General features: G+C 65.5%; 82 protein-coding genes, 2 tRNA genes and 1 other RNA gene (1 of these 85 running past the window's edge). 58 read left to right on the plus strand and 27 right to left on the minus strand.

The window, feature by feature from the left end; translation table 11 throughout:
- Window positions 1-40: 40 nt before the first annotated feature.
- The gene (locus VN634_08475; protein HXC50904.1) at window positions 41-1177 is read right to left on the minus strand and encodes a glucose 1-dehydrogenase; all 1137 of its coding nucleotides are present in this window, start codon (window positions 1175-1177) and stop codon (window positions 41-43) included.
- A gap of 123 nt (window positions 1178-1300) precedes the next feature.
- Between VN634_08475 and VN634_08480 the strand changes: the two genes are divergently transcribed.
- Together VN634_08480 and VN634_08485 are read left to right on the plus strand one after the other, a co-directional pair.
- Window positions 1301-2782, plus strand: a complete 1482-nt coding sequence (locus VN634_08480; protein HXC50905.1) for a glycosyltransferase — start codon at window positions 1301-1303, stop codon at window positions 2780-2782.
- Window positions 2779-4071 carry a glycoside hydrolase family 57 protein gene (locus tag VN634_08485; GenBank protein ID HXC50906.1) on the plus strand — a complete coding sequence of 431 codons (1293 nt, stop codon included), beginning with the start codon at window positions 2779-2781 and terminating at the stop codon, window positions 4069-4071. Before VN634_08480 ends, VN634_08485 begins: the two co-directional genes overlap by 4 nt.
- Window positions 4072-4108: 37 nt before the next feature.
- On the opposite strand, the gene VN634_08490 is transcribed toward VN634_08485, so the two are convergent.
- Complete coding sequence (locus tag VN634_08490; protein ID HXC50907.1) at window positions 4109-4291, minus strand: zf-HC2 domain-containing protein; 183 nt, start codon at window positions 4289-4291, stop codon at window positions 4109-4111.
- A 184-nt stretch (window positions 4292-4475) separates the two neighbouring features.
- On the opposite strand from VN634_08490, the gene VN634_08495 reads away from it, so the two are divergent.
- Together VN634_08495 and VN634_08500 are read left to right on the plus strand one after the other, a co-directional pair.
- On the plus strand, window positions 4476-5852 hold the full coding sequence (locus tag VN634_08495; GenBank protein ID HXC50908.1) for an adenylate/guanylate cyclase domain-containing protein: 1377 nt from the start codon (window positions 4476-4478) through the stop codon (window positions 5850-5852).
- Window positions 5853-5867: 15 nt separating this feature from the next.
- Window positions 5868-7478 (plus strand): FAD-dependent oxidoreductase, encoded by a 1611-nt coding sequence (locus tag VN634_08500; GenBank protein ID HXC50909.1) that lies wholly within the window; start codon window positions 5868-5870, stop codon window positions 7476-7478.
- Between the two features lie 259 nt (window positions 7479-7737).
- Here the strand turns inward: VN634_08500 and VN634_08505 are convergent, their stop codons facing one another.
- On the minus strand, window positions 7738-9054 hold the full coding sequence (locus VN634_08505) for a hypothetical protein (protein HXC50910.1): 1317 nt from the start codon (window positions 9052-9054) through the stop codon (window positions 7738-7740).
- 724 nt (window positions 9055-9778) lie between these two features.
- Between VN634_08505 and VN634_08510 the strand changes: the two genes are divergently transcribed.
- Window positions 9779-10675, plus strand: a complete 897-nt coding sequence (locus tag VN634_08510) for a hypothetical protein (GenBank protein ID HXC50911.1) — start codon at window positions 9779-9781, stop codon at window positions 10673-10675.
- A gap of 23 nt (window positions 10676-10698) precedes the next feature.
- Here the strand turns inward: VN634_08510 and VN634_08515 are convergent, their stop codons facing one another.
- The 3 genes from VN634_08515 to VN634_08525 form a co-directional block, all read right to left on the minus strand.
- Entirely contained in the window at window positions 10699-11349 is a 651-nt protein-coding gene (locus tag VN634_08515; protein ID HXC50912.1) for a sigma-70 family RNA polymerase sigma factor, read from the minus strand.
- On the minus strand, window positions 11346-11612 hold the full coding sequence (locus VN634_08520; GenBank protein HXC50913.1) for an STAS domain-containing protein: 267 nt from the start codon (window positions 11610-11612) through the stop codon (window positions 11346-11348). Before VN634_08520 ends, VN634_08515 begins: the two co-directional genes overlap by 4 nt.
- Before the next feature lie 338 nt (window positions 11613-11950).
- A complete protein-coding gene (locus tag VN634_08525; protein HXC50914.1) occupies window positions 11951-13960 on the minus strand; it encodes a sigma 54-interacting transcriptional regulator in 2010 nt (669 codons plus the stop codon).
- A 73-nt stretch (window positions 13961-14033) separates the two neighbouring features.
- On the opposite strand from VN634_08525, the gene VN634_08530 reads away from it, so the two are divergent.
- Together VN634_08530 and VN634_08535 are read left to right on the plus strand one after the other, a co-directional pair.
- The gene (locus VN634_08530; protein ID HXC50915.1) at window positions 14034-14939 is read left to right on the plus strand and encodes a heme-binding protein; all 906 of its coding nucleotides are present in this window, start codon (window positions 14034-14036) and stop codon (window positions 14937-14939) included.
- On the plus strand, window positions 14936-16588 hold the full coding sequence (locus VN634_08535) for an SMP-30/gluconolactonase/LRE family protein (GenBank protein HXC50916.1): 1653 nt from the start codon (window positions 14936-14938) through the stop codon (window positions 16586-16588). Before VN634_08530 ends, VN634_08535 begins: the two co-directional genes overlap by 4 nt.
- A 31-nt stretch (window positions 16589-16619) precedes the next feature.
- Here the strand turns inward: VN634_08535 and VN634_08540 are convergent, their stop codons facing one another.
- Window positions 16620-17606, minus strand: coding sequence for a TIGR03557 family F420-dependent LLM class oxidoreductase (locus VN634_08540; protein HXC50917.1), 987 nt, complete (start codon window positions 17604-17606; stop codon window positions 16620-16622).
- A gap of 250 nt (window positions 17607-17856) precedes the next feature.
- Here VN634_08540 and VN634_08545 point away from each other — a divergent pair, with 250 nt between their 5' ends.
- The 6 genes from VN634_08545 (at window position 17857) to VN634_08570 (ending at window position 28091) form a co-directional block, all read left to right on the plus strand.
- Window positions 17857-18144, plus strand: coding sequence for a hypothetical protein (locus tag VN634_08545; protein ID HXC50918.1), 288 nt, complete (start codon window positions 17857-17859; stop codon window positions 18142-18144).
- A gap of 123 nt (window positions 18145-18267) precedes the next feature.
- Window positions 18268-20490, plus strand: a complete 2223-nt coding sequence (locus tag VN634_08550) for an Ig-like domain-containing protein (GenBank protein HXC50919.1) — start codon at window positions 18268-18270, stop codon at window positions 20488-20490.
- 133 nt (window positions 20491-20623) lie between these two features.
- The gene (locus VN634_08555; protein ID HXC50920.1) at window positions 20624-20836 is read left to right on the plus strand and encodes a hypothetical protein; all 213 of its coding nucleotides are present in this window, start codon (window positions 20624-20626) and stop codon (window positions 20834-20836) included.
- Window positions 20837-21035: 199 nt separating this feature from the next.
- Window positions 21036-24425, plus strand: coding sequence for a transglutaminase family protein (locus tag VN634_08560; protein ID HXC50921.1), 3390 nt, complete (start codon window positions 21036-21038; stop codon window positions 24423-24425).
- 49 nt (window positions 24426-24474) lie between these two features.
- Window positions 24475-27222 carry a circularly permuted type 2 ATP-grasp protein gene (locus VN634_08565; protein HXC50922.1) on the plus strand — a complete coding sequence of 916 codons (2748 nt, stop codon included), beginning with the start codon at window positions 24475-24477 and terminating at the stop codon, window positions 27220-27222.
- Window positions 27219-28091 (plus strand): transglutaminase family protein, encoded by an 873-nt coding sequence (locus VN634_08570; protein HXC50923.1) that lies wholly within the window; start codon window positions 27219-27221, stop codon window positions 28089-28091. The genes VN634_08565 and VN634_08570 overlap by 4 nt, the downstream gene beginning before the upstream one ends.
- Before the next feature lie 86 nt (window positions 28092-28177).
- Here the strand turns inward: VN634_08570 and VN634_08575 are convergent, their stop codons facing one another.
- On the minus strand, window positions 28178-30010 hold the full coding sequence (locus tag VN634_08575) for a DUF2868 domain-containing protein (protein HXC50924.1): 1833 nt from the start codon (window positions 30008-30010) through the stop codon (window positions 28178-28180).
- A gap of 27 nt (window positions 30011-30037) precedes the next feature.
- Between VN634_08575 and VN634_08580 the strand changes: the two genes are divergently transcribed.
- A complete protein-coding gene (locus tag VN634_08580) occupies window positions 30038-30940 on the plus strand; it encodes an MBL fold metallo-hydrolase (GenBank protein HXC50925.1) in 903 nt (300 codons plus the stop codon).
- Between the two features lie 112 nt (window positions 30941-31052).
- Here the strand turns inward: VN634_08580 and VN634_08585 are convergent, their stop codons facing one another.
- The 5 genes from VN634_08585 to VN634_08605 all read right to left on the minus strand — a co-directional run bounded on the left by VN634_08585 (window position 31053) and on the right by VN634_08605 (window position 34231).
- On the minus strand, window positions 31053-32774 hold the full coding sequence (locus VN634_08585) for a DUF6600 domain-containing protein (GenBank protein HXC50926.1): 1722 nt from the start codon (window positions 32772-32774) through the stop codon (window positions 31053-31055).
- A 103-nt stretch (window positions 32775-32877) separates the two neighbouring features.
- Complete coding sequence (locus VN634_08590) at window positions 32878-33099, minus strand: hypothetical protein (GenBank protein HXC50927.1); 222 nt, start codon at window positions 33097-33099, stop codon at window positions 32878-32880.
- Window positions 33100-33326: 227 nt separating this feature from the next.
- Window positions 33327-33608, minus strand: a complete 282-nt coding sequence (locus VN634_08595) for a hypothetical protein (protein HXC50928.1) — start codon at window positions 33606-33608, stop codon at window positions 33327-33329.
- A gap of 147 nt (window positions 33609-33755) precedes the next feature.
- Complete coding sequence (locus tag VN634_08600; protein ID HXC50929.1) at window positions 33756-34058, minus strand: encapsulin-associated ferritin-like protein; 303 nt, start codon at window positions 34056-34058, stop codon at window positions 33756-33758.
- 23 nt (window positions 34059-34081) lie between these two features.
- Entirely contained in the window at window positions 34082-34231 is a 150-nt protein-coding gene (locus VN634_08605) for a DUF3309 family protein (protein HXC50930.1), read from the minus strand.
- Between the two features lie 133 nt (window positions 34232-34364).
- Here VN634_08605 and VN634_08610 point away from each other — a divergent pair, with 133 nt between their 5' ends.
- The 7 genes from VN634_08610 to VN634_08640 all read left to right on the plus strand — a co-directional run bounded on the left by VN634_08610 (window position 34365) and on the right by VN634_08640 (window position 51304).
- Window positions 34365-43235: a glucoamylase family protein gene (locus VN634_08610; protein ID HXC50931.1), complete on the plus strand. Its 8871-nt coding sequence runs from the start codon at window positions 34365-34367 to the stop codon at window positions 43233-43235.
- Window positions 43236-43254: 19 nt separating this feature from the next.
- Complete coding sequence (locus tag VN634_08615; GenBank protein ID HXC50932.1) at window positions 43255-46962, plus strand: chemotaxis protein CheB; 3708 nt, start codon at window positions 43255-43257, stop codon at window positions 46960-46962.
- A 142-nt stretch (window positions 46963-47104) separates the two neighbouring features.
- Window positions 47105-47719 carry a response regulator gene (locus VN634_08620; protein HXC50933.1) on the plus strand — a complete coding sequence of 205 codons (615 nt, stop codon included), beginning with the start codon at window positions 47105-47107 and terminating at the stop codon, window positions 47717-47719.
- Between the two features lie 351 nt (window positions 47720-48070).
- Entirely contained in the window at window positions 48071-48481 is a 411-nt protein-coding gene (locus VN634_08625; protein HXC50934.1) for a hypothetical protein, read from the plus strand.
- Between the two features lie 105 nt (window positions 48482-48586).
- Window positions 48587-48763 (plus strand): hypothetical protein, encoded by a 177-nt coding sequence (locus VN634_08630; protein HXC50935.1) that lies wholly within the window; start codon window positions 48587-48589, stop codon window positions 48761-48763.
- A 151-nt stretch (window positions 48764-48914) separates the two neighbouring features.
- Window positions 48915-49541 (plus strand): response regulator, encoded by a 627-nt coding sequence (locus VN634_08635; protein HXC50936.1) that lies wholly within the window; start codon window positions 48915-48917, stop codon window positions 49539-49541.
- A 563-nt stretch (window positions 49542-50104) separates the two neighbouring features.
- On the plus strand, window positions 50105-51304 hold the full coding sequence (locus VN634_08640; GenBank protein HXC50937.1) for a hypothetical protein: 1200 nt from the start codon (window positions 50105-50107) through the stop codon (window positions 51302-51304).
- A 460-nt stretch (window positions 51305-51764) separates the two neighbouring features.
- Here the strand turns inward: VN634_08640 and VN634_08645 are convergent, their stop codons facing one another.
- Window positions 51765-52211 carry a helix-turn-helix transcriptional regulator gene (locus VN634_08645; protein ID HXC50938.1) on the minus strand — a complete coding sequence of 149 codons (447 nt, stop codon included), beginning with the start codon at window positions 52209-52211 and terminating at the stop codon, window positions 51765-51767.
- Between the two features lie 190 nt (window positions 52212-52401).
- On the opposite strand from VN634_08645, the gene VN634_08650 reads away from it, so the two are divergent.
- From VN634_08650 to VN634_08690, 9 genes are all read left to right on the plus strand, one after another.
- Complete coding sequence (locus VN634_08650) at window positions 52402-52749, plus strand: hypothetical protein (GenBank protein HXC50939.1); 348 nt, start codon at window positions 52402-52404, stop codon at window positions 52747-52749.
- Window positions 52743-52919: a DUF1328 domain-containing protein gene (locus tag VN634_08655; GenBank protein ID HXC50940.1), complete on the plus strand. Its 177-nt coding sequence runs from the start codon at window positions 52743-52745 to the stop codon at window positions 52917-52919. Before VN634_08650 ends, VN634_08655 begins: the two co-directional genes overlap by 7 nt.
- A gap of 8 nt (window positions 52920-52927) precedes the next feature.
- Window positions 52928-53119, plus strand: a complete 192-nt coding sequence (locus tag VN634_08660; GenBank protein ID HXC50941.1) for a hypothetical protein — start codon at window positions 52928-52930, stop codon at window positions 53117-53119.
- 10 nt (window positions 53120-53129) lie between these two features.
- Complete coding sequence (locus tag VN634_08665) at window positions 53130-54947, plus strand: ABC transporter ATP-binding protein/permease (GenBank protein HXC50942.1); 1818 nt, start codon at window positions 53130-53132, stop codon at window positions 54945-54947.
- Between the two features lie 166 nt (window positions 54948-55113).
- Window positions 55114-55500 (plus strand): phage holin family protein, encoded by a 387-nt coding sequence (locus tag VN634_08670; GenBank protein HXC50943.1) that lies wholly within the window; start codon window positions 55114-55116, stop codon window positions 55498-55500.
- A 3-nt stretch (window positions 55501-55503) separates the two neighbouring features.
- On the plus strand, window positions 55504-55746 hold the full coding sequence (locus tag VN634_08675) for a hypothetical protein (protein HXC50944.1): 243 nt from the start codon (window positions 55504-55506) through the stop codon (window positions 55744-55746).
- A 17-nt stretch (window positions 55747-55763) separates the two neighbouring features.
- Entirely contained in the window at window positions 55764-55970 is a 207-nt protein-coding gene (locus VN634_08680; protein ID HXC50945.1) for a hypothetical protein, read from the plus strand.
- A 5-nt stretch (window positions 55971-55975) separates the two neighbouring features.
- On the plus strand, window positions 55976-56368 hold the full coding sequence (locus tag VN634_08685; GenBank protein HXC50946.1) for a hypothetical protein: 393 nt from the start codon (window positions 55976-55978) through the stop codon (window positions 56366-56368).
- A gap of 31 nt (window positions 56369-56399) precedes the next feature.
- Complete coding sequence (locus VN634_08690) at window positions 56400-57761, plus strand: AI-2E family transporter (protein ID HXC50947.1); 1362 nt, start codon at window positions 56400-56402, stop codon at window positions 57759-57761.
- A 23-nt stretch (window positions 57762-57784) separates the two neighbouring features.
- Here VN634_08690 and VN634_08695 read toward each other — a convergent pair whose 3' ends face one another.
- Window positions 57785-58399 carry a superoxide dismutase gene (locus VN634_08695; GenBank protein ID HXC50948.1) on the minus strand — a complete coding sequence of 205 codons (615 nt, stop codon included), beginning with the start codon at window positions 58397-58399 and terminating at the stop codon, window positions 57785-57787.
- 275 nt (window positions 58400-58674) lie between these two features.
- On the opposite strand from VN634_08695, the gene VN634_08700 reads away from it, so the two are divergent.
- Window positions 58675-58887: a CsbD family protein gene (locus VN634_08700; GenBank protein HXC50949.1), complete on the plus strand. Its 213-nt coding sequence runs from the start codon at window positions 58675-58677 to the stop codon at window positions 58885-58887.
- A gap of 147 nt (window positions 58888-59034) precedes the next feature.
- The gene (locus VN634_08705) at window positions 59035-60093 is read left to right on the plus strand and encodes a BON domain-containing protein (protein HXC50950.1); all 1059 of its coding nucleotides are present in this window, start codon (window positions 59035-59037) and stop codon (window positions 60091-60093) included.
- Between the two features lie 90 nt (window positions 60094-60183).
- On the opposite strand, the gene VN634_08710 is transcribed toward VN634_08705, so the two are convergent.
- Window positions 60184-61833: a hypothetical protein gene (locus VN634_08710; GenBank protein HXC50951.1), complete on the minus strand. Its 1650-nt coding sequence runs from the start codon at window positions 61831-61833 to the stop codon at window positions 60184-60186.
- A 200-nt stretch (window positions 61834-62033) separates the two neighbouring features.
- On the opposite strand from VN634_08710, the gene VN634_08715 reads away from it, so the two are divergent.
- Window positions 62034-63956, plus strand: a complete 1923-nt coding sequence (locus VN634_08715; protein ID HXC50952.1) for a M6 family metalloprotease domain-containing protein — start codon at window positions 62034-62036, stop codon at window positions 63954-63956.
- A 147-nt stretch (window positions 63957-64103) separates the two neighbouring features.
- Window positions 64104-66197: a hypothetical protein gene (locus VN634_08720; protein HXC50953.1), complete on the plus strand. Its 2094-nt coding sequence runs from the start codon at window positions 64104-64106 to the stop codon at window positions 66195-66197.
- Window positions 66198-66310: 113 nt separating this feature from the next.
- Here the strand turns inward: VN634_08720 and VN634_08725 are convergent, their stop codons facing one another.
- From VN634_08725 to VN634_08740, 4 genes are all read right to left on the minus strand, one after another.
- Entirely contained in the window at window positions 66311-67897 is a 1587-nt protein-coding gene (locus tag VN634_08725; GenBank protein HXC50954.1) for a hypothetical protein, read from the minus strand.
- 504 nt (window positions 67898-68401) lie between these two features.
- A complete protein-coding gene (locus VN634_08730) occupies window positions 68402-69085 on the minus strand; it encodes a hypothetical protein (GenBank protein HXC50955.1) in 684 nt (227 codons plus the stop codon).
- 685 nt (window positions 69086-69770) lie between these two features.
- On the minus strand, window positions 69771-70577 hold the full coding sequence (locus tag VN634_08735; protein HXC50956.1) for a hypothetical protein: 807 nt from the start codon (window positions 70575-70577) through the stop codon (window positions 69771-69773).
- A 781-nt stretch (window positions 70578-71358) separates the two neighbouring features.
- Window positions 71359-72459 (minus strand): hypothetical protein, encoded by a 1101-nt coding sequence (locus VN634_08740; protein ID HXC50957.1) that lies wholly within the window; start codon window positions 72457-72459, stop codon window positions 71359-71361.
- A 984-nt stretch (window positions 72460-73443) separates the two neighbouring features.
- On the opposite strand from VN634_08740, the gene VN634_08745 reads away from it, so the two are divergent.
- Entirely contained in the window at window positions 73444-74826 is a 1383-nt protein-coding gene (locus VN634_08745) for a P-loop NTPase fold protein (protein ID HXC50958.1), read from the plus strand.
- 876 nt (window positions 74827-75702) lie between these two features.
- Here the strand turns inward: VN634_08745 and VN634_08750 are convergent.
- A tRNA-Phe gene (locus tag VN634_08750) sits at window positions 75703-75778 on the minus strand.
- A gap of 229 nt (window positions 75779-76007) precedes the next feature.
- Between VN634_08750 and VN634_08755 the strand changes: the two genes are divergently transcribed.
- On the plus strand, window positions 76008-76223 hold the full coding sequence (locus tag VN634_08755) for a DUF2283 domain-containing protein (protein HXC50959.1): 216 nt from the start codon (window positions 76008-76010) through the stop codon (window positions 76221-76223).
- A gap of 162 nt (window positions 76224-76385) precedes the next feature.
- Here VN634_08755 and VN634_08760 read toward each other — a convergent pair whose 3' ends face one another.
- From VN634_08760 to VN634_08775, 4 genes are all read right to left on the minus strand, one after another.
- A complete protein-coding gene (locus VN634_08760) occupies window positions 76386-78416 on the minus strand; it encodes a hypothetical protein (protein HXC50960.1) in 2031 nt (676 codons plus the stop codon).
- Between the two features lie 75 nt (window positions 78417-78491).
- Window positions 78492-79445: a glutathione synthase gene (gene gshB / locus VN634_08765; GenBank protein ID HXC50961.1), complete on the minus strand. Its 954-nt coding sequence runs from the start codon at window positions 79443-79445 to the stop codon at window positions 78492-78494.
- A gap of 14 nt (window positions 79446-79459) precedes the next feature.
- Window positions 79460-80260 carry a 16S rRNA (uracil(1498)-N(3))-methyltransferase gene (locus VN634_08770; protein HXC50962.1) on the minus strand — a complete coding sequence of 267 codons (801 nt, stop codon included), beginning with the start codon at window positions 80258-80260 and terminating at the stop codon, window positions 79460-79462.
- Between the two features lie 6 nt (window positions 80261-80266).
- The gene (locus VN634_08775) at window positions 80267-81454 is read right to left on the minus strand and encodes a 50S ribosomal protein L11 methyltransferase (GenBank protein HXC50963.1); all 1188 of its coding nucleotides are present in this window, start codon (window positions 81452-81454) and stop codon (window positions 80267-80269) included.
- 130 nt (window positions 81455-81584) lie between these two features.
- Between VN634_08775 and VN634_08780 the strand changes: the two genes are divergently transcribed.
- Window positions 81585-82307 carry a glycerophosphodiester phosphodiesterase family protein gene (locus VN634_08780; protein HXC50964.1) on the plus strand — a complete coding sequence of 241 codons (723 nt, stop codon included), beginning with the start codon at window positions 81585-81587 and terminating at the stop codon, window positions 82305-82307.
- Window positions 82308-82346: 39 nt separating this feature from the next.
- Here VN634_08780 and VN634_08785 read toward each other — a convergent pair whose 3' ends face one another.
- Complete coding sequence (locus tag VN634_08785; protein ID HXC50965.1) at window positions 82347-85004, minus strand: pitrilysin family protein; 2658 nt, start codon at window positions 85002-85004, stop codon at window positions 82347-82349.
- A 290-nt stretch (window positions 85005-85294) separates the two neighbouring features.
- Between VN634_08785 and VN634_08790 the strand changes: the two genes are divergently transcribed.
- The 5 genes from VN634_08790 to VN634_08810 all read left to right on the plus strand — a co-directional run bounded on the left by VN634_08790 (window position 85295) and on the right by VN634_08810 (window position 90790).
- On the plus strand, window positions 85295-86089 hold the full coding sequence (locus tag VN634_08790; GenBank protein ID HXC50966.1) for a CvpA family protein: 795 nt from the start codon (window positions 85295-85297) through the stop codon (window positions 86087-86089).
- Window positions 86086-87900, plus strand: a complete 1815-nt coding sequence (dnaG, locus tag VN634_08795; protein HXC50967.1) for a DNA primase — start codon at window positions 86086-86088, stop codon at window positions 87898-87900. The genes VN634_08790 and dnaG overlap by 4 nt, the downstream gene beginning before the upstream one ends.
- 5 nt (window positions 87901-87905) lie before the next feature.
- A complete protein-coding gene (gene rpoD, locus VN634_08800; protein HXC50968.1) occupies window positions 87906-89753 on the plus strand; it encodes an RNA polymerase sigma factor RpoD in 1848 nt (615 codons plus the stop codon).
- Between the two features lie 213 nt (window positions 89754-89966).
- Window positions 89967-90040 (plus strand) — tRNA-Ile (locus tag VN634_08805).
- Window positions 90041-90067: 27 nt separating this feature from the next.
- Complete coding sequence (locus tag VN634_08810) at window positions 90068-90790, plus strand: C4-type zinc ribbon domain-containing protein (GenBank protein ID HXC50969.1); 723 nt, start codon at window positions 90068-90070, stop codon at window positions 90788-90790.
- A 33-nt stretch (window positions 90791-90823) separates the two neighbouring features.
- Here VN634_08810 and VN634_08815 read toward each other — a convergent pair whose 3' ends face one another.
- Window positions 90824-93184: a fatty acid cis/trans isomerase gene (locus VN634_08815; GenBank protein ID HXC50970.1), complete on the minus strand. Its 2361-nt coding sequence runs from the start codon at window positions 93182-93184 to the stop codon at window positions 90824-90826.
- 132 nt (window positions 93185-93316) lie between these two features.
- On the opposite strand from VN634_08815, the gene rnpB reads away from it, so the two are divergent.
- From rnpB to murB, 16 genes are all read left to right on the plus strand, one after another.
- Window positions 93317-93684: RNase P RNA component class A (gene rnpB / locus VN634_08820), an RNA gene on the plus strand.
- Between the two features lie 319 nt (window positions 93685-94003).
- A complete protein-coding gene (locus VN634_08825; GenBank protein ID HXC50971.1) occupies window positions 94004-96793 on the plus strand; it encodes a hypothetical protein in 2790 nt (929 codons plus the stop codon).
- Window positions 96794-96973: 180 nt separating this feature from the next.
- Window positions 96974-100156: a penicillin acylase family protein gene (locus tag VN634_08830; GenBank protein HXC50972.1), complete on the plus strand. Its 3183-nt coding sequence runs from the start codon at window positions 96974-96976 to the stop codon at window positions 100154-100156.
- Between the two features lie 191 nt (window positions 100157-100347).
- A complete protein-coding gene (locus VN634_08835; protein ID HXC50973.1) occupies window positions 100348-100905 on the plus strand; it encodes a DUF1003 domain-containing protein in 558 nt (185 codons plus the stop codon).
- A 412-nt stretch (window positions 100906-101317) separates the two neighbouring features.
- The gene (gene mraZ, locus VN634_08840; protein HXC50974.1) at window positions 101318-101767 is read left to right on the plus strand and encodes a division/cell wall cluster transcriptional repressor MraZ; all 450 of its coding nucleotides are present in this window, start codon (window positions 101318-101320) and stop codon (window positions 101765-101767) included.
- A 10-nt stretch (window positions 101768-101777) separates the two neighbouring features.
- Window positions 101778-102791 (plus strand): 16S rRNA (cytosine(1402)-N(4))-methyltransferase RsmH, encoded by a 1014-nt coding sequence (gene rsmH / locus VN634_08845; GenBank protein HXC50975.1) that lies wholly within the window; start codon window positions 101778-101780, stop codon window positions 102789-102791.
- A complete protein-coding gene (locus VN634_08850) occupies window positions 102788-103180 on the plus strand; it encodes a hypothetical protein (GenBank protein HXC50976.1) in 393 nt (130 codons plus the stop codon). The genes rsmH and VN634_08850 overlap by 4 nt, the downstream gene beginning before the upstream one ends.
- Window positions 103167-105134: a penicillin-binding protein gene (locus VN634_08855; GenBank protein HXC50977.1), complete on the plus strand. Its 1968-nt coding sequence runs from the start codon at window positions 103167-103169 to the stop codon at window positions 105132-105134. The genes VN634_08850 and VN634_08855 overlap by 14 nt, the downstream gene beginning before the upstream one ends.
- A gap of 78 nt (window positions 105135-105212) precedes the next feature.
- On the plus strand, window positions 105213-106871 hold the full coding sequence (locus tag VN634_08860) for a UDP-N-acetylmuramoyl-L-alanyl-D-glutamate--2,6-diaminopimelate ligase (protein HXC50978.1): 1659 nt from the start codon (window positions 105213-105215) through the stop codon (window positions 106869-106871).
- Entirely contained in the window at window positions 106868-108334 is a 1467-nt protein-coding gene (gene murF, locus VN634_08865; protein ID HXC50979.1) for a UDP-N-acetylmuramoyl-tripeptide--D-alanyl-D-alanine ligase, read from the plus strand. Before VN634_08860 ends, murF begins: the two co-directional genes overlap by 4 nt.
- Entirely contained in the window at window positions 108331-109401 is a 1071-nt protein-coding gene (gene mraY, locus VN634_08870; GenBank protein HXC50980.1) for a phospho-N-acetylmuramoyl-pentapeptide-transferase, read from the plus strand. Before murF ends, mraY begins: the two co-directional genes overlap by 4 nt.
- A 3-nt stretch (window positions 109402-109404) precedes the next feature.
- The gene (gene murD, locus VN634_08875) at window positions 109405-110709 is read left to right on the plus strand and encodes a UDP-N-acetylmuramoyl-L-alanine--D-glutamate ligase (protein HXC50981.1); all 1305 of its coding nucleotides are present in this window, start codon (window positions 109405-109407) and stop codon (window positions 110707-110709) included.
- Between the two features lie 12 nt (window positions 110710-110721).
- Window positions 110722-111885: a putative lipid II flippase FtsW gene (ftsW, locus tag VN634_08880; protein HXC50982.1), complete on the plus strand. Its 1164-nt coding sequence runs from the start codon at window positions 110722-110724 to the stop codon at window positions 111883-111885.
- A 79-nt stretch (window positions 111886-111964) separates the two neighbouring features.
- Window positions 111965-113071 carry an undecaprenyldiphospho-muramoylpentapeptide beta-N-acetylglucosaminyltransferase gene (gene murG / locus VN634_08885; protein ID HXC50983.1) on the plus strand — a complete coding sequence of 369 codons (1107 nt, stop codon included), beginning with the start codon at window positions 111965-111967 and terminating at the stop codon, window positions 113069-113071.
- Between the two features lie 44 nt (window positions 113072-113115).
- On the plus strand, window positions 113116-114663 hold the full coding sequence (murC, locus tag VN634_08890) for a UDP-N-acetylmuramate--L-alanine ligase (GenBank protein HXC50984.1): 1548 nt from the start codon (window positions 113116-113118) through the stop codon (window positions 114661-114663).
- Between the two features lie 2 nt (window positions 114664-114665).
- A protein-coding gene (gene murB, locus VN634_08895; protein ID HXC50985.1) for a UDP-N-acetylmuramate dehydrogenase crosses the window boundary here: on the plus strand, window positions 114666-115343 show its 5' portion. The gene runs 312 nt beyond the window's last position; 678 of the gene's 990 nt are visible here — the first part of the coding sequence; the start codon lies at window positions 114666-114668; its stop codon lies beyond the right edge, outside the window.

Here is a 115343-nt window from a genome sequence, read left to right on the forward strand (position 1 = left end):
GATCAACCGAGCCTACGCGGCCTTTCAGAAACTCTCTGCCTTATCGTTCAAAGTTGATGACGTTCTTAATGCCCGTTGCTTGGCCCAGCAGAAGATCGTGGTGCGCTTCCATCGGGTAGCGACCGGTGATGAGCGATCGGACGGCATCTGGCCAGCGTTGCACGAAGATCCCCAAGTCTCGGATCGCATCCTCGAACGTCCCGCGGCTGGCGTTCACGGTTCCGAAGACCACCTGATTCTTCAGCACGAGGTTTCGCATCAGGATGTCCGTGTCCACCGGAATCGGCCCCTTGCGCCCCGGGACCCCCGTAAACACGAAGATTCCATTGGTGCCGAGCACGCTCATCGCGTCGAACGCGACGCCGGACGCACCGGCCGCTTCATAGACGACGTCGATGCTGCCGACTGCGCGCGGAAGGTCTTTGACCGCCGTATCGGACGCGGAGATGTAGTGGCCGCCGAAGCATTCGACGAGCCTCGCTTTGGCCGAGCCGTGGTGCTCGCGCGAGTAGACGAACGTATCGAAGCCGGCGGTCGCGAGAGCCATCGCACCGAGGAGTCCCACCGGTCCGGCGCCGAGCACGACCGCGCGGTGGCAGCTTCCGTTGTTCCTGCCGGACCTGTCGGACCTGTCGGAAAGGACCGGGCACGCCCACGGAAGACGCTGCTGGACCTGCCAGATCTGCTCGAGCGCTTTCTCGGCGATGGTCAGCGGCTCGACCAGCACGCCGACGTCGCGAAGCTTTTTCGGCACCACGTTCATGTAGCGCTCGTGGTCGACGATGATCTCGGTCATGTAGCCGTGCGCCTGCTTGATGCCGCGCTCGACGAAGTCGCCCGTGTAGCAGAAGTCCTGGCGCGAGCTCCCGCACGCGGTGCATTCGTCGTGCGGACAAGGCCGGCGCACGGTCGGTACGACCAGATCGCCGACCTTCACGCGCGTCACGTCGGGCGCGATCTCGAGGATTTCGCCGAGCGACTCGTGGCCGATCACGAGATGCTCCGAGCCCGTTGGCGGCTGCCCGTAGTCGAAGCAGCAGATCTCGCGGTCGGTGCCGCAGACTCCGACGTCGAGAATCCGCACGCGGACGTGCCCCGGCTCGAGGCGCAGCGCCGGTTCGGCAACGTTCTGGAGGGAAATGGATCGGGTTGCGGGCGAGACGGTAATGGCTTTCATGGGACGATCCGATGCCGGACGTACGGCCGGGTTTCATCGGCCGTCGTCAAACCGGCCAGGCGCTGTCGCGCGCGTGCTTCGTCGGCGTCCGCGCCGGTGCGTCCGCAGTATCGGCAGCGGTTCATGAAGAAGATGCGTAACCTCCACGCCGCCGCGTCATCACAGCGCGTGTCCTCTGCGACCTCCCTCCACCAAAGGCCGGCGCCGCGACTGTCTGGTCGCGGCGCCGGCTCCCTCCAGGGCCTCAAGGTGCTGAGCTTCGGCTGGGAGCTGGCTCCGATTCTTTCCGGCGGGCTCGGTGTGGCGTGCGCAGGCCTCGGCCGTGCACTGGTCGAAGAAGGCGTCGAGCTGACGTTCGTTCTTCCGAAACTTCCGCGTCCGATTTCTCCGAAAGGAATCCGCGTAAGGAATGCGCGCGACGTGCCGGTCGACGTTGCTCCGGAACGGCGGATCGCGCCCGAGAGCACGTCCGCCGGCGCAGCGGCTCCCGACTGCGCGATCCGGTTCGAGACGGTGCTTGCGCCGTACCAGACGCACGCGTCGTACCGCAACGCGCTCGGCGGCTCGCGGCTTGCGGGCGGCGGCAGCGCCGGCAGCGCCGGCAGCGCCGACGCCGCGCGCGGCAACGAAGCCGCGGACGCGTCACTTTACGGCGGCGATCTTCTCGCCGAAGTCGATCGCATGGCCGAAGCCGCCCGCAGCATCGCGGCCGATACGGCTCACGATCTCATCCACTGCCACGACTGGATGACGTTCGCAGCCGGCGTTGCGGCGCGCGAAGTCTCCGGAAAGCCGCTCGTCGTGCACGTGCATTCGACCGAAAGCGACCGCAGCGGCGGCTCCGGCGGCAATGCGGCAATTCGCGCGTACGAGCAGGCGGGCCTCGTCGCGGCCGATCGCATCGTCGCGGTCAGTGATTTCACGCGCCGAAAAATCCTCGAGCAGTATCCCGGCGTCGACAGCGCGAAGCTTCGCGTCGTGCACAACGGCATCGAGCAGGCGGGCCAGGCTGATGTCGAATGCCCGCCGCTCGGTGAGCGCCATCCGGTCGTGCTGTTTCTCGGACGGCTTACTGCGCAGAAGGGCCCGGAGTGGTTCCTGCGCGCCGCCGAGCTGGTCCACCGGCTGCGGCCCGATACGCAGTTCGTCGTCGCCGGAGGCGGCGAGATGCTTCCGTGGATGATCGAGCGCGCGGCCGACCTCGGCCTGGCCGCGAGCTTCTTCTTTACCGGCTTTCTCAGCGGCGACGACATCGTGCGCGCGTACGAGATGGCCGACGTGTTCGTGATGCCGAGCGTCAGCGAGCCGTTCGGCCTGGTTCCCGTCGAAGCGATGCTGCGCGGAACCCCGGCGATCGTCAGCCGCCAGTCCGGCGTCAGCGAAGTGATCCGTCACTGCCTGAAGGTCGACTTCTGGGACACGGCCGATCTGGCCGACAAGATCATTGGCGTCATCGACCACCGGCCGCTGGCCGAATCTCTTTCCAGCGGCGGGCGGCGCGAGGCTTCGCGCATGGACTGGCAAGGGCCCGCCCGCCGCCTTCTCGCAATTTTTTCCGAAGTGCTCGCCGAGCCGCGCGTGCTTCCCACTGGAGCAATCCGATGAACAAGCTCTGCGCATATTTCCAGATTCACCAGCCGCACCGCCTGCGCCGCATGCGCGTGTTCGATATCGGCGCGCGGCTGTCGTGCGATGGCCGAGCGGAGCGGGTTGCGGACATGCCCGGCGATGCGGTGTCGACAGACCACTGGTTCGACGACGATCTCGACCATCGCGTGCTCGCGCGCGTCGTCGAACGATGCTACCGCCCCGCGACGCGAACGCTGCTGTTGCACGCGCGCCGCTACGGCCCGCAGTTCCGCGTGGCGTTCGGCGTGACGTCGACGGTGCTTGCGCAGCTCGAGCGCCACGCGCCCGACGTGCTCGACAACCTCGGCGAGCTCGTCGCATCGGGCTCCGCGGAAGTTCTCGGCGAAACGTCGCATCACTCGCTCGCATGGCTCGTCGACGTGGACGAGTTCGCGGCGCAGGTCGAAGAGCACCGCGATGCCGTCCGTCGCCGCTTCGGCGTCACGCCGGCGGTGTTCCGCAACACCGAGATGCTGTTCGACGACGGGCTCGCGGCTTGGCTCGCCGGCCGCGGCTATCGCGCGGTGCTCGCCGAAGGCGCCGATCGCCTGCTCGGCGGCCGCTCCGCCACCAGCATCTACAAGGCGGCCCCGGCGGCGCGGCTTCGCGTGCTGCTTCGCCATTACCGGCTGAGCGACGACGTCGGTTTCCGCATCGATCACGCCGACGGCGGCCGTCCGCTTGCCGCTGCGACGTGGGTGCAGTGGGTCGCCGCCGCCGGCGGCCAGAGCGTCAACGTGTTTCTCGATTTCGAAACGTTCGGCGAGCACCAGGGCACGGCTTCGATGAAGCTGCTCGAGGAGCTGCCCGATGCGCTCGCCGCTGCCGGCGTCGCGATGCATCTGCCGAGCGAGGCCGCGGCGCTTGCGGCCGACGACAGCATCTCGGCGCGCGGGATTGTTTCGTGGGCGGACGAATCACGCGACGAGAGCGCGTGGCTCGGCAACTCGATGCAGCGTTCGGCGACGGCGCGGCTGTACGCGCTGCTGCCGGCCGTGCGCGAGACCGGCGACCGGCGTGTGCTCGAAGCATGGCGGCGCCTCGCGACCAGCGATCACGCCTACTACATGTCGACCAAGGGCTTCGGCGACGGCGAAGTGCACGCGCACTTCCGCCCGTACGAAAGCCCCTACGAAGCCCACCTCAACTTCATGAACGTCCTCGCCGACCTGAAGCTGCGCCTGACCGGAAAAAGGGGACAGGTACATTTAAAAAAGCTCAACGAATTCGTGCCGCAGAAATTCGCGGCGAGCAGCCCGCCGTGAATTTGCTGCGAAAAAATAATTGTACCTGTCCCCTTTTTCAGTCGCGCAGGGCGTCGCGGATGAGGCGGATCGTGGCCTGGTAGTCTTCGAGATAGCGGGCGCAGTCGGCGCATGCGTCGAGGTGCAGGCGGCACCGGCTTTCATCGGCGGCGCCGAGCTCGCCGGCGAGATAATCCGCGAGCACGCCAATCAGCCACTGGCAGGTGATGTCTTGTTCCACGCGCACGTCCCTGTGGGCATTCACGGAGGAAAGGCAATCGGCCGGAGAAGCTAGCATCGGACCCTCGTGACCGCAGCAGGCTCCGGGCTTGTCGAGTGGAAGTCCCGCACGGAGCTCCGATGCCACGCCAGTTCGCCGGTTACACCGCGCGTAACTCTTTGCCGCACGCGGCGTCCAACCGCCCATGGCGCAATCGCTCTCCCGTTTCCTCCGTCGGCTCCTGCCCGCATCCGACGGCCTCTCGCCCCGCGTCCGCGAAGCGATCGCCCGCACCGAAGACGCCAACGAAATCCTGCTCGGATGGGTCCAGCTGGCCGTCGTCACGCTGCTCGGCGCGCTCTACCTCGCGGCGCCGAAAGGCTTCGAAGCCAAGGACGTCGCGTTCGAGCCGGTGCCGTGGCTGCTCGCGTCGTACGCGCCGCTCGTCGTTGCGCGCCTCGTGCTCGCGCATCGCCGCCGGCTCGGCCCGGTGATCCTGACAGCATCGGTCATCATCGACATCAGCGTGCTGTTCCTGTTGATCTGGAGCTTTCACATCCAGTACTGCCAGCCCCCCGCGTTCTACCTGAAGGCGCCGACCTTCGCGTACGCATTCCTGTTCATCGCGCTGCGCAGCCTGCGCTACGACTTCCGCTACCTCGTGCTGACCGGCGTGACCGCCGCGATCGGCTGGATGGCACTGGTCGGCTACGCGCTCGGCCCCGGCGACGCCGAGATCACGCGAAGCTTCGTCGACTATGCGATGGGCTATCACGTGCTGATCGGCGCCGAGCTCGACAAGGTCGTCTCGATGGCGATGGTCACCGGCGTGCTCGCGGTCGGCACCGTGCGCTCGCGGCGACTGCTCGCCGTGGCCGCGAGCGAAGGCCAGGCACGCCGCGAGCTGACGCGCTTCTTCAGCCCCGCCGTCGCGACTCGCATCGTCACGTCGGCCGACGCGATCCGGCCGGGCGAAGGCGAGATCCGCGAAGCCACGGCGCTGATGATCGACCTGCGCGGCTTCACGCGCCTTGCATCCACGCTGCCGCCGGATCGCGTGATGTCGCTGCTCGGGGACTTCCAGCGCCGCATGGTCGCCGTGCTGTTCCGCCACAACGGCTGCGTCGACAAGTTCCTCGGCGACGGCATCCTCGCGCACTTCGGCGCCGCCACGGAAAACGCGGCGCACGCGGCCGATGCGCTGCGTGCGGTCGACGACATCGTCGTTGCCGCCGACGAGTGGAGCCTTGCTGCGGCGGCCGACGGCGTCCCAGACCTCGACATCGGCGCCGCGTGCGCGAGCGGCGAGATTCTCTTCGGCGCGGTCGGCGACTCGGACCGGCTCGAATACACGGTGATCGGAAATCCGGTGAACCTTGCCGCCAAGCTCGAAAAACATACCAAGGCCGAACGCGTGCGAGCGCTGGCCAGCAGCGTGACGTGGGAGCTGGCCGTACGGTCCGGCTACGTGCCACCCGCGGATCGACAGATGCTCCGCGCGCGCGAGGTCGCCGGCGTCTCCGAGCCGGTCGACCTCGTCGTGCTCGCCGAACGCCGGTCGCTGGCCGCTGCCGCGGCCTGATCTGCGGGGAATGCCATGACGGAAACATCGCGCAAGCGCATCGTGATCCTCGGCGGCGGATTCGCCGGCGTCTACACGGCCCGCCGCCTCGAAAAGAAACTGAAGCGCCTCGGCGCCCGCGCCGGCGAGTACGAGGTCGTGCTCGTCAACCGCGACAATTACTTCGTATTCCAGCCGATGCTGCCGGAAGTAATCTCGGGAAGCATCGGGATTCTCGACACGGTCAGCCCGCTGCGGCGGCTGCTGCCGCGAACGACGATCGTCGTGCGCGAAGTCGAGGACATCGACCTCGCGACAAGGACGATCCGCACGAGCCCCGGCGTGCATCCGCATCCGAGCGAGATCCGGTTCGATCACCTCGTGCTCGCGCTCGGCACGGTCACCGATTTCCGCGGCCTGCGCGGCCTGCCCGAGCACGCCATGCCGTTCAAGAACCTCGCTGACGCCCTTGCGCTGCGCAATCACGTGATCGGCGCGCTCGAAGAAGCCGCCGTCGAGCATGAGGAAGAGCTGCGCCGCCAACTCCTCACGTTCGTGGTCGCCGGCGGAGGATTTTCCGGCGTCGAGGTTGCGGCCGAGCTCAACGACTTCGTGCGCGAGGTGGCGCGCAGCTACTCGTCGATCGATCCGGGCGACATCCGCGTGGTGCTGCTGCATTCGCAGGACCGCATCCTGCCCGAGGTGTCGCCGAAGCTCGCGCTGTTCGCGCAGAAAATCCTTGCTGCCCGCGGCGTCGAGATCCGCCTGAACACGCGGCTCGAGGCAGCCAGCGCCGAAGCTGCGCTGCTTGCCGGCGGTGAGCGCATAGCAACGCGTACGCTCGTCTCGTCGGTACCGAGCTCGCCGCATCCGCTGATCCAGGCGCTGTCGCTTGCGAAAGCGCCGAACGGGCGCGTGATCGTCACGCCGCGCCTTGCGGTCGACGGAGCCGACAGGATCTGGGCGCTCGGTGACTGCGCGCTCGTGCCGAACCCGGACGGCGCCACGTTCGCACCGCCGACCGCGCAGCACGCGATCCGTCAGGCGACCGTCGTGGCCGACAACATCGCGGCATCGATCGCCGGCACAAAGCAGCGCAGCTTTTCGTTCGCCGGACTCGGCAAGATGGGATCGCTCGGGCACCGCACGGCCGTTGCCGACGTGTTCGGCTTTCAGGTCTCCGGATTTCTCGCGTGGTGGCTATGGCGGACGATTTATCTCGCCAAGCTTCCGGGCTGGGCTCGCCGCATCAAGGTCGCCACGTCATGGACGCTCGACCTTTTCCTCCAACCCGACCTCGTGCAGCTGCGCGCCGGAGCGACAAGCGGTCTTCGCCACGAACATTACGAACCCGGTCAGGCGGTCTTTCACCAGGGAGACGTCGGCGACAGCATCTTCGTGATCGTCGACGGAGCGGCCGAAGTGTTGCGCGAAGAGTCGGCGACCAGCACGCGCGTCGCGTGCCTCGGGGCAGGCGAGGTCTTCGGCGAGATGGCCCTTCTCGGGCGAAGCGTGCGCAACGCGACCGTGCGATGCCTCGAACCGATGACAATCCTGCGCCTGCCGAAACGCGACTTCCGCCTGCTCGACGCATCACTGCCGGCGCTCAGGCGAAGCTTCGAGGACGTGGCTGCGGCGAGGGGCTGAGGTCTTGCTCGGCAGAGCTGCGGCACATCCTGTTGCTTAGGCGGCTTCGGTCCCGAGCCTAAGGTCGTCGGTATGTTCGGCGACCCGAACGCGCGCGCGCCTTCGGTACCAGGACCAGCTACATCGACAAGATCCGAGCTCCGACGACGTCTTCACGGAGCGGCCGCCATCGCCCGACATTCCGCGGGGAATGTTCGCGCATCGGCGAGATTGCCGCGCCTCGCATCCATGAAGGCGCGGCCGAAGTCGAGGTCCGTCTTCACGGAGCGGCCGCCATCGCCCCGCGGTCGCCGACCCGACATTCCGCGGGGAATGTTCGCGCATCGGCGAGATTGCCGCGCCTCGCATCCATGAAGGCGCGGCCGAAGTCGAGGTCGGCCTGATACTGGTTGTGCGACGCGCAGCGCAGCTCGATGTTCTCCGGCGTGGTAGGTCCGCCCATCGCGAAGGGAGCTCTGTGGTGGAACTCGATGTTGCCGGTCTCGCGGCAGCGACGTCCTCGGCCGTCTACGTAGCGGCAGCGTCCCGAGTCGCGCCGCCATACTTCGCGCCGCACGGCCGCGGGGATGGTCCGGGATCGCTGGCCTCGCTGCGAAGCCGCCGTATCGGCCGCGGGCGTTGTGCCGGGCCGATCGGTGCATTTTTCTTTCGTCGGCATCGTCGACCCCGGTCGATCGGTGCAGCCTGCCTTGCGCGTGAGCGTCTGGACGAGCAGCACGTCGATCGCACGACTGATGATCGCGGCCGCGTCGCGGCCGGTCGACGAGCGGCCGAGCAGGTCCTGTAGCGACCGAAGCTTGTCGTGCGTGGCTTCGTCTACGGTGATCTCGATCTTGTAACGACGCGGGCTGAGCGGAACGATCGGCTTCGGCACTGTTGCCGGCTGGGCTGACGGTGGAGCGATTGCAGCGCCGACGACCTCGGAGTCCGGCCGATTACTCGAGCAACCGACGAACTTGCGGTCTGCCCAAGTTCGCGGATCGCTCGCACCGCAGCCGACGGACTCGCGATCTGTCGAAGCCCACCGATCGCTCGCACCGTCGGCCCGTTCGCGATCCATCGAACTTCCGTCGTCCAACGCTGGCGCCGCCACCGCCGGCCCATTGCTCGCCGCGTCCGCACCGCGACGCCGCGGCATCGCCCGAACACGCGACGCCACATCCGCTCGCGGCGCGAGCTCGGCAACCAGCCGCTCGACCTCGCGTGAGCTCTTGTGCCTGGCGCGCTCGAGCACTCGCACGTGGTTCTCGGTCGTCAGATGCCTCGCCAGCAGATGGATCGCGCTCAGATGCAGCTCGCCGCGTGCGACGAGGTCCAGCACGACCGGAAAGCGACGCGCCGTGCGCGCAGCCCAAAGCCGCTTGGCCGTTACCTGCTCTGACATGTGGAAGCGCTCCATGCAGAAGCTGAACATGGAGGAGCAGGCATGCCTGGCCCAGAGCTTGCGCTCGTCGATCTCGGTGATCGCGACGAGTAGCGCCGCAGTCGTACGACGGTCGCGTGCGACGAGACACTCGAAGTGATCGAGCAGTTCCTTTTCGGAGAGCTTTGCAATGCTGTCGAAGGATGTCGTCATGACGACCCTTGTAACACGGGTTTTTCTGGCGTCGTTCTCGGTAAGGACGCGACTGCCATCAAGCATGGATCTGTGGCAGCGAGCCGCAAGATCCGAGCGGCGCAACGCGCGAAGTCGGCGAAAAAAAACGTGCGCTCTGTTTTGCTTCGCTAGAGGCGATCTCAAGCGGCGAAATATCGCGTCAAGCGAAATCGACATCGCGACGACGCTTCAATAACAAAAGTAGCATAGCGCGGCCGTGATTCGCGCCCGGCAGGACGCGACCAGATCAGTGCGCGAGGTAGGGCAGGACACTCTCGACCCTGCCGTCCCGCTGACGGCGCCCGATCCGACGAAATCTTTCGGACCCGTCGCCATCGCTCACCTCGGGCACGTGCTCAATACACCGATCACTCTGATCGCTGACGCATCGAACGAAACCTGGATCACATTCCCCGCGGAATGTTCGCAGCGACATAGCGCGCTGACCGTACTGCGCATCGCAACCCCAAGCTCATCGCCGGTAACAGCATCGACACGAGCCGGCGTCCATCCGCATGAATCAGATCGTCCGGCGCTGTGATCTCCGGTCTACGAGACGAAGAGGCTGAAGTTGGCGTCCGTGTCGAGTTGTGACGTCGCACACGCAGGCAACTTCCAGTCTCCGCGCCGCGCCGCTATACGGTCCCCCATGGGCACGATCACTGGGGCAGCGTCTCAAAAGGCAGCACTTGAAAGGACATCAATGTCATCTGCACGATTCGGCAGTTCTCTCGCGCGTCGGGGGCTTCTGTCTCTCGCGCTCCTCGTCCTCGCCGCCGGCTGCGGCGACGGTAACAGGTCGTACGACAGCTCGCCTGCCGACGACACGAACGCGCCGGTCTATACGGTAACGGTCGCGGTCACGTCCGACGCGAACCTCGGTGCGCTCCAGCTCGAGGTCCGGCACCGCGGCGACAGCGGCGGCTTCGTGGCCGACGGCGACCGGGCTCGCTGCCAGGCGGAAGTGACAGCTATCATGGCCGCCAACGTCCTTGGCCACGGGTCGCTCAAGGTCGGGCTCGTCAGCCTGGCCGGCTTCCGCACGCCGGCCACGATCGTCCACTGCTCGTTTCGAACCTACGAGGTGATCAGCACGCAATCGTTCGATGTCGACGTCACCGACGCGTCGGATCCGAACGGCGACGCCGTGCGTCCCGTACCGACGGCCGTCGTGAGCAGCGTCGTCTCCGGCGACGATCACGATCCGGATTACGACGACAGCTGCGATCCGTCATGGCGGGCTTACACGCTGGAGATCAGCGTCAACCAGTCTTCGGCCCCGCGAATCGGTGCGCTTCAGCTCGAGGTCACGCATCTCGGCGACAGCGGTTGTTTCATCGGACGGGGAGACCAGATCGACTGCGTAGCGCTCGTCGACGCGCTGGTCGCTGCAAATTATCCGGGCGAGCGAACTGCGAAGATCGGCATGATCAGTCTCGACGGGATTCCCACGCCGGCCGCTGTCATACGCTGCGGGTTCCGAACCAGTGAGTCACTCAGTCCGGCGTCATTCCTGGTGGAGGTCATGGATGCATCGACGACAGGCGGCGATCCCATCGATCCGCCTCCGAGCGTCGGCATCACGGTTACTGGTCGCTGACACACGAACCCGATGACCGGAGCTCAGCACGCGCCTGCTCCGTCCATCATCTCCTTCTGCACGAGGGTCTTCAGCGCCTGCCGTGCACGATGAAGCCGAACCTTGACGGCAACGGTCTTGATTCCGAGCATCGCGGCGGTCTCTTCCGTGGTCAGATCCTCGATGTCGCGAAGCATCAGGACCACGCGGTAGGATTCGGGAAGCCGGTCCATGCAGCGCCGCATCAGCACGCGCAGCCGTTCGCGTTCGAGCGCATCGGCAGGTGACAGATCGACGTAATCGTGAGCCTCGACGATGCGGCTTCCGTCGGCATGGAAGCGCGGCGTCTGGTCTTCGATCGAAACTTCGGGCTTGCGCTTGCGGCTGCGCAGCTTCATCAGCGACACGTTGATCACGATGCGGTGCAGCCACGTCGAAAGCCGCGATCTTCCCTCGAACGTCGCGACGGAACGGAACGCGTGAAGGAAGGCTTCCTGCACGACGTCGTGCGCGTCTTCCTCGCGCCGTACCATGCGGCGCGCGGTCGAGAGCATACGGCCGCCGTTCGCGCGCACGAGCTCTTCATAGGCGCTTTCGTCACCGGCCTGCATGCGCGCGACGAGCAGGCTGTCGTCGTCGTCGATGCGAACGGGAGGAGCGAGCTCCTCGACCAGTAAAAGTGCGGATGCGTTCATGACGCGACCTCCTGGAGAAGCTCCCGGACGAACGGCGACGCGCCGATCAGCTCGACGTCGTCGCGCTCGGCGGCGACCAGCGCGGCGGCGCCCGGCTTGTCGAGAAATCCGATTCCCGCAAGGTCGATGACGACGCGGCGGTTCGCGGCGAGACAGGCCGCAAGGATCGCCCGCAGCTCGATCAGATCGCCGTGCGTCAGCCGTCCCTCGAGTCGGAGAACCGTGGCCTTCTTATGTCCGTCCAGTCGTGTGATTCTGAGCATGGGCGCTATTGAGCAAGGCCCGTGCCGCAATCGCGCATCGCCGGCCGGCGGCCTGCAATCCGCGCAAGATCGGGTAGTTGCGACGAACGGTTCACTGCGGGCGTGGGACGGTCGAAGGCGGCCCCACGAAACTTCGATGGAGGCGCTACGAACCGTCGTGGCAGGGTCGTGGGTTCGTGGGGCCGTGGGGCCGTGGGGCCGTGGGGTCGTCGGCTCGCTGGTTTCGTGAGCTGCGAGGTCGTGGGATCGCCGGATCGTCGGCCGTGCGGTGTGATCGTGGTCCGTGCGGTGGGATCGGCGGCGTGCGGTAGTCGGCGACCGCGTCGCGGCTGCGGCACTCAGCGCTGGCGGACGATGCCGAGACGTTTGAGGCGGCTTCGCAGCGTATTCGGATGAAGGCCGAGCATCGTCGCCGCGCCGGCCGGGCCCTCGATGACCCAGCCGCACCGCTCGAGGCTTTCCTGGATACGCTTGCGCTCGAGCTCGCCGAGCGTGAGCCCTTCCGGTTCGTCGCGTGACGGCCGAGCGGCGGAAGGCGGAACATGTGCCGCGCCGCCCTCTCGCGGCGGCGACTTGAACGACAGCAGGCTTTCCTCGATCTCGAGCACCGGCCCGTCGGAGACGATCATCCCGCGCTCCACGACGTTCTCGAGCTCGCGGATGTTTCCCGGCCATGGATAGTCGCGGAGCCTTGCGAGCGTGGCCGGATCGACGTGCGTGAACTTGCGCCCGAGACGCGCGCTGTAGCGCGACATGAAGTAGTGCACGAGCAGCGAGATGTCCTCGCGCCGTTCGCGAAGCGGCGGCACGCGCAGCACGAACACGTTGACACGGAAATAGAGATCGGAGCGAAACTTCCCTTCGGCCACTGCGGCTTCGAGGTCGCGGTTGGTGGCGGCGACGAAGCGCACGTCGACGCGCTGCGTGCGCGTCGAGCCGACGGCTTCGAACTCGCGCTCCTGCAGCACGCGCAGGAGCTTGACCTGCACGTCCAGCGGCGTCTCGCCGAGCTCGTCGAGGAACAATGTCCCCTTGTCGGCGAGCGCAAAGCGTCCGATGCGCCGTTCGGAGGCTCCGGTGAATGCTCCCTTCTCGTGGCCGAAAAGCTCGCTCTCGACGAGCCCCGCCGGCAGCGCACCGGCGTTGACCTTGATGAGCGGGCGATCCTTGCGCGCCGACAGATCGTGCACCGCGCGCGCGATCAGCTCCTTGCCCGTACCGGTCTCACCGAGAATGAGCACCGTCGAATCGGTCGGCGCCACGCGCTCGACCTGCTGCAGCACGCGCCGGATCGCGTCCGAAGAGCCGACGATGGTTTCGAAGTCGTGCTCGGCGCGAATCTCCTCGCGCAGATACGCGTTCTGCGCGAGCAGTCGCGCCTTCTCGCGCTCGGCCAGCACGCGTGCGGTGATGTCGACGATCATCGTGCGGGTGTGCTTTCCGTCGGGCTCGGGCTTCGACCAGCGCTGCACGTAGACCGGGCGGCCGTTGTCCTTGCGGCGAAGCTCGATTTCGATCGCGGCGCGCTCGCGGCCCTTCTGCTCGGACGCAAGCGACTCCTGGACGCGGTCCTGGTTGTCCTGCTCGGGCGCGACGAGTGACATGCCGTACGTGCCGGGCACGTCGCCCGGAGCCAGCCCGAGCAGCTCCATGAACGCGCGGTTGGCGCTGAGAAAGCGCGTGTCGGTGTCTTCGTACACGTAGGCGATCGGAGCTTCCTCGAACAGGTCGCGGAACTGTTTCTCCGAGTTGCGGAGCTTCCTTTCGATGCCGATGCGCTCGAGCTCGGCGGCGGCGCGGGACGCGAAGATGCGGAACATCTGGAGCTGGATCGCTTCGAGCGGCATCGTGCGGCGATCGAAGACCGCGAGGTGCCCGATCGTCTTTCCGCCGGCGTCACTGAGCGGAACTCCGAGATAACTTTCGATATGGCGCTCGACGAGCGGCAGGTCGCGCGGAAACAGCCGGTAGACGTTGCTCGCGTGATGGCAGAGATTTCCGCGCACGACGTCCTCGCACGGAGTTCCCGGAAGCTCCCACGACGAGTTCTCGAGGAAGCGGCCGTCGCCGTAGAACGCCAGCGTCCGTACGCGCGACGGCGATTCGGCGAACTCGGCAACGAACGCGAACTGCACGTCGATGGCTGCCGCAAGCGAGCGCACCAGCGACTGCAGGAACTCCTCGCCGGTGCTGCGCGACGTGCCCTCGAGGATGAGGCGGAGAACTTCGGCCTCGCCAAGGCCTGCGAACGAACCGGCCGTGCCGGCCTTCGTAACCGCTGCGCTGTTGTCACCCGTTGCGCTGTTGTCGCCAGGCGCGCTCTTTTCGGCAGGGCCTCGGTCTTTCATCAGCGGTTCTCCCCGGACGCATCCTCTGAAACCTCACTTCCGCGGCGGCGTCAAAGGCGCGGAGGGTTTTTCGATGAAACGAGGATTTCTCACACACCGGAATCGGTGGGTCGCGCCGGTTGTCGCGCCCGTCACCGTGGTCCTGCTGGCCGCTCTTTCGCCAGCCGCAGCCGGCGCACAGACGGCGACCCGGCCCGGGCTGACGCTGGACGGCGCCCGTCAGGTCATTGCGGCCGGCGTCGCGTACGCAGCGAAGAACGGCGCTCCCGGCGGTGTCATCGCGGTTGTCGACGAAGGCGGCAACCTCATGGCCGTCGAGCGTCTCGACGGAACGTTCGCGGCCGGTGCCATGATCTCGATCGGAAAGGCGCGCACCGCGGCGCTGTTCAAAAAGCCGACGAAGTTCTTCGAAGACGTGGTGAACAAGGGCCGCACCGCGATGACGGCGCTTGCCGATTTCACACCGCTGCAGGGCGGCGTGCCGATCGTTTCGGGAACATCGATCGTCGGTGCGGTCGGTGTCAGCGGCGCAGCCAGTGCGCAACAGGACGAAGAGATCGCGATGGCCGGCGCCGCAGTGCTCGCATCGCCCGCGACCAGCGCGCAGCCGGTGCTTTATTTCGACCACGCTTCGGTCGATGCGGCGTTCGCCAAAGGCGCGGCGCTGTTCGATGGATCCGGTGGTCGAAATTTCATGGTGCATGCGAGCCGCCGCGACCAGGCCGGGATGGCCGAGGTCCATACGCTCGATACCGACGTCATCCATGTACTGGACGGATCCGCCACGCTCGTGACAGGCGGGACGGTTGCGGACCAGCACGAGGTCGAGCCGAACGAGCTTCGAGGGTCCTCGATCACCGGCGGACAGACGCGGCGCATTTCCAGAGGTGACGTCATCATCGTTCCGAACGGCGTGCCGCACTGGTTCGAGGAAGTCCCGTCGCCGCTCATCTACTACGTCGTCAAGGTGCGGCGATGAGACTGCGGGCATGGGCTGCCGCACGCGGCAGATTCGTTCTGCGCGTGGTCCTGACGATCCTCGTCGATGTGCTCGCGCTGCTGGTCGCGTACGCGGACGCCGCCGTGCTGCCGGAGACGCCCGCGCTTGCGACGGTCGATCTCGCAACGGCAGACGGCCTTCGCACTGTCGCGGGCACGTGGCGATACAGCGATGCGAAAGTTTCGGCGGCCGCTTTTCGAAGCGCGGGGACGGCGGGTCAGCCCACGGGCGATCCCGTCGAGACCTACGACATCGTCCCGCATGCCGGCGCTGCGGGGTTCGACGATTCCGAGTGGCAGATGATCGCTCCCGAGTCACTGTCGCAGCGACGCGGCAACGGGCGGCTCAGCTTCAACTGGTATCGTCTGTCGCTGACCGTTCCGGCGCGAGTCGGCAGCATCGACGTCGCCGGCACCACGGCCGTGTTCGAAACCTCGGTCGATGACTACGCGGAAATCTGGGTGGATGGAGAGATCACACGCGCGCCGCAGCAGTCCGGCGGATCGGTCATCGCCGGCTGGAATGCGACGAACCGCGTAATCGCTGCGCGGCACGTGCATCCCGGACAGAACATCGTCATCGCCGTGTTCGGCGCGAACGGTCCGCTTTCGAACCCGCCGACGAACTTCATCTACATGCGGTCGGCGCGGCTGTCGTTTCACGCGTCGGCTCCGGGCGCGGTCGCAATGGCGCCCGCTGAAGCGAACGTGGAAGTGATCCGCAACGATCCGGCGCTCGACGAGATCGTCAGCGCCAATCCGAAGCTGTTCAAGCTCGCCGAAGGCTTCGAGTTCACCGAAGGTCCGGTGTGGGTCGCCGGCGACGGCTATCTGCTGTTCAGCGATCCCAACAGCAACATCATCTACAAGTACCGCCCGGATGGTGATCTGTCGGTCTTTCGCCGGTCGAGCGGTTACGAAGGCGCCGACATCGCGGAGTACCACCAGCCGGGCTCGAACGGGCTTGCGATCGATCGCGAGGGTCGACTCGTCGTCGACGAGCATGGCCGCCGGCGCGTGTCGCGCGTCGAGAAAGACGGCACCGTCACGGTGCTCGCCGCCAGTTATGGAGGGAAGCGGCTGAACAGCCCGAACGACCTGGTGCTTCATTCGGACGGCTCGATCTATTTCACCGACCCGCCGTTCGGACTTCCGAAGGCGTTCGACGATCCGCGCAAAGAGCTCGCGTTCAGCGGCGTCTATCGCATTTCGGACGGCAGGCTCGATCTTCTCGTCGACGACCTGACCGGTCCCAACGGCATCGCATTCTCACCGGACGAGAAGTTCCTTTACGTCGGCGACTGGGACGAGAAAAAGAAAGTGGTGATGCGCTATCCGGTCCTTGCGGACGGCAAGACCGGCGCCGGGGAAGTCTTCTTCGACATGACGTCCGCGCCCGGCGAGGACGCGATCGACGGCATCGAAGTGGACGTCAACGGAAATCTCTACGTATCGGGGCCGGGCGCGCTGTGGATCCTGTCGCCGTCGGGCAGGCATCTCGGAAGCGTCGTGACGCCGCAGCATGTGCACAACATGGCGTGGGGCGGCGACGACGCAAAGACGCTCTACCTGTGCGCCCGCGGTGGCCTGTACCGGATGCCAATGGGCATTGCCGGAGTTCGCCGCTGACGGGCGACCGATGAACAGTTCGCCGGCGTGCCTACCCGTTCAGTTTCGGCAGCACGTCGCGCCCGAACGCTTCGATCCACTCCTTCTGGTTGCGGCCGACGTTGTGCAGGTAGATCTGATCGAATCCGAGGTCGATGAACTTCTGGATCTCCTTGCGGTGCACTTCGCAATCGGCCGTCATCAGCATGCGGCCCTGGAAATCGTCGGTGCGGACCATCTTCGCCATCTGCTCGAAATCGAGCGGTGAGCGGATGTCCTGCTTCGGGAATTTCATGCCGCCGTTCGGCCACTCGATCAGCGCGTTCTGCATGGCCTGCTCGTCGGTTTCTGCCCATGACAGGTGCAGCTGGAGAATCTTGCGGCAACCGTTCGGGTTGCGCCCGCCCTTCTTGCAGCCTTCGGCGACGGCCTTGAGCACCTTGTCGATCTTCTCGACGGGAGCTCCGACCGTGATGATGCCGTCGGCGTGCATGCCGACGCGTCTTGCCGTGATCGGTCCGGCGGTCGCGATGTAAATCGGCGGCGGCTTCTCGGGCATCGTCCACAGGCGAACCGTTTCGATCTTGAAGTATGGACCTTCCTGGCGCGTGTCTTTTCCGGTGAACAGGCGGTGCATGAAGTCGACGGCTTCGAACATCCGGTTCGCACGTTCCGGCGCCTCCGGCCAGTAGCCGGCCACGACGTGCTCGTTGATGGCTTCGCCCGACCCGAGCCCGAGCCAGAACCGTCCCGGGTACATCGCTTCCATGGTCGCGGCGGCCTGCGCGATGATGACCGGATGCGTGCGGAACGACGGGCACGTCACGCCCGGTCCGATGTCGCCTTTGGTGCGCTCGGCAACAGCGGCCATGAACGACCAGACGAACGCCGATTGTCCCTGCTGCGGGACCCACGGCTGGAGATGGTCCGACGCCATGATGCCGTCGAAGCCGTTCTGCTCGGCCAGCACGCACAGATTGAGCGCTTCGGTCGGATGGAACTGCTCGAGCATCGCGGCGTATCCGATTTTTACAGTCATGGGCGATTCCTTTGCGGACCCGGCAAGCGGCACCGCTTCGCTGCGGAGCCCTCGCGGGTGAAGCGGCGCACCGATGCAGCCGCCGACCACGCCGGATGTCAATCGCTTGCCCCGCGTGCAGCAGCCGCAGGACCGGGTCAGCCGGCGCACCCGCCCCCGGTTTTGCCTTTCCTCTGAGACCAGCAGGTTTCCAGGAACTTTCCACGTTCTTTCCAGACTCGCTGGACCCGCATGTGCGAGCCTCGCAACCATGGATGCACCCGACAAACGCGCAGGCGGTCAGCCCGATGGCGAGCCGCGCGACACCCGTGCCGGCTCGCAGGCTGCCGCAGGCACGCCGGCTACCGAGCTCACCAAAGAGGCCTCGCCGCGCCAGGCCTTTCTGCTTCAAGTCGCGGAACTGGCCGAAGGCGGCGAGCTGCGCGGCCGCGTGCAGAGCCTCGCGACGGCCGACGGCGGCAATTTCTCGTCAGTGACCGCGCTGATCGCGATTCTGCGCCGCGTCCTGACGGAGCCCGCGGAGCGAACCGACGAGTAACGGGTTGCTGATGCCTGCCACGATCGGCGTGGGCAGGCGCAGCACCGCGGCCGCGAAGCGAAATCCAGGTCGCCACGCCGCAAGTACGATCGATTTACGAAACACTGAGGGAGGATCATCGACATGACATTCAATGAAGCGAAGAACACACCGCGGCGGACCGGCCATCGTACGTTGCGGATGGCAGCAGCGGTGTTCGCGCTGCTGCAGGCGACCGTGCTGTGCACCGCTCCGATCGCCGGAGCGAGAGCCAATGCGAATCCCGGCACAGAGGAAGGCGGAGGTAGCGCCAACCCGGTCACGCCGCCTCCGTACGTATATCCGGTCGAAGGCTTTACGTGGTCGGCGCCGCAGCGCTATAGCTACTGGACGACGGCGTGGCACGAGTGGGGCGGCGCGCCGAAGCCGTGGCAGACCGAAACCTACAACGACGACTACGTGAATCCCAAGACCTGGTATCTGTATTTCAACGGTTGCCAGAGCGAGGCCGACTACTACCACGACTTCTACGGCGACGTGAAAGACGAGGACGGGCACATCCTCTATCCGAAGGGTACGTCGCGGTATCAGTGGAAGTGGAACGGCAAGACCATTGCGCCTTCGACCGATTGCTACACCGTCCTCGATTTCCCGGCGCAGGGAAATTACTGGGTCGAGCTCACGGAGACGGATGCCGACAACGCGGTGACGACCTGGACGATTCCGGTGCAGGTCAAGGACTACCTCGTCGTGGTTCTCGGCGATTCGTTCGCATCGGGCGAGGGCGCGGTCGACTGGCCGATCTACCCGGAAATTCCGAACGACCCGCCGCAGAACGCCGACTGGGCAGACGACCGCTGTCATCGCTCCATGTATTCCGGCGGCGCCCAGGCGGCCGCGCTGCTCGAGGCTGCCGATCCGAAGACGAGCGTCACGTTCCTGTCATTCGCATGTTCGGGAGCTACGCTCGACACCATGCGGTACAACACGGGAACCCTCGACACGCTCGACCCGTACAACCCGACGCTCGGTTTCGAGCGCGGCACCGGCATCACCGGCCCGTACGCCGGCATGGAGCCTCCGCCGAACGGCGTGGGACCTTACGAGGTGGCCAGCCAGACCGTGCAGCTCAACTACGCGCTCACCGGGCACCTGACACACCCTCCGCGCAAAGTAGACACGCTGATCGCCGCCGGCGGCATCAACGACGTGCGTTTCTCCGACCTGGTTGGCGTCTGCATCCTCGAGGATCTCTGCCATCTGCAGCCCGTCGGCACGGGTGGCGTCCAGCTCGACCAGCAGTTTGCCAACGATCTCGAGAATGTCGCGCCCGGTTGGGAGAAACTCGGCGACCAGCTCGACGGCTACGGTATCCAGGTTGCGCCGCACATGAAGCTGGCGCTCGAGTACCCTGGGTTTTTCCAGACGGACAGCGGCCTTCAGTGCCCGGAGCTGTTCACCGACATCACTGCCCTTGGCAAATGGGATTTCGACGAGATCGGTGTCGCCGAGGCCGTGTGGGCGCCGTCGCTGAATACAGCCGTGCAATTGGGGTCAGGCGGTGCCGGCTTCGATTTCGTCGGTGGCATCGACGCAGCATTCAAGAAGCACGGCATGTGCGCGAACGATCGCTTCATCAACACCGCCACCGATGCCCTGAACACGCAGGGTGACGAGAACGGCAACGTAGCGAATCCGTTTCATACGCAGAGCAGCACGACCGGAACAGCCCATCCCAACAGGAAAGGCTACGCGGCAGTTGCCGCAAAGATCCTCGATCACCTGCAGCCGTACATCGTCAACGAGCCTCCGGTCGCCAACCCGGACGAGGTCCAGGCGGCTGCGATTTATGGCAGCCAGTTCAACGTGCTCACCAACGACACGGACCCGGATGGCGATCCTCTGTCTGCACGCCTGGTGTCGGAGCCCCGGTACGGACACGTCACGATCGCGCCGAACGGAGAAGCCTCCTATCGCGCGAACTTCAACTACGCAGGCCCCGACAACTTCACCTACGAGGTCACCGACGGCGAGTACAGCGTGATCACAGGCGTCACCATCACGGTCGCTCCGCTGCAGGTAGCGACGACCGAGGTTTCGTACGGCACGATCACGCCGATCGGAGGACTGCTCGGCGGCTTCGTGCTCGAGCCGCCGTACCTCATCGTGTTCGACAAGCCGCTGAAGCCGAAGCGCGGCCTGATCTCGCAGGTGCCGGGCGTGGATGCGGTCATGTACAGTGCACCCGACCTCGCGCATCGCCGGCGGCTGAAGCTTCCCTACACGATCTACTCGCAGGCAGCGCCTCCCAGCACCGCCGCGGGCAGCAGCGTGCGCGGGATGCTGCAGATCAAGGTCATGAAGTAACGTCGGCCGTGTGTCGCCGGCGTCTCGCGGATGCGGGGCGCCGGCGATATCGACACCGGCTCGTTTCGATGCCGCTACCGGCGATGGACCTGTTGTTGCGATGCGCGGCACAACCAGCGCGGCTATCTCGTCGATGCGCGAACATTCCCCGGGGAATGTGACCTGGGTTTCGTCTGATGCATCACGGCCTCCTACGCCGGCTAACATCGAGCTGCGCTGCGCGGCACACAACCAGTATCAGGCGGACCTCGACTTCGGCCGCGGCTTCATGGACGCGAGGCGCGGCAATCCCGCCGATGCGCGAACATTCCCCGGGGAATGTCGCGGGATGGCGGCTGCGCCGTGAAGACGTCGTTGAGGTGAGCTCGGTTGTCGGCCCGGGGCGTAGCCGCTCAGGCGGCGCGCGGCGATCGCTACGCCTATCTTTGAGTCACCTGCCTACGCATGCGGCAGATCGGGCGGCAAAAGCATGCGGATTGCTGCGTTTGTGACGAATCGCGGGCGGCCTCGACTTTGCTTACCCGTGGGGTTCAGGCCCGCGGACCATGCCCATACACGTCGCCCTCCATCATCGCAGCAGCTACAGGTACGACCGCCGCGTCGAGCTCGGGCCGCAGACCATCCGCCTGCGCCCGGCGCCGCACTGCCGCACGCGCATCCTCAGCTACTCGCTCAAGGTCGAGCCCGCCGGACATTTCCTGAACTGGCAGCAGGACCCGCAGGCCAATTTCCTTGCGCGCATGGTGCTGCCCGAGAAGACCGACACGTTCGTCGTCGACGTCGACCTGGTCGCCGAGATGTCGGTGCTCAACCCGTTCGACTTCTTCCTCGAGCCGCACGCCGAGCAGTTCCCGTTCGCGTACGACGCCGGCCTCGACCACGAGCTCGAGCCGTTCCGGCGCCGGCTTGAAAAGACTCCGCTGTTCGACGGCTATCTCGCACGCGCCAGAGCCGCGCTTCTCCCGGATGGCCAAGTGAGCGCGGGAGCGCGAACGCCAGAACCGAGCGCGGGAGCGCGAACATCAGAAGGCCCGCGCACCATCGACTTCCTCGTCGCCCTCAACCGCCTCGTCTTCAGCGACGTGCGCTACCTCATCCGTCTCGAGCCCGGCGTGCAGACGCCGGAGCAGACCCTCGAAAAACGCTCCGGCTCGTGCCGCGATTCCGCGTGGCTGCTGTGCCAGATGCTGCGCTCGTTCGGGCTGCCGTCGCGTTTCGTCAGCGGTTACCTCATCCAGCTCGTCGCCGACGTGAAGGCGCTCGACGGGCCCGCCGGCGCCGCGCAGGATTTCACCGATCTGCACGCGTGGTGCGAAGTCTACCTTCCGGGCGCGGGCTGGATCGGCCTCGATCCGACGTCGGGGCTTCTCGCCGGCGAGGGCCACATCCCGGTGGCTGCGACGGCCGATCCGCAGAGCGCTGCGCCGATCAGCGGCGCGGTCGAACCGTGCCGCTCCGAGTTCCATCACGAGATGACGGTCACGCGCATCTTCGAATCGCCGCGCGTGACCAAGCCGTACAGCGACAGGCAATGGGCCGAAATCGATGCGCTCGGCCGCGCGGTCGACCACGACCTCGCACGCGGCGACGTGCGGCTGACGATGGGTGGCGAGCCCACGTTCGTGTCGATCGACGACGTCGACGCCGACGAATGGAATACGGCTGCGCTCGGACCCAACAAGACTCGCCTCGCGTGCCAGCTCATCAAGCGCCTGAAGAAACGCTTCGCGCCGGGCGGGTTCCTGCAGTACGGCCAGGGCAAATGGTATCCGGGCGAGCCGCTGCCGCGCTGGGCGTACGCGTGCTACTGGCGCACCGACGGAGCGCCGGTCTGGACGCACCCGGATCTTTTCGCCGATGCGGAGCACGATTACGGCTTCAGCAAGGTCGAAGCGGAGCGCTTTGCTGTCGCGTTCGCGCGGCGGCTCGGCTGCGGCGACCAGTGGCTGATGCCGGCGTACGAAGATACGTGGCATTACCTCTGGAAGGAGCGCCGTCTTCCGGCCAACGTCGATCCGTTCCGATCCGAGCTGAAAAACGAACAGGACCGCGTGCGCCTCGCGCGCCTGTTCGAAACCGGGCTCGACGAGGTCGTCGGCTACGTGCTGCCGCTGCGCCGCATCGAGCGCGGCAAGGAGCGCGTCTGGAATTCGACGTCGTGGTTCCTGCGCCCGGGCCGCTGCTACCTGCTCCCCGGCGATTCGCCGCTCGGACTGCGCCTGCCGCTTGAATCGCAGCCGTGGGTAAAGCCCGGCGACTATCCGCACCTGGTCGAGCGCGATCCGCTCGAGCTGCGTCCGCCGCTCGCCGCGCTCGTCGCAGATGCGCGCGCGGCGTCGGCGCAGAAAATCGAAGACGACGCCGCGGCCGCAGCCAAGCCTCCCGCGCCAGGCGAATCCGCCGAATGGATCGCGCGCACCGCGCTGTGCGTCGAGGCGCGCGGCGGCCGCCTGTATGTGTTCCTTCCGCCGGTCGAAACGCTCGAGGATTATCTCGACTGCCTGCGCGCGGTGGAAGACACCGCGGTCGGGCTCGCGCTTCCGATCATCCTCGAAGGCTACGCGCCGCCGGCTGACCCTCGCCTGAATGTGCTCAAGCTGACGCCCGATCCCGGCGTCATCGAAGTCAACGTGCAGCCGTCGCATTCGTGGAGCGAAATGGTCGACCTGACCGAGTTCGTCTACGAGGAAGCGCGCCAGACGCGGCTCGGGACCGAGAAGTTCCTGCTCGACGGACGCCACAGCGGCACCGGCGGCGGCAACCACATCGTGCTCGGCGGCGCGACGGCCGCGGATTCCCCGATCCTGCGGCGGCCGGATCTGCTCCGCAGCCTCGTCTCGTACTGGCAGAACCATCCTTCGCTTTCGTTCCTGTTCAGCGGCCTGTTCATCGGGCCGACCAGCCAGCATCCGCGCATCGACGAAGCCCGCAACGATTCGCTCTACGAGCTCGAGATCGCGTTCGCGCAGATTCCCGACGACGGGCCGTGCCCGCCGTGGCTCGTCGACCGGCTGTTTCGAAACCTTCTCGTCGACGCCACCGGCAACACGCATCGCAGCGAATTCTGCATCGACAAGCTCTACGCGCCGGAGACGGCGACCGGGCGGCTCGGCCTGCTCGAGATGCGCGCGTTCGAGATGCCGCCGCACGCGCGCATGAGCCTCGCGCAGCAGCTCCTGCTTCGCACGCTGGTGGCCGCATTCTGGAAGAAGCCGTATCGACGCAAGCTCGTGCGCTGGGGCAGCTCGATCCACGATCGCTGGATGCTGCCGCACTTCGTCTGGAACGACTTGTGCGACGTCGTGGGCGAGCTTGCGGCCGATGGCTATGCGGTGCGGCCCGAATGGTTCGCGCCGCATTTCGAATTTCGCTTCCCGCAGATCGGAGACCTCGATGCGGCGGGCGTGCATCTTGAGATCCGCACTGCGCTCGAGCCGTGGCACGTGCTCGGAGAAGAACCGGGCGGCGCCAGCACGGCGCGCTACGTCGACTCGTCTCTGGAGCGCGTGCAGGTCAAGGTCCGCGGCCTGACCGATTCGCGTCACGTCGTTGCGGTCAACGGCTGGTCATTGCCGCTTCATCCGACGGGGACGCACGGTGAGGGAGTCGCGGGCGTGCGCTATCGCGCATGGCAGCCGCCGAACTGCCTGCATCCGACGATCAAGGTCCACGCGCCGCTGGTGTTCGACCTCGTCGACACATGGACCGGCAGAAGCATCGCCGGCTGCACGTACCACGTGAGCCATCCGGGAGGGCGCAGCTACGAGACGTTTCCCGTCAACGCATACGAGGCCGAAAGCCGCCGCCTGTCGCGCTTCTTCCGCAACTCGCACACGCCCGGCCCGCTGACGGCGCGAAGCGGACAGGCCAGCCGCGAATACCCGTTCACGCTCGACCTTCGTGCGCCGGGAGGCACCGCGGGACGCACCGGATGAGCACCGCGCCGGTTGGTGACAGGCGCGCGTTGAGAAAAGGATGCGAGCGGTGAGCACGGTCGGTCTCAGCGAGAATCCTGCAGGCGCCGATCCGGAGGCGGGCCGGTCACCGCTTCTTGCTGCCTACGGGCGCCCAGAGCGCGCGCCAGCGCGCGATCAGACAGACCGCGCGCCAGCGCGCGATCAGACAAACCGCGCGTCAGAGAGCGATCAGCAGGAAGCCGTTTTCGACGAAGTGCTCGACAGCACGGGACAGGTGCGCCCGCACTACGCGGGCCTCGTCGCCGAGCTCGACGATCTCGGCGAAGCCGAGCTCGGCCGCCGCTCCGAAGCGGGCCGGCGCATCAGCCACGAGCAGGGCGTCGCCTACAATGTCTACGGCGAGCCGCGCGGCAGCGAGCGCGCGTGGGAGCTCGATCCGGTCCCGTTCCTGATTTCTTCCGCCGAATGGACGGCGCTCGAGAAAGCGCTCGTGCAGCGCGCAACGCTGCTCAATCGCATTCTCGCCGACTGCTACGGCTCGCAGCAGCTGCTGCGCTCGAGCTGGCTGCCGCCGGCGCTCGTCTTTGCGCAGCCCGACTTCCTGCGGCCGCTCCACGACGTGCGCGTGCCGCGCGACACGTTCCTGCACTTCTATGCCGCCGATCTCGCCCGTTCGCCCGACGGCCAGTGGTGGGTCACGTCCGACCGCACGCAGGTTCCGACGGGAGCCGGCTACGCGCTTGCCAACCGCATGGTCACGTCGCGCATCCTGCCGGAAGCATTTCGCAACTGCGCGGTGCAGCGTCTCGCCGGTTTCTTCCGCGAGGTTCAGCGCACGCTTGCCGAGCTCGCACCGCGCGGCAACGAGAATCCGCGCGTCGTGCTTCTGACTCCCGGCCCGTACAACGACACGTACTTCGAGCAGACGTGGCTCGCGCGCTATCTCGGCTACTCGCTGGTCGAAGGCCAGGACCTTACGGTGCGCGACGACCGCGTCTACCTGAAGACGCTCGGAGGCCTCGAGCCGGTCGACGTGATCCTCCGCCGCGTCGACGACGACTTCTGCGATCCGCTCGAGCTGCGCAACGAATCGGTGCTCGGCGTGCCGGGCCTGGTCGAAGCGCTGCGCGCCGGCAACGTGACGGTCGCCAACGCGCTCGGCAGCGGGCTCGTGCAGAGCCCTGCATTCATGGGATTCCTGCCCGGCCTCTGCCGTCATCTGCTCGGCGAAGAGCTGGCGCTTCCGTCGGTCGCGACGTGGTGGTGCGGACAGAAAGACGCCGGCGAATACGTGCTCGAGCATCTCGACGAAGTCGTCGTGAAGTCGACGTTCCGCTCCTCGCTTCCCGGCAGCAGGATCGGCGGAGAGATGACGCCCGACGAACGCGAGGCGCTGCGCCAGCGGATCCTGTTCCAGCCGCACCTGTTCGTCGGTCAGGAGCGCGTGCCGCTTGCGACGGCGCCGTCGTGGAACGGCACCAGCGTGCAGCCGAGGCCGGTCGCGCTTCGCGTGTATCTCGTGGCGACGCAGGACGGCTACGCGGTCATGCCCGGCGGCCTGGCCAGGGTGACGCCCGAAGTTGCCGGCCGGCTGATTTCGACGCAGATCGGAAGCTCGAGCAAGGATACGTGGGTCATCAGCGATGCTCCGGTGCAGGCCAGGAGCCTGCTGCAGGTTGCACGCGACGAAGACATCGAGCTCCGGCGCGTCGGAAACAATCTTCCGAGCAGGCTCGCGGACAACTACTACTGGCTCGGCCGCTACGGCGAGCGCAGCGACGCCACCGCGCGCCTGCTGCGCGCCGCATTGCTGCGATTCTCGCTCGAGAGCGCGCGCGACGTCGGGCCCTTGCTGTCGCTCATTCAGCCGGTGCTCGAAACGCTGACGGCGCAGGACCAGCTTCCCGGCCTCCGCGAAAACCCGCTGCTGCGCGACGATCCGGAAGGGCTCGAAGCCGAGCTTCTCGCCACGATCTTCGACGCCGAGCGCAAAGGCAGCCTGATGTCGCTCGCGGATCAGCTGCAGAAGCTCGTGATCCTCGTGCGCGACCGCTCGTCCAACGACCTGTGGCGCGTGCTGCGTACACTGGACGACGGATTGGCTCCGGCTGCTGCCGCAGCCGGTCCGATGCTGGCCGGCGATGCGGTGCGCGTGCTCAACCACGTGATCCTCGGGATCGCTGCGTTTCACGGGCTGGCGCGCGAGAACATGACGCGTGCGCAGGGCTGGCGTTTCCTCGACATCGGCGTGCGCATCGAACGGGCGATGTACCTGTCCACGTTTCTCGCGAGCGCGCTGCAGAGCCCGGAAGCCGAGAACCCGAGCGTGCTCGAGACAGTCCTCGAAGTTGCCGACTGCACCATCACATACCGCTCGCGCTACAACCTGCTGCCGAACATCGCCGCGGTCTACGATCTCGTCATGCTCGACGACACCAATCCGCGCTCGCTGTTCTTCCAGCTGAACTCGATCCTCCGGCATCTCGAGAAGCTTCCGCGTGCGCGCGAGTCGGCGCTGCCGAGCGCGGCCGACCGCATCCTGATTGCGAGCCTGTCGCGGCTGCAGCTGCTCGATCCGCGGCCGCTCGCGCGAATGGCCGGCGCGTGGCACGAGAGCGAAACCGGACAGCTCCTTCGCGACATCCTGATCGAGCTGCCGCGTTTCTCGGACCTGATCGCCGTCAGCTATTTTGCTCATTCGGAGATTTCGCACGCCGGATGGGCGTCGCGTCGCAGCGGCGCCGGAGAATCGATCGTCAGCCAGATCGCGTCGATGGCGAGAAACGAAGGCCGCACGCCGGGAACGGTGCTGTGAACTACCGCATCAGCCATCGCACGGTCTACGACTACTCCGAGCCGGTGACGGTCTCGCATCACGCCGCGCGACTGACGCCGCGGATCACGCGCGGACAGACGTTCGAGGACTTCACGATCCACATCGAGCCGGAGCCGACGATCCGCAAGCTGCGCCTCGACTACTTCGGCAACGGCGTGTGCTTCTTCAGCATCCAGTCGATTCACCAGCGCCTCGAAGTCACCGCCAGCAGTATCGTCGTCACGTCGTCGGAGACACCGGTCGCAACCGGCCTGTCTCCGGGATGGGAGAGCGTTGCGCGACTGTTTCGCGATCCGGTTTCGCCGGACGTCGTCGAGCCGTTTCAGTTCGTGTTCGACTCGCCGCTGCTTTGCGCATCGCCGGAGCTCGCGGCTTACGCGGCGCCGTCGTTCACGCCCGGGCGGCCGCTGCTCGCCGCCGTCTCCGATCTCACGCAGCGGATCTACAGGGAGTTCGAGTACGATCCGGTCGCGACGACGGTCTCCACGCCGCCCGCCGAAGTCTTCGCCGCGCGCCACGGCGTCTGTCAGGACTTCGCGCACGTGGCGATCGCGTGCCTGCGTTCGATGGGGCTGCCGGCTCGGTACGTGAGTGGCTACCTTCGTACGATTCCCGCACCGGGCCAGCCGAAGCTCGTCGGTGCCGACGCGTCGCATGCGTGGTTTTCGGTGTTCAGTCCCGGTCTCGGCTGGGTCGATTTCGATCCGACCAACGGCGTGATGCCATCAGAAGACCACATCAGCGTGGCGTTCGGCCGCGATTTCAGCGACGTGAGCCCGCTCAGCGGCATCATCACCGGCGGCGGCGAGCACACCGTCGACGTTGCGGTCGACGTCGACGCGAGCTGAAAAAAGGGGACAGGTACATTTAAATTTCGCGTGAAAAAACGCGCCCGTTGATTTTACGACGTTTTTTTAATTGTACCTGTCCCCTTTTAAATTCCGTCGATACGCTGCCAGATCTCTTCGGCGACTTTGTCGACGTGGGGGCTCATTGCGCCCGTGACCTGCGTTCGAACGGTGTCGCGGGTTTTTTCGCGTCCGTCGTCGATGATCGCCTGCATGCGGCTTTCGGAAAGGATCGTCGCGGCCAGCCAGCCGGGAAGCTCGTACTCCTTGACGGCGGCCGTGATCGCTTCGCGTCCGAACCACAGGCCTGCGCCCGCGGCGACGAGACCGCCGACGGCACCGATGACGAACGCGAGCGGCCCGCTGTGGACGACTCCGACGAGCACCGCAACGCCGACGGCCTTTCCGAAGCCGCCGCTGATGGTTCCGGTCGCGATCGCGACGGCGCCCGAGACGGCAAGGCCGACCGCATCGGTCAGGCTGTCGCCGATCGGAGCGACGAGCCGGCCGGCTGCCGCGCCGCCGTCGTCGTCGAGAATCGCGCGGCGCGCTTCCGGATCGATCGTGATCGAGTTTCCGAGCCGCCTGGAAATGATCTTCTCGACCGCGAGCGTAAGAACCGATTCGAACCGCTGCTGCGCGCTGCGGACTTTTTCCGCGAGTTCGCCGCTGAAACTTTCGACGGCGGACTGGATGCGAAGCTCGAGATCCGTCAGCCGTCCGCCGTTCTCGCGGAACCGGGCCAGCTCGGAGCGGATCGACGCATCGAAAAGATTGGCGCACACGTATTCGCCGACGTCTTCGGCCATCGCATCCACTTCGACGAGATACGCCGTGCGGATTTCGGCGAGCACGCCCTGGCGGCGCGATTCGCGCCACTGGTGGAGCCGGCTCTGGAAATAGCGGTCGGCGAAAGAAACCTGCACGGCCGACGCGAGCCGCCTGATGCGGCCCGACTCCCACATCCACAGCAGCAGGCGCGGGATCGCGACGACGACGAGTGCGGTCAGCGCGTACAGGTGAATCCACTGCGCGGCCGGCACGCCGCTCTCGCTCGTCAACTGGCGGAAATCGAGCCGCGATGCGAGATCGATGCGGAGCACCGCGGCCGCCGGGCCGAGGAGCGTGCTCAGCAGGAACGAGACGGCCGACTCGCTGCGAATGAACGTGCTGCGCCAGACGACGTTGTAGTCGAAGAACAGCCCGCGGATGTACATGCCGGCAACGGCGCCGCTGACGAGGCCGAGCGCTCCGAGATGCAGCAGGCGCTCGATACGAAGACTCGTCAGCTCGCGCGCCGAGCGCACCCAGTGCACGAGAAACGACGCGATGCCTGCGGCCCAGCGCTTTTCGTCTTCGACCGCCGCTCGCGCGCCGGATCGCCACCGCAGCCAGCGCTGCCAGACGCTCTCGGCAATCAGCATCCGGAAAAGCCACGGAAGCTCCGCAGCCTGCTCGCTCGCCGATTCGCGCACGGGCGGAGCGGAGCCGGCCACGTCGCGGATCGCGATCGCATCGGAGCCGGCGCTTCGCATTCGACGTCGGATCGAACGCACGAGCAGCAGCACGTACAGAACGAGGTTCCACGCGACCAGCGCGAGGATCGGATTGAAAAGGATGTGGATCTTCCCGGACGGCCCGAGCTCGTTCGACAGCACGCCGACCGCAAACCCGAGACCGAGCACGAGCGATGCGGCCGAATCCGGCAAGCGAGGCAGCTGGAGGATCGCGCGGCACAGCTCGCGGCGCGGGAAATTCTCGAGCAGGGACGCCGCGCGCCGCGCGAACCACGAGCCGACGTCGTCGCAGTCGCCGGCCTCGGCGAACGCCGCCGCCTGCGCGGCGTCATCGATTGCCACGGCGCCGTGTTCCTCGATTGCGCGGACGAGGAGAACCCTGGCGGCGTCGGCTTCCAGCATCAGGGCGGTTCTACTACTTCTTGCGGGATGGGAGATCATGTTCAGGGGCCGGACCGGACCTTCGGGCACGCGACCGTCGTGCTCGGCGACAAGAACGGGAAATATCCGCACGGGAACTCGCTGGTGATTCGCGGCACCCGCCGCACGGCGGTCCTCGATCCGTCGCTCGCGCTCGTCGAGCGGGAGGGCGGCTTTCGCGGACCGGCCGACCTGGTCGTGCTGAGCCACGTGCACGAAGATCACGTCGCCGGCCTTCATCTTTTCCCCGATGCCGAGGTCCATGCGCACCGCGAGGATGTCGACGGCATCCGCTCGATGGCCGGGCTTCAGAGGATGTACGGCTACGCGCTTCCGGACGAGACGCTTTCGGACTGGCTGGTCGGCTCGTTTCACTACGCGCCGCGGCCGGATGCCCGCGCGTACGAAGACGGCGCGGTCTTCGAGCTTGGCGACTGCCGCATCCGCGCATTCCATCTTCCCGGGCACACGCGCGGCCACTGCGCGCTGCTCGTCGAGCCGGAGGGAGTTCTTTTCCTCGGCGACATCGACCTGACCGGCTTCGGTCCGTACTACGGCGACGCGTGGTCGGATCTGGAGGACTTCGAGCGTTCGCTCGAGCGCATCCGTTCGATCCCGGCGCGGGTCTGGGTGTCATTCCACCACGTCGGCGTCATCGAGGATCAGGCGGTGTTCGACGAGAAGCTCCGGCGCTTCGCGGGAAAGATCAATGAGCGCGACGACGCGATCGCCGAGTTCCTGCGCGAGCCGCGCACGGTCGACGAGATGGTCGCGCATCGCTTCGTGTATCCGCCGCACGCGGCGCTGCCGTTCGTCGACGCCGTCGAAAAACGGACGATCGAGCAGCATCTGCGGCGCGGGGTGGAGCGGGGACGGATCGTATGTGAGGGGGAACGGTATCGAGCGGTATAGAGCGTTGCGCTCGCGCCGGGCCGCGCCATGCGATGCATGACGCGGCCCGTGCTGAAATCGGGGACAGACACCGATTTCCGGAAATCGGTGTCTGTCCCCGATTTACTCGCGATCAGTGTCGGCCGTGCGGCGGCGGCGGCGGCGGCTGACCCGAATCGTCCGCCGGCGGCTGCCCGCCCTGACCGCGATGCGGGTTCGCTCCGCCTTGCGGGCCGTGCGGCGGCGGCGCCGGATTGCCGCGATGCTCAACCGCACCTTGCGGCGCGACTTCCTGCTGGTGCCGCTGCGGGGGCTCGCGATACTCGGGCCGCTCCGCCTGCGGCTGCCGCTGATGCTGCATCTGCTCCTGCCGCATTTGTTGCTGCTGCGTGCGTTCCTGCTGCATCTGTTGTTGCTGCATGCGTTCCTGCCGCATCTGCTGCTGCTCCATGCGCTCCTGCTGCATCTGCTGAGGCTGCGCCTCACGCTGCTGGTGCTGCGGCTGCATCTGCTCAGGCTGCGCCTCTCGCTGCTGGTGCTGCGGCTGCACATGCTCCGGCCGCACGCGCTCGGGCTGCACGCGCTCGGGCTGCTCCTCGGGCTGCACGCGCTCATGCTTCATGCGTTCGGGCTGTGCCTGCTCGGCACGATCCGGTCGCATGTGCTGAGGCTTCGCCTCGCGAGGCTCGGGCTGCGCCGGCTGCTCGGCGCGATTGCCAGGCTGGCCTTGTTCCATTCCATGAACAGGCTGCTCATCTTCCATGCCCGGACGCTGGCGACCATGTGCATTCGGTCCACCGTTGTCCGGCCGCCCGCCGTGGCGGTCTGCGCCGCTGCCCGCTCCGGGCGCTTGTTCTTCGGCTGCCGGTTGAGGCCCGCCTTTGCCTGCCGTGCTTTCGTCAGGAACGGTGCGGCTCGGCTTCTTCTGGCTCTCCGGCACGCGGTCGAGGCGCGCCTTCTCTTCGCGGATCGTGTCGCGCTTGCGCGCCTCCGGCGTCGGCTCCTTCGCGAGGCCGAGACGATCCGGAGTCTTGTCCGTCGTCTCGCGGACCTGCGGGCGGAACATCTGCACGCGATCGCCGCGCGTGTCGACGCGCGTGTGCGGCTTGTCGGCAGCTTCGATCGTCACAGGGCGCACCGGCCGTCCGGTTGCCTGCTCGATCGTGCGCCGGTCGATGCTGTGTCCGATCCGCTCGGGATGGCTCTCGTCGTACTGCGTGACGTCACGCGACTGGCTGTAGATCCGGTCGCGCTCGCGGTGGTCGCTGATCTGATGGCGGCCGACGCGGTCCGACGTGAAGTCGCGGTCGCGCGTAAACACCCAGCGATCCCAGTCGCGGCCACGGTGGCGATCGTCCCAGTCGTGATCGTGATGCCAGTTGTCCCAGCGGTACTCGGGATGGATGTCGAAATAGACGGGCCACAGCGGAGCCCATCCGATGTAACCGGATTCGACCCGCCAGCTTACCCACGCCGGAGCCCACGTGTGTCCGGGCACCCAGCTCCATCCGTAGTACGGATCGAAGTACCAGCGGCCGTAGTGATACGTGGCCCAGCCCCACGGTTCGTCGGACACCCACGTCCATCCGAATTCGTCGGACCATAGCCACTGACCTTCGGTGTACGGGCGCCAGCCAGGACCAACCCGGGCCGGATGCCAGACCCAGCCGAAGTCCGCCTGGAAGAACCATTGTCCGTGCGGCGCGAGGTTCGAGTAGAAGATGCCCACGTCGACGTCCTGCGCGTTGGCCGCCTGTGGCGCCACGCTGTCGACGAGGAGCGCACCGCCGGTGCTGCAGACGAGGAAGGCGGCAAGCGCAAGGCTGCCGGGAATCTGGAGCTTGTGAAATTTCATACGAACCTCTTCCTTCCGATCGATATATTCGCGTTCACTGTTCGGTATCCGCGATCGCTGTCCGGTTTTCGCGTCCAGGTTGCCTGCTCGCTGCGTGCGCAGCTCAGGTCTGCTTGCGATCGAACATCAGCATCAGCACGCCGCCGCCGACCGCGACCGCGGCCAGCCATTGCGGGATGCGGACCGTCTTGTTGTCCTTGATCGAAAGCTCGATCGGGCCGATCTTCGCGTCGTGGCTTTCTTCTGTGTACGTGAACTGGCCGTAGGCGAGGCCGCCTGCACCGGCAAGTATGAGCAGGATTGCCAGAATCTTGATGGGACTCACGATATGATCTCCTGCACTTCTGGCCTTCGCTTCATCTCGACGCGTTCGCATCAACGCGTTCGTGCGCGGCCCCGAACGGACCTCCGCACGTCCGTTCTATGTACGAAAGTTAGCGGCGAAAAGAGCGGACTGCTACGCGCGTAGTTCCACGCAGGTCGTGTTTTGCGATCAAAGAGGATCGACGGCGGATGGTTTTGCCCAGTTGCGCCAATCGGCGGCCTTGCACATCACTCGCTGTAACCATCGGCGGAAGGGCCGGCACCGCTTGCGGCGACGGGGACCATCTTCATGCGAATGTTCGGCCCGAAGCTGTTCGCCTCCATCGCATGGTCGGCGACCCGGCCGTGGAACGGCATCTCCTTGTCCAGGCGGGCAGCTGCGACCAGGAACGTCAGCGCCAGAAGGCCGAACAGCCATCCGATCTCGGCCGACATCCCGGCGTATCCGAGCGCGCCGTAGGCGAATGCGATCAACGTCAGCACGAACATGACCATGGCGACAAAAGCCATTGAAGTTCCCCTTCGCGAACGAGTACGGGCGCGGCGCCGGCCGTCATGCGGGCTGCGGCGATTCTGTACCCGTCGGAAGGGAGTTTAGGGATCGAAGGGCTGCGCGGATAGACGGGAGTTGCACGCGCGCAGATCTACGCGTGTGCGTCAGTCGGTGTTTTTCTCGATCGCGACGATCGGTGCGTCGGTGAAGAGATAACGGCGCAGCATGCCGTCGAAGTGGGCGTCGTGGCGCCGGATCCATTCGAGCAGCATCGTCGCGTGCTCGATCTCTTCGTGTTTGTTGTGGAGAAGCACTTCCTTGAGCTGCGGGTCCGAGCACGCGTCGGCACGCTGCTGGTACCAGTCGATCGCTTCCCATTCCTCCATGAGGCTGACGATCGCGCGGTGCATGTTGCGCGTGTCTTCGGAAAGAACCTCTACGGCTTCGTGGAAGCCCGTATTCGCCATGGGGAGAGTGCTCGCGATGCCGGCTACAGACGGCCAGTCAGCAGGAGCACGACCACGACGATGAGCGCGACACCGCCAAAGCCGGACGGGCCGTAGCCGAGGTTATGATAGCCCCAGTTCGGCAGTCCACCGATCACGAGAAGAAGAAGAATGATGAGCAGGAGATTGGACATGTTGTGTTCTCTCTTTGCGTGCAGACTCTGCCGCGCGCGCTTCATCTTCTTTTTACCGATCTTCGATGCGATCCGGTAGATCGTAGTACTACTCACGTAGTTCTACGTACGTCATTCACGCACGAAAAAAGGCGTGAGAGATTGCATCGACAACGCCCGCCGCAGCCATTACAACAGCGGACGGCATGAGTGCATCACGGCATTCAGGGAAACGTCGGATCTGAAGAATCTTCGTCTACTACTGGAACGCACACTCCGACGTACCGCCGCGGACGCCGCGGATCCCGAAGACCTGATTCGAAGCGAGCTCTTCAGCATCGAGCGGCTCGAGCAGCACGCCGAAACTCTTGCCGCCGCCCAGCACGTGACGACGCGCCCCACCGGCGAACGCCGGCTCGCACCGCGGCTGCGCGACAACGGACGTGTGCTGCTGGCAGCCTACCGCACGATCGGCGAGACCATTCGCGAGGAACGTGCGATCACGCCGGCCGCAGAATGGCTGGTCGACAACTTCCACGTCGTCGAAGAACAGATCCGCGAAATTCGCGACGACATGCCGGCAGGTTTCTACAGGGAGCTGCCGAAACTCTCGGACGGGCCGCTCGCGGGGTATCCGCGCGTATTCGGCCTCGCGTGGGGATTCGTCGCGCACACCGACAGTCTTTTCGATCCGGAGACGCTGCGCCGCTTCGTCGGTGCGTACCAGCGCGTCCAGCCGCTGACGATCGGCGAGCTGTGGGCAGTGGCCATCACCCTGCGCGTCGTGCTCGTGGAAAATCTTCGCCGCGCGGCCGACCGCATCGTCACGAGTCGAATTTCCCGCCAGGACGCCGACGCCGCTGCCAATCGTCTTCTCGGAGTGGGCTGCACCGCAGAATCCGCAACCAACGTTCTGCGTCGCTTCGAGCATGTCCGCCTGCGCGCCGCGTTTGCCGTGCAGCTCGTCCAGCGGCTGCGCGATCAGGATCCGGATGTCACGCCGGCGCTGCGCTGGCTCGACGAAAAGCTTGCGGCCCAGGGGACGACCGCCGACGAAATCGTTCGCGAGGAGCACCAGCTTCAGGGTGCGATGAACGTGACGGTGCGCAACATCATCACCAGCATGCACCTGATGTCGGATGTCGACTGGGCCGATCTGTTCGAGGCCATCAGCCTGGTCGATGCCGAGTTGCGCGCGGGAAGCGACTTTGCCGCCATGGATTTCGCGACGCGTGATCGATACCGCCACGAGATCGAATCGCTCGCGCGCGGATCCCGCCACTCGGAGCTCGATGTCGCGCGCCGCGCGATGAGCGCGGCTAATGCGGTGTCGCATCTCGACGTCGCCGACGCTGTCGAACGCGGCCGTCATCAGGATTCCGGTTATCATCTGATTGGCGGCGGCCGCACGGTCTTCGAACGCACGCTCGCATTCCGGGTGCCGCCGCACGAGTGGCTGCCTCGCGCGTACCGCGCCGCCGGCATCGCCGGCTATCTCGGCACGGCGGCGATTCTGACCGCCACTCTTCTTCTGCCCGCAGTGCTCGGCGTCGCGTCCTACGGCGTCGACCGATGGATGCTCGCGCTGCTTGCGGTGCTTGGCCTCGTGCCGGCGACCGATGCTGCATTCGCGCTGCTCAACCGCCACGTCGCGGCGCGTTTCGGCGCGTCGAGGCTGCCCGCTCTCGAGCTCGAGGACGGCATACCGCCGGAGCTGCGCACCATGGTGGTCGTTCCGACGCTGCTGACGACACCGGCGGAGATCGGCGAGCAGATCGAACGGCTCGAGGTCCGCCATCTTGCCAGCGGTGAGGAAGATCTGCGTTTCGCGTTGCTGTCCGACTGGACGGACGCCGCGCACGAGAGCGAGCCGGGCGACGAAATACTCGTCGCCTCCGCCGCTGCGGCCATCGATGTTCTCAACCAGCGCTATCCGCCTGCAGCGGACGGCAAGCGGTTCCTGCTCCTGCACCGCCGCAGGGTCTGGAATGCGGGCGAAGGCGTGTGGATGGGCTGGGAGCGCAAGCGCGGCAAGCTGCACGAGCTCAACCGGCTGCTTCGCGGCGCGCTCGACACCACGTTCGTCGCGATCGGCGGCATCGCGCCGTCTGTGCCCGGCGGCGTGCGCTACGTGATCACGCTCGACGCCGACACGCGCCTTCCACGCGAAGCGGCGCGGCGACTGGTCGGCAAGATGGCCCATCCGCTCAACCGTCCGCGCCTCGATCTGCGCAGCGGACGCGTGGTGGACGGCTATGCGGTGCTGCAGCCGCGCGTGATCCCGTCGTTTCCGATCGGCGGCGAAGGATCGATCTTCCAGCGCGTGTTCTCCGGTCCGGGCGGGATCGATCCGTACGCGTCGGCTGTCTCCGACGTGTATCAGGACCTTTTCGGCGAAGGCTCGTTTACCGGCAAGGGAATCTACGACGTCGACGTCTTCGAGGCCGCACTCGAAGGCCGCATCCCCGAAAACGCCGTGCTCAGCCACGATCTTCTCGAGGGCGTGTTCGCCAGGGCGGGCCTGGTTTCCGACATCGAAGTCGTCGAAGAGTTTCCGTCGCGCTACGACGTAGCCGCTGCCAGGCAGCATCGCTGGGCACGCGGGGACTGGCAGCTTCTGCCGTGGATCATTGGGAAGGGGCGCGCGGCGACGCGCGACGGGAAGGCGCGCGCGGCGACGCGCGACGGGCACGGTAGCGCGGCAACGCGCGACGGCGATTCCGCGCGTGCGGCGATTCCGGTGATCGGACGCTGGAAGATGCTCGACAACCTGCGCCGTACGCTGTCCGCGCCGGCCGCGTTCCTCGCGCTCGCCGCCGGCTGGATGATGCCGCGTCACGCGGCAACGCTGTGGACGGGATGCGTGCTTGCGCTACTCGCGGTTCCCGCGGTCCTGCCGTTACTCGCCGGCATCGTTCCGAGGCGGGCCGGCATCTCCAAGCGAAGTCATCTGCGCTCGATCGCTGCCGATCTCGAGCTCGCGCTGCTGCAGACGGCATTCCTGGTCACGCTGCTCGCGCACCAGACGTGGCTGATGGCCGACGCGATCGTGCGTACGCTGCTCCGACTCGTCGTCAGTCACCGGCGCATGCTCGAATGGCTGACGGCTGCGCAGGCGAAGTTCAGCCTGCCGCTCGATGTTCCCGGGTTTTATCTGCGCATGGCCGGCGGCGTCGGGCTCGCTGCTGCTGTCGCATTGCTGGTGCTCTCGGGCGGGCACGGCGCGGCGCCGGTCGCGTTGCCGTTCGTCGCGCTGTGGGCCTTGTCGCCGGTCGTCGCGCAGTGGGCGAGCCGTCCGCCGGACGTCTTCGGCGCCGGCCAGCTCGACGGGGCCGATCGCATTGCACTGAGGATGGTTGCGCGGCGTACGTGGCGCTTTTTCGAGACGTTCGTCACCGGCGCCGATCACATGCTTCCGCCGGACAATTTCCAGGAGATTCCGAATCCGGCCACCGCGCACCGGACGTCTCCGACCAACCTCGGCCTGTATCTGCTGTCGGTCGCGGCCGCGCGCGACTTCGGGTGGTCGGGACTCGTCGAGACGGTCGAGCGGCTCGAAGCGACGCTTGGGGCCATGGACCGCCTCGAGCGGTTTCGCGGCCACTTCTTCAACTGGTACGCGACCGAAGACCTGCGCACGCTCAGCCCGAAGTACGTCTCGTCGGTCGACAGCGGCAACCTCGCCGGGCATCTGCTCGCGATCGCGAGCACGTGCCGCGAGATGCTCGTCCGGCCGGTCGTCGATGGGCAATGTTTCGCCGGAATTGCCGATGCGCTGAGGCTTGCGACCGAAGCGCTCGGCCAGCTGACCGGGAATCGCCACACGCAGATCGTCACCCGCAAGCATCTCGACGATGCGCTGGCGAACCTCGCGTCGCTGCTCGACAGCCCGCAGCCGCAGGCGCCGTCGGACGTGCTCGCTCATCTGACCCGGCTCGGCGTGCAGGCGGACATCGTCGCCGACATCGCGCGAACCTGGACCGCGGAGCGAAACGACGGAGCAGGTACGGATTTCCTGTTCTGGGTGGACGCGGTCCGTGCGTCGATTACGAGTCACACCCGCGACCTGGATCTTCTGATGCCGCGACGGACGCTGAGCGCTTCAGCCGGTGCAGCCCGCACAAGCTTGCCGCTCGTTGCCGATTCGCACGGCGACGCTTTCGACCGCGAGTCGATTCCGACGCTCGCTGATGTTGCCGATCTTGCCGACGGCTGCGGCGGCTGTGGCGGCTGCGAGGCGGCGCGCTCGCTCGAGCGGCGCGTGACGGCGCTTTCCGACCTCGCCAGGCAGCTGTTCGACCGCATGGAATTCGGATTCCTCCTCGATCCTGCGCGCAACCTTCTTTCGATCGGCTACCAGGTGGCCGAGGGCAAGCTCGATACCAACTGCTACGACCTGCTCGCTTCCGAAGCGCGGCTCGCGAGCTTCATCGCCATTGCCAAGGGCGACCTTCCGGTGCGGCACTGGTTCCGTCTCGGCCGCTCGCTGACGCCCGTGGATCGCGGATCCGCTCTCGTCTCGTGGTCGGGTTCGATGTTCGAGTATCTGATGCCGTCGCTCGTGATGCGCGCGGCAACCGGAAGCCTGCTCGAGCAGACCAGCCGCCTCATCGTGCGCAGGCAGGTCCGCTACGGCAGCGATCGCGGCGTGCCGTGGGGAGTTTCCGAGTCGGCGTACAACGCGCGCGACCTCGAGTTCACTTACCAGTACTCGAACTTCGGCGTGCCGGGGCTCGGTCTCAAGCGCGGGCTGAGCGAGGACGTCGTCGTCGCTCCGTATGCAACCGCGCTGGCCACCATGGTCGATCCCGCCGGCGCCGTGAAGAACTTTGCCCGTCTTGCGGATGCGGGAGCATGCGGCCGCTACGGCTACTACGAAGCCCTCGATTACACGCCGACTCGCCTGCCCGAGGGCAAACCGGTGGCGATCGTCCAGGCGTACATGGCCCATCACCAGGGCATGACGATTCTCGCCATCGCCAATGCGCTCCACGACGGCGAGATGCGTACGCGTTTCCACGCGGACGCGATGGTGCAGGCGACCGAGCTTCTGCTTCAGGAGCGCACGCCGCGCGACGTCGCCGTCTCACGGCCGCGCGCGGAGGAGGTCCACGTTGCTTCCGACGTGCGCGAGTTGGTTCCTCCGATGGTGCGCCGGTTCCGTTCGGCGCACGACCGCATTCCGCGCACGCACCTGCTTTCGAACGGCCGCTATGCCGTGATGCTGACAGCCGCCGGCTCCGGCTCGAGCCGTTGCGGCGATCTTGCGGTGACGCGCTGGCGCGAGGACGTGACGTGCGACGCGTGGGGTTCCTACGTCTTCCTGCGCGACCGCATCGATGGCACAGTGTGGTCCGCCGGCTACCAGCCGACCGCGGTCGACGCCGACAGCTACAACGTGTCGTTCTCCGAAGATCGCGCCGAGATCACGAGGCGCGACGGAACCATCCGCACCACGCTCGAGATTTCGGTCTCGTCCGAGGCCGACGGCGAAGTCCGGCGGGTCTCGCTCGCCAACCTCGGCAACCGCACGCGCGAAATCGAGGTGACTTCCTATGCCGAGATCGTGCTGTCGACCGCAGCCGCCGATCTTGCGCATCCGGCGTTCTCCAAGCTGTTCGTCGAGACGGAATACGTCGAGGCGGTCGGCGCGCTGCTGGCCACGCGGCGTCCGCGCTCGCCCGGCGATCCCCAGGTCTGGGCGGCGCACCTGGCCGTCGTCGAAGGCGAAAGCATCGGGGCACACGAATTCGAAACCGATCGTGCGCGCTTTCTCGGTCGCGGGCGCACGATCCGCACGCCGGTGGCGATCGAAAACGGCGCGTCGCTCGGCGGCACGGTCGGCACCGTGCTCGATCCGGTCTTCAGCCTGCGGCGGTCGGTGCGCATCCCGCCGGGTACCACGGCGCGAATCGCATTCTGGACATTGATTGCGCCCACCCGCAGCGAGGCGATCGATCTCGCCGACAAGCACCACGATGCGACCGGCTACGAACGCGCGGTCACGCTCGCGTGGACGCAGGCGCAGGTGCAGCTCCATCATCTCGGCATCGGCCCGGATGAAGCGCAGTACTTCCAGCGCCTCGCCAACCACGTGCTGTACTCGAATTCGACGCTGCGGCCTTCGTCCGAGGCGCTCGCGCGCAACGGCCTCGGTCAGAACGCATTGTGGCCGCACGGCATTTCCGGGGATCTGCCGATCGTGCTGGTGCGCATCGACGACGTCGGAAATGTCGAGCTCGTGCGCCAGATCCTTCGTGCGCATGCGTACTGGCGCATCAAGCGCCTGTGCGTCGACATCGTGATCCTCAACGAGCGGCCGTCGACGTACCTCGCGGACCTGCAGGGATCGCTCGAAGCGATCGTGCGCGCCGGCCATCTCGAAGGCGATGCCGCATGCGGAACTGTTTACCTTCTGCGAGCCGAGCAGATTTCGGTGGAAGTGCGAACGTTGCTCGCGAGCGCGGCCAGAGTCGTGCTGCGCGGCAGGCGCGGAAGCCTGTTCACGCAGCTCCAGCAGGCCGAAGATGCGCAGCCGGCGGTCGTGCGTGCGCTGCCGGCTCCGCCTGCTCGTGCGATCGTGCACGTACCGCAAAGCACGGACCGGCGCGCGCCCGACCTCGAGTACTTCAATGGACTCGGCGGGTTCGACGACGACGCGCGCGAATACGTCACGGTTCTCGGCGACCGGCAGTGGACGCCCGCCCCGTGGATCAACGTGATCGCCAACCCGTCGTTCGGTTTCCAGGCGTCGGTCGAAGGCGCCGGCTACACGTGGTCGCTCAACAGCCACGAAAACCAGATCACGCCGTGGTCGAACGATCCGGTCGCGAGCCCGCCGGGCGAGGTGCTCTACGTCCGCGACGAAGACAGCGGTGTGCTGTGGTCGCCGACGGCGCTGCCGATTCGCGACCATGGATCCTACGTGTGCCGCCACGGTCAGGGCTACACCCGCTTCGAGCACGACGCGCACGGCATCGCGCTCGAGCTCGTGCAGTACGTGCCGGTGGCCGACCCGGTCAAGATCTCGCGGCTCGTGCTCCGCAATCACACCGGCAAGACCCGGCGTCTGTCGATTACGGCCTACGTCGAATGGGTTCTTGCGGCCACGCGCACGGCAGCTTCGCCGCACCTCGTCACCGAAATCGATGGCAGCACCGGTGCGCTCATGGCGCGCAACTGCTGGCGCACGGAATTCGGTGAACGCGTCGCCTTTGCCGATCTCGGCGGGCGGCAGCTTTCGTGGACGGGTGACCGCGGCGAATTTCTCGGTCGCAACGGCGCGCTCGACCGGCCCGCCGCACTGGCCGGCGGCGAGCCGCTTTCGAATCGTACCGGTGCGGGCCTGGATTCCTGCGCAGCGCTGCAGGGGCGGATCGAGCTCAAGCCCGGCGAGCAGGCCGAGCTCGTCTTCACGCTCGGCGAAGCCGGAAGTGCTGCGGAAGCCCGCGTCCTCGTCGAGCGTTACCGGAACATCGATCTCGACGACGTGCTGCGCACGGTGATCCGGTCCTGGGACGACATCCTCGGCCGCGTCGAAGTGCGCACGCCCGACCGGGCGATGGACATCCTTCTGAACCGCTGGCTGCTCTACCAGACGCTCGCCTGCCGGATATGGGCGCGGGCCGGTTTCTATCAGGCAAGCGGAGCGTACGGATTTCGCGATCAGCTGCAGGACGTGATGGCGATCGCGTCTACGCGGCCCGACGTCGCACGCGAGCAGATCGTCCGCGCCGCAGGCCGGCAGTTCCTCGAAGGCGACGTGCAGCACTGGTGGATGCCGGCCGCCGGACAGGGCGTGCGAACGCACGTCTCCGACGACAGGCTCTGGCTGCCATACGTGGCGGCGCACTACATCGAAGTGACGGGCGACGCGGGGATCCTGGACGAACGCGTCGCGTTCCTCGAGGGCGCCACTCTCGGCAAGGACGAGGCCGATGCGTACTTCCATCCGATTGCATCCGACGTCGAGGCGACAGTCTTCGAGCACTGCGTGCGCGCGATCGAATGCAGTCTTTCGGTCGGTGCGCACGGCCTGCCGCTGATGGGCGGCGGGGACTGGAACGACGGCATGAACCGCGTCGGCGCCGGCGGCAGCGGCGAAAGCGTGTGGCTCGGCTGGTTCCTCGGAGCGACGCTGTCGTCGTTCGCACCTCTGGCCGATGCGCGCGGAGAGCGGGCACGCGCGGCGGCATGGCGAGAGCACGCTGCGGCTCTGGCGACTGCGCTCGAGCGCGAAGCGTGGGACGGAGCGTGGTACCGGCGGGGCTATTTCGACGACGGCACGCCGCTCGGCAGCTCAATCAGCAACGAGTGCCGCATCGACTCGATCGCGCAGTCGTGGGCAGTGATGTCGCGGATGGCGGATCCGTCGCATGCGGCTCTCGCGATGGCTGCCGTCGACCAGCACCTCGTCCGTCGCGACGACAAGCTCGCGCCGCTTTTCACTCCGCCGTTCGACCACACCGACCACGATCCCGGTTACATCAAGGGATACCCCCCGGGCATTCGCGAGAACGGGGGGCAGTATACGCACGCTGCAGCATGGTCGGTGATTGCGTTCGCCGAGCTTGGCGACGGCGACAAGGCAGCCGGGCTGTTCTCACTGCTCAACCCGATCCTGCACGCGAACACCCGCTCCGGCGTGCACCGTTACAAAGTCGAGCCGTACGTGATGCCGGCCGATGTGTACTCCGTGCCGCCGCATGCCGGTCGCGGCGGCTGGACGTGGTACACCGGCTCGGCCGGATGGATGCATCGCGCAGGTCTCGAGTGGATTCTCGGGCTGCGCGTGCGTGGTTCTGTGCTGCGGATCGAGCCATGCGTGCCGAAGACATGGCCGGAGTATGAGATGGTCTACCGTCACGGATCGGCCCGCTACCAGATCGCCGTCGAGAATCCTCGCGGTGCCGGTCGCGGCGTGACGCTGGTCGAGATCGACGGCGTCGCTTCCCGAACCGGTGTCGCGGAAATCCCTCTCGTCGATGACGGCGGAGCTCATCTCGTTCGCGTGGTTCTCGGATGATCGGCAAGGTGAAAGCGAAATGAAGCAACGATCCGCCACTCGCGCAAAACCGCAGGCGCCCGAATCTTCCGCCGCACCAGCTGCATCCGATGCGGCGCGTGCCCACGTCGAGCCCGCATTTCCGATTGTCGGTATCGGCGCTTCCGCCGGCGGCCTCGACGCCTACCGTACGCTGTTCTCGACGCTGCCGGCCGATTGCGGCGCGGCATTCGTGCTGATCCAGCATCTCGACCCTACGCGCAAGAGCCTGACGGCCGAGCTGGTCGGCGGGTACACGATGATGCCCGTCGTGCAGGCCGAAGAGGGGATGCGCGTCGAGATCGATCACGTCTACGTCATTCCGCCGAATACGTACCTTGGCATCCGCGATCGCACGCTGCGGCTGAGCGTGCCCGCCGAGTCGCGCAGCCTGCGCATGGCAGTCGATTTTTTCTTCGAGTCGCTGGCGGCTGCGGAGCACGATCGTGCGGTCGGCATCATTCTTTCCGGCAGCGGAACCGACGGCACCAACGGGCTGAAAGCCATCAAGGCCGCCGGCGGCCTGACGATGGTGCAGGATCCAAAAACCGCGCAACACGACGGCATGCCGCGGAGCGCGATCGCGAGCGCCGATCACGTGCTTCCTGTCGAGCAGATGGCTTCGACGCTGCTTGACCACCTGCGCAGCAACGCCGGCAGTGAGGTCGCTGCCGAAACAGTCCCGAACGCCGTGTCGCATGCGCTCCTGGAAGCGATCGCCGTGCTGCAGGCGCGCACCAGCTTCGACTTCAGCGGTTACAAGAAAGGGACGCTCCAGCGCCGCCTGCAGCACCGGATGAGCCTGCGCCGCATCGCCGCGATCGACGATTACACCGAGCTGCTGCGCACCGATCCGGATGAAGCCTCCGCACTTTTTGCTGATCTTCTGATCAACGTGACCGGCTTCTTCCGCGATCCCGAGGCATGGCAGATTCTGCAGGAGAAAGTCGTACGGCCGATGGTGGCTGCGCAGCCCGTCGATGCCCCGATTCGGGTGTGGGTGCCCGCCTGCGCGTCCGGAGAAGAAGCGTATTCGATGGCGATCGTCTTTCTCGAAGAGCTCGAACAAGCGGGCAAGCGCTGCGAGCTTCAGATCTTTGCTTCGGACCTCGATACGGACGCGCTCGAGACCGCGCGCGCCGGCATCTATCCGGCAGCGGTTGTGAAGAACCTCGGGCCCCGGCGGACGGCCCGCTACTTTCTGCAGACCGAGCACGGCGTACGCGTCAGCAAGCAGCTTCGCGACACGGTGGTTTTCGCGCAGCAGAGCCTGGTGCGCGATCCGCCGTTCTCGAAGCTCCAGCTCGTCAGTTGTCGCAACCTGCTGATCTATCTCGAGCAGCCGGTGCAGGACCGGCTCATTCCGCTCCTGCATTTCGCGCTGGTGAACGGCGGCTGTCTTTTCCTCGGGAGCGCCGAAGGCATCGGTCCGCACACGGACCTGTTCGAGGCCATCTCCGCAAAGTGGAGGATTTATCGACGCATCGGCCGGGCGCGTCACGAGCGGCTCGAGTTTCCGATCAGCGGTGCGCATCTGCCGATCGTGCACGGAAGAATACCCGGCCCGCCGACACCGGCCCGCCTGGCCGCGCTCGCGCAGACCCTGATGCAGCGTTACTCGCCGGCCTGCGTGATCATCAACCGCATCGGCGAGATTCTCTATTTCCACGGACCGACCGACGATTACCTGACGCGCCCCGACGGTTTGCCGACCAGGGATCTGATCGGCCAGGTGCGCGAGGGACTGCGCAGCAAGCTGCGCGGCGCGGTTCGCGACGCCATCCACGGCAAGCAGAAGGTGGTGGTCAGCGGCGTGCACGTGCGCCGCGGCGACAGTTTTCCACGAGTCCGCATCGTCGTGGAGCCGCTGCCGTCGACGACCGAGACCGAGAGCCTGTGGCTCGTCGTCATGGAAGACGAGACCGAATCCGACGACGTCGGGACGGCACCGCCGGCGTCCGGAGAAGACATCGCCCACGTGCAGCAGCTCGAGTACGAGCTTCGCGCGACCAAGGAAGATCTTCATCAGACGATCGAAGAGCTGCGCGCATCCAACGAAGAGCTGATGTCGAGCAATGAGGAGCTGCAGTCGACCAACGAGGAGCTGGAAACGTCGAAGGAAGAGCTGCAGTCGCTCAACGAAGAGCTGACGACGGCCAACAGCCAGCTCGAGAACAAGATCGGCGAGCTCGAAGCGAGCAACAACGACCTCGACAACCTGCTCGCCAGCACCAACATCGCGACGCTGTTCCTCGACACGCAACTTCGTATCCGCCGGTTCACGCCGGCTGCCACGCGACTGTTCAGCCTGATCGCGGCGGATATCGGCCGACCGCTTTCCGACATTGCCCAGCGCTTCCGCGATCCGGCACTGCTGTCGGATGCGGCGCTGGTGCTGACCGAGTCGGTCACCCCGCGGCAGGAGGTCCAGGCCCAGGACGGCCGCTGGTACGTGCGCCAGGTGCTTCCGTACCGCACGCGCGACAACCGCACCGAAGGCGTCGTCATCACGATGTCGGACGTCGCGGCCGAAGCGATCGAGGAAGCCCGCCTGTACGCGGAAGCGATCGTCGACACGGTGCGCGAACCGCTGCTGGTGCTCGACGGCGATCTTCGCGTGGTCTCGGCCAACCGCTCCTTCTATTCGACCTTCAAGGTGTCGAGCGCGGATACGGCCGGTCGCTCGCTGTACGAGCTCGGCGGCGGCGAATGGGACATCCCGCAGCTGCGTACGCTGCTCGGCGAGGTGCTTCCCAAGCAGCACGTGATGAACGATTTCCCGATGAAGCATGATTTCCTGACCACTGTCGGTCCGCGCAACCTGCTCCTCAATGCGCGCGCGCTGCTGCGTGGCGGAGACCGGCCCGGTCTCATCCTGCTCGCCATCGAGGACGTCACCGAGCGCATGCAGCTCCAGTCGGTGCTGCGCGAAAGCGAAGACCGCACCCGCAACGCAGAAGAAGCGAGGCGCCGCCACTCCGAGCTCGCGCACAGCCAGCGCATCAGCACGGTCGGCGAGCTCGCAAGCGGGCTCGCGCACGAGCTCAACCAGCCGCTCGCGGCCATCGCGAACGAGGTCGAGGCGTGCGTGCGTTACCTTCGCGCCGGCAAGGCGGACCCTGTCAAGCTGTTGTCGCTGCTCGGCGAGGTTTCCAGCGAGGCGCTGCGCGCCAGCCAGATCGTCTCGCATCTGCGCAGCTTCATCGAAAAGGGATCCCCGACCTTCGAGCTGGCCGATCTCAACGACATCGCCAGAGACGTGGCGCGGCTGATGCGGCACGAGATCGAAAGCGCGCAGGTCTCTCTCGAGATCGACGCCGCGCGGCGTCAACTCCCGATCAATGCCGATCGTATCCAGATCGAACAGATCATCGTGAACCTGATCCAGAATGCGATCGACTCGCAGCGCACCGTTCCCGGCGAATTGCGCAAGATCCGGCTGACGACCAGGGCCGCATCCGGAATGGCCGAGCTCTCCGTCCGGGACAACGGCCCGAGGATGGCCACGGCGGATGCGGAGCGCATGTTCGAGCCGTTCTTTACGACCAAGGCCGAAGGGCTCGGCATGGGACTGGCGATCAGCCGAAGCATCATCGAAGCGCACCGCGGACGGGTGTGGGCGGAAACGCCGGGCACAGGCGATCGCGGAACCACCGTGTGTTTCTCGCTTCCGCTGCAGCGGCCGGGGCGCAAGCGAAGCGCCGGCTGAGACATGTCCCCGCAACGACGATCTCGCGCATAGGTAGAACCACGCGCGTAGTTTTCCGACCTCCCCGGATTCCTACGTGCGTAGTATTGTCGGGGATGAGAACGCATCTATCATCCGGAGCGAGCCACGAGGAGCGAAGCGCGTGACAGAACAGGCAGCAACGGTCTTTGTCGTCGACGACAACGTGAGCGTCCGCAACTCGATCTTCGAATTGCTGACTTCGGTTTCGCTGCCGGTCGAAACTTTCGCGACTTCCGAAGAGTTCCTTGCCGCGTACCGGCCGGAGCGGCCGGGTTGCCTGCTGCTCGACGTGAGGCTGAAAGACGGTAACGGCCTCGATCTTCAGGACGAGCTCCAGCGGCGGCGCGCGACCCTTCCGGTGATCGTGCTGACCGGGCACGGCAACGTGCCGATGTCGGTGCGGGCACTCAAAGCCGGAGCGTTCGATTTCCTGCAGAAGCCTCCGCCGCCGGCGGTACTGGTCGAGAGAGTCCAGGCTGCGATCGGAAGCGACCGGGCCGCGCGCGCGCTGCTGTCGGAAAAACAGGTCGCCCTGAATCGCCTGTCGTCGCTCACGCCGCGCGAACGCGACGTGATGTCGCTGCTGGTGGCAGGCGAGACCTCCAAGGATGTCGCGTCGACGCTCGGGCTGAGCGTGCGGACCGTCGAAGGACATCGCCGCCGCGTCCTGTCCAAGCTCGACGTCACGTCGGCTGCGCAGCTCGTGCGCGTCGTGATGACGGCCAGAGCCGCCTGATCCGTTATTCCCCGGTCAATCGATCCCGCGAGGAAGATGGCCAAGCGCGCCGTCTTCCTCGCGGGGGATGGAGAGTATCGCCGGCAAATGTCCCGCCAGGGAGGAGAATAAGGGACATTGCCTCCGACTCTCTACAGCGATGTGTCAGTGTGCGACATGTCGCACTCTAGCCGCGTCACGATTCGCGACAAGAACGAACTTCTACTTGCGTAGAACTACGCGGGACGACCAGTGCGCAGACGCTGATGCACGCCCCGATCGCGCCCGCGTAGCTTCACGCGCGTACTTCTCCGATCTTTCGGACTTCCGCCAGTGCCGTAAGCTGGGCGAAGTTCGAACAAGGAGAACTTCATGATGAACAGAATTCATTCCACGGTTTCTTTCGGGTTGGTCCTCGGTGTGCTCGCAACGGCTTCGGTCGTCGCGGCCGAGACGTCAACAGTCACCACAAAGTCCACGACCTATGTTGGTACGGTGTCGGAGGTCAATCCGGCGACCTCGACGATCGTCCTGCACTCGGAGGCATCACCCACTCCGGTAACGTACAGCTACACGAAGGAGACGACCTTCGTGGATTCGACCGGCAAGGTCGTCTCGCAGGAAACGATCCGCAACTCGCCGGTCACGGTCGAGTACGCAACGGAAGGCGGCGTGACGGTTGCGCGCCGCGTCGTGCAGACCGGACCGAGTGTCGTCGTGACACCGCCGGCGGCAGGATCGGTTCACGAGAAGACGACGACCCGTACCGAAACCACGCACTGATCTAACCCTCTTCGGAGAGCAGAACCCTTGGGCGCGCCGTCATTGCGGCACGCCCGAGGGCGCCCCGGACCCCTTCTCTTCGGCCTTCCCGAAAAGGAAATTCCAATGAACAAGCTTCTTGTCGCCTTCAGCGTTCTCGCGTTCACTACGGTGGCCTCCGGCTGCAGCTGCGAGCGTCGCACCACCACGACCACGCACGAGAGCGTGCAGAGCGTCCCGGCCGAGCCGGTCGTCGTGGAAAAACGGACCTCGACTCACGTGGAAACACATACGACCGAGTAGGCAGGACCGACCCGTTCTTTGCGAGCGCGCGTCCGTTCGACGCTCGCGTCGAGCGGTGACCGCTGTCACGGAGAGAATGTCTCTTGATCTAGGAAAAGCAGCGGGAGACAGTCCCGCAAGGCGTTGAGCTGTGCCCCAGCAATCCCCACAGATGACCGAGCAAGCAGCTACCGTCTTCGTGGTCGACGACGACGCGGCCGTTCGCCGTTCGCTCTGCGAGCTGTTCGCGTCGGTGTCGCTTCCGGTCGAGGCGTATTCGTCCAGCCGCGAGTTCCTGGATGCCTTCGATCCGCGTCGCCCAGGCTGCCTGCTTCTCGACATGCGACTGAAGGAAGGCAGCGGTCTCGATCTCCAGGACGAGCTGCGCCGGCGCGACGTGCGCCTGCCGATCATCGTGCTGACGGGGCATGGCGACGTGGCGAGCTCGGTGCGCGCGCTCAAGGCAGGAGCGTTCGATTTCCTCCAGAAGCCTCCGCCGCCGGCGGAGCTCCTCGACAGAATTTACGCTGCGATCGAAAACGATCGCGCCGCACGCGAAGCGGCCTCGCGGCGGGCCGAAGGGCTCGACCGCCTTTCGTCGCTGACCCCGCGCGAGCGGGAAGTGATGGCGCTCCTGGTCGCGGGCAGTACCTCCAAGGAAGTCGCCTACGACATGGGCATCAGCGTGCGCACCATAGAAGGGCACCGGCGCCGGATCCTGTCGAAGCTGCAGGTGACGTCGGCGGCGCAGCTCGTGCGCTTCGTGATGAATGCGCGCGGCGACAAGACCGAAGACTGAGGAAAGGGTGTTCGTGGATTGGTGTGGGTGTCGATGCCGCTACCGACGATGGCTTTGTTGTTACGATGCGCAGCACGGCCAGCGCGCTATGTGGCTGCTGCAGCGAACATTCCCCGGGGAATGTGACCCAGGTTTCGTCTGATGCATCAGCGCTCAGAGTGATCGGTGTCTTGAGCATCTGCAGCGGGGCGCGACGGCGACGGATCCGAAGGTTTGTCGGATAGTACGCGCGCGGCGTCGCGCAACGTCAGCGGGACGGCAAGGTCGAGAGTGCTCTGCTCGACCTCGCGCACTCATCTGGTCGCGTCCTGCCGGGCGCGAATCACGGCCAGCTATGACACTTTTGTTATCGAAGCGTCGTCGCGATGTCGATTTCGCTTGACGCGGTTTTTCGTCGCTTGACGTCGCGTATAGCGAAGCGAAACGGAGCGCACGGATTTTTTCGCCGACTTCGAGCGTTACGCCGCTCGGATCTCGCGGCTTGTCGCGACAGGCGCATGTCTCTGAGCGGTCGCGTCCTTGGGACGAACGACGCCTGAAAAACCCGTGTTACAAGGGTCGTCATGACGACATCCTTCGACAGCGTTGCAAAACTCTCCGAACAGGAACTGCTCGATCACTTCGAGTGCCTCGTCGCTCGCGACCGTCGTACTACTGCGGCGCTTCTCGTCGCCATCGCCGAGATCGACGAGCGCAAGCTCTGGGCCAAGCATGCCTGCTCCTCCATGTTCAGCTTCTGCATGGAGCGCTTCCACATGTCGGAGCAGGTAACTGCGAAACGGCTCTGGGCTGCGCGTACGGCGCGCCGCTTTCCGGTCGTGCTGGACCTGGTCGCACGCGGCGAGCTGCATCTCAGCGCGATCCATCTGCTGGCCAGGCATCTGACGACCGAGAACCACCTGCGAGTGCTCGAGCGCGCCAGGCACAAGAGTTCGCGCGAGGTCGAGCGGCTGGTTGCCGAGCTGGCGCCGCGAGCGGATGTGGCGTCGCGTATTCGTGCGATGCCCAGGGCTCGCGCAGGGTGCGCGGCGAACAATGGGCCGGCGGTGGCAGCGCCAACGTTGGACGACACTGCGATCGCTCCACCGTCAGCGCAGCCGGCAAAAGTGACGAAGCCGATCGTTCCGCTCAGCCCGCGTCGTTACAAGATCGAGATCACCGTAGACGAAGCCACGCACGACAAGCTCCGGTCGCTTCAGGATCTGCTCGGCCGCTCGGCGACCGGTCGCGACGCAGCCGCGATCATAAGTCGTGCGATCGACGTGCTGCTCGTCCGGACACTCGCGCGCAAGGCAGGCTCGACCGATCGACCGAAATCGACGACGTCGCCGAAAGAAAAATGCACCGATCGACCGGGGTCGACCACGTCGACGAACGCGGAATGCCCCGACTGTCCCGCCACAATGCCCGCGGCCGATACAGCCGCTTCGCAGCGAGAACAGCGATCCCGGACAATCCCCGCAGCCGTGCGGCGTGAGGTATGGCGACGCGACTCGGGACGCTGCCGCTACGTAGACGGCCGCGGACGTCGCTGCCGCGAGACGGGCAACATCGACTTCCACCACAAAGCTCCGTTCGCCATGGGCGGACCTCCTACGCCGGCTAACATCGAGCTGCGCTGCGCGGCACACAACCAGTATCAGGCCGACCTCGACTTCGGCCGCGCCTTCATGCACGCGAAGCGTGGCAATCTCGCCGATGCGCGAACATTCCCCGGGGAATGTCGTGCCGTCGACGGCGGCGCGATGGCGGCCGCTCCGTGAAGACGTCGGAAGACGTCGTCGGAGTCCGGATCTTGTCGATGTAGATTGTCCTGGTAGCGAAGGCGCGCGCGAATTCCTCGCGCGTTCGCCGAACATACCGACGACCGTCTGCTCGGACCGAATCCACCGAAGCGACAGGAGTCAGACAAACGCGACGGCGAGGTGCGACAGAAATCAGACACGCGACGGTGAGGCGCGACAGGAATCAGACACGCGACGGCGAGGTGCGACAGAAATCAGAAAGGCGACGGGCGAGGTGCGACGCCCCATCCGCAGGACGTCCCAAGTCTCCCATCGCTGGCAGCAGTGGTCTGGGCCTGGAAATCAGGCTGGTTGCGCGCGGCTCCAGGACCTCGAAGGACCCATACCAACCCGCGACGAGCCCGAAAAACTCGTCGGGCGAAGGACTTCGCAGCCCATGCCGTCGCGAGACGCGCGGCATGGGCTGCGAAGCTTTCCGTCAGGCCATACCCTGCTTGACCAGCAGGACGGCCGCCTGGGTCCGGTTGCGGACTTCGATTTTGCGGAAGATCCTCTTGAGCTCCGATTTCACCGTCTCGGTGGAAATGCCGAGGCGAACCGCCATCTCGGAGTTCGTCAGTCCGTCGCAGATCAGGCGCAGCACGTGTTTCTCGCGCTCGGTCATCGCCCGGCGCGGTGCGGCGGAGTCGATCGCGATCACCCGGTTTTGCGGCGCGGCGGCCGACCGCTGCGGGATCGAGCCGTTGGAGTGCGGATTGGAGAAGCTCGGAGAGGAATTGTTTGTGATGCTCATGAGTTGGCTACCTTTCTTGTTCGCGCGGGTTGGCTGAAATTGTGCGGATTGTATTGCCGGCGCGCCGGTCGCAGGGAACGATTCGGCCGGCAGCGCGCGTTGCTCTCCGCGGGAATCGCGCTTGCCAGTCACTCTAGTCGACTCGTCGCGGCTGCCTAGATCGGAATGTTGCGCGCGCAGAACTACGCGCGTAGGGCCACCCACGTAGTTTTGCGATCTTACCCGGCGCCCTGCGGAAGGTTACAAGCAGGGCATGAAGCCAGCGACGACGACTGCTGAATCCGCCGCTCCCGGTCCTTCCGCGGACCCGCGGGCTTACGCCATGCTTCTGCGACGCGAGCATTCCAGCCCGCACTCGGACATTCCACCCGAGCGCCGGCTGCTCGTTGCGCTGATGCGCGACGCGATGCGGTGCATCGACAAGTACCGGCACGCGCGCGATTCGCAAGGCAGGCGCCGCTTCGAACAGGATGCCGAGTGGATCCTCTCGAACGATGCAAGCTGGGTCTACGCGTTCGTTCGCGTCTGCGAAGCTCTTGATCTGGATCCCCCGGCGGTTCGCCGTTCGCTCGGCCTGCTGCCAGGCGACACCGATCGGCCGGCCGGCCGCGCAACGATCGCAACCATCGCCCCCTCGGCGCTGCAGGAAAGGAGACTCCCGTCATGCTGAATTACGCCGTTACTTTTTTCGTGATCGCCCTGATCGCTTCGGTGCTCGGCTTTGCCGGTGTCGCCGGCATGTCGATGCAGATCGGCTGGCTGTTCGCGGTCATCGCTGTCGTGCTGCTCGTTGTCTCGATGATCTCGGGCGGCGGTCGCGGATTGCTGCGAAGGTCCTGAGAAGATTCATGCCGATCGTTCGCAACGTACTGTGGGTGCTGGTCGGGGTGGTCGTCGGGCAGGCCATCTGCCTCGCCGGTGGCCGCGACACGCTCGCGCTGACTGCGAACGACACGATCTCTTTCGCGAGCCTGACTGTCTTCGTGATGCTGCTCGTCACCTCGCGCGAGCGGTGGCCGTCCGCGCCGGCAGCGCTCTGAGTCCAATCCGATGACGACGGAGAACGGTTCGACCGGATCCGCGGGATCCGGCGAATCCGCCGGCTTGCCGAACGATGCCACCGCCAACGGGGCCGGTGCATCCACAGCCAAAACGTTCCGGCAGTTCCGCGATATCTCCAAAGCGTTCTTCGCATCGAGCCAACAGCGCAAGGCGCGAGGCTTTCTCGTCGTGCTGCTTGCGCTCGCGCTCTCGGTCGGCGGCGTCGAGGTCCTGATCAGTTACGCGGGCCGCGATTTCATGACCGCGATTGCGAAGAAGGATTCGGGCGCCTACTGGCGCCTGCTCGGAATCTATCTCGGAACCTTCGCGCTGGCCGTGCCGCTCGGCGTCTATTACCGCTGGACCGAGCACCGCCTCGCGCTGCTGTGGCGCGAATGGCTCGCCTCGCACCTGATCCAGCGCTACTTCAACAACCGCGCGTACTACCGGCTTCGCGGATCCGACGGCGTCGACAACCCGGACCAGCGAATCAGCGAAGACGTCCGCAACTTCACGGAAAATTCGCTCTCGTTCCTGCTGATCGTGCTCAACTCCGGCGTCACGCTGGTCGCTTTCCTCGGCGTTCTGTGGGGAATCTCGGGGCTTCTGGTCGCGGTGCTGTTCGGGTACGCGATTGCCGGCACGATCCTGAGCGTGCTGATCGGCAAGCGGCTCGTGCGCCTGAGCTTCCAGCAGTACCAGAAGGAAGCCGACCTGCGTTACGGCCTCGTGCGCGTTCGCGACAACGCCGAGTCGATCGCGTTCTACCGCGGCGAGAGCCGCGAGCAGAACGATCTCGGAGCGCGGCTCGGCAAAGTCGTCGCCAATACCGGCCTCATCATCAACTGGAACCGGCGGCTCGCGTTCTTCACCACGCCCTACAACTACGCGGCATTCGTGCTTCCGCTGGCCGTCGTTGCGCCGATGTTCATGCAGGGGCGGATCGAGTTCGGCGTGGTCACGCAGGCTGTCGCAGCCTTTGCGCAGGTGCTGGCCGCGGTTTCGCTCATCATCACCAAGTTCGAAGGCCTGAGCACCTATCTTGCCGGCGTGCAGCGTCTCGGCGCGCTGTGGGACAATCTCGACGACTTCGATGCCGACGAAGCGCGAGCCGCGCTCGAGGCCGGCGAGCAGCTCGACGAGGACAGCCGCTTCATCCGCCTGGACGGCCTCACCGTGTGTACGCCCGCGTCGTCGGGTCCGACGAAGACGCTCGTCGAAGAGCTGTCGTTCGACCTGCGGCGGCGCCAGAGCCTGCTCATCATGGGACCGAGCGGAACCGGCAAAAGCTCGGTCTTGCGCACCATCGCCGGCCTGTGGCCGAGCGGCGGGGGTTCGCTCGAGCGTCCGCCGCTCATCGAGCTGATGTTCCTGCCGCAGCGTCCGTACATGGTCGACGGCAGCCTGCGCGATCAGCTCCTGTATCCGTATCCGAAGCAGAAGCTCACCGACGACCGGATTCGCGAGGTTGTCGAGCAGGTCAATCTCGCGGACGTGTTCGCGCGGGTCGACGACGATCTCGACCGCGTGGTCGACTGGACCAACGTGCTGTCGATCGGCGAGCAGCAGCGCATCGCGTTCGCGCGCCTGTTCCTGCGCAAGCCCCGCTTCGCGTTCCTCGACGAAGCCACCAGCGCGCTCGACGAGGACAACCAGCATTCGCTTTACGAAATGCTGCAGAAGTCGGGCATCGGCTTCGTCAGCGTCGGGCACCGGCAGACGCTTGCCCAGTACCACGAGCGAATCCTGCATCTGGAAATCGACGGCACGTGGGAGGTCCAAGACGCGGCGGCGGCCGGAGAGCCGGAGTCGCTGTCAGCTGCTTAAGAGCGGCCTCGGCCGCTCGTCGGATGGATGCGGCCTCGGCCGCTCGTCGAATGGCTGCGGCCTCGGCCGCTCGTCGGATGGACGCAGCCCCGGCTGCTCTCCGCGTAGATACACGTGCGTAGTAGTGCGAGCTTACCGCCCTGCCGCAGGGTGCGTAGAGTACGGTATGTCCGCCGACAGTCCCGTTACCTCTTCTCTCGAACACCTCGTCTCAGCCAGTCACAGCATCCTGTCCAAGCGCATCGACCTGGTTCTGCTCGAAGTCCAGGAAATCGTTTCGCGTTCGCTGACGGGTGCGGCACTTGCGGGGATCTGCATGCTTCTGGCCGCCGGCGCGTGGTTCGCAGTCGCCGGCGCGGGCGTTCTGCTGCTGATCCCGGATTCGGCCGCGACGCTTCGCCTGTTCACGTTCGGCCTCGTCAACTGCGCAGGTGCGCTCGGCTGCGCGATGATGCTGACACGCTTCGGCCAGTCGGCTCGCACCCGCGCACCCAGGGCCAGCCATGACGCACACCACACGCTGGATGCGAATCCAGCGATCGAGAGCATCTGAGCCATGGACAACCCCGACTACAGCGAAGAGCGCGAAGAGCTCCTTCAATCGATCGAGCACGACCGGGAAGAAGTGCGCGTTGCGCTCCATGAGCTGAGCGACGCGGCCGGGCACAAGCTCGACGTGAGCGACCGCATCCGGTCCTCGCCGCTGACGTGGGCACTCGGCGCATTCCTGATCGGTGCGTGGCTCGGCGACCGTACCGCGTCGCACGAGAGCGCCCATCGATCCTGGCGAGACGCCTGAGAAGAGGGAGACAAACGATGATGACAGAATCTGCCACCGAGCCGCGCCTTCTGACGACGAGCGAGCCGCAAGCCCAATCGGAGATCGATGCGCTCGGCTCGGGTCTCAAGGACCTGGAAATGCAGGCCCGCGCATTCGTTCACGAGCGACCGATCGTCGCCGTGCTGGTCGCGGCCGGCCTCGGCTACCTGCTCGCACGCCTCGCGTCGCGGACATCGCGGTGAAAATCGTGCGCGATTCCGACACCAACGAAGAAGCACCGACCGCAGGCGCCCAGCCGCTACTGCGCGACCTGCGCTCGATCGGCCATCACGCGCGGCAGCTCCAGCACAACGCGGCGACGCTTGCGACGGAAGTCCAGAGCGCGAGCGACGACCTCGAGCGATACGTCACCGATCGCGTCCGCCGTCAGCCGTACAGTACGCTCGGAGCGGCCGCCGGGATCGGTTACGTGCTCGGCGGCGGCCTGCGGTCCTCGCTCACAATGATGATGCTCGGCGCTGCAGCGCGAATCGTCGCGGGTCAGCTCGTGCGCGAGCTCTCAAGCATGGCCGGACAGATGGGCTCGCGGCCGGTTCCGCCAGAGCCTGCCGGCACGCCGGCCCTCGAGCCGGTCACCTGAGCCCTGGCCGGTACGAGGATTCGCCATCGCAATGAACGACGGCGCCAATACCTCCGGAAGCTTCGATCTGCGCGCCATCGCCGCCGCCACGGCGGTCGTGATCGCGATGGTCGCGGTCGCAGCCGTCGCGTACGAGCTGCTCGACGTCCTCCTGATGATGTTCGTCGGCGTCGTCGTCGCGGCGGCGCTTCAGCCGTGGCACGGCGCGCTTTGCCGGCGCGGTATCCCGAAAGGCCTTGCGGTCCTGCTCCTCTATGTGTTCCTGCTGCTGGCGCTTACGCTCGTCGCGTTTGCCGTCGGGCCGATGCTGTTCGACCAGCTCGGTACGTTCGCAGCCGCACTGCCCGAGAACTACGGCAAAGCCCGCGCGCACCTGCAGGGAAGCGGCACCGGCCTGTTTCGATTTATCGCTGCGCGTCTTCCGCCGTTCGAGCGACTTGCTCCGGCTCTGACGGATCTGGCGCCGCAACTCGTTGCGGGCACTCTCGGCGTCACCACCAGCATCGTGAAGATCCCGGTCTACTTCGTCAGCGTGCTGGCGATCGCGTTTTACTGGACGCTCGAGCTCCCGCGCTTCGAGCGCGTGGTGGTTTCGATGATCCCCGTCGAAAGCCGGCCGCGCGCGCTCAACATCTGGCATGAGATCGAGCTGCGGCTCGGCGGTTTCCTGCGAGGTCAGGGGCTCGCGATGTTTTTCATCGGTGTGGCTTCTGCAGCCGGTTACGCGCTGATCGGTCTGCCGAACGTGCTCGCGCTCGGTGTGCTGGCCGGGCTTCTCGAAGCCGTGCCGCTCATCGGTCCATTGCTTGCGGTCGCGCCCGCTCTGCTGGTGGCTCTGCCGCTCGGCGGCCACAGCGTGCCGTTCGTCATAGCGTTCGCCGTGCTGCTGCATCTGGTCGAGAGCAATGTGCTGATCCCGCGCATCATGCACCGCACCGTCGGCGTGAGCGCGCTCGTCAGCCTGGTGGCAATCCTCTCGTTCGGCACGCTGTATGGGATCGCCGGAGTTTTCGTCGCCATTCCGATGGCGGCCGTGATCCAGGCGCTGCTCGATACGCTGTTCGTCAACGCCGACGTGCAGCCGACCGGAGCGATCGACGACCCGACCGACGACCTGCGCGTCCACGTGCGCTCGATCGGCCAGCAGGCCCGGTCGCGGCTTCGGGGTCGCACCAGCCGGATGGGAATCGATCCGGCGTCGGCCGACCATGTGGTGGACGCCGTCGATCAGCAGATCGAAGCAGCGGTCAAACGCGTCGAGACACTGATCGCAGCGGACGACGCGCCCGGAGCGCCCGCAACGCAGCGACTCGAGGAAGCGGTGCAGGAAGTGGAGACGCTGAACGTTGCCGCACACGATGCGGAACAGGAAACGTCTGCCGCGAAACCCTGAGCGGGCGGCGAAGGTTCACGGCCTCAGAGTACGAGGTCGACCGTGCGCACGGAGTGGAAACGGCGCCCCACGTCTTCCCAGTCGACGAGCTTCCAGAACGCGCTGACCCAGCTCGCCTTCACGTTCTGGTACTGCAGGTAGTAGGCGTGCTCCCACATGTCGAGAACCAGCAGCGGAATCGTTCCGTTGCCGATGTTGCCCTGATGGTCGTAGATCTGCTCGACGACCAGTCGCTGGCCGACGGCCTCCCAGGCCAGGGCTCCCCAGCCCGAACCCTGAACGTTGGTTGCCGCTTCGATCATCTGACTGCGCATCGCATCGAAGCCGCCGAAGCATTCGTTGATCGCAAAACGCAGCTCGCCGTCGGGCTCGCCGCCGCCATGCGGACTCAAGTTGCGCCACAGCAGCGAGTGCAGCACGTGACCCGAGACGTGGAACGCGAGGCTTTTCTGAAGCTGGTTGATGGTCTCGAAGTGGCTGCTTGCGCGCGCCGTCGCAAGCTTGCCGAGCGTTGCATTCGCGCCGGCGACGTACGCCGCGTGATGCTGGCTGTGATGGAGCTCGAGCATCTGCGCCGAGTAGTGCGGCTCGAGCGCGGAATAGTCGTAAGTGAGCTCGGGTAAAACGTAGGTTTTCATGTCCGGTTGTACGACGCTCTCCGGTGCGTCCGATAGAGCGCAGAACTACGCGTACCGCCCGGATGCGGACTGTCAGGCTGCACAGGCCGCGCATGCCCGTACAACCACGTGCGTAGAAGTCCCGCCTTACCGATCGCCCGGAGCAGCCCTATACAGGAGGGACCATGCACGGTGTCGACCTGCACCGCAGATCCGAGCCATTTCGTGCATGCCAAGCATCTTCATCCCGCGATGACGGTGGTCACCCCCGGAAGGCACAACAGAAGGAGATCGCGATGAACTGGGATCAGATTGAAGGAAAGTGGAAAGAGCTCGCCGGCGGCGTCAAGGAACATTGGGGCAAGCTCACCGACGACGAGCTGACGGAGATCGGCGGCAAGCGAGACAGGCTCGCCGGCGTGATCCAGTCGAAATACGGCCTCGCCAAGGAAGCCGCCGAAGAACAGATCACGAGGTTCGAAAAGAGCCTCGACAAGGTCGTCCACTGATTACGCCTGTTCGCCGTCGGCCTGGCCGAAGGCGAATGCTCCGACGATCGCCCGCCGTGCAGACATTCTCTCTGCCGGCGGGCGCGTCACGCACTGCACAAGCTCCCGCCCGCTCGAGCCGGCATCCGGCAGCAAGGAAAAACAAACATGATTTCGAAATCCGCCATTCTCACAAAAGGTCGCGCCGGCTCGCTTGCCGCGCTGCTTGCCATCGCTTTCGCAACTCCGGCACTGGCCGCCAACGCTCCGGCCGATGCGTGGATCACCACCAAGGTGAAGATCTCGCTGGCGACCACCGAGGGCGTCAGCTCGACCAACGTCAACGTCGACACGGTTGACCGCCAGGTCACGCTGCACGGTACGGTGAATACCGATGCCGAACGTCAGGCTGCCGAGCGCACGGCGAAGGCCGTTCAGGGCACTGCCGGCGTCCGCAATCTTCTGCAGGTCGTACCGGCCCGGCAGGAAGCTGCGGTCGAAGAAAAAGACGATGCGATCAGCCAGCGCGTGACCGCAGCTCTTTCGGGCGACCCGTCGCTCAAGGACAGCACGATCACGGTGCAGTCGGTCAACAAGGGTGTCGTCCTGCTGATGGGCAAGGCGACGACGCTCAGCGACCAGCTGACGGCGATCGAGATCGCGACGGCAGTCAAGGGCGTACGCCGCGTCGCAAGCGAGATCCAGAGCCAGGAAACGCTTGCCGATGCCGACGTCTGGATGGAGCGCAACGTTCCGGTCGGCACCCAGCCGGCGACCACGCGAAGCGCAGCCAACGACCTCTACATCACGTCGATGGTCAAGATGCGGCTGCTCGGCAACGCTGCGACTCCGGCGATGGAAATCAACGTGGATACGCGCGCGGGCGTCGTAACACTGTTCGGCATGGTTCCGACTGCCGAGAGCAAGTCGATCGCCGAGGCCGAGGCCAAAAAGGCCGGCGGCGTCGCATCGGTGAAGAACGAGCTCCAGGTCGTGCCGAATGCCAATCAGCCGACGATCGAAGCCAAGGATGACGTGATCCAGGGCAACGTGAAGACCAATCTCGCTCGCCACGCGGAGCTCATCAGTGTGAGCAGCGAAGTGAAGAACTGCGTCGTGCGGCTGACCGGAAGCGTGGCTTCGGGCACCGACCGCGTGCAGGCGATGCAGGTTGCCCGTGCGACCAGGGGCGTGTGTTCGGTCAGCGGCGATCTCGTTATTCGCTGACCGTAGGATAGGCTCCGCGCCGCGATGCTGCCGGGGGCAACGTCGCGGCGCGGGTGCCGATTCTATCTGAAGGAACGTCCGGCTGTCCGCTCAGCGCTCGTAGCTGATCGCGACGTCTGCGTTCTCGCCGTCCAATCTTTCCGTCAGCATGCGGTCGGCCGGGCCGCTCGAGAAGAATGCCCTCTCGAACATCGCGGTCGCAGCGGCCTCGCCGAGCTCGATCTGGCGCCCGTGCGCCATCCACGTCGGACCCGGAAGCGGGCAGATCGGCTCGCACGCCGAAGCGGTCGTGTCGACACCGGCCGCAGCGCCGCCGAGAAAATCATCCGGAATCGTGACTTCCAGTGTCACCGGCCGCGGCGAGCCCGGCGGGATCAGCGACGGACAGGCGAGCGCGTCGTCGGCGTTGATGCTGTCGTCATGCAGGAAATCGCTGATGAAGTTGGTGTGCAGGCCGCCGTCGAGCGACACGAGATACTTCTCGGGGTTTGCGTCCGAATAGGCGGCGAGATGATTGCTCGTCGGCAGCGTGACGATGTCGGCCGTGCCAGAGACGATCATCAGCGGGGCCGTGCCGCCGGAATAGAACTCGTGCTCGAAGAAGCACGCGAGCGGAGCCAGCGCGACCACCGCCTTGATGCGCGGATCGGCCAGCGTCGGATGGTAGGCCGCGCCGAGCACGGTTGCACCGCCTAGCGAGTGACCGAGCACGCCGATGCGCGATGCATCGATCTTTCCTTCGAGAAAACTTCCCGGTGTCGCGCTGAGCGCGAGCACCTGATCGATGATGAAGCCGACGTCGACGACCTGCTCGTCCAGATCCACGAGCGTTGGACCGCCCGGAGCGTTCAGACTCGACAGCGGGAACTCCGGCGAGACGACGATCATTCCGTGGCTTGCCAGATGGTCGACCAGCTCGGTCGAATCGAAGCGGAATCCGCCGAAGCCGTGTGCGCGGACCACGAGCGGGAGCTTGCCGGTTGTTTCCGAGAAGACCGGATACGTGACCGCTGCGACCAGGGTGCGGTCCGGTGCGCCTTCGTATGTTCCGTTCGGCCGCGTGGCGCGCGTCGAGTCCACGAACGTGAACGTGCGCGACGTGGTGTGATAGCGGCCCGGCCCCGCGAAGTCGGCGGTGCCGAGGTTCGCAAGGTCGGCTTCGCCTTCGCGGAACGCCGCTTCGACGGCGGTTTCGATGCTCGCGGCGTCTCCGCCGGCAGGGCACGAACCTTCGCCTTCCACTTTGGTGACCGTCGCCGCAAGCTTCGCGTTGCAGCGCGAGTCGTCGAGAAAAAGGAGGCCTTTCGAGATCACTTTGGTCTCGGCCTTCTCGATGCACGATGCGAAGCGGCCGGCCGCTTCGATCTTGCCGGCGATGCACGCGAGCTGACCCGCATCCGCGCTTCCCGGATCGAGCAGCACGTCGAGCGCGCCGGCGAGATCGGCGCCGCGCGACGCAAGCACGCTCGCGTCGCCGCTCGTGCGGCAGCTGCTGCCATAGCGGTCTTCGGCTCCGGCGAAAGCTTTCTGCAGCGAGTCGTCGCAGGAGATCGAGTCGGGCGTGCCGGATTCGAGGACTGCGGCGGCGAGACTTCGCAGCATGCAGCCCTGGTGCTTTCCGACCGCCTTGTGCTTGGCGACGAGGCAGCGCTGCTCATCGGAAGGCGATGCTGCGCAGAGGCCGGGCAACGCAACAAGCAGAAGAGCGACAGCGGTGGAACGGATACGGTTTTGATTCACTTCGAGGACCCCCGGGACATGCCCTCCACATCCCTACAGCGGAAGAGGAGTTGTGTCGACGTACTTTCGCTCTGGCGGGATGCTCGGTGCGATTGCGGGTTCGTGAGCTCGGCGCCGCTGTCCAGCGCCCATCCGGCTAGAAAGGGTATCGACGAGAGCGTAAGGTCCGCGACCCGCGCAGAAGCCGGGCGAAACAATCGATGAGCTCGATCGACAGGTTGTGGCCGGAATCTCGGAGTGACGGGTTCGTTCGTGCCGTCCTTGTCGCACGCATGTTTCTGATCGTGCTGATCGCGGCGTCCGTGCTTCCAACGCTCGCGCACGCCGCACCGTCGGCAGAGATCCCGTATGCAATCGTCAATGCCGACGGGACTCAGTTTACGGCTGTGACGAAAGGCGACGAGTGGAACAACTGGATCGAAACGACCGGTGGGTTCACTGTCGAAAAAGCCGCGAACGGGAACTGGTACTACGTTCGCGAGCTGATCGGGGACCGGCCGGTACTCGATCAGACTGTCGCAAGAGGCGCGCCACCAGCCGGTCTCGAAAAGCACGTGCATGCGGAGTCGAGGATCGAACAGTACGCAGCGACGATGCTGTCCGCAGGCTCCGCGGCAGGCTTTCAGGGCAAGGTGCTGTTCATTCTCGTGGAGTTTTCGAATTACGCAGGAAGCACAACCGAATCGAGCTGGGCAAAGTACGCAGGCACGCTGATTCCGCAGTACTACGCGGAAGCGTCGAGCGGCGCAGTGTCGCTAGCGCCCGCGGCGGAGAATTTCGGAAGTCCGAACAACGGAGTCGTCGGCTGGCTCAACCTCGGTTACCCGCATCCGGACACCGGCTCGCAATGGGTGACCGCGAACAAGACGCTCACTCACGACGCGATCGTCGCTGCGGACCCGTACGTGGACTTTGCGGCGTTCGATGCGAATCACGACGGGTCCGTGCAGAGCGACGAGCTCGCGATCGTCGTAGTCGCGGCGGGCTACGAAGCAGCCTACAGCAGCACGTACAGGCCGAGCCTCTGGGCACACTCCGGCAGCCTCGAGTCGCCGGTTGTTGCGGACGGAGTATCGGTCGCGAGCTCCCGGAGCGGCGGCTACGGCTACGCGCAACTCGGCGAGATCCATCGTTCCACCGCGCTCGACGCACACCGCGCTACACTCGGAGTTCCGGTCCACGAGCTCGGTCACCTGATCTTCCGGCTGCCGGACCTGTATGTCTCCATGTACGACGTGATGTCGTCGGGGCTGTGGGGCGCGAAGGATTCCGATGCGTACATCGGAATGACGCCGGTGCTGCCTTCGGCGTGGACCAAGTCCACGCTTTCCTGGGTTACGCCGATCGAAGCTCACGGGGTCCAGGCAGTCATCACCGCTGCGGGCGCGCCGGGCGGATCGAACACCGTCTTCCGGATGTCGACGCGGGTACCGTCGCAATACTTCCTCGTCGAGAACCGGCGAAACGTCGGCTATGACCGTGGTCTTCAGTGGTCGCTCGGCGAGAATTTCAAAGGCGGTGCTGCAATCTGGCACGTCGACGAGACCGTGGCGTACGGCAACGATTCGCATCGCAAGGTCGATCTGGAGGAAGCAGACGGCACTGCGGACGGTGGAAACACGGACCTCTGGTACGTCGGCAATCGAACGATCTTCAATGACACCAGCGTTCCGAACAGTCGCCTGTACGATGGATCGAGCACGTACGAGAGCATCGATGTTCTGACGCCGTCGCTGTTTTCGATGAGCATTCTGTTCAGTGATGCGGACACGTGCTCGGGGCCCGGTGCCGAGGGTACTCCGTGCACGGATGGGGACGAGTGTACGAAGAACGACGCGTGCAAGGCGGGAGTCTGTACCGGCGATGCCGACCCTTCGTGCGGAGAGATTGTGTGCGGCGATGGCAACGGCGACGGAGAAGTGACGGCCTCGGATGCGCTCGAGGCATTGCGTGTCGCGGTCGGGAGCGGCAGCTGTCCGAACGGAGCGTGCGATTACAATGGAAGTGGTGAGGTCACGGCGTCGGATGCGCAGGCGATTCTTCGCGTGGCGATAGGAGAGGTGATTGCGCCGAATTGTGGGGCCGCCGAGCAGCGGGCTGCGGTTCGCCAGACGAGTTATTGAGGCATTCACCATGGTGGTGGTGCAACCCGGCAGGTATACGCTGTCGTGGTGGAACTCGGACTGAGCCGACCGATGCGCGTGGCCATCGTCGTCCTGGGCGCAGCACTCGGGGCTCTTCCGGCCGTTGCTGCTGCGCGGAAGGACGAAATGGCGTCGGCCCGCTCCTCGAGCACAACCACCACCGTTCCCGGCGCCCCGACCACAACCCTGCCGACCGGCTGCACCGATGTCTCCCAGGCTGGACGCTTCGCGGGCGGATTCGCACGCGGCAACTACGATGTCTTCTGCTTCGAGCTCACCGAGCGAAGGGTTCTGACTGCCGAAACCAGCAACGGCGCCGATGGCTGTCCGGGAGATACGATCCTCGAGCTACGCCGCAGCGGCATGCTGCTCGCTTCCGACGACGAATCGGGGCCCGGCCACTGCTCGCGGCTGCAGCTCGAGCTGACCGAGCCCGGAGATTACGAGATCCGCGTCAGCGGCTTCGCCGGAGCGGCAATCGCTTCGTATGTCCTCGACGTGGAGCTCCGGGCGACCGAATGCGGAAACGGCCTGGTCGAACAACTCGAGCAGTGCGACGACGGCAACGTCGAAGACGGCGACTGCTGCGCGTCGGACTGCACGAGGGAAGCGGACGCGTCACCGTGCAGCGACGGACTCCTTTGCGATGGCGACGACAGCTGCTCCGGCGGGTTCTGCATCGTCCACACACTCGATCCCTGTCCGGGCGTCGACGGCGACTCGAACTGTTCGGAGTCGTGCAGCGATACCGTGGAAGGCTGCGAGTCGGCCGATCCCGACGCAAGCCCCTGCGACGACGGTCTGTTCTGCGACGGCCTCGACCGCTGTTCGGGAGGCGTCTGTGCGACTCACAACGGCGATCCGTGCCGCGGGCCGGATGGCGACGGCGATTGCGCCGAATCGTGCAAGGAATCGAGCGACTCGTGCTCGGGCGTCGATCCCAACGGCACGGTGTGCGACGACGGTCTGTTCTGCAACGGCGCAGACCAGTGCCAGTTCGGAACCTGCAGCGTGCACGCGGGCAACGCGTGCACGGGGCCCGACGGTGACTCGAACTGTGCGGAGTCGTGCAGCGAAAGCCGGAAGAGCTGCAGCGGGCCCGATCCGAACGGCTCGGCCTGCAACGATGGGCTCTTCTGCACGGGCGCGGATACGTGTTCCGGCGGAACCTGCAGCATGCACGCCGGCAATGCGTGCAAGGGATCCGACGGCGACAGCAACTGCGTGGAGTCGTGTAACGAGGCCGCGAAGAACTGCGCCGGGTCCGACCCGAACGGCTCTCCGTGCAACGACGGCCTGTTCTGCAATGGCTCCGATACATGTTCCGGCGGCAGCTGCAGCGTGCATTCGGGAAATCCATGTGCCGGCGCGGACGGTGACGGCAACTGCTCGGAGTCGTGCAACGAATCCGCGGACTCGTGCACCGCTGCCGATGCGAACGCTTCTCCGTGCAACGACGGGCTGTTCTGCAACGGCCCCGACACATGTTCCGGCGGCAGCTGCAGCGTGCATTCGGGAAATCCATGTGCCGGCGCGGACGGTGACGGCAACTGCTCGGAGTCGTGCAACGAATCGGCAGACAACTGTGGCGGCCCTGATCCCGGCGGCTCGAGTTGCGACGACGGGCTTGCGTGCAACGCAGCCGATTCGTGTTCGAACGGCTTCTGCACGACGCATGCCGGCACGCAGTGCCCCGGCGCGGACGGCGACAGCGATTGCGCCGAGTCGTGCAGCGACACGGCCGCCGGCTGCACCAGCCCCGATCCACCTGGCAGCGCCTGCGAAACCAGCAATCCGTGTTCGATCGACGACCATTGCGATGCAGCAGGCGTGTGCGTCGAAGGCACTCTGGTCGATTGCGACGACGACGATCCGTGCACGACGGATGCGTGCATCAAGGCTGGGCCGCACTGCACGCATCTCGCAGTCCCCGGGTGCGTCGCGCCGACGACCACGACGCTGACGCCGACGACCACGACGCTACCAACGGTGACCACGACGCTGCCTACGGCGATCGCGTGCGGCGACGCCAACGATGACGGCAAGGTAGCCGCGGGTGATGCGCTGCTCGTGCTTCGATCTGCCGTCGGCGGATCCGAGTGCGAAGGCAGGTTCTGCACCTGTGACGTGAATGATTCGGCGAGCCTGACGGCGACCGATGCACTGGCGGTGCTTCGCCATGCCGTCGGCATTGCGGCTCCGCTTGCCTGCAACTGCTGAAGCCTTCCCTCTCGTGAACAACGCGTGGCTGGAGCGCGCGAAATGAAAAGGGGCGGGACTGCCGTGCAGTCCCGCCCCTTTGGCGTTCGATCGTTGCGGGTTATTCCGCCCGACTAGAAGCAGCCGCCCAGCGCGTTGCAGCTGTTGTGCTTCGCCGTGTTGCAGGTTCTCGGACTCGAAGCAGGCTTTGCGCGCGGGCAGATGTCGGCGGGAGCTTCGAGGTCGTCGCTGCAGAGATCCTGCTCCGAGCAGCTTCCCTCGAACGCCACGCACTCGACATCCTCTCCGCAGTCTTCGTCTTCTTCGCAGAGCGACTGGTCGCTTGCGCACCGGCCGGTCGCACACTGGCCCTCGATGAGCTGGCCGCCTTCGTTGAAGCAGCTGAGCTGGGAGATGCACTCATCGGCTGTCGGGCCCGACTCGACCGGATTGCCCGCACAGAGTGCGCTGCAGTCGCTGTACGTCACCGTGAAGCCGAGGTGATCGAGGATCTGGTCGCAGGTGCCGCCTTCGCTGATCGCGCAGTTCACGGCCGTGGTCGCGAGCACGCGATCGAGCTTGAGCGTGTCGTTGTTCTTCACCAGCACGCAGATGTTCTCGAGGAACGACGTCATCGAACCGAGCGTCGTCGTGTCGGTGACGTTTACGCCGCAGATCTCCAGACCGCCGGTCTGGTCGAGGATCTGCTGGACGAGGTTGGGATGTCCCATCTCGTCGCCGGCGTGGGTTTTCCAGAATCCGGTGCCGCGGCAGATCTCCGTGCAATTCTCTGCGAAGGCGCAATCGCCGTTCGACAGGCAGATCGCCTCGGTGCAGGCCACGCCGTCGTTGTCTGCGCATCCGACGAGCTGATCTTCGGGACACGTATTGCTCGTGCCGTTGCAGGACTCCGCGACGTCGCACGCCGGGTTCACTGCCGGACGGCACACTGCACTGCTCTTGGAATCGGCCGGGCAGTGGTCCGCAGTTCCATCGCAGCTCTCGGCCAGGTCGCAGACGCCTTGCGACGGGCGGCACACCGAAGTCTTGTGCAGATCAGCAGGGCACGAGGACGATGTGCCGGTGCACGTTTCCGCGAGGTCGCACTCGCCGTCCGATGCGCGGCAGACAACGCCTGCATTCTGGGCCGTGTCGGACGGACAGTCGTTGCTGGTTCCGTTGCACGTTTCCGCTGCAACGTCGCAGATGCCCTGGAGCGGTCGGCAAACGGCGTTGCTCTTGGAATCCGACGGGCAGGCACCCGAGCTGCCGGTGCAGTTTTCGACGCTGTCACAGGCGCCGGCTGCCGGGCGGCAAACCGTCGAGTTCGATGCGAACGTGTCGACAGGACAGGTCGGAGTGCTTCCGGTGCAGTTCTCTGCGCTGTCACAGACACCGGCCAGCGAGGGACGGCAGACGACCGTGTTCGGCGAGACGATATCGGCAGGACAGGTTCCGCTGGTTCCCGAGCAGCTCTCTGCAACCGTGTCGCAGAGCCCTCCGGCTGCCGGGCGGCAGACCGTTGCGCTGCTTACGAACGAGGCGCAGCCGGCTGCGCAGCAGCCGGTATCCTGGGTGCTGTTGCTCCCGCCTTCATCGCAGACTTCGCCCGGTTGAAGGGAGCCGTTGCCGCAGTTGTCCGCGTGAGCAGGTGCCGAGCACAGCAGGACGAAGCTGATGGTCGCCAGAAAACTGGCAAACGCCGTGATTTGTTTGGACATAAAGAGCCTCTCTTGTTCAGACGGACTAGCTGCCATCGGTTATCCAACTCGGGTCGACTCTAAAGTCGATCCGCTGATCTCGTCAACTGCCGGGGAGTACGGGCGACGTGGCATCTTCATGCCGCGGGTTAGGGCATGGCCGTCCCGTCGCTCCCTGAGAACAACAGTGTGGGCGCCAACGCTTCGTTTAGCGAGCAGGATCAAGACGGGGAGGGCAGTCCTCGACTCGAAGGAGAACGGCGGCAGGTTCGGACTTCGTCAGCGCAAGCGACGACGATTCGGCATGCTTCGCGTGTGCGTTTCGCGATGTGGAGTTGAGAGGTCGGATGAGTGGTGCCCAGGGCCGGAATTGAACCAGCGACACGAGGATTTTCAGTGCCGCAGGGATGCGGTGCGGTGACGTGCAACGGAATCAGTGGTTACGTGCCTACCTGGTTCCGTTGCGTCGCACCACTCCGCACCGTTTCGCAGAAACATTGGGGCAGGACTGGGGCAACGACGAGACTACCGCAGACGCGCCCTCAGATCGGCGTCGTTCTCGTCTTGGATGGTAGCTGACCCTCCCTCGTAGACCACCGACATTGTCTTCAACGTCCCTGAGTCGAACCACATTCTCGTCCATAGACGAACATATACCGTTGAGTGTGGAGGAACATCGCCAACGGGAATCTCGTTTTCCCATTCAAGAGGCGGGCGCCGGAAATCCCACTCCTCGGGTCCGACAAGGGCGAGCCCCCTCTGTGCCGAGAGGAAGAGCTTGGCCTTTGTCGCGAGAACGTTGCTGGTGTTTTTCACCTCGACGCTTACCTCAAAACGCCAAGGCGATAATCGTATAGGAGTTCGTTTCCACGCGTTGGAAGAGAGTTGTGCGTCAAAACTATCCAGCACCGCGTCTGCCGACTTGAGGTGCCCGCGCGTGGCTTTGGCCCATTCCGCAAGTCGATCCGGTTGCACACAGCTATTGAGCTCGTTCTCGGCTGCCGGATTCGGAACGTAGTGATCCCAATCAACTACCGCGACGACGGTGGCTGCGGCTGGAACTGCGGCTGGAACTGCGGCTGGGGCACTCGCAGGGGGAAGCGTCGGCGGAAAAACCCAGTTGTAGAGTGTCCCTCCGCCGACCGCGACCGTGACTACCGCTGCAAGGGCACCCAGGACGGCGAAGGTTTCGTTCTTGGAGATGTTCACACCTAAGGCCTACACCACGAGAACTCGCACGGCACTTAGTTCGCTGTGCGTGGCAGTAGGAGCTGCGGGATTCTCAATCCCCATTGCCGGGAATTGCCGTGCGATCTTACCGACCTGCGAGCACGTGGCCCAGTCTTGCCCCGGAGGCACACAGGAGGAACGCACCCGCCTACCTGCAGCGAATAAGCCAATCCTTTTTGATAGCGGTGCCCATGCCCAGAAAACCGCCGTTGTCCACGCTCGAAGCCTCGTCCAGCTGCTCGTAGCCGCCAGGACACTTCTTGCCCGCAGCCTTGTAGCACGCCGATGGAGTGCGACAGCGTAGCGCGATTGCTGGCGTACCGTCCGGACCGACGACTCGCGTCGCGTGGTAGGAACACGCGGCCATTGCAGCGGTGATGAGAACGGTAAGCAGGATCCTGATCATCGCGATCTCCGAGCCGCACGACATGGGTCGAGCGTGAAACAAACCGATGCCCGGCTAATATGCGCGCGCGAGCATTGTCACAAGGCGGCCCATACCCCGGCACCGCCCCCAGCGACCCTGCACCAGAGACTGAAGGTCATCAGGAAATCGCACAACACTTTCTGTTCGTCGGGTGTTGCACAGCCGAGCAGGGTTAATACGGAAATTGAGAGCCGCAGTGCGGCATGCGTGACCGCCGCTTCCGTCGCCACCGCTGTCTCACCGTTCTGCAAAGTTTTTCGTGATCGTAGGTTGAATCGTTGCAAGCACGCCAGGTGGCTGTCGAATAGCGGCGCGAGTGTAGCTGTAGATGATCGCGACAATCGCAGCAGACACCAACATAAAGTAGCTGCTACGAAGGACGCCTGCGAGATATATGGACCAGATTCCCGTGGTCACCATCATCAGCATCGGTGCGGTCGTGAGTAGATGCCGACGCACTGCCGCTAGCCATGACTGAGGCTCGTAGGAATCGCTCATGGGGTACGTGATGCTTCCAACGTATTCGCACCCGTTCGGAAGACCGATGATTGTTCCGCCGATTGCCGGGCGGATCCGATCGTCAGTGTGTAGCACTTGGAAAGCGACCCCGTCTCCTTTGTCCAAAAACTCAAAGTTGCACACTACCGCATGGCCTTCAGGAATCGGAAAAGCAGTGACCTGGGTTGCTTCACGCGTTACTCGCAAGATTTCCACGTCTAGAACATGTGCGCCCGGTGAAAAATTGAATTGGAGCGGGTCGGATGACACCAGATCAGCCCTACGCACTGGAGCACGCCCAACATTCCACAGAACCACTCGCGTAAGTGAGACGCGAGGGACTGGCTTACCGCGGTAGAGAAGCGTCAAACCGCTCGGGGAAGTGACACCATCCGCACGGATCAAATGCTCTCCGGAAACGCAACAAAAAAGACGACCACTAGTAGTTCTGAATGTTTGGTAGAGGCCGAACAAGAGACCGGCGACGCCGATCCCAAGTTCGAGCAGATCGGTTAAGCTCAACTGCTGTAAATAGCTCCAAATCATATATTTGCTGCTTCGACTAGACGCGAGGTCCCAGCGAACGCTTGAGATCCTCCACCGTCTGGTGAGTTGCAGTTGCACGCATCACCGCGTGAATGAGTCTGTGGCAGTTGGCGCATAGTAGGGCCAGATCGGAGAAACGGGTTGTGCGCGCCCCTGACGCGCGCAGCGGAGGTACATGATGCGCCTCGAACTCAGAGGCTTCCGGACCCGGTCCGACATCCTTAAGCCGCGGCCCGCACGAGCAAGCATCACACCGGAGCGAATTCGCCGCTCGGCGCTTCTGTACGAGCTTTGCACGAAGACTCCTGCGCTCATGTCGTCTGTGAAGGTGAGGCAAGATCTCGCCCTCGGGGACACCGAAGTCGTCTTCCGACTCGTCCAGCGAAGTCACAGACGTTATCAGCCCAGCTCCGTCCAAGATGGCGGCTGCAAGCTTCCGCACTTCGTCGGATCTCTTTGAGTATGCCGCCCAGACAGCCCGATCCGTCCTACTGGTACCAAGCCATTTTCGGCCAGCATGCGGAGCGTCGATCGACAAAAGGTTCTGCACCTTCATGTAGACGCCTGCAGGATTCCGAAATCGTTCGTTGCGGACTGTGGCCGGATGGATCGGAAGCGAGCATACGCCGTCTGATAACTTTTTGATCTCGGTACTATCCTTCCCCGGGACCCTCGGTGCACAACGCAAAATCAGCTCGAGAGCGAGGATTATCTTGTCCACAGTCCAGTCAGGATTTCCTTGCCCTTTCGTTATCGGCACGTTGCTAAGACCTATCTGTCCTCACTTCTTCTTCGGGGCGAGTCCAAATCTCGCCGCGATTTTCGGGGCTTCCTCTACTAACCTCCTGATGCCTTCCGACGATACAAACGCGAAATTCGGAAAGCCATCGACACTTACGAATAGATCCACAAAATCCGCCAGCTTGCTCTCGATGGACTCAGCCGCATCACGCAATGGATAGAAGTCCACCTGCAAGTAGTGCTCGTACTGCGCAGGGAATTCCGCTTTTCCTGCATTCCAGGTCCGCAAGCTCACGTGTTCGTAGGTGGCAGTCTTCGAACTCATCGTAACCGAATCTCTTGCTAGGTAGCCGAGAAGAACGATAGACGCAGAGGACATCATAGCGTCGCGTTTGTGAGCCAGAAGGAATTCCTCATTGGCTTTCGCGTGCGCGATGTAGAACGCCGCGAGCTTCGTAAGCTTTGGCCGAGGCATGGCCTTGGGAACCAACAGCGATGGAGCATCGTTGCTCAACCCCGGGGCGTTCTCATCAAGGTACTGATAGACGGAGAATTTGCTGCCATGCTTATCTTTGGCATCATACGTCCGGAATTTGGAGAAGTACCGCTCTCGTTTCGACAGTGTATCGAACACGATCGATCCGACTAGAATCTGGGCAGCGTCTGCTTGGTCCATGATGCGTTGCGCAAGCGCTATTCCCGCACCGGCGACGTTCGGACGACCATTGATGTCCAACACAAGATTGTCGATGTTTTCGTTTACACCGATTCGCACCTGGTAACGCCGTAATTCATCTTCGGTCTTGCTGTTGTGGAACTGAACCGCAGCAATGATCTTCAGGGCAAGAACGAGATGCGAATCGAAGGCGGGTGCACTGAGAAGCGATATCGCCATTCCGTCGCCGGTAGGAAGGAAGAGGACGCTACCTTCAGCTAACCCCTGTTCACGAACCGCGACCGACACTATCGCATTGAGAGCCCCTACGACGTCGGACTGCGCTTCTACAGTTCGATCCTTCGTGAATCCCACAACATCAAGATAAACGTGCTGCACCCGGGCGGGGCCTATTGTCGCGTGCGCTTCGCCTAAACTCGGATTCATAAGCTCTCCCGGCGCCGCGAAAGGTTCGGCGTTGTGCACCGACTACTTTCCCGTCCTAATCCCGTCAAACGTCCCGAGTGGCGCGCGCCACTATCACGTATGCAGAGTCGTCACTGGCGGTCGGACCAGCACGCCAGCGCTTTGAGCGAGTCCACCAATTCGACAAGCTGGGACAGTGCGGACGAATCGCCCTTGAGCTAACGGCTAATGACGCAGTTTAACTCGAACAACAGCACGTACAGGTCCGATATGGTCGGCTGAGCCATGGATCGAAGACTGCCAGACCCAGCCGCCGGACAAAAGGGTTTGGTCGCGGTTCGCATTCTCGTCGGGAATATCGATATCCGGCGTGCGAGTGATTGTGCTGGCGTTGCTACAGAACGTGCAGCCCTGCTATGGCTTCAGAACGAGGACTCCCGATGAGAATGCCGTCTGTACTCATGCCACCGCCCCGCTGGGCTGTACCTCCGGGTCTGCTCCGGCGTGCTCGCCGGTGGCAATTGTGGTGGATTCGAGAGTTCGAATCCCAAGGACAGTTGCGAAATCCGCAGGTCACGCTTCGCGTCGGACAGGTAGTTTGTAACATATGAATGGGTGGCAGCGACTTTGGGTCGTAGGTGCAGCGCTGTCTCTGGCGCCTGCCGCCTTCATAAGCAGCAGTGCACTTAACACCGCTCGGTACAATGCGCGCTTGCTTGCGTACGACAAAACTCCGGCCTGTGCTCGGTTCCGAAAGAGCACGGACTCGCTTACCGAATCATGCTTTCCACCGATTAGCCTCTCGTGTTGGCGCTATACTGCGAAACACGACAAGAAAACCTGTGAGCGTAGCGAACAGCTCTACTCGGAGTTGATTCGTCGCGAGAGCAGCGAAGCGTTAGCGACTGTTTCGCTGGATGCCCCGAGGACTTTTGCGGCTTGGGCAGCAGCGGTCGGTCTTCTCTATCTCGTACCTTTTTTAGTTTGGAGCACTGTTCGGTGGGTGTGGCGCGGGTTCCGGCCAACGAGAGAGCACAGCCTACAATGACAACCAACCTTCGCCTGCCTCCGGCGGCCTTGGATCCTAGCGACCCTTGGGCCGCAGATAGGCTGAACCGCCGCCAGTTAGCCGAATTCCTTACCCGCGTCCTTGTCGCACAGTCCGAGGGCTGCGTTTTGAATCTGGACGGGCGATGGGGGTCTGGGAAGACTTTCTTCCTAGAACGGTGGGCGGCCGACCTCCGCGGCTCGCACGCCGTCGTAACATTCAACGCCTGGGAGTCCGACGGTGACGAGGACCCACTGGCCAGTCTGCTGGCTGAGATAAAAGGTCAGCTCGCAAGCACTCTTCCCAAAAAGGCGGCCACCAAGAAATTGCTCGACAAGCTCGTAAAAAAGAGCGGACCACTCTTGGTCGCTACAGCGCGCATTGCGACCAAGGCCGCCGTTCGCAAAGTGAGCGGTGAGGAAGGGCTAGACCTTGTTAGCAATGTCCTTGATTCCGAATCCGAGGAGGACATCGCAGATAGTCTAGGCAACGCCGCCAGCAAGTTGGTTCGCAACGCAGTGAATCGTCGAGCTGCAACCAAAGGGTTCAGAGCGCAATTTCAGTCGCTTGTGGAGCACGCGACAACAGTCGGCGAGATGCAGCCGCCGTTTTTAATTTTCATAGATGAACTCGACCGTTGCCGACCAACCTATGCTCTAGAGGTGCTAGAGTGCGTCAAGCATCTCTTTTCCACGCCTCATGCGGTGTTTGTGATTGCCACGGATGCGAGACAACTGCATCACTCGGTGAACGCCGTGTACGGCGCTGGTTTCGATGCTGAGCGATACTTGCGGCGTTTTTTTGATATTACGTGCCGCTTGCCGCTCGTCGCCCCCAAGCAGCTCGCAACGCAGCTCTGGCATTCAGCGCCATTGGTTAACGACGGTCGGGCAATCGTACCGACCGGCACGCCGGAACTACTCGGCGAACTCGCAGTCGCATTCGATCTGACCACGAGGGATTTCGAGCAATGTTACCTGCGAACACGAGCAGCTGCCGCAAATCTGCCGGCGGATCAGTCTCTACACTGGCTCCACCTCGCGTGGCTGGTCATGGCTCAAATGCAGTGCCCGACGAACTTCGGCAGCTTCGTTGATCGCAGCATCACCAGCAACGAATTTCTCAATCAGGTAAGAAAGGCTTACCCGGCGCTGAACGAGGGCGTGGGGTACCTTGGAGGCATCTATCTTTCCATAGCATACGGGGATGACGAGGCGGGTATTTCTAACCAGATTGATCAACGGCAATGGGATTCGTCGAGCCAGTGGGACATGGCAGCGGTAGGTACGCTCTCCAATCTGGTAAACGAGTCCATCACCATTGACATCTATCTTCGCGTTGTGGCTCTGGCGGGCGCGATCGTTGCGGCGAGTCGTTAGCATCGAGCGTCATGAGTTGGCAGAAGCAGCCGTCAAGCAGCTTCTGTGATAGAGCCATAGAACATGAATGGTGCGATCGAGATCTACCGCTAGCCGAAGCGCCACGATTTCTGCGTCGAGCAGTGCACAGGCCTGCACATCACGACCGTCTTTGCGGTCGTGGACCCGGATACTGTGCGCTTGCACCGACCGTGGACGTTCCCCGAACTGCCGTTTATCCGCCTCGTCCCGCGGTGGGGCGGCCTATGCTGGCGATGGTGGTTCGCTTGTCCGGGTTGCGCGTCCCTCGTTGAAAACCTCTATCGGCCGCCCACCGCGGCTACCTTGGACTGGCGATGCCGCCGGTGCCACAGCCTCGTCTATGCTAGCCAGCGGTTCGGCTACCGGCACCCGCTGCGCAAGGACGCACGGCGCTGGACGCATCGAAAGCGGCGAAGCGCACAACTCCGTGCTGCACGGCATGACCGAACCGTGGCTCGGCAGTAGAAGGGACTGCGCGCTGAAGCCTCTCGCACTATCCTGACCGACGAGATTGCTATGACGCAGATCGCGTCCGCGGTTCGGCGCGTGTGGCTGACGGCGTGCAAGCAGATCGGACAGCGCGGCTTTCTGTTCCACGCCTTGAGACGCTGCGCCGTCCGCAACTACACGCGAGCCGGCGTGCCTGAGACCGTGGCCATGAAGATCACGGGGCACAGGACGCGTTCGGTTTTCGACAGGTACAACATCACCGCCACGATCTGCAGAACGCAGCGCTTGCAGTGGTGGTTCCGCAGAGTGGGGCAACACTAGGGCAAGTCGCATTGCTGCCCGCGCGCACCGCAAACGGTGCTTCCTGCAAGTAACTGAAATCTCGCTGGTTGCTTGGGTGCGAAATGGTGCCCAGGGCCGGAATTGAACCAGCGACACGAGGATTTTCAGTCCTCTGCTCTACCAACTGAGCTACCTGGGCACGTGAAGGGCGAGGGCACGGACCGGCCGTGCACGGCGTGTGTATCGCCGCTCTCCGCGCCGGTCAAATTTGGGCCCGAATCTGATCTCGCGCCGGTCTCGCCCACGTAAAACCCCGCGGTTATTACATCCTGTGGATAGATGGACGTGCCTTTGAAGAGTAGTGTCCGGTCCGAACATGCTGTCGGGCCGCGTGACCTGCGGTATGCTGCTCTTTGAAAGAGGATGTCGTGAGGCTGGTCTACTTTCCGGAAACGGACTCCCTCTACATCGATTTTGTCGACCGGCCGAGTGTGGAGAGCGAGGAGATCGCATGCGGAGTAGTCGCCGATTTCGACGCTGAAGGTGCACTCGTCGGGATCGACATAGACAGCGCAAGCACAATGGTGGATCTCAGCCGACTGATTCTCGCCGGGCTGGCTGAAATGACGGAGACGCTGGCTTGACCGGCCTCCGATGACCGGATTCCGAGTGCAAATGCGTGCGCATCACAGGAGGGAGTCCGCGCCGAGTGCAAATGCGTTCGCATCGACGGACCGTCCGTCAGCGCGAGTCCAAATGCGTGCGCATCGCGCGGACGGGAGCCACCCCACTCCCGCCCGCCGCCGCTACTCACGAACCGTCGTCGTAGTCGTCTCCCCGCCGGTTCCATCCGATTCCGTCGTCCCGGCCTTCGGACAATTCGGCGTGATCGGAAGCCCGACCGCTACCTTCAGGATAGCCAGCGCGTCGGCGGCGGTGACCTTCGCGTCGCCATTGTAGTCGCAGCGTTCGAGCGGGCATGACGCACTGCCGACGGCGGTCTTCAGCGCGATCAGCGCGTCGGCGGTCTTGATGAGCCCGTCGCCGGTCGCGTCACCGCAGACGATTTCTTCCGGTAGCGTCGTCGTGGTGGTGCACTCCTGCGCCGGCGTTCCGCTGCACGTCCCACCACTGCAGACGTCGTTGGTGGTGCAGCTGTCGCCATCGTTGCACGGGGCCGAATTGTTTGCGTGCGAGCACGAATCGGCGGCCTCGTTGCACGAATCGTTGGTACAGGCGTTGTCGTCGCTGCAGTTGGTGACGGTGACGCCGGAGCACTGTCCGCCGCTGCACGTGCCGGCACTCGAGCAGAAGCGGCCGCTGTTGCAGACGCCGCCGTCGGTATCGAGCTCGGCGGGACACGTTGCGGTGCTGCCGGAACAGACCTCGATGGCATCGCACTCGCCAAGCGAAGCGCGGCACAACGTCTCCGCCTGGACGAAGCCGTTGGCCGGACATGCTCCGCTCGACCCCGTGCAGTTCTCTGCGACGTCGCAGATGCCTGCCGATGCTCGGCACACGCTGGTCGCCGGAAGAATCGAGTCGGACGGACACGCGGCGGCGCTGCCGGTGCAGCTCTCGGCCGGATCGCACACTCCGGACGACGCGCGGCACGTCGTCGAGCTCGCTGCGAAGTCGTTCGCCGGACACGCGATCGAAGTTCCGCTGCAGACCTCGACCTGGTCGCAGACGCCGGCCGAAGGCCGGCACTCGATGTCGAACGGTACGAGGATGTTCGGCGGACAGGTCGCATCGTTGCCGGTGCAGTACTCGGCGTAGTCGCAGATGCCCGCCGAATCGCGGCACAGCGTTTCGGCCTGGACGAGCTCGTTGGCAGGACAGGCCTTGCCCGCGCCCGTGCAACTCTCGGCGATGTCACAGACGCCCGATGACGGCCGACATACGGAAGTCGAAGCAATCACCGCATCGCCCGGGCACGCGCCGCTCGACCCGGTGCAGAGCTCGGCGGCATCGCACACGCTCGCGCCAGGACGGCAGACGGTGCTCGTGCTCTTGAACGTGTTGGCCGGGCACGTCCGCGTGCTGCCGTCGCAGAATTCGGCCGGGTCACAGACCCCGCTCGACTGGCGGCATTCGATGTCCGACGGAATCACGATGTCGGTGGGGCAGGTCGGATCGTTGCCGGTGCAGTACTCGGCGTAGTCGCAGACTCCGAACGCATCGCGGCAGAGCGTTTCGGCCTGTACGAATTCCGGGAATGGGCACGCGGCTGTGTCTCCGGTGCAGTTCTCGGCGATGTCGCAGACGCCGAGCGACGGACGGCAGACCGTTGCAGACGGGAGGAATGTATTGCCCGGGCACGCGCCGGAGGTTCCGTTGCAGACTTCGGCAGGGTCGCAGATGCCGTTCGAAGGCCGGCAGACCGTGTTCGACGGTGAGACGACGTTGGCGGGACACTGCGTGCTCGTTCCATCGCAGGTCTCGGCCGGATCGCATCCGCCCGTCGACGGATGACATTCCTGGCCGGATGGCGCGACGTCGTCGGCCGGACACTCGCCGGAGGTTCCGACACAGACTTCGGCGGCATCGCACAGATCGGAGGCGGGGCGGCAGAGCTGATCGCCATTGAGGATGACGTCCGACGGACAAGTCGTCGTCGATCCGGTGCAATGCTCGGGAACGTCGCAGGATCCGGCGGCGGGCCGGCATACGAACGTGCTCGGCGCGAAAACTCCGCCCGGACAGCACACATTCGCCACGCACTGAGCAGCCTCGGCGGCCGACGCAAACGACAACGCCACTGCCGCGAAAGTCGATGCAACGAAAAGAAGCGCCCGCAGCGGCAGGCTCACCCCGTATTCCTTCGATCGGTTCATTGGATCCCTCCCGCAACAGAATCTACGGGGGAATGCGGACGCTGGATAGAGAGCGCGGAAATCTTTGCTGCGACCCTACCGCGCGAGCTCCGCGCACTTCCTCTCGACGAACTCGATCACCTTCGTCTCGAGCCGGAACCCGCCGATGCGGTTGCTCTCCTGCACTCCGGTCGGGCTCGTCACGTTGACCTCGGTCAGGTACGTGCCGATCACGTCGAGGCCGGCGAAGTAGATCCCGAGCTCGTCGAGCGCAGGCGCGAGCATGCGGCAGATGGCCTGCTCGCGCTCGCCGATGTCGGCGGGAATCACCGTGCCGCCTACATGGATGTTGCCGCGCAGGTCGGTCTCCTTCGGCACGCGCTTGATCGCGCCGAGCGGCTTTCCGTCGAGGTACAAAAGCCGCATGTCGCCGGCGCGCGACTCGGGAAGAAACCTCTGCGCCATCACCGGCCTGAGGCCGTGGCGCGTGGACGTCTCGAGAATCGAGTACGTATTGAGATCGCCCTGCGAGATGCGGAAGATCCCGAGTCCGCCGCAGCCGTCGAGCGGTTTGACGACGATGTCGCCGCCGACGCGGTCGCGGAACTCGAGGATCGCATCCGGGCTGGCCGACACCATCGTCTCGGCGATCAGCTGCGGAAAACGCAGGATGAACATCTTCTCGGTCGCTTCGCGAAGCCCGGAGGCGCGATTGAAGACGAATGTCTTCGTCTCGTCGATCAGGCTCAGCAGATGCGTCGCGAAGAAGAACTCGGTGTCGAACGGCGGATCCTTGCGCATGAAGACGCAGTGAAAGCCGTCGGCGGGCTGCCACAGCCAGTCGCCGACTTCGGCGTGGCTGCCCTGCACGTCGGAGACCTTGAGCGTCGCGGCGCGCACCTTGACGGCCCCGTTGTCGAACGCGAGGTCGGAGGTTCCGCAGTAATAATTGTCGTGCCCGCGCATCTGCGATTCGCGGATGAAGACAAAGGACGTGTCTTTCGTGATGTCGACCCGCTCGATGGGGTCCATCACGTGCAAAAACTTCACGTTGGTTTTCCTGCTTACTCTTTTCCGTCGCCGTTCGGTGCACGGCGTCCGAGGTCGCCCCACAGATGCTGGCACAGCGCCGATGCGACGATGGCTGCGGTCTCGGTGCGAAGCACGCGAGGCCCGAGACCGACGGCGACGAACCCGTGGCTCTGCGCGAACTCGATTTCTTCCATCGAGAAGCCGCCTTCGGGTCCGATCATCGCAATCACGCGCGTCACGTCGGGATAATCGTTCCTCAGCGTCGCGGCCGGCGTGTTCTCGGCGGTCGTAAACACCAGGCCGAGCGCATCGGCGGGCTTGTGCGTGACGAACTCCTCGAACGTGCGGATGCGCTCGATCACGGGCATCACGGTGCGGCCGCTCTGCTCGGCGGCCGATTTGGCGATGCGGCGCCAGCGTTCGACGCGATCGAGAGCTTGCGCAGGATCGAGACGGCCGACGCTGCGCTCGGAAGTCACCACGCAGACGCGATCGGCGCCGAGCTCGATCACCTTCTCGACGACGAGATCGATCTTCTTGCCCTTGGCGAGGCACGGCGCGATCGTCAGATCGAGCCCGGATTCGGTGCTGCGCCCGGCATCTCCGAGAATGCGCACCACCGCGGTCTCGCCCTGGAACAGCTCGAGCACGCCGAAACACTCGCGGCCGGCGCCGTCGAACACGACGACCTCGTCGCCGGGCTTGAAGCGAAGCACGTTGCGAAGATGGTGATAGCTGGCTGCGGTAAGTACCGCGCGGTCGGCCGTGAGGTGCTCCGGGTCGACGAAGATGCGCGTCTTCGGAAGGGTCTGATTGGCGAGGGCGGATATCATTGTGGTTCAGGCGACTCCGGGAAGATCGTTCTTTGGTCCACCACCACCGGACACGCCCGGCACGCTAAGCCCACGCACCGGCTCTGCCAAGGCGTTGTGCAGACAGATCGAGATCCAGTCACCCTTGGCGACAGTGCGGACGCGGCGCCACGGAGGACGGATAAAAGCCTCCTCGACGATTTTCAACCTGCGGGCCTCGATTCCGGAGAGCACGAGGATGCCGCCGTCGGCGGCTGCCTCGGAAAGGGAACTCCGCAGTTCCACGAGAGTCTCGGCCAGGATGTTGGCGACGATAAGGTCGAACGATCGCTTGCCGCGCGATGCGAAGCCGCCGCCCGTCGCCCCGTTCGGCGCCGGCCGCGGCGACTCGTGAAGTAATGTCACATCCGCTGCCTGCCTGTGCGCATCGGGGTGCGACCGTTCCTCGGGACATTCGAGGAGCGCGTGCGGGGCAGCGCTGTCGCGTGCGACCGAAAGTCCCGGCCGCGCATCGCGCTCCCATTGCGGAATGCCGACCTCGCCCGGCTCGAGCTCGACGTCGACGATCGCGGCGACGTCGTTTGCATCGATGTTCTCGCGCGTCGCGTCGACGGCGAGCGGATCGACATCGGTTGCGAGCACATGGCTCGCGCCGAGGCGCGCCGCGGCGATCGCGAGAATTCCCGAGCCGCACCCGACGTCGGCTACACGCATGCCGGGCTTCATCTGTTCGACCAGAAGCTCGAGGCAGCCTGCGGTGGTTTCGTGAAGCCCCGTACCGAATGCCATGCCGGGATTGATCACGATCGACAGCAGTCGGCTGTCCGCCGGCGGAGCGCTTTCCCACGGAGGGCGCACTTCGATCACGCCGGCGAACGTGCGGCGCGCGAAGTGACGCTTCCAGTTTTCCGTCCACACGTTGGAGTCGAGCTCGGCGATGCGCGGCTCGCCGCAGCCGAGAATTGCGACCGCATCGCGTGCGGCGGCGATGCTGGCGCGCAGGCCTTCGGGCCAGGTGGCGCCATGTTCGGCTGTGCAATGCTTGCTGTCGTCCACACTGTCGTCCTCGGCATCGACGACGACCACGACATCGGTGCCTCGCTCGTGCTCGCGCACTTCGACGCCGCCGAAGCCGGCCACGTCGAGAAGCGCGGAGGCTTCGTCGACAAGCCCGGACGGGACGGGAATCGCAATTTCGAACCAGCGTCGGGTCAACAGAGGTTTCCTCGGACGTGGCGACCCTAGCAGAACGAGGCGGGGTTGCGATGCGGCTTCGGCATCCCGGCGCCCACCCGTCGCGCCGCGCCGACTACGATGTGCGCGGCATCGCTGCTAGCGTCGCTGCATGGCGGCAAAGGTTCTCGCGATCGGACATCGCGGCGCGGCCGGGCACATGCCGGAGAACACGATGCCGTCGTTCGAAAAGGCCCTCGAGCTCGGCGCCGATGCGCTCGAGTTCGATGTCGCACTGACGCGCGACGGCGTTCCGGTGGTGATCCACGACGACACGCTCGATCGTACGACCGACGGCCGCGGACCGGTCGAACAGTCCACGTTCGAGGAAATCGCGCGGCTCGACGCCGGATCGTGGAAAGCCGTGCCGACGCACGTGCCGACGCTTGCCGAAGTCATTCGAACGCTCGCGCCGCGGACGCTCCTCAACCTCGAGATCAAGATGAGCGCGCGCCGCGTGGAAATCGTCGATGCGTGCGCGCAGGCGGTGCTCGAAGAGGATGGAGTCGATCAGGTGGTCTTCTCGTCGTTCGATCACGACGCGCTGCGGCTGCTGCGGCACGTGCTTCCGCAGGCCCGCATCGGCGTGCTCAGCGTGGCAACGGGGTTCGAGCACGCGCTTCGCTGCGCGGCCGAAATCGCTGCCGAAAACATCCATCCGCCGATTGTTCTCGCAAGCCCCGCGCTGGTCGCGCGCGCGCATGCGGCCGGTCTTCAGGTCTGGACGTGGACGGCGAATTCTCCGGCGATGATTGCAGGCGCGATTGCCGGCGGCGTCGACGGAATCTTCAGCGACTTCCCCGAGCGGGTTCTCGCGGCTCGCGACGCAACGTAACGGGCCCGTTTCCCGCCCGGCGGAAAACGGACCTCTTCGTTACTCTTTCTCTTTCGCACCGGGCGACGGCGGTCCGACCACGGCTTCGACCCGCGTATCGAGCGTAAGAAAGCGGTTCGCGACTGCGCGGACGTTCTCTGTGCCCACGGCGTTGATGTGCGTCGCGTAGCGGCGCCCTTCGAGATAACCGAGGCCGTAGAGCTCGTTGAACGTCATGTTCTCGGCAATCGCGCTGTTGGTCTGCAGCGCGATCTCGTAGTTGCCGATCAGGTAACGCTGCGCACGCGCGAGCTCTTCCGCCTTGATGTCGGTCTGGCGGATCTTCTCGAACTCGCTGAGCAGCCCGTCGAGCGCGCGGCTCTCGTTGGACGGATCGGTTGCGATGTATCCGCCGACGAGGCCCGGATCGTAGCCTTCGGTCGAAAAGCTGCTGACCGTGTACGCGAGAGCCTGCTTGTCGCGCAGCTCGTAGAACAGCCGGCCGCCTTGGCGCGACAGCACGGTGTCGAGAACCGACAGCGGATAGCGCTCGGGATCGCCCATCGCGGCGCCGGGGAACGCGACGACCACGTGGCTCTGCTTGCGATTGGTGTCGATGCGCGCGCGGCGGATCCGCGTCGGCGTCGAGGCGCGCTCGGGCCGCGTGAACGCCACGCCGTCGCCCTGCACCCGCGACAGCGACTTCGAGAGCTTCGCGATGACCTGATCGCTGTCGATGTCGCCGACCACGGTCACCACGAGGCTCTCCGGATCGAGCACGGAGTCGTAGAAACGTCGCAGATCGTCGGCCGTCAGGTGCGCGACGCTGTCAGGCTCGCCGAGCGTCGTCATGCCGTACGGATGATCCGGGTAGACGGTCTTGTAGGCGAGGTCGAACGCGACCTGCGCCGATTCGTCGGCGCGGTTCTTGATGGCCAGCAGGATCTCGCGGCGGGTCTTTTCGACTTCGTCGGCGGGGAACGCCGGATCGAGAAGCACTTCCATCGTAAGGCTGAGGCCGTAGTTCAGGTACTCCGACAGGAACGTGCCGGCCACGCCGAACGAGCTTCTGCCGGCAAATCCGCCGAGATCTCCGGCCAGCGACTCGATGTTGGCGGCGAGCTGCTCGCGCGTGCGGTGCTCGGTGCCGCGCGTCAGCATCTCGGCGACGAAGTTGGAGACGCCGTTGTTGCCCTTCCGCTCGGCGAGAAGACCTCCGAGCACGGCCGCTCGCACCGAGAACATCGGCACCGCGTGGTGCTCCTGCACGATCAGACGCACGCCGTTCGGAAGCGTGACGAGCTTCGGCTGCGTGTCGGCGCGCGTCGCAGGCGGCGCCTTGGCCTGCCTCGCCGCGCCGACTTTCGACGATGCTTCGACGACGGGCTTCTTGGTCGCGAGCGCCTGGGCATCGGCGCGAAGCGTCGCGAGCGTGACGAGCTCTGCAGAACCGGTCGGCCGGAGCGTGACGCCGGTCATGTTCTCGGGCGTCAGGTACTTGCGCGCGACCTTCTGCACGTCGGCCGCGGTGATTTCGTGAAGGGCCTGGATGTACTTCTGCGCGTAGTCGAGATCCTTGTGCACGACGATCGCATAGCCGAGCTCGCGAGACTGGCCCTGCACGGTCTGGCTGCGGTAGACGAAATCGCTTTCGAGATTGGTCTTGGCGCGCGCAAGCTCTTCTTCGCTGACGGGATTGTCGCGGATCCTTGCGGTCTCGCCGATCAGGCCGTCGAGCACGGCCTTGACGTCGTCGGCTTCGCACGACGCGGTCTCGAGGAAAAGGCCCGGATCCGGAGGCGTATAGGCGAACGCTCCGGCGCTCGTTGCCAGAGGATGCTCGGCGACCAGGCGCCGGTAAACGCGCGAGCTTTCGCCGCCGCCGAGAATGTGCGCGAGCACGTCGAGCGCCGGCGTGTCCTTGTGGTTCGCATCCGGAATGTGGAACCCGATCGCGATCTGCGCTTCCTGCACGTCCATGACGGCGCTCGCGAAGCGCGTTTCCTTCTGCGCCGGCTCGACCGGCCGCGCAGGCCGCTGGACGACGTGATCCGCGAACGGGCCGAACTTGGCCTCGATCTCGCGTTTCATCGCCTCGGTGTTGACGTCGCCGACGACGATCAACGTCATGTTGCTCGGCGAGTAGTAGCGCTTGTAGAAGCTCGTGATGAGCTCGCGCGTAAGACCTTTGATCGACTTCTCGGTGCCGATGACCGGACGCTTATAAGGATGCGCCGAGTACGCGGTCGCGAACATCAGGTCGTAGACGCGGCTCGACGGAGAGTCCTGCCCGCGCTTCCACTCCTCCATGACGACGCCGAGCTCCTTGTCGAGCTCGCCCGGATCGAACGACGAGTGCTGCGTGGCGTCGGCAAGGATGTCGATCCCCTCGCCGGCAAAGCGCGACGCCAGCACGAGGTGATAGACGGTCTGATCCCACGACGTCCACGCATTGATGCTGCCGCCCGACGACTCGACGGCCCCGGCGATCTCGCCGACTCCGCGGCGCGCGGTTCCTTTGAAAAGCATGTGCTCGTGCACGTGTGCGATGCCGGCTTCGATGGCCGTTTCGTCGGCGCCGCCGGCCTGCACCCAGACCTGCTCGGCGACGACCGGGGCGAAGTGGTCCTCGCGGATGACGACCTTCATGCCGTTGGCGAGCTGGAAGACCCGGGTGTCGGTGTCGGGAGCACCGTTGAGCTTGTGAGCCTGATTCATGGAACATCCTGGGGTCGACGCGGCGATCGCTGCGGCAAGGATGACGGCACCTCGCAATGCCGAGCGCAGACGTGACCCTGTAGCGACCGAAGCGAAGGGAGAGGGAGCGGAAGAAACCTGTCTGTGATGCATCCTGCTGGTCCGTGGGGAAATGGGCGCCAACCCTGCCACGACCGCGGTGCACGGGCCAGTCGGAGCGTTGACTCCCCGCTCGCCGCTCGGGATCATGCCCGCCTCGTCCATCGGCAACCCCGCGCGCTGCGGCGCGGGGTGCCGGACGCGGTGTGCGCTTGAGTCCCGTCGATATCATTTTCGCCATCATTCTCGTGCTCGCGATGTGGCGCGGCTACTCGAGAGGGCTGCTGCGCACGGCTGCGACCTACGTCGCGCCGGTGCTCGCGTTCATGCTGGCAAAAGACTTCTCGGATCCGGTCCGCGACCGGCTCGCGCTCTACCAGGTCGTCCCGGAGTTCGCGCTCGAGTTCTTCGCTCCGCTGATCGTCTTCATCGTCGTGGTCGTGGTCGTGCGGCTGTTCGCGTCGCTGGTTGCGCGGCTGCTCGGCGTCGGGCTGTCGCTTCCGAGCCGGGTGCTGGCCGGGCTTGCGAGCGTGGCCATCGTTGCGATTGTGCTCGGGGCGGTCGTCATCCTGGTGCACGAGCTGCGTCCGCCCGAGCGCGTCAAGCTCGACACTCCCGGTGAAGCGCCCGGCGATCCGTTCGAGAGCCTGCTCGCGACGCTCAACGAGCGATTCTCCGAGTCGCTGCTCGCGGCGCCGCTCGAGCAGCTCGCGTCGCGCGTGCTGACCGAGACGATCGGCAGCACGCAGCACAGCTCGCCGGTCGGCCGCGACATTCGCGAGCAGATCGAAGGCGCGGCACAGAAGGCCGCCGGGGCTGCCATCGATTCTCTCGGCAAGCCGCCGACGCGTCACGATGCGCTGCCGCCGGCTTCGTCTTCACCGGCTTTGTCTTCAAAGGAAGAGCCGGCGAGGCCCGCCGCGTCCGCTGCCGCGAGACCGGCGCAACCGATCCGGCAGGTCCAGCCTGCAACGCCCGCGGCGCCTTCCGACAGCGGCCGACGATGATCGCCGAACAGAAGATCGCCGAGATCCGTCAGTCCGCACGCATCTCGGAGTTCATTGCGCCGTACGTCTCACTGCGGCGGAGCGGGCGCGGGATGATGGGCCTCTGCCCGTTCCACAGCGAGCAGTCGCCGTCGTTTTCGGTCAGCGACGAAGGCGGCTTCTACCACTGCTTCGGATGCGGAGCCGGCGGCAACGTCTTCAAGTTCGTCATGCAGATGGAAAACCTTTCGTTTCCGGAAGCGGTTCGAAAGATTGCAGCGCACTACGGCATCGACGTGCCCGAGGAAGGCGTCTCGGCGGGCGCGGCGTCCGAGCGCGACGCTTCGTTCGAGATGCTCACGTCGGCGGCGAAGTTCTACCGCGCGTGTCTCGGAGCGACCGGTTTCGGGCAGACCGTGAGCGCTTATCTCGACGAGCGCGGCGTCAGCGAAGCGTCACGCGAGCGCTATTTTCTCGGCGCGGCGCCGTCGGCGGGCGATGCGCTGGTCCAGCACTTCCGTCGCAAGCGCTACGATCTGCGCGTGGCCGAGCGCATCGGCCTCGTCGGGCTGCGCGGCGGCTCGGCCTACGATCGTTTCCGCGGACGTCTGATGTTCCCGATCCGCGATTCGCAGGGACGCACGCTCGGTTTCGGCGCGCGGCGGATCGGCGACGGCGACGGGCCGAAGTACCTCAACTCGAGCGACTCGCCGGTCTACCACAAGGGTCGCGTGCTCTACGGCCTGTTCGAATGGCGCGAATCCGAGCGCAAGCCGGTGCAGGCTGCGCCGCAGACACCTGCACAGACACCGCCGCGAGCACCGGCGCAGAGTGCGCCGCGGGATAGTGAGCTCATTCTCGTCGAGGGCTATCTCGACGTGATCGCGATGTCGCAGGCGGGCATTGCCAACGTCGTTGCCGGATGCGGTACGGCGCTGACCAGCGACCAGGCGCGGCTCGTGCGCCGTCATGCCGGCGACGTCGTCGCGCTGTTCGACGGTGACGACGCGGGGCGTCGAGCCGCGGCGCGCAGCTTTCCAGTTTTTCTCGAGGCGGCTCTGTGGGCACGCGGCGTATTTCTTCCCCAAAGTGAGGACCCGGACACATTCGTGCGCAGGAACGGAGCCAGCGCGCTTCGCAGCGAGATCGCGGCCGCGAAACCGCTCGTCGAATCCTACGTCCGTTATGTCGCCGAAGGCGCATCCGGGCCCGGAGCGACGGCGCGAGTGGGCGCCGAGCTCGCGACCGTGCTTCGCAAAGTCGAGAATCCGTTCGAGTACGACGACTTCGTGCGCAAGGCGTCCCTGTGGACCGGGATCTCCGAACGGGTCCTTCGCGAGCAGGCGCGTCCCGAGCAGAAGCCGTCGGTGCGCGCTCCGCAGCGCAGCATTTCGATCGCCGCCGGGCCGCCGACCGCCGAGGAGCTGCTGGTCTCGGTGCTCCTGTCGGATGCGGGCTGCGTTGATCGTCTCGAAAAGCGGGATATCGTGGGCCACCTGCACACGGAGCCGTGGGCAACGATCGCGGCCGACATTTTCGCGGCGCGTGATTCGACAGGAGGATTCGTGCCGGGCGACATTCTCGCGGAGCTCGACGGCGATCTCCGCAGCCGCATCGTGGCCAGGCTCCAGGGCGATCCGACGTTCGGCGACGCGGATGGACGGCAGACGGTCCTCGCCGACTGCCTGAAGCGCCTGGCAGGCGCAGCGTTCGAGCGCTCGAAGAAGCGCATGCTGCTCGAGCTTCGACGCCTCGAGGAGATCGGCGACGACGCGGGTGCCGCGGCGCTTCTCGAGCGATGGAACAGAATGAAGAGCGAAAAGGTTCGTTGAGACAGATGACCGAAAAGAAAACCGGAAAGAATCCCGACGACATCGAGCCTCTCGCCGAAGACGAGGAGGTCACCGGCGTGCGCGAGCTCCTCGAGCTCGGCCGTACCAAAGGTTTCGTCACGCTCGACGACGTCCACGAGGCGCTCGATCCGGAGATGGTCGAGCAGGACGAGATTCTCGGCGTTCTGGCCGCGCTTCGCGAAGGCCACATCGAAGTCCGCGACGGTACGGCAACGGCGGCCAAGGCCGAAGGCGCCGAGCCCGCCGAAGAGCGCGAGTTCGAAACCAGCGACAGCGTCGCCGACTACGTCCGCATCTACATGCGCGACATGGGCGCGGTGCCGCTGCTGTCGCGCGAAGGCGAAGTCACCATCGCCAAGCGGATCGAGGACGCCGAGATCCGCGTGTTCTCCCTCGCATTCGGTTCCGCGCCCGGCCGGCGCCACATCGAATCGATGATCAAGGACCTTGCCGAAGGGCGCCTTCGCGTGCGCAATCTCGTCAAGGAGACCGAAACCGCCGAGTTCAATCCCGACGCGGCATTCGATGAAGAGGCCGCCGTCGATCCGCTCGCCGCCGAGCCTGCCGAAGAGCCGCCGATCGACGAGGAAGCGCCGGCCGACGTCGACGCCGCGACTCCCGCAGAAGAAGAAGCCGAGGCATTCGCGCGGGTGACCGAGATGCTCGGGCGCGCCGGCGAGCTGGTCGTGCGCATCGAAGCATCGCTCGATCATCCGGGCGGCGAGCCGATCGAGCCGCTGCAGGAAGAAATGCTCACGATCCTGCGCGAGATTCCGCTGCATCCCGATCAGGTTGCTGCTGCCGTGGCTCGTATCGACGAAGGCCACCGCTCGCTTCGCACGCGCCTGACGGTGCTCGACCAGGCCGAGAAGAAGACCGGCCGGCGCGCCGACCAGATCATCGACTATGCCGGCCAGCTCGGCATCGACCGCACCACCGACCAGCGCATCTGCGGAACGCTGCGCATGAGCGCCGAAGTCATCCGCGAAACCGCCGAGCAGATCATGGCCGCGTCGGGCGAGATCGACGTATTGCTGGCGTCGCTGCGCATGAGCGAAGAAGGCCTGACGCGCCTGATGCGCGAGCTGACGATTGCGCAGAGCGAAGTCGTCGAAGCCAAGAAGGCGCTGATCGAAGCCAACCTGCGCCTCGTCGTGTCGATCGCGAAGCGCTACAACAACCGCGGCCTGCAGTTCCTCGACCTGATCCAGGAAGGCAACATCGGCCTGATGAAGGCCGTCGACAAGTTCGACTACCGCCGCGGCTACAAGTTCTCCACGTATGCGACGTGGTGGATCCGCCAGTCGATCACGCGCTCGATCGCCGACCAGGCCCGCACCATCCGCATTCCGGTGCACATGATCGAGTCGATCAACAAGATCATTCGCACCAAGCGCCAGTTCCAGCAGGACAACGGCCGCGAGGCGACCGACGCCGAGATCGCCAAGATCCTCGACATGGCGCCCGAGCGCGTGCGCAAGATCCTGAAGATCACGCGCGAGCCGATCTCGCTCGAGACGCCGGTCGGCGACGAAGAAGACAGCCATCTCGGCGATTTCCTCGAGGACCAGCGCGCCGTCTCGCCCGCCGAAGCCGTGGTCAAGAGCAACCTGCAGCACCGCACCCGGCAGGTGCTCTCGTCGCTCACGCCGCGCGAGGAACAGGTCCTGCGCCTGCGGTTTGGCATCGGCGAAAAAACCGACCATACGTTGGAAGAAGTCGGGAGCCGTTTTTCCGTGACACGCGAACGCATCCGCCAGATCGAAGCCAAAGCGCTCCGCAAACTCCGGCTCTCCGTGAGAAGCAAAAAACTGAAGGGTTTCATCTCGTGATTCTCGCCCTGGACCCAGAAAGCACCGTTGGGTCCAGATCGCTGGACCAGAATTCAGAGTTGGTCCGAGACGCGACACACCGCATCCGGCCAGAGCTCGTAGTTGGGTCCAGATGCGAGGCGGGCGTTCGCGGAGGGAGTGAGGCGTAGCGGAGCTACGCCGCAACGACCGACCGAACGCCCAACGAAGCAGATGGGCCCAAATAAGAGTTCTGGGCCCATAGCTCAGTTGGTTAGAGCGGGGGACTCATAATCCTCTGGTCCCAGGTTCAAGTCCTGGTGGGCCCATCGCTGAAGGCAGGAGATCACAGGGAATTGTCGAACCAGCTCGAGATACTTTTCCAGCTTCAGGTTCTCGATACGCGCCTGCAGGAGAAGCAGCGCGTGGTCGGTCGCTACGAATCCGATCTGGCGGCGCGCCAGGCTGCCATCGCTGCCAGCACCGCGAAAATCGATGCCCTTGCAGCGTCGCGCAAGGATGCCGTCGCGCAGCGCGCGTTTGCCGAACGCAAGATCGAGGATCTCCAGGAATCGCTGAAGACCAAGCGCCAGCGCGCGCAGAAAGCCCGCAACGAGAAGGAAGTCCGCGCCGGCCAGGACGAGGTCAACTCCGCGCAGGAGGAGATCCGCGAGAGCGAGACGGTTCTTCTCGAAGCGATGACGCGGGTCGAGGAGCTCGAGGCGCAGATCGCGAAGGCCAAGGCGGAGCGCGCCGAGCTCGAGAACGAGGATCACCGCCAGATCAGCGAAGCCGAAGGAAAGATCCATGCGCTTCGCAGCGAGCTCGAAGCCGAGCGCAGCGAGCGCGAAGGCGCGGCTGCGGCCATCGAGGCGTCACTGCGCAAGAAGTACGAATTCCTGCTCGAAAAGCGCGCGGGGCTTGCCGTGGTCGAAGTCGACGGCGGGGGCTGCTGCTCGGGCTGCCACGTGCAGATTCCGCCGCAGACGCTGATCGAGATCCGCCGCACGGGCTCGCTCAAGGTATGCCCGATGTGCCAGCGCATCCTGTTCGTCGCCGCGATCGCGCCTGCCGGCTGAACCTCCCCGTCGCTCCATTTCGCGGCCGCCGCGTCAGCGGTTTTCGTAACGGCCGTAGTCGAAGATCCCTGCTTCGATCGGCGCCATCTTGCGATACGCGGCGTGCAGCGCGTCGCTGTGGGCCCAGAATCGTGGGTCGGTCCTGCGCACGCCGTATTTCGCCATCGTCGCGGAGTAGTCGGCTTCGCTCGAGAGCTTCGAAATCGCTTCGACGTACGCCGGAAATTCGGACGCCGGCATGTTCTGGAATGCATTCGGATACGCACCGAGAAATCCGCTGACGACCGTCACGGTGTCCTCGGCCGGCAGCCGCTCGGCGGCTTCGCGGAACAGCGTCGAGATGTTGTTGTGCGCGCTGTTGTGCAGCAGCGAGTAGTGCTCGGCCGCGCCGTCCGGTCCGGTCAGCGTAACGAACGTGACCTCCGGCAGATACGACGTCGCGACGCCGGAGAGCTGGCCTAGCCGCGCCATGCTGCCCGCGACGTCGCGCGAAAGACGCGATGCCCGGATGTCGTAGCGGCGGTCGAGCACCGGCGAGAGCTTCGACTTCATCATGCCGTAGAGCTCGGTCAGCGGCTCGTCCGTGCGGTAGACGACGCCGGTTTCGTGCGCGAAAAACGCCTTGTCGCCCTGCAGGTACTGCTTCACGTCGTCGCTGGCGCCTCGGTACCAGAAGTCACGCACCGGATCGCGCGACGCCATCGGAAGCAGATAGAGGAAGTTCGACTCGCCCTCCATGCGCAGGAAGTCCATGTAGAGGCGCGTCGTGAGCTGATGGCCGACGTTCCCGAACACGTCGTAGCCGGCGACGAGCAGGTAGTGAATGCGCTCGAGCAGCGGATATCCGACGACCCACATCGTCTGCGGCTCGCCGACGAACCCCTGCACGACGGTCGCGCTGTCGAAATGGCGGAAGATCGTCAGCGCGGCGTTCCGGTTCTTCCCGTCGCCGTCCCAAAGCAGATCGAGAGTCGGCGCAAGTTTGCCGCCGAACCTGCGGTTGAGAACGTCGGTCTTGGCCTCGAGATACCTGGTCTCGGCGTTCGCGTAAGACTTCCACTGCAGCAGCGGAAGCATGCTTCCCGCTTCGGCGGGCAGCTGGATCTGGTCGAGCGCGGCGGCGAGCTCACCCTCGCCGAGCTCGCCCTGCTGCATTTTGTCCGGATCGACGAACGCGACCCAGAACAGGTCGTTGATCACGTTGGGCGCGACCTGGCCGCGGCAGACCGGGCCCTTGATGAAGCCCATGATCGTGAACTGCGCTTGTTCGAGCATCAGGCGGTAGCGCGCAATGCTCGGAATCTCGACGAACGCGCGGAACGGATTCGACGCGATCTCCGGCGCGTACGACGGCATGCTCGTGACGGTGTAATCGGCATCGAGGAACAGCGATTTCAGATGCTTCAGGCGCGCTGAATCCAGTGGATACGGCATGTGCGTCTTGGCGACGATGGCCTCATCCATGCGCCGCAGGCGGTAGTAGGGGCGCTCCACGCCGGGATCGTCGTACGGCCGGCGCGTCGCGATCACGCGAATCGGCTGCCCGGGCGGAGTGCTCGAGCGGACGAGCTCGAAGTATTCGACGGCCGCACCAGTCGCAGGCGCAGCGCGTAGATCGTCGAAGTAAAAATGCCCGAGATACCAGTGCTCGTAGATGTAGCGGCTCATGAGCCGCTCCTTCAGGCTGTCGCCGTTGAGGAACTGCTCCCACGCGGCGATGCGCGCGCCGTGGGCCGCGTCGAGCGGCGCGGGCGGAGCGTACGGAGATCCGGCTTCGATCCAATCGGTGAGCGCACCGTATTCGGCGGTGCTCAGCCCCGGCATTCCGAACGGCATGCCGAGCTCCGGGCGTTTTTCGACTTCCCCGATCTCGTCGATCGTTGCGCATACCGGCGCGCGGCTGAGCGAGAAGTCGTACTTGTCGGCCGGAAGGATCGCGGGTGCAGCTTGCGGCTGCCGGCGTCGCAGCTCGAGGATGCGGTGCATGACGCTGGCGCGCGCATTGGCCTCGGCCGTGTCCTTGCGCTCGTTCAGTACCGGATGAAAACCTTTGGCGCGCCACTCGGCGTTGGTTTCGGCATCGAGATGCAGGCGCGTCGGAGAAGCCTCGACGAGCCGGGTAGCGTAGACGATGTCTTTCGAAGCACCGCGTGTGACGCCGTCGTACGAAGACAGCTTGAGCTGGCATGGAGCGTCGTAGCACGCGTGGCAGACCACGCAGCGATGCTCGAGCACATTGGAGACGTTCTCCCACTTCGCCCGCGAAACCTCCGAGGCCGGGGCGTTCTCGAAGCGGGCCGGATCAGGCGGCCCGTAAAGATCGTCGAGCCGGTGCGTAGCGGCCAGAGTGCAGCCGGCCACGAAAAACAGGAGAGACGCGATCAATCTGCGCATGGGCCGGTCTAACGTCGCATCCCCCCAACCGGAAATGCAGAGCCTGTCGTATGTGCGCGCGACGGCGCTTTGCCGTCCGGCGAGCCTTTCGCTGTAGATTCGCGCGGGCGGTGTTAGAGTCGGTGCGGAGCCTGAGCCGGACGGGCAGTCGCCGGCAGCGCATCAAGCGCTGCGGGAGGAAAGTCCGGACTCCATAGAGCAGGGTGGCCGATAACGACGGCCCGCCGCGAGGCGGGGAAAGTGCCACAGAAAACAAACCGCCGTGGCCGCAAGGCTGCGGCAAGGGTGAAACGGTGAGGTAAGAGCTCACCAGATCCGCCGGTAACGGCGGATGCTCGGTAAACCCCACCCGGAGCAAGACCGAATAGGGAGGCGGGCGGCTCGCCCCATGCCTCCGGGTAAAGGTCGCTCGAGCCGCCGGGTAACCGGCGGCCTAGAGGAATGACTGCCGGGTCGCGCAAGCGATCGCACAGAATCCGGCTTACAGGCCGGCTCAGGCTCCGTCGGTTCGCTGCGGCGGACTCCCATCTGATTGACAACAGAGTAAGTATCCCTCAGGTGCGCCAACTGCGGGGGTGCGAATTTGCTGGACGCTGTCGCAGTTTCTCGCCAGCCGGCGACGAAAAATCCCCGTCGAACCTCCGCTAAATCAGGCGCTTACCCGTTGATCACCTGTTCGTGGCCATACCGGCGCGACCCCACCACCTTGCTGAGAATGTTGTAAACAAGCTACGCGGGACGGAGATCATCGGTCTTCCAGGCCGATTTGGCCCGTTCTGTACGACGTCGTAGGGGGCAGACGCGGGCGGAGGAGGGTTTGTGAAACGTTTCGCTTTCCGCCGGTTTGCCGCTGCTGCGGTTTTGAGCATTTCGATCGGTCTGCCAGGTGCGGCGCTCGCGCTGCCCGACGCGCAGTCCGAATGCCGTGACACGATCGCCGAGTCGATCACCCGCTATGCCGGTACGGCGGCGAAGGCCGTCGCCAGCTGCCACAAGCGCCGCAGCGCCGGAGCGAGGTCACCTGCCACAGAGTGCAACGATGTGGCCGTGGCAGACGACGCCGGCAAGACCGTTGCCGCGCGCACCAACGCTCGCGCGGCGATCACTTCGGCATGCGCGAGCGCCGATGAGCTTCTGGCCAACTATCCGTCGTGTCCGGCACCGGCGTCAGCGGCCGACGACGGCGGGCTGACCACCGGCATCGACGATTTCGGCGAAGTCGCCGACTGCCTGCTCGCGCTCGCCGACGTTCAGGTCGGCGCGATCGCAAAGGCAGGGCAGGGCGATCCGCAGGAGACGCTGACGGACCCGCTGCGAAAGTGCCAGGGCGGAGTCGGCAAGGGAACGATGCGCGTGATGCGCACCGTGATGAGCGAGCGTCGCCGCTGCCAGAAAGAAGTCGACGAGCATTCGAACAGCGACGATTACGCGTGCACGAGCAGCGATCCCCGCGGCCGCGTGTATTCCGCGCTCGTGCGCTACCAGGAGAAGACTTCTCCGATCTGCAACTTCTCGCCCGACGTGCTGTCCGCGCTCGACGCGTGCTCGGACGATGCGAACGGTTTCATGGACTGCTCGAGCCAGAGCGCCGTGGTTCGCGCCGGCACGCTCATCCGCGATGCGTACGTCCTCGGCGAGCAGACGACGACGACGACATTGCCCGGGCAGACGACGACCACTCTCGAGAACGACGGCTCGTGCGGAGGCTCGGCACCGACCTGCGACGGGACGTGTCCCGACGGCCTCGTATGCCAGTCGAACGGGGCCGAATGCCATTGTGCAGCCGAGGGTACGGGCCACTGCGCTCCGGCGACGATCCGCCGCTCCATCCTCTCGAGGTTCTCGCCGATTCGTCCGGGGCAGACCGCGCTCAACGCCGGATGGTCCGGTATCGCGATGGACATCGACATGCCGGACGGTGCCGGCGACTGGGTCGACGTCGAGTGCGACGACAATTGCGAGAACTGCGAAGTGCATCTCAAGCCGAACGTCGAGAGCGGCGCATCGGCCTGCCGCTGCACGAGCGATCCGACGCAGACCTGCAACGTCATCAACGGCTCCGATCCCGACAGCTGCGGAAGTCTCGATCCCACGTGCCGCTGCTATTTCGGAGCGCCGCTTCCGGTGACGACCGCAGGCAATCCGGCCTGCGTCGGGTTCCGCATCCGCGATGACTACAAAGGGACGATGAACCTGCGCACCGGCGAGTGGCACGACAGCCTCGCGGTCGCCGCGGTCGTCTACCTCGGCGTCGCGACGGCCGAGCCGTGTCCGACCTGCGACGGCGATCCGGTGCCGAACGACGGCATCCGCGGCGGCACCTGCAGCGACGGTCTCGGCACGGCGTGCGACGTCAACGGCGCGCACTCGACGTTCGGCAAAGTCAGCAACGATTGCCTGCCGCCGTCGGCCGCGAACATCAGCGGTGCGGGACTGATCATCGACGTGAACTTCTCGACGGACCAGGTCACGCTCGGCGCGACGCTGCCGTGCGACACGCCTGCCGGTCGCCTCTGTCACTGCCGCACGTGCACCGGTAACACGAACGTCGCGTGCTCCTCCGACAGCGTCTGCGCGCAGTTCAACGCCGGCGTATGCACCGCTTCGGGCGGCGCGGGCGTTCGCCTCAACCAGTGCACCAACTTCGACTGCAGCGCGAACGGCAACTGCACGACCGGCCCGATCGACAGGTACTGCGACAACGAAGTGTATCCGGACGGGCGCGGCTACACTTCCTGCCAGTCGGATGGCGACTGCGCTTCCGGCGGACACTGCACCATTGCCCAGTTCCGTCGCTGCTTCCCCGATCCGATCGTCTACGAAGGTTCGGCAGATCCGTACGGTCACACGGGCGTGTCGGCGTTCTGCGTCGCGCCGACGTCGAATCCCGCGATCAACATCGCTTCGGGATTGCCTGGCCCGGGCGGACTTCTGGTCACGTTCGCCGACGATATCCGATGCCAGAACGACCCGTCGGTCGCGTACCAGTTCCCGTCGGGCGCGAACTGCGAGGAGGTCATCGGAACCACGACGACGACGCTCCTGCCTCTGCCCGAGTGCGGCGACACCGACGCGCCGGAATGCGGCGGCCTGTGTCCGACCGGTTCGGTATGCGGCGACAACGGCTCCGGAACGTGCGTGTGCACGGAGCTGCCGCTGCCGTCCTGCGACGATTCGACGGCCCCGGTGTGCGGCGGCATCTGCAGCGGCCAGGGCGAAGTTTGCGAGGCGGTCGGAGACGCATGCCAGTGCATGGTGGTCACGCTGCCGCAGTGCACGTCGGCCGACGCGCCGGTGTGCGGCGGACTGTGCCCCACTGGTGAAGTTTGCGCGAGCGTCGGGTCTTCGTGCGAGTGCGGCGCGCCGGGTGTTCCGACGTGCGGATCGGCGATCGCACCGACCTGCGCCGGGCTCTGCGACATCAACCAGGCGTGCATCGCGAGTGGCGACACCTGCCAGTGCGTGACGTTGCCGGTTCCGCTCTGCGGCGACGCTGCGACGCCGCTGTGTGGAGGTGCGTGTTCGACCGGATCGACGTGCGGTCAGGTGGGCGACATCTGCCAGTGCACGCCGATTCCGCTCGAGCCGCCGGCTCTGCCGGTGCCTTGACGGCCGGAGCGCGAGGAAACCAGGGACAGGCACCGGTCCTGCGTGGATCGGTGCCTGACCCGAAACGGCTGCGTCGCCAATGGCTCCGGCGGCGCGGCTGCAACACCAACCCGTAAGGTCCGCGCGTGACAGCCGGACCCGTAAGCAGCGCCTGCAATTCAGGCGACGGTGAAGCTCGTCATGAATCAGAACCCCGGACGCCCCATTTCAACTTCGCTGGTCACCATCGCGGTCGTGCTGATGCCGATCGTCGCCGGCGCGCAGTCGCAGCCGTATCGAACCAACGACCTTTCCGGTATCGCGCTCAACGTGCTGCCGCCCGGGCAGGGCCGCTATCTCAACGCTGCGGAGATCGCGCAGTGGGAGGCCAACGGCTCGCAGCCGACGCAGAACACCGATCAGAGGTCGCTCTACGACCTGCTCATTCAGGCGGCGCCCGAGCTCGTGCCGGGCGACCTTCCCGAATTCTTCAAGGATGCATCGTTCGGCGTAAAGGATGAGGACGTCGTGCGCACGTATTCGCCGCGCGCGGGCGTCGTGATCCGGCGCGACCGCTTCCAGGTTCCGCACGTGTACGGCACGACGCGCTCCGATACGCTGTTCGGCGCGGGCTACGTGACCGCGGAAGATCGCCTGTTCATGGTCGATACGCTGCGTCACCTCGCGCGCGGGCGCATGACCGAGTTTCTCGGGCCGAGCGCCGCCAACATCCAGACCGATCGTGCGACGCGCCTGTTTGCCGATTACGACGACGCCGAGCTCGAAGCGATGGGCACGCGCCTCGAAACGCTCGACCCGGTGCTCGGCCCGCGCGCGCGCCAGGATCTCGACGACTTCACCGCCGGCATCAACCAGTTCATCGGCGAAGCACGAGTCGATGCGACGAAGCGCCCGGGCGAGTACGACGCGCTGCAGATTCCGCTGATGGACTGGAAGCCGACCGATTCGATCGCGTTGTCGGCGCTGATCGGAAGCCAGTTCAGCCTCGGCGGCGGCGGTCAGATCCGCAATTCGCTGTTCCTGTCTGCGCTCGAGGCCGAGCATCCGGCCGCCGAAGCGCGCGCGATCTTCGACGACTTCCGGCGCGCGAACGATCCGGAAGCACCGACGTCGACCGACCAGCCGTTTCCGTTCAACGCCGATCCCGCGCCCGTCGATCCGGCTGCGGTTGCGCGGCCGGATGCCACGTCTTCGCTCGCGGCGGCGATGGCCGCAGCTTCGTATCCGGATCACATCGATACGCCGCTCGGGCCGCTGCCGTTTCCGCTGCATCGCGGCCCGGCCAGTAACGCGCTGCTGGTCGATGCCGCGCATTCGAAATCGGGCAAGCCGATCGCGGTCTTCGGTCCGCAGGTCGGATACTACTCGCCGCAGATCCTCATGGAGATCGACATGCACGGACCGGGCATCGACGCGCGCGGCGCGGCGTTTCCCGGCCTGTCGCTGTACGTGCTGCTCGGCCGCGGCCGCGACTACGCTTGGAGCGCGACGACCGCGTACGCCGATCACCTCGACATCCGCGTCGTCAGGCTCTGCAATGCCGACGGCAGTCCGGCAACTGCATCGAGCACCAGCTATCTGAACGACGGCGTGTGCACCGCGATGTACCGCCGCACCGATACATGGCTCGCCAAGCCGAGCGCGGGAGGGATCCCCGACGATCCGGGTTCCCTCGTGATGACGATGACGACCGAGAGAACGCGGCACGGGATCGTGCAGGCTCGCGGAACTGTAGCCGGAGAGGCGGTCGCATACGTGCTGCAGAGGTCCACGTACATGGCCGAGGTCGATTCGACGTTCTCGTTCATGCTGGCCGCCGATCCGGATCAGATCCATGGTGTGGCCGATCTTCAGCACGCGTTCTCGCGGTTCAACTTCTCGTTCAACTGGCACTTCGTCGATCCGAAGAGCATGGGCTTCTACACGACGGGCCTGTACCCGGTGCTCGCGCCGGGCGTGGATCCCGATCTTCCGTACTGGGGCGACAGTCGCTGGGATCCGGTGCGCACGCTCGGTTACGACGAGCATCCGCAGGCGCTCGATCCCGCAAAGGGTTACGTCGTCAACTGGAACAACAAGCAGGCGCCGCTGTGGCGCGCGGCCGACGACGTGTTCGCGTTCGGCTCGATCCAGCGCGTGCAGCTCCTCGACGACGGCGTCAGGGCCGCGCTCGCCGGCGACGGCAAGGTCAGCGTGGTCGAGCTCGTCCAGGCTATGGAGACGGCCGCGACCCGCGACATCCGCGGCGCGAAGATCCTGCGCACGATGCTCGACGCGCTCGGCACGCCGTCGGATTCGCGTCTTGCCGCGGCCGCGTCGCTGCTCGACGTGTGGGAGCGCGCCGGCTCGCACCGGCGCGACCTCGATCTCGACGGGCAGTACGAGAACCAGGCGGCGGTTGCGCTGATGGATGCGTGGTGGCCGCACGTGCTTTCGAAGGTGTTCGGCCCGGCGCTCGGCGGCGCGTTCGATGACGTCCCGCTCGAACAGAATTCGCCTGCCGATCCCGGCGGCAGCTCGTACTGGGGCGGCTGGTACGGACAGCTCGACAAGGATCTGCGCAGCGTGCTTGGCCGTCCGGTAGCCGGAGCATTCTCGCGCGAGTACTGCGGCGGCGGCGACGCAGCGGCGTGCCGCACCGCGCTCACCGAAGCGCTCGACGATGCGGTCGCGTCGCTCGAGTCGCAATTCTCGGCGGACTCTTCCACGTGGGACGTCGACGAGGAGGCCGAGAAGATCCAGTTCTCGCCGGTCGGTCTCGTCGAGGTCGACCCGATCCCGTGGCAGAACCGTCCGACGTTCCAGCAGGTGATGCTGCTGACCGGCGAGAACGGCGTGACGTGTCCGCTCGTTCCGTCCGACGATTGCGCGACGTTCGACGCGCCGGCGACGTCGCGTCTTTCGATTCGTGACGACGACGAAGACCGGTCGCTGAAGTGGCGACTTGCGAAAGGTCCGGCCATCGACGCCGGCGATTTCGGCAGTCCCGATTCGACGACCAGCTACGAGCTGTGCATGTACGATTCATCGTCGCGACTCATCGGCCATGCGAGCATGCGCGCCGGCGACGCGTGCGGCGGCAAGCCGTGCTGGACGCGAACCGCGCGAGGATTCCGCTACAAGGACGCGGCCGCGGCGCACGACGGCGTGGTGCGCATTGCGCTTCAGGGCGGCGACGCCGGCAGCTCGAAAATCCAGCTGCAGGCGGCAGGTCCGGCGGCCGATCCGCCGTCTCTGCCGGTGGCGGAGGCGGATTTCCCGCTGACCGTCGAGCTGCTGAACAGCGCGGGGCACTGCTGGCAGAGCTCGTACGCGAGCGCGCTTCGAAGCACCGCAGAGCGGATGGATCTTCGTAACGACTGACGCAGCGGCAACGACAGGCGGATCGAGAAGAAAAATCAGTGTCTGTCCCCGATTTCACAAAATCGGGGACAGACACTGATTTTCGCGCTCGTCGACGCGGCGCATCGGCGCTGCTCCGGTGAGTGCCGAACTCTCGCATACTCGCTCGCGGGTCTTGGAAACCGTTCGCAGCGGGGCCCAACATCGTGGGGATGCGAAAGGAGAACCCGAAAGAGCCGGCGTCGGGCGAAGCCCCTGGAACCGCCGGAGTGCTCGAGCGCAACGTCGAGGCGATCCTGTCGCATCGCGAACAGTTCGAGCGCTCACGAAGCCGCCAGGAACGGGTCGCCGATTCGATCACGCACTTCGCCGGCAGCATGGCGTTCGTCTATCTGCACATCGTGATCTTCGGCATCTGGATCGCTCTCGACCTTGGCTGGTTTCCGATCGCGCCGCTCGATCCGACGTTCGTTACCATTGCGCTGGCGGCATCGATCGAAGCGATCTTCCTGTCGACGTTCGTACTGATCAGCCAGAACCGCATGGCAGCGCTCGCCGACAAGCGCGCCGACCTCGGGCTTCAGGTGAGCCTGCTCGCCGAGCACGAGATCACGCGGCTCGTCGAGCTCGTCACCGAGATCGGCAAGAAGATGCACATCGACGCGTCGCACGACCCGGAGCTGTCGGAGCTCTCGCAAACGATCGCTCCGGAAAAGGTCCTCGACACGATGGAGCAGACCGAGCGCGAGCGCGTTGCGGCCTCTCACTAGACTCCCGGGACTGCGTTAGCCGGAAGTGCCTGCGTCCACACGGCGGGCTCGACGTGAATCCGGGCACGCGGCCGAAGACCTTCGGCGGCGGGCCGAACGAACATCAGGCGAAGGTTCCTTCAACTGAGCACAAGCCTTCGCTTTGTCTGCATTTCTGCCCGAGGTTCCGCTTGACGTCGGTGGGGCTACTGTCGTACATGGTGTGGACCGGTGGGTAGCAATGGGGTTGTGTGTGGTAAATCCTCCTGTTGCGAGTCGGTCGGGGTTTCATCGTCTTCGGACGATGTGTGTGGGCTGCCCACCGGTTTTTGTGAGGCGGTAAAGGCGCGGGGAAGCGCCGGCCGCCGTGGCTTCTCCTCCTTGAGGTTGCGCTTGAGTTTGCGCTCGAGCTTGGGCCGCCGGCGGGCATTCGATGTTTCGTGGCACGTTCTTCCACAACCTTGACGACAAGGCCCGGGTAGCCATCCCGAGGAAATTCCGCGAGCAGCTCTCGGGCGGCAAAGGCGAGACCAGCGTCGTCGTCACCAGATCCTACGGCGCCGGCCCTCGCACTCTCGACGTCTATCCGATCGACGAATGGGAGAAGCTCGAGGCCCGCATCCGCGAGCGTCGCCAGTTCGACGATACCATCCGGACCTTCAAGCGTCGCTATCTGCACCCTGCGCAGGAGCTCGTTCTCGACGGCCAGGGCCGCATTCTGCTCCCGCAGGATCTTCGCGACTCGATCTCGCTTACGAAGGAAGCCGTGTTCACCGGCGATCTCGAAAAATTCCTGATCTGGTCGAAGGACCAGTGGCTCGAGCAGAAAGAGGCCGACGAAAATTCCACCACGCCGCCGGCTCTCGACGACCTCGGTCTTTAGGACAGCGGCGATGACGGCGAACGACGACCCCGACTCCCGCGACAGGCACGACAGGATGGATCCCGCCGCGACGCCCGATCGCGAGCGTCTCGGCCGCCACATCCCGGTCATGGCAGAAGAGATGATCGAAGCCGTGCGCCCGCAGACCGGCCGCCGCTTCGTCGATGCAACGGTGGGAGAAGGTGGGATGGCCGAGCTTCTCCTCGATGCCTCGGCTCCGTTCGGCGAGCTGCTCGCGATCGACTGGGACGAAGCGGCGCTCGAGCTCTGCCGCGTCAGGCTCGCTCGCTTCGGAACCAGGGTACGCTTCGTCCGCGACTCGTTCGCGAATCTTCGCGTGGTCCTGGCCGATGCCGGCTGGGAAGACGGCGCCGACGGTATTCTCGTCGATCTCGGCGTCTCGACGCTGCAGCTCGGCCGCAACGAGCGCGGCTTCTCCTTCCAGGCCGACGCGCCGCTCGACATGCGCATGGACCGCCGGCTTCCCGTGACGGCCGCCGATCTTCTGGCCGAGCTTTCCGAAGGCGACCTTGCCGACACGATCTTCCGCTACGGCGAAGAGCACGGCTCGCGGCGCATCGCGCGCCAGATCGTCCGCCGTCGTACTACCTCCCCGGTGCGCACGACCGGCGAGCTTCGCGACGCCGTGCGCGCGGCCGGCATTCGCACCAAGCCCGGCATCGATCCGTCGACGCGCACGTTCCAGGCGCTTCGCATCGCGGTCAACCGCGAGCTCGAGCAGATCGAAGCGCTGCTCGACAACGGCTGGGAGCTGCTGCGTCCCGGCGGTCGCCTCGCGATTCTCAGCTATCACTCGCTCGAAGACCGCATCGTCAAGCAGGCGTTCGCGATGTGGTCGGCGAGCTGCCTGTGTCCCCCGCGCCAGCCGGTGTGCAACTGCAACTGGACGGCGAAGGTCCGGCGCATCACGCGCGGCAAACAGAAACCGACCGAACAAGAGAAACAACGCAACCCACGCGCTCGCAGTGCAGGAATGCGCGTCGTAGAGAGGCTCGCCGCATGAGCACGACATCCGCTCACGAAAGTCCGGACTTTTTCGAACTGCTGACGCGCCAGGGAGTGCTCGATCCGGAAGAAGCCGGACTGAGGCGGCGCTTCATCGTCAGCCTGATTGCGTTCGCGCTGCTGCTCGGCGGGCACGTCTGGGTCAGCATGCAGAGCCGCAATCTCGGCTACGAGGGCGAGGCGCTCGGGCGCCTGATCCACAAGCTCGACCAGGAGCGCGTCGAGATCGAAGACGCGCTTGCGCGCGAGTCGCGCCCGGCGCTGCTCGCATCGCGCGCGATCGATCTCGGCATGCAGAAGCCGGCACACGGCCAGCTCCGCCGCCACGAAGGTCGCGTGGACCGCGTCGAGCTCGTCGAACAAATCGGAAGGGATGCGAAGCCGTAACAAATTCAGCTCGCGGCTGTCGTTCATCGGCTGCTTCTGCGTGGCCGGTGCGTTCACGCTCGTCGGCCGCATGTACGTGCTGCAGATCGCGCGCGGCGATCACTACAAGGAGATCTCCGAGAGCACCAAGTGCAAGGACACGATCGAGATCGCCTACCGCGGGCCGATCGTCGATCGCAACGGCGTGGTGCTGGCCACGACCACTTCGGCGGCCAAGGTTTCGCGCGGTGGCGGCTACACGTACGACGCGGCGCACGCCGGAATTCTCTCGCCGATGCTCGGCATCGACCGCGCGGCGCTCGACGCCAAGCTCGCGCAGGGCGGCGACCATTTTCGCTGGCTGTCGCGCGCCGTCGACGAGGACGTCTCGACGGCGATCCACAACCTTCGGATGCCCGGCATCGAGATCCACCAGAGCCAGGAGCGCAGCTATCCGCAGGGCGGAACCGCTGCCCACGTTCTCGGCTTCGTCGGAGCCGACGCCGACGGTCTCGAAGGCGTGGAGAAGCTCTTCGATCGCGAGATCCGCGGCTCGTCGGTTACGGTCCACGTCTGCCGCGACGTGACCGGGCGCCCGTTCCTCAGCAACAGCGAAGACACCGGGCTCAACCGCGGCGGCACCGCGTACCTGACGCTCGACGCGACGCTGCAGACGATCGCCGAGGTCGAGCTCGCCAAGCAGGTGCAGAAAACCCACGCGACCGCCGGCGCCGTCGTGATGATGGACCCGAAGACCGGCGAGATCCTCGCGCTCGCCAACGTTCCGACGTTCGATCCGAACGACGTCGACGACAGCCCGCCGGCCGCGCGCCGCAACCGCGTCGTCACGGACCTGTTCGAGCCCGGCTCGACGATGAAGCCGTTCGTCATCTCGGCCGCGATGGACGCCGGGCTCGTCAAGCCCGAAGACAAGTTCTTCTGCGAAAACGGCAAGCTCATGGTGCCCGGCTGGCACAAGCCCATCCGCGATCATCATCCGCACGGCCTGCTCGACGTCGCGAGCATCATCCGCGTATCGAGCAACATCTGCTCGGCAAAAATCGGCTGGCTGCTCGGGCCCGAGCGCGAGTACGAGTATCTGAACGCGTTCGGCTTCGACCGCCTGACCCACGTCGAAATGCCCGGCGAGCGCCGCGGCATGGTGCTTCCTCCGCAGAAATGGAAGCAGATCAACACCACGACGATCAGCTTCGGCCAGGGCATCAGTGTGACCGCCATGCAACTGGCGACGGCGTATTCGACGCTCGCCAACGACGGCGTGCGGATGCAGCCGCGCATCATCCGCAAGATCACCGACCAGTACGGCAGCGTCACGCGCGACTTCCCGCTGCAGGAAGAGCGCCGCGTGGTCAGCGTCGAGGTTGCCCGCACGATGCGGCACATGCTTGCCGCCGTCGTCAGCAAGGAAGGCACCGCGGCCGCCGCGATGCTCGACGGCGTTCCCGCCGCCGGCAAGACCGGAACCGCACAGAAAGCCGAGAACGGCCACTACAGCGAGAGTCGCTGGCTCGCATCGTTTGCCGGATTTCTGCCGGTGGAAGATCCGCGCGTCGTCATCGTCGTGATGATCGACGAGCCGAAAGGCATGCACTTCGGCGGCGTCGTCGCCGCTCCGGTGTTCAAGGCGATCGCCGAGGCGAGCTTCGATTACCTCGGCATCGAGCGCGAGGTTCCGGCGCCGAGCGACGAGCTCGACAAGCTGTTCGACAACGGCGACGAGCCGATGCTGCTCGAAGCCGCGGTACCCGCAGGTACGCCTCCGCTCGCGACTCCGTCGGGAGCGATGCCGGATCTGCGCGGGCTGCCGCTGCGTTCGGCGATGCGCGCGCTCGCAACGTGCGGCTGCGACGTAAAGATCGACGGCCACGGTTTCGTCGTCTCGCACGACCCGCCACCCGGGAGCACGCTCTCGCCGTCGGCGGCCGTCTCGCTCAAGCTCGCGGCGACGCTGTGACCCGCAGTCGGGGTCGGGATTTCCGCAGCGTGCTCTGCTGCGATCACTCCTTTTTCCGCCGCAGTGCATAATGCGGCGATGACTGCGACGTCCGCTCCACCCCGCACGAAGGTCGCGCTTGCCGACCTGCTTGGCCGCGCCGAGCGCCGCGGCCTCGAAGCGAGCCTCGTCGATCCCGACGGGGTTGCACCGGCGCAGCCGATCACCGGCGTTCGCGTGGATTCGCGCCTCGTCGAGCCCGGCGATCTGTTCGTTGCCGTGCCCGGCACACACGTCGACGGCGCTGCATATATAGAGGAAGCGCGAAGGCGCGGCGCGGCCGCGATCGTCTGCGATCCGGCAAACGTGCCGCCGCAGATCGCGGCGATCGTCACCGGCGACGTCGCGGCGGCGGCGGGCTTTCTCGCTTCGGCGTTCTGGAACGATCCGACGGACTCGCTCGAGCTCGTCGGCGTGACCGGCACCAACGGCAAGACCAGCTCGACGTATCTTCTCGAGTCGGTCTGGAAAGCGGCCGGCCGCGAACCCGGAATCATCGGCACGATCGTGCAGCGGTGCCGGGCATTCGAAGACCCGTCGCCGATGACGACACCGTCGGCGGTCGACCTTCAGCAGACCCTCGCACGCATGCTCGCGGCGGGCACCGATTCGGTCGTGATCGAGGCATCGTCGCACGCGCTCGACCAGAAGCGCGTGGCAGGCTGCCGTTTCCGCGCCGCGCTGTTTACCAACCTGACCCGCGACCACCTCGATTATCACCAGACCGAAGAGCGTTACTTCGCGGCCAAGGCGTCGCTGTTCCGGCGCTGGCTCGAAGCCGGCCGCAGCGCGGCGGTGCTCAATGCCGACGATGCGCTCGTCGCCAGCCTGGCCGGCGAGCTCGGGCATCTGGATGTCTGGACGTATTCGACCGAGCCGGGAGCGTCGGCGACGGCGCGCGTCGTGTCGGCCGACTGCACGCTTTCGGGAATCGATGCGGTCTTCGATCTCGGCGGCACGCCGGCGCGGATCCGGTCGCCGCTGGTCGGCGCTGCCAACCTGTCCAACCTGCTCGCCGTCGCCGCGCTCGCACGCGCGACCGGAGTCCCGGCCGATGCGATCGCCGCCGGGCTCAGCTCGTGCCCGCCGGTGCCGGGGCGGATGGAGCGGATCTACGCGTCGGGCGGCACGCGAAGCTCGAGCGACGAACCTGCCGTCTTCGTCGACTACGCGCATACGCCCGATGCGCTCGAGCGAAGCCTGCTCGCGCTTGCCAGTCAGCGCACCGGGCGCATCGTCGTCGTGTTCGGCTGCGGCGGCGACCGCGATCGCGGCAAGCGTCCGATCATGGGTCGCATCGCCGGCGAGCTCGCGGACGTTGCCGTGCTCACGTCGGACAATCCCCGTACCGAAGATCCGCATGCGATTCTCGACGAGATCGAAGCCGGCGCCGGTGCACGAATGACACGCGCCGAGCCCGCGGCGCTTGCCGCACAGCACACGCGCGGGTATTTCGTCGAAGCGGATCGGCTTCGCGCAATCGAAACCGCGATCGCGATTGCAGCAGGCGAAGACGTGGTGCTCGTTGCCGGCAAAGGCCACGAGGACTACCAGGACGTCGCCGGGACCAAACGGCATTTCGACGATCGCGAGGTCGTGCGCGCGGCGCTCGACCGCCGGCACGGCGCGGCGGCAAAGCTCGAAGCGGGCAGCAAGGGGGATGTGGTGCGGAATGTGGTGGTGGAGAAGGCCGAGTGAGCGCAGCGTCCGCAGACTCCGCAATATCCAGACCGGATGGCCGCGACCTCGCTCATCCGGCAACCGTCGGTGACGCTGCGCTGGCGATCGGGGCGCTTGTCCGCAGCGGCGGTGATCCCGCCGCGGTCTACGAACGCGTCTCCACCGACAGCAGGACGATCGCCAGCGGCGACCTTTTCTTCTGCCTGCGCGGCCCGACGTTCGATGCGCACGACTTCATTGCCGACGCGGTGCGCGCCGGAGCGGCAGGCATCGTCTGCGAGCATGGACGCGGCGGCGCGGTGCCGGCCGCGAGCGCGACCGCAGTCATCGAAACGGGCGATACGCTTGCCGCTCTCGGCGAGCTGGCCGCGTGGCATCGTCGCGGATCTTCCGGACCGGTCATCGGCGTCACCGGCTCGAACGGCAAGACGACCACCAAGGAGATGCTGCGCGCGATTCTCGTTGCCCATCATGGCGCCGACCGCGTGCTCGCGACCCGCGGAAACCTGAACAACCTGATCGGCGTGCCGCTGACGATCTTCCAGATCACGACGACGCACACGGCGGCCGTCATCGAAATGGGCATGAACGTGCCCGGCGAGATCGCGCGCCTGACCGAAATCTCCCGTCCGACCGTCGGAGTGATCACGTGCGTGGCCGAAGCGCATCTCGAAGGCCTCGGCACCATCGAAGGCGTCGCGCGCGCCAAGGGAGAGCTGTTCGAGGGGCTCGACGCGGCCGCCGTTGCCGTCGTCAACTGCGACGATCCAAATATCGTGCGCGAGTCGTCGCGCTTTGCCGGCCGCCATCTGACGTTCGGAAGCCGCGGCGATGTCCGCGCCGAGGACGTGCGCTGCGACCGCATCTCGGCATCGACGTTCGACATTGCATACGCAGGCGAGCGCGCGCGCGTCGAGCTGCCGCTCGGCGGCCGCCACAATGTGCAGAACGCGCTGGCCGCAGCGGCGGCTTCGATCGCGAGCGGCGTGCCGCTCGCAACGGCCGCACACGGGCTGTCGAAGATGACGCCGCCGCCGATGCGCATGTCGGCCGAAGCGCTGCCGAACGGCGTCACGCTCGTCAACGATGCGTACAACGCGAACCCCGGATCGCTCGGCGCGGCGCTGGCTACGCTCGGCGGCCTCGATGCGCGCCGCATCGTCGTGATCGGCGACATGCTCGAGCTCGGGCCGCGCTCTGCCGAGCTGCATCGCCGCGTCGGTGCGCAGGCCGCCGGCATCGAGCCGGCGCTGCTTTGCGCTTACGGAAAATTTGCCGCGGACGTTGCCGGCGGTGCCACCGGCTCCGGCCTCGATGCGTCGCGCGTGCTGGTGTGCGCTAGCCATGCCCAGGCGGCTGACGCGGTTGCCAGTGTGTGGCTTCCGGGCGATGCGGTGCTCGTGAAGGGCTCGCGCGGCTCGGCCATGGAACACGTCGTCGAACGGCTGCGCGCGACGGCAAGCGGATCGGCCTCCAGATGATCTACCATTTCCTCTATCCGCTGGCGTCGACGTACAGCTTCCTCAACGTGCTGCGCTACATCACGGTGCGCGGCATGCTCGCAGCCGTCATCGCGCTGCTGATCTCGCTGATGCTCGGGCCGAGCTTCATCCGCCGCATGCGCTCGTTCGGCCAGCCCGTCAGCCAGTACGCTCCGGAGAACCATCTCGCCAAGAAGGGCACGCCCACGATGGGCGGGCTGCTGATCGTCTCAGGGCTTCTGATCGCGTCGCTGATGATGGCCGATCTCGACAACGTCTACGTGCTGACGACGCTCGGCGTGACGCTCGGCTTCGCGGCGCTCGGCTTCATGGACGACTGGCAGAAGGTCACCAAGCGCACCAACGGCGGAATCTCCGCACGCGAAAAGCTGATCTGGCAGTTCCTGATCTCGGGCGCGGCAATTGCGCTGCTGTGCATGCGCCCGGATTTCGACACGCACCTGGCGGTGCCGTTCTTCAAGGACGTTCGGCCCGACCTCGGCTGGTTCTACGTTCCGTTCGGCGCGCTCGTCGTGGTCGGATGCTCGAACGCCGTCAACCTGACCGACGGGCTCGATGGTCTTGCGATCGGTCCGGTCATGACGACTTCGGCAACGCTCGCCATCCTGTCGTACTGCGCCGGCAATGCGCGCATCGCGGACTATCTGATCATTACGCACGTACCGGGCGCCGGCGAGCTGTCGGTCATCTGTGCGGCGACGTCGATGGCCGGGCTCGGATTCCTGTGGTTCAACGCGCATCCGGCGCAGATGTTCATGGGCGACGTCGGCTCGCTTCCGCTCGGCGCGGTGATCGGCATGGTCGCGATCGCATCGAAGAACGAGCTGGTGCTGCTGCTCGCCGGCGGCGTGTTCGTCGTCGAGGCGCTGTCGGTCATCATCCAGCTCGGATCGATCAAGCTGCGCGGCAAACGCGTGTTCCTGATGGCGCCGATCCATCATCACTTCGAGAAGGCCGGCTGGCCGGAGACGCAGGTGGTCGTGCGCTGCTGGATCATCTCGCTCCTGTGCGCGATCATGAGCCTCGCAACGCTCAAGCTGCGCTGAGCCGTGGCGGCCGCGCGAACGCTCGTCGTGCTCGGCCTTGCCCGCAGCGGGATCGCCGCGGCGCGAGTTGCCGCCCGCGGAGGCTGGACCGTTCTCGTCGCCGACGACAAGCCGGACGCGGCCGCCGATCTTCCCGACGGCGCGCAACCGATCGACGTGGACGCGGCCGCGGATCGCATCCGCGAAGCCGACCTCGTCATTCCAAGCCCCGGCGTGCCGGCATCGCATCGACTTCTCGTCGCGGCGCGGGCTGGCGGAGTTCGCATTGCTCCGGAGATCGAGTTTGCCGCCGACCGTCTCACTGGAACGCTGGTGGCGGTTACCGGAACCAACGGAAAGAGCACGACCGTAAGCCTGGTCGGTGCGATCCTCGAAGCGGCCGGCCGACGGACGTTCACCGGCGGTAACCTCGGCGACCCGCTGTGCAACGCGGTCGGCCGCGAGCCGTACGATTTCATCGTCGCCGAGGTTTCGAGCTTCCAGCTCGAGCATGCGACGACGTTCCACCCTCATGTCGCGGCGATGCTCAACCTGACGCCCGACCATCTGGACCGGCACGGCAGCATGGACGAATACCTCGCGGCCAAGCTGCGGCTGTTCCAGTGCATGACAGCGGGCGACCACGCGGTGCTGCCGCGCTCGAGCGACTGGACGGCGAAAGCGGTCGCTTCGACGCGCGCGTCGGTTTCGTATTTCGACACGCCGCCGCCAGGGCAGCGCGAGATCGGCGCCGGCGGCTATCGCATCCGGCTTCCGCAACGCGGTTGGCCGCAGCTGCCGCACGATCTCGAGAACGCAGCGGCAGCGGTCGAGATCGCGCGCGTGCTCGGCGTCGACCGGGTAGCCGTCGAGCGCGCGATCGCCGGGTTCCGTCCGCTTCGGCACCGGCTCGCGAAGGTGGCCGAGATCGGCGGCGTTGCGTGGTGGAACGACTCGAAGGCGACCAACGTCGGGGCCGCAGCGAGCAGCCTGCGGGCGTTCGACGGGCGCGTCATCCTGCTCGCGGGCGGGATTTCGAAAGGTTGTGACTTCGCCGCGTTGGCGAACGAGGCGCCGCGCATTACACTCGTCGTCGCGTACGGCGAGGCCGGGCCGGAGATCGAGGCGACCCTGGCCGCATCGATGCGCGTCGTGCGTGAGTCCGCTCTTCACGCCGCGGTGCTTCGCGCCGCAAAGGAAGCACGTCCGGGCGATGTGGTGCTGCTGGCGCCGGCGTGCTCGAGCTTCGATGAGTTTCGCGACTACGCCGATCGCGGCCAGTCATTCGAGCGCTGGGTGCACGAGCTCGAGTCCGTCGGGAAGGGGTGAGGAGGAAGTGCGGTGAGCTGGACTGGTTCGGATGCGCGATCGATCGAGGCGGCGCTTGCGCTGCCGCGCGTGGCGGTACGGATGTCGGATCGGCCGGACCCGTGGGTCGTCGGGCTGGTCGCGATCCTGACGGTGCTCGGCCTGATCTTCGTGTTCGATGCGAGCACGTTCGTGTCGAACTACCACTTCGGCGACGGCTACCGGATGATCCTCAAGCACGCCGTGTCGGCGTCGGTCGGCGTCGTGCTGCTGTGGATCTGTTCGCGCTGCCCGTCGGATTTCCTCAAGCGTCGTGCGTACTGGATCTTCGCCGTGACGGTTCCGCTGGTCGCGGCCACGCTGATCCCGCACGTCGGCATCGAGGTCAACGGCGCGCGGCGCTGGATCCCGTTCGGGCTGTTCAACCTTCAGCCGTCCGAGTTCATCAAGATCTCGTACGTGATCCTGCTGGCCGCGTGGCTGGATCGCGTGCACGACCGCGTGCGCAATCCGCTCTATTCGATCCTGCCGGTGATGACGGTCTTCGGTGCGATCGGCGTGATGCTGCTCGGCCAGCCGGACTTCGGCACGACGGCGCTGCTCGGCGGCATCGCGGTGCTGATGCTGCTGCTCGGCGGCGTGCCGTGGTGGCAGCTGTTCGTGCCGGCATCGGCGATGGGTGCAGCGGGCTTCTACCTGATCTGGTCGTCCGAATACCGGTGGAATCGCGTGATGGCGTTCGTCGATCCGGAAAAGGATCCGCTCGGCGCGGGCTACCATCTGCTGCAGGCGCTGACGGCGTTCGGCTCCGGCGGGCTGACCGGCCAGGGCCTCGGCGCGTCGACGTCGAAGTCGGGCTATCTGCCGGAGCCGCACACCGACTTCATTTTCTCGGTAATCGGCGAGGAGACGGGGCTGATCGGGTCCGCGTCTATCGTGCTGCTTTTCGGGCTGCTCGCGTGGCGCGGCTTCCGCATCGCGCACCGGCACAGCGAGCCGTTCGCGCAGCTTCTCGCGGCCGGGCTGACCTTGATCATCGTGCTGCAGGCGATGATCAACATCGGCGTCGTGCTCGGTCTGCTTCCGACCAAGGGCATCGGCCTTCCGTTCATCAGCTACGGCGGCTCGTCGATCATGGCCTTCCTGGCGATCGGCGGCCTGCTTCTCTCGCTGTCTCGCGAGCTGCGAGAACGTTGAGGAATTAAAATGGGACCAGGTACATTTTTGCGGCCACGCGCGAAAACATTGCGGAATTAAAAATGTACCTGTCCCCTTTATGAAAGTTGCGATTGCTGGCGGTGGGACGGGGGGGCATTTGTTTCCCGGGTTGGCGGTGGCGGAGCTGGCGCGCGACAGCGGCGTTGCAGACGAAGTCGTGTTCTTTGGTGCGGAGCGCGGCATCGAGTCGTGGGCGGTGCCGAAGGCCGGCTTCGAGCTGGTCGCAGAGAAAGTCCACGGCATCGCCGGCGGCAGCCCGCTCGCGGCGCTCCGTTCGCTCGGCGAGATGCTCGCAGCAACCCGACGCGCGCGCAGCGCGATCCGCCGCCGCGCGATCGACGTCGTGATCGGCCTCGGCGGCTACGCATCGGCGCCGGCGGTTCTCGCCGCGCGCTCGCTCGGCGTCCCGGTCGTGCTGCTCGAGCAGAACCGGCGCCCCGGAATCTCCAATCGCGCGCTCGGCCGGCTCGCGACGCGCATCTGCACGAGCTTCGAAAGCACCGCTTCGTCGTTCCCCACCGGCCGCTCGGTGCTGACCGGCAATCCTCTGCGCAAGGGATTCGAGATCCGCCCGCCGCACGCCGGTCGCGATCTTCTTCTGGTGTTCGGCGGCAGCGCCGGCGCGCGAAGCCTCAATCGCGCGATGACGACGGCGCTCGCCGAGCTTGCCGGCGAAGCGGCGGCAAGCGGGCACCCCGAGCGCGGCAGCCTGCCGCCGATCCTTCATCAGGTCGGCAAGCCGTTCGTCGACGAAGTGCGCGCCGCATATGCGAAGGCGAACGTTACGGCCGAAGTCACGGCGTTCATCGACGACATGCCGTCGGTCTATGCGCGCGCGAGGCTCGCCGTCTGTCGCGCCGGTGCAACCAGCCTTGCCGAGCTGATCGCGACCGGCACGCCGTCGGTGCTCGTGCCACTTGCGACGTCGGCCGGCGATCATCAGCTCGAAAACGCGCGTGAGCTCGAGGCGAGCGGCGCTGCGCAAGTGGTGATCGACGACAATAATTGTGCGGCTGCACTCGCTCGCGCGCTGAAACAGTTGCTCCCTGACGACAGCGCGCTACGCTTGATGTCGGACCGCGCGGCTGCCATGGGGCGGCCCGGTGCAGCGCAGCGGGTGCTCGACGTCGTCGTCTCACTCGCCGGCACGCGGCACCAGCGCTGACTGCAGGAACCGGGAACGTCCCGGTTCCCGTTCCCGGAACCGTCATGACTCTCGACGAGCGATTCGACAGCGGGCCGGCATGGTCTTCCTTAAAGATTCCGGCTGACGGCGCCGAAGGGACGACTGCGCCCGCGCGCCACCTTGGCCGGATTCATCTGGTCGGCATCGGCGGCATCGGCATGAGCGGCATTGCCGAGGTGCTGCTCACGCTCGGCTACACGATCAGCGGCTCGGACCTGTCCGACAACGATACGACGCGCCACCTGCGCGAGCTCGGCGCCGAGATCTGGCTCGGCCACGACGCGAGCCACATCGGCAGCGACATCAACGTCGTCGTCATCTCGTCGGCGGTCTCCGACGACAATCCCGAAGTCCGCGCCGCCCGCGAGCATCGCGTGCCGGTGATTCCGCGCGCCGAGATGCTGGCCGAGCTGATGCGCGTCAAATGCACCGTCGGCGTCGCCGGTGCACACGGCAAGACCACGACCACTTCGCTGGTCGCAGCCGTGCTGAGCGCCGGCGGGCTCGATCCCACGCTCGTGATCGGCGGCCGTCTCAAATCGCTCGGCGGCACCAACGCGCGTCTCGGCCGCTCGCGATACATGGTCGTCGAAGCCGACGAGAGCGACGGCAGCTTTCTTCTGCTGCGCCCAACGCTCGCGGTGGTCACCAACATCGACCGCGAGCACATGAACTTCTATGGCGACATGGAGGTGCTGCGCACGTCGTATCTCGCGTACATCAACGCCGTTCCTTTCTACGGAAAGGCGGTGCTGTGCCTCGACTGCCCGGAGATCCGCGCGCTGCTGCCGAAGGTTCGAAAGCCGCACCTGACGTACGGAACCTCTCCGGAAGCCGACCTTCGCGCGACCGGGATCCAGTATCACGGCCTGTCGAGCTCGTTCGACGTCACGTTCAAGGGCGCGCCGCTCGGTCGCGTCAACGTGGCGATGCCTGGCGAGCACGCGGTGCGAAACGCGCTCGCGGCGCTCGTCGTCGGCATGGATTTCGGCCTCGACTTCCAGAGCTGTGCGGCCGCGCTCGCAGGTTTCGAAGGCGTGATGCGCCGTTTCGAGATCAAGGGCGAGGCCGCCGGCGTTACCGTCGTCGACGATTACGGCCACCATCCGACCGAAGTCTGCGCAACGCTTCGCGCCGCGCGGCTGGGCTATCCGGACCGGCGCATCGTCGCGGTGTTCCAGCCGCATCGCTTCTCGCGCCTCGCCGACCTTTTCGATCTGTTCGCCGAATGCTTCGAAGACGCCGATGCCGTGGTGCTGACCGACGTCTACGCGGCCGGCGAAAGCCCGATCGAAGGCTACGACGGAAGACGGCTGGCCGAAGCCGCCGGCCGCATCCATCCGGGCGAAGTCGTGTTCGAAGGAGCCGGCGCCGATCTCGCGTTGCGCGTCGCAGCACGCATCCGGCCCGGGGATCTGGTGCTGACGCTGGGTGCCGGCGACGTGACAAAGCTCGGCCCGCTCATCCTTCAGGAATTGCAGGCACTGCAGCAGGCGCAGACTGCGCCGGCCGCGTCGCGGAGCGGCGATGCGGCCGCCGCGCGTCCCAAAGAACACCAGCCCGGAGCCTGACCGTGAGCACGAACGCCGCGTCGGAACCGGGCGAGCTCGCGGCCCGCGTCGCGGCTGTCGCCGCACGCCTGTCCGGCGTCGTCGATGTCGCCACTGACCATTCGCTCGGCCGCTACACGTCATTCCAGATCGGCGGCCCGGCCGATCTTCTGGTCGAGCCGGCTTCGGTCGAAGCCCTCGCCACGATCCTCAAGGCGACCAGCGAGGTCGGCGTGCCGGTCACGTGTCTCGGCGGCGGCACCAACATCCTCGTCTCGGACGCCGGGATCCGCGGCGTCGTCGTGCGGCTCGGCAAACCGTTCGCGTACATTCGTGAACTTCGGGCCGAGGTCGACAGCGTCAGCCTCGAGGTCGGCGCCGCGACCCGCTTCATCCGCCTGGCCAAGGACACGGTTTCGCGCGGCCTCGCCGGCCTCGAGTTCGCGGCCGGCATCCCCGGATCGGTGGGAGGCGCCGCGCAGATGAACGCCGGTGCCTTCGGCGGGGAAATCTCGAAGACGATGACCTCGATGGTGTACGTGACGGGCTGTGGGGAAATCGTCGAAAAACAGCGCGAAGAGCTGCAATTCTCCTATCGAAAGCTGGCGTTGGAACCGGGCACCGTGATAACTTCGCTGCGGTTCCGTTTGCTCCGCTCGTCGGTGGGTCGGTTGCAAGAGGCAGTGGCGCGGGTTCAGGAA

This window comes from Candidatus Limnocylindrales bacterium, from assembly GCA_035571835.1.
In the GTDB taxonomy this organism is placed as follows: domain Bacteria; phylum Desulfobacterota; class Binatia; order UBA1149; family CAITLU01; genus DATNBU01.

Coding starts and splice junctions, on each gene's coding strand:
- VN634_08475 (HXC50904.1), bottom strand. CDS start 1,177: ATGAAAGCCATTACCGTCTCGCCCGCAACCCGATCCATTTCCCTCCAG.
- VN634_08480 (HXC50905.1), top strand. CDS start 1,301: ATGAAGAAGATGCGTAACCTCCACGCCGCCGCGTCATCACAGCGCGTG.
- VN634_08485 (HXC50906.1), top strand. CDS start 2,779: ATGAACAAGCTCTGCGCATATTTCCAGATTCACCAGCCGCACCGCCTG.
- VN634_08495 (HXC50908.1), top strand. CDS start 4,476: ATGGCGCAATCGCTCTCCCGTTTCCTCCGTCGGCTCCTGCCCGCATCC.
- VN634_08500 (HXC50909.1), top strand. CDS start 5,868: ATGACGGAAACATCGCGCAAGCGCATCGTGATCCTCGGCGGCGGATTC.
- VN634_08505 (HXC50910.1), bottom strand. CDS start 9,054: ATGACGACATCCTTCGACAGCATTGCAAAGCTCTCCGAAAAGGAACTG.
- VN634_08510 (HXC50911.1), top strand. CDS start 9,779: ATGTCATCTGCACGATTCGGCAGTTCTCTCGCGCGTCGGGGGCTTCTG.
- VN634_08515 (HXC50912.1), bottom strand. CDS start 11,349: ATGAACGCATCCGCACTTTTACTGGTCGAGGAGCTCGCTCCTCCCGTT.
- VN634_08520 (HXC50913.1), bottom strand. CDS start 11,612: ATGCTCAGAATCACACGACTGGACGGACATAAGAAGGCCACGGTTCTC.
- VN634_08525 (HXC50914.1), bottom strand. CDS start 13,960: ATGAAAGACCGAGGCCCTGCCGAAAAGAGCGCGCCTGGCGACAACAGC.
- VN634_08530 (HXC50915.1), top strand. CDS start 14,034: ATGAAACGAGGATTTCTCACACACCGGAATCGGTGGGTCGCGCCGGTT.
- VN634_08535 (HXC50916.1), top strand. CDS start 14,936: ATGAGACTGCGGGCATGGGCTGCCGCACGCGGCAGATTCGTTCTGCGC.
- VN634_08540 (HXC50917.1), bottom strand. CDS start 17,606: ATGACTGTAAAAATCGGATACGCCGCGATGCTCGAGCAGTTCCATCCG.
- VN634_08545 (HXC50918.1), top strand. CDS start 17,857: ATGGATGCACCCGACAAACGCGCAGGCGGTCAGCCCGATGGCGAGCCG.
- VN634_08550 (HXC50919.1), top strand. CDS start 18,268: ATGACATTCAATGAAGCGAAGAACACACCGCGGCGGACCGGCCATCGT.
- VN634_08555 (HXC50920.1), top strand. CDS start 20,624: ATGCGCGAACATTCCCCGGGGAATGTGACCTGGGTTTCGTCTGATGCA.
- VN634_08560 (HXC50921.1), top strand. CDS start 21,036: ATGCCCATACACGTCGCCCTCCATCATCGCAGCAGCTACAGGTACGAC.
- VN634_08575 (HXC50924.1), bottom strand. CDS start 30,010: ATGCTGGAAGCCGACGCCGCCAGGGTTCTCCTCGTCCGCGCAATCGAG.
- VN634_08580 (HXC50925.1), top strand. CDS start 30,038: ATGGGAGATCATGTTCAGGGGCCGGACCGGACCTTCGGGCACGCGACC.
- VN634_08585 (HXC50926.1), bottom strand. CDS start 32,774: ATGAAATTTCACAAGCTCCAGATTCCCGGCAGCCTTGCGCTTGCCGCC.
- VN634_08595 (HXC50928.1), bottom strand. CDS start 33,608: ATGGCTTTTGTCGCCATGGTCATGTTCGTGCTGACGTTGATCGCATTC.
- VN634_08600 (HXC50929.1), bottom strand. CDS start 34,058: ATGGCGAATACGGGCTTCCACGAAGCCGTAGAGGTTCTTTCCGAAGAC.
- VN634_08605 (HXC50930.1), bottom strand. CDS start 34,231: ATGTCCAATCTCCTGCTCATCATTCTTCTTCTTCTCGTGATCGGTGGA.
- VN634_08615 (HXC50932.1), top strand. CDS start 43,255: ATGAAGCAACGATCCGCCACTCGCGCAAAACCGCAGGCGCCCGAATCT.
- VN634_08625 (HXC50934.1), top strand. CDS start 48,071: ATGATGAACAGAATTCATTCCACGGTTTCTTTCGGGTTGGTCCTCGGT.
- VN634_08630 (HXC50935.1), top strand. CDS start 48,587: ATGAACAAGCTTCTTGTCGCCTTCAGCGTTCTCGCGTTCACTACGGTG.
- VN634_08635 (HXC50936.1), top strand. CDS start 48,915: ATGACCGAGCAAGCAGCTACCGTCTTCGTGGTCGACGACGACGCGGCC.
- VN634_08640 (HXC50937.1), top strand. CDS start 50,105: ATGACGACATCCTTCGACAGCGTTGCAAAACTCTCCGAACAGGAACTG.
- VN634_08650 (HXC50939.1), top strand. CDS start 52,402: ATGCTTCTGCGACGCGAGCATTCCAGCCCGCACTCGGACATTCCACCC.
- VN634_08655 (HXC50940.1), top strand. CDS start 52,743: ATGCTGAATTACGCCGTTACTTTTTTCGTGATCGCCCTGATCGCTTCG.
- VN634_08660 (HXC50941.1), top strand. CDS start 52,928: ATGCCGATCGTTCGCAACGTACTGTGGGTGCTGGTCGGGGTGGTCGTC.
- VN634_08665 (HXC50942.1), top strand. CDS start 53,130: ATGACGACGGAGAACGGTTCGACCGGATCCGCGGGATCCGGCGAATCC.
- VN634_08670 (HXC50943.1), top strand. CDS start 55,114: ATGTCCGCCGACAGTCCCGTTACCTCTTCTCTCGAACACCTCGTCTCA.
- VN634_08675 (HXC50944.1), top strand. CDS start 55,504: ATGGACAACCCCGACTACAGCGAAGAGCGCGAAGAGCTCCTTCAATCG.
- VN634_08680 (HXC50945.1), top strand. CDS start 55,764: ATGATGACAGAATCTGCCACCGAGCCGCGCCTTCTGACGACGAGCGAG.
- VN634_08690 (HXC50947.1), top strand. CDS start 56,400: ATGAACGACGGCGCCAATACCTCCGGAAGCTTCGATCTGCGCGCCATC.
- VN634_08695 (HXC50948.1), bottom strand. CDS start 58,399: ATGAAAACCTACGTTTTACCCGAGCTCACTTACGACTATTCCGCGCTC.
- VN634_08700 (HXC50949.1), top strand. CDS start 58,675: ATGAACTGGGATCAGATTGAAGGAAAGTGGAAAGAGCTCGCCGGCGGC.
- VN634_08705 (HXC50950.1), top strand. CDS start 59,035: ATGATTTCGAAATCCGCCATTCTCACAAAAGGTCGCGCCGGCTCGCTT.
- VN634_08715 (HXC50952.1), top strand. CDS start 62,034: ATGAGCTCGATCGACAGGTTGTGGCCGGAATCTCGGAGTGACGGGTTC.
- VN634_08720 (HXC50953.1), top strand. CDS start 64,104: ATGGCGTCGGCCCGCTCCTCGAGCACAACCACCACCGTTCCCGGCGCC.
- VN634_08725 (HXC50954.1), bottom strand. CDS start 67,897: ATGTCCAAACAAATCACGGCGTTTGCCAGTTTTCTGGCGACCATCAGC.
- VN634_08735 (HXC50956.1), bottom strand. CDS start 70,577: ATGATTTGGAGCTATTTACAGCAGTTGAGCTTAACCGATCTGCTCGAA.
- VN634_08745 (HXC50958.1), top strand. CDS start 73,444: ATGACAACCAACCTTCGCCTGCCTCCGGCGGCCTTGGATCCTAGCGAC.
- VN634_08760 (HXC50960.1), bottom strand. CDS start 78,416: ATGAACCGATCGAAGGAATACGGGGTGAGCCTGCCGCTGCGGGCGCTT.
- VN634_08770 (HXC50962.1), bottom strand. CDS start 80,260: ATGATATCCGCCCTCGCCAATCAGACCCTTCCGAAGACGCGCATCTTC.
- VN634_08780 (HXC50964.1), top strand. CDS start 81,585: ATGGCGGCAAAGGTTCTCGCGATCGGACATCGCGGCGCGGCCGGGCAC.
- VN634_08785 (HXC50965.1), bottom strand. CDS start 85,004: ATGAATCAGGCTCACAAGCTCAACGGTGCTCCCGACACCGACACCCGG.
- dnaG (HXC50967.1), top strand. CDS start 86,086: ATGATCGCCGAACAGAAGATCGCCGAGATCCGTCAGTCCGCACGCATC.
- rpoD (HXC50968.1), top strand. CDS start 87,906: ATGACCGAAAAGAAAACCGGAAAGAATCCCGACGACATCGAGCCTCTC.
- VN634_08815 (HXC50970.1), bottom strand. CDS start 93,184: ATGCGCAGATTGATCGCGTCTCTCCTGTTTTTCGTGGCCGGCTGCACT.
- VN634_08830 (HXC50972.1), top strand. CDS start 96,974: ATGAATCAGAACCCCGGACGCCCCATTTCAACTTCGCTGGTCACCATC.
- VN634_08835 (HXC50973.1), top strand. CDS start 100,348: ATGCGAAAGGAGAACCCGAAAGAGCCGGCGTCGGGCGAAGCCCCTGGA.
- mraZ (HXC50974.1), top strand. CDS start 101,318: ATGTTTCGTGGCACGTTCTTCCACAACCTTGACGACAAGGCCCGGGTA.
- rsmH (HXC50975.1), top strand. CDS start 101,778: ATGACGGCGAACGACGACCCCGACTCCCGCGACAGGCACGACAGGATG.
- VN634_08850 (HXC50976.1), top strand. CDS start 102,788: ATGAGCACGACATCCGCTCACGAAAGTCCGGACTTTTTCGAACTGCTG.
- VN634_08855 (HXC50977.1), top strand. CDS start 103,167: ATGCGAAGCCGTAACAAATTCAGCTCGCGGCTGTCGTTCATCGGCTGC.
- VN634_08860 (HXC50978.1), top strand. CDS start 105,213: ATGACTGCGACGTCCGCTCCACCCCGCACGAAGGTCGCGCTTGCCGAC.
- mraY (HXC50980.1), top strand. CDS start 108,331: ATGATCTACCATTTCCTCTATCCGCTGGCGTCGACGTACAGCTTCCTC.
- murG (HXC50983.1), top strand. CDS start 111,965: ATGAAAGTTGCGATTGCTGGCGGTGGGACGGGGGGGCATTTGTTTCCC.
- murC (HXC50984.1), top strand. CDS start 113,116: ATGACTCTCGACGAGCGATTCGACAGCGGGCCGGCATGGTCTTCCTTA.